Source organism: Streptomyces sp. NPDC094034, from assembly GCF_040303865.1.
Lineage (GTDB): Bacteria > Actinomycetota > Actinomycetes > Streptomycetales > Streptomycetaceae > Streptomyces.
Genome location: NZ_JBEOUD010000013.1, coordinates 1 through 111647 on the forward strand (window position 1 = coordinate 1; position 111647 = coordinate 111647).

General features: G+C 71.1%; 105 protein-coding genes, 1 tRNA gene, 1 pseudogene and 1 riboswitch (1 of these 108 running past the window's edge). Of the genes and pseudogenes, 41 read left to right on the forward strand and 66 right to left on the reverse strand.

Features of this window, described 5'->3' with window-relative positions; all coding sequences use genetic code 11:
- Positions 1–102 precede the first annotated feature (102 nt).
- A complete protein-coding gene (locus ABTZ59_RS14200; protein WP_351395924.1) occupies positions 103–372 on the forward strand; it encodes a hypothetical protein in 270 nt (89 codons plus the stop codon).
- On the opposite strand, the gene moaA is transcribed toward ABTZ59_RS14200, so the two are convergent.
- The 3 genes from moaA to ABTZ59_RS14215 form a co-directional block, all read right to left on the reverse strand.
- On the reverse strand, positions 355–1347 hold the full coding sequence (moaA, locus tag ABTZ59_RS14205; protein ID WP_351395927.1) for a GTP 3',8-cyclase MoaA: 993 nt from the start codon (positions 1345–1347) through the stop codon (positions 355–357). The genes ABTZ59_RS14200 and moaA overlap by 18 nt on opposite strands.
- A gap of 155 nt (positions 1348–1502) precedes the next feature.
- The gene (locus ABTZ59_RS14210) at positions 1503–3134 is read right to left on the reverse strand and encodes a monocarboxylic acid transporter (protein WP_351395929.1); all 1632 of its coding nucleotides are present in this window, start codon (positions 3132–3134) and stop codon (positions 1503–1505) included.
- Positions 3135–3151: 17 nt separating this feature from the next.
- Positions 3152–3547: a DUF485 domain-containing protein gene (locus ABTZ59_RS14215; protein WP_351395932.1), complete on the reverse strand. Its 396-nt coding sequence runs from the start codon at positions 3545–3547 to the stop codon at positions 3152–3154.
- A gap of 265 nt (positions 3548–3812) precedes the next feature.
- On the opposite strand from ABTZ59_RS14215, the gene ABTZ59_RS14220 reads away from it, so the two are divergent.
- Positions 3813–5357 carry a S8 family serine peptidase gene (locus tag ABTZ59_RS14220; RefSeq protein WP_351395935.1) on the forward strand — a complete coding sequence of 515 codons (1545 nt, stop codon included), beginning with the start codon at positions 3813–3815 and terminating at the stop codon, positions 5355–5357.
- Positions 5358–5510: 153 nt separating this feature from the next.
- Here ABTZ59_RS14220 and ABTZ59_RS14225 read toward each other — a convergent pair whose 3' ends face one another.
- The gene (locus tag ABTZ59_RS14225; RefSeq protein WP_351396301.1) at positions 5511–6263 is read right to left on the reverse strand and encodes a VIT1/CCC1 transporter family protein; all 753 of its coding nucleotides are present in this window, start codon (positions 6261–6263) and stop codon (positions 5511–5513) included.
- A gap of 213 nt (positions 6264–6476) precedes the next feature.
- Here ABTZ59_RS14225 and ABTZ59_RS14230 point away from each other — a divergent pair, with 213 nt between their 5' ends.
- From ABTZ59_RS14230 to ABTZ59_RS14245, 4 genes are all read left to right on the forward strand, one after another.
- Positions 6477–7583, forward strand: a complete 1107-nt coding sequence (locus ABTZ59_RS14230) for a DEDDh family exonuclease (protein ID WP_351395938.1) — start codon at positions 6477–6479, stop codon at positions 7581–7583.
- Positions 7584–7664: 81 nt separating this feature from the next.
- The gene (locus ABTZ59_RS14235; protein ID WP_351395941.1) at positions 7665–8468 is read left to right on the forward strand and encodes an SURF1 family cytochrome oxidase biogenesis protein; all 804 of its coding nucleotides are present in this window, start codon (positions 7665–7667) and stop codon (positions 8466–8468) included.
- Between the two features lie 42 nt (positions 8469–8510).
- Complete coding sequence (locus ABTZ59_RS14240) at positions 8511–10295, forward strand: glycoside hydrolase family 15 protein (RefSeq protein ID WP_351395944.1); 1785 nt, start codon at positions 8511–8513, stop codon at positions 10293–10295.
- Between the two features lie 4 nt (positions 10296–10299).
- The gene (locus tag ABTZ59_RS14245) at positions 10300–11055 is read left to right on the forward strand and encodes an SDR family oxidoreductase (RefSeq protein WP_351395947.1); all 756 of its coding nucleotides are present in this window, start codon (positions 10300–10302) and stop codon (positions 11053–11055) included.
- Between the two features lie 94 nt (positions 11056–11149).
- Here ABTZ59_RS14245 and amaP read toward each other — a convergent pair whose 3' ends face one another.
- From amaP to ABTZ59_RS14270, 5 genes are all read right to left on the reverse strand, one after another.
- The gene (amaP, locus tag ABTZ59_RS14250) at positions 11150–11728 is read right to left on the reverse strand and encodes an alkaline shock response membrane anchor protein AmaP (protein WP_351396304.1); all 579 of its coding nucleotides are present in this window, start codon (positions 11726–11728) and stop codon (positions 11150–11152) included.
- Positions 11729–11738: 10 nt separating this feature from the next.
- Positions 11739–12413, reverse strand: a complete 675-nt coding sequence (locus tag ABTZ59_RS14255) for a DUF6286 domain-containing protein (RefSeq protein WP_351395950.1) — start codon at positions 12411–12413, stop codon at positions 11739–11741.
- On the reverse strand, positions 12410–12757 hold the full coding sequence (locus tag ABTZ59_RS14260; RefSeq protein WP_351395952.1) for an Asp23/Gls24 family envelope stress response protein: 348 nt from the start codon (positions 12755–12757) through the stop codon (positions 12410–12412). The genes ABTZ59_RS14255 and ABTZ59_RS14260 overlap by 4 nt, the downstream gene beginning before the upstream one ends.
- A 5-nt stretch (positions 12758–12762) precedes the next feature.
- Entirely contained in the window at positions 12763–12954 is a 192-nt protein-coding gene (locus ABTZ59_RS14265) for a hypothetical protein (RefSeq protein WP_030353762.1), read from the reverse strand.
- Between the two features lie 81 nt (positions 12955–13035).
- Positions 13036–13527 carry an Asp23/Gls24 family envelope stress response protein gene (locus ABTZ59_RS14270; protein ID WP_351395956.1) on the reverse strand — a complete coding sequence of 164 codons (492 nt, stop codon included), beginning with the start codon at positions 13525–13527 and terminating at the stop codon, positions 13036–13038.
- Positions 13528–13621: 94 nt separating this feature from the next.
- Between ABTZ59_RS14270 and ABTZ59_RS14275 the strand changes: the two genes are divergently transcribed.
- Positions 13622–14374: a hypothetical protein gene (locus tag ABTZ59_RS14275; protein WP_351395958.1), complete on the forward strand. Its 753-nt coding sequence runs from the start codon at positions 13622–13624 to the stop codon at positions 14372–14374.
- A gap of 49 nt (positions 14375–14423) precedes the next feature.
- On the opposite strand, the gene ABTZ59_RS14280 is transcribed toward ABTZ59_RS14275, so the two are convergent.
- The 4 genes from ABTZ59_RS14280 to ABTZ59_RS14295 form a co-directional block, all read right to left on the reverse strand.
- Complete coding sequence (locus ABTZ59_RS14280; protein ID WP_351395961.1) at positions 14424–15215, reverse strand: enoyl-CoA hydratase/isomerase family protein; 792 nt, start codon at positions 15213–15215, stop codon at positions 14424–14426.
- Positions 15216–15345: 130 nt separating this feature from the next.
- Positions 15346–15567, reverse strand: a complete 222-nt coding sequence (locus ABTZ59_RS14285) for a helix-turn-helix domain-containing protein (RefSeq protein WP_006123601.1) — start codon at positions 15565–15567, stop codon at positions 15346–15348.
- Positions 15568–15987: 420 nt separating this feature from the next.
- On the reverse strand, positions 15988–17586 hold the full coding sequence (locus tag ABTZ59_RS14290) for an ABC-F family ATP-binding cassette domain-containing protein (RefSeq protein WP_351395964.1): 1599 nt from the start codon (positions 17584–17586) through the stop codon (positions 15988–15990).
- Between the two features lie 308 nt (positions 17587–17894).
- Complete coding sequence (locus ABTZ59_RS14295) at positions 17895–18779, reverse strand: hypothetical protein (protein ID WP_351395967.1); 885 nt, start codon at positions 18777–18779, stop codon at positions 17895–17897.
- Positions 18780–19024: 245 nt separating this feature from the next.
- On the opposite strand from ABTZ59_RS14295, the gene ABTZ59_RS14300 reads away from it, so the two are divergent.
- The gene (locus ABTZ59_RS14300; protein WP_351395970.1) at positions 19025–19426 is read left to right on the forward strand and encodes a VOC family protein; all 402 of its coding nucleotides are present in this window, start codon (positions 19025–19027) and stop codon (positions 19424–19426) included.
- A gap of 110 nt (positions 19427–19536) precedes the next feature.
- Here ABTZ59_RS14300 and ABTZ59_RS14305 read toward each other — a convergent pair whose 3' ends face one another.
- The 3 genes from ABTZ59_RS14305 to ABTZ59_RS14315 form a co-directional block, all read right to left on the reverse strand.
- Complete coding sequence (locus tag ABTZ59_RS14305) at positions 19537–20934, reverse strand: hypothetical protein (protein ID WP_503002799.1); 1398 nt, start codon at positions 20932–20934, stop codon at positions 19537–19539.
- A 380-nt stretch (positions 20935–21314) separates the two neighbouring features.
- Positions 21315–22442 (reverse strand): alpha/beta hydrolase, encoded by a 1128-nt coding sequence (locus tag ABTZ59_RS14310; protein WP_351395976.1) that lies wholly within the window; start codon positions 22440–22442, stop codon positions 21315–21317.
- A 93-nt stretch (positions 22443–22535) separates the two neighbouring features.
- Positions 22536–23198, reverse strand: a complete 663-nt coding sequence (locus ABTZ59_RS14315; protein ID WP_351395979.1) for a class II aldolase/adducin family protein — start codon at positions 23196–23198, stop codon at positions 22536–22538.
- A gap of 176 nt (positions 23199–23374) precedes the next feature.
- Here ABTZ59_RS14315 and ABTZ59_RS14320 point away from each other — a divergent pair, with 176 nt between their 5' ends.
- The 7 genes from ABTZ59_RS14320 (at position 23375) to ABTZ59_RS14350 (ending at position 32190) form a co-directional block, all read left to right on the forward strand.
- Positions 23375–24658 carry an inorganic phosphate transporter gene (locus ABTZ59_RS14320; RefSeq protein WP_351395982.1) on the forward strand — a complete coding sequence of 428 codons (1284 nt, stop codon included), beginning with the start codon at positions 23375–23377 and terminating at the stop codon, positions 24656–24658.
- 42 nt (positions 24659–24700) lie between these two features.
- Positions 24701–24928 (forward strand): hypothetical protein, encoded by a 228-nt coding sequence (locus tag ABTZ59_RS14325; RefSeq protein WP_351395985.1) that lies wholly within the window; start codon positions 24701–24703, stop codon positions 24926–24928.
- 185 nt (positions 24929–25113) lie between these two features.
- Positions 25114–25265: riboswitch (cobalamin riboswitch) on the forward strand.
- A gap of 34 nt (positions 25266–25299) precedes the next feature.
- Positions 25300–26361, forward strand: coding sequence for a cobalamin biosynthesis protein (locus tag ABTZ59_RS14330; RefSeq protein ID WP_351395988.1), 1062 nt, complete (start codon positions 25300–25302; stop codon positions 26359–26361).
- Positions 26358–27956 (forward strand): cobyric acid synthase, encoded by a 1599-nt coding sequence (locus ABTZ59_RS14335; RefSeq protein WP_351395991.1) that lies wholly within the window; start codon positions 26358–26360, stop codon positions 27954–27956. Before ABTZ59_RS14330 ends, ABTZ59_RS14335 begins: the two co-directional genes overlap by 4 nt.
- Before the next feature lie 28 nt (positions 27957–27984).
- Positions 27985–30135, forward strand: a complete 2151-nt coding sequence (locus ABTZ59_RS14340) for a putative cobaltochelatase (protein ID WP_351395994.1) — start codon at positions 27985–27987, stop codon at positions 30133–30135.
- Positions 30135–30734: a cob(I)yrinic acid a,c-diamide adenosyltransferase gene (gene cobO / locus ABTZ59_RS14345; protein WP_351395997.1), complete on the forward strand. Its 600-nt coding sequence runs from the start codon at positions 30135–30137 to the stop codon at positions 30732–30734. Before ABTZ59_RS14340 ends, cobO begins: the two co-directional genes overlap by 1 nt.
- Before the next feature lie 7 nt (positions 30735–30741).
- Positions 30742–32190 carry a cobyrinic acid a,c-diamide synthase CobB gene (locus tag ABTZ59_RS14350; RefSeq protein ID WP_351395999.1) on the forward strand — a complete coding sequence of 483 codons (1449 nt, stop codon included), beginning with the start codon at positions 30742–30744 and terminating at the stop codon, positions 32188–32190.
- A gap of 109 nt (positions 32191–32299) precedes the next feature.
- Here ABTZ59_RS14350 and ABTZ59_RS14355 read toward each other — a convergent pair whose 3' ends face one another.
- On the reverse strand, positions 32300–33046 hold the full coding sequence (locus tag ABTZ59_RS14355) for a ZIP family metal transporter (protein ID WP_351396002.1): 747 nt from the start codon (positions 33044–33046) through the stop codon (positions 32300–32302).
- Between the two features lie 162 nt (positions 33047–33208).
- Here ABTZ59_RS14355 and ABTZ59_RS37370 point away from each other — a divergent pair.
- The 3 genes and pseudogenes from ABTZ59_RS37370 to ABTZ59_RS14365 all read left to right on the forward strand — a co-directional run.
- A pseudogene (locus ABTZ59_RS37370) lies at positions 33209–33586 on the forward strand (cobalamin biosynthesis protein); the annotation flags it as partial.
- Between the two features lie 381 nt (positions 33587–33967).
- Complete coding sequence (gene cobC, locus ABTZ59_RS37375; RefSeq protein ID WP_503002803.1) at positions 33968–35026, forward strand: Rv2231c family histidinol phosphate aminotransferase CobC; 1059 nt, start codon at positions 33968–33970, stop codon at positions 35024–35026.
- A 145-nt stretch (positions 35027–35171) separates the two neighbouring features.
- Complete coding sequence (locus ABTZ59_RS14365) at positions 35172–36275, forward strand: DUF4037 domain-containing protein (RefSeq protein ID WP_351396005.1); 1104 nt, start codon at positions 35172–35174, stop codon at positions 36273–36275.
- A 127-nt stretch (positions 36276–36402) separates the two neighbouring features.
- Here ABTZ59_RS14365 and ABTZ59_RS14370 read toward each other — a convergent pair whose 3' ends face one another.
- On the reverse strand, positions 36403–37332 hold the full coding sequence (locus tag ABTZ59_RS14370) for an SCO1860 family LAETG-anchored protein (RefSeq protein ID WP_351396008.1): 930 nt from the start codon (positions 37330–37332) through the stop codon (positions 36403–36405).
- 410 nt (positions 37333–37742) lie between these two features.
- A complete protein-coding gene (locus tag ABTZ59_RS14375; protein ID WP_351396011.1) occupies positions 37743–38834 on the reverse strand; it encodes an amidohydrolase family protein in 1092 nt (363 codons plus the stop codon).
- A 179-nt stretch (positions 38835–39013) separates the two neighbouring features.
- Here ABTZ59_RS14375 and ABTZ59_RS14380 point away from each other — a divergent pair, with 179 nt between their 5' ends.
- The 5 genes from ABTZ59_RS14380 to thpD all read left to right on the forward strand — a co-directional run bounded on the left by ABTZ59_RS14380 (position 39014) and on the right by thpD (position 43894).
- Positions 39014–40117: a pyridoxal-phosphate-dependent aminotransferase family protein gene (locus tag ABTZ59_RS14380; protein WP_351396014.1), complete on the forward strand. Its 1104-nt coding sequence runs from the start codon at positions 39014–39016 to the stop codon at positions 40115–40117.
- Between the two features lie 389 nt (positions 40118–40506).
- Positions 40507–41046 (forward strand): diaminobutyrate acetyltransferase, encoded by a 540-nt coding sequence (ectA, locus tag ABTZ59_RS14385; protein ID WP_351396017.1) that lies wholly within the window; start codon positions 40507–40509, stop codon positions 41044–41046.
- 203 nt (positions 41047–41249) lie between these two features.
- On the forward strand, positions 41250–42518 hold the full coding sequence (ectB, locus tag ABTZ59_RS14390) for a diaminobutyrate--2-oxoglutarate transaminase (RefSeq protein ID WP_351396019.1): 1269 nt from the start codon (positions 41250–41252) through the stop codon (positions 42516–42518).
- A 78-nt stretch (positions 42519–42596) separates the two neighbouring features.
- Positions 42597–42995 (forward strand): ectoine synthase, encoded by a 399-nt coding sequence (locus ABTZ59_RS14395; protein ID WP_351396022.1) that lies wholly within the window; start codon positions 42597–42599, stop codon positions 42993–42995.
- Positions 42996–42997: 2 nt separating this feature from the next.
- Entirely contained in the window at positions 42998–43894 is an 897-nt protein-coding gene (thpD, locus tag ABTZ59_RS14400) for an ectoine hydroxylase (RefSeq protein WP_351396024.1), read from the forward strand.
- 92 nt (positions 43895–43986) lie between these two features.
- On the opposite strand, the gene ABTZ59_RS14405 is transcribed toward thpD, so the two are convergent.
- Entirely contained in the window at positions 43987–45051 is a 1065-nt protein-coding gene (locus ABTZ59_RS14405; protein WP_351396027.1) for an alkene reductase, read from the reverse strand.
- Between the two features lie 150 nt (positions 45052–45201).
- On the opposite strand from ABTZ59_RS14405, the gene ABTZ59_RS14410 reads away from it, so the two are divergent.
- Entirely contained in the window at positions 45202–45774 is a 573-nt protein-coding gene (locus ABTZ59_RS14410; protein WP_351396030.1) for a MarR family winged helix-turn-helix transcriptional regulator, read from the forward strand.
- The gene (locus ABTZ59_RS14415; protein WP_351396033.1) at positions 45743–47149 is read left to right on the forward strand and encodes a serine hydrolase domain-containing protein; all 1407 of its coding nucleotides are present in this window, start codon (positions 45743–45745) and stop codon (positions 47147–47149) included. The genes ABTZ59_RS14410 and ABTZ59_RS14415 overlap by 32 nt, the downstream gene beginning before the upstream one ends.
- Here the strand turns inward: ABTZ59_RS14415 and ABTZ59_RS14420 are convergent.
- The 7 genes from ABTZ59_RS14420 to ABTZ59_RS14450 all read right to left on the reverse strand — a co-directional run bounded on the left by ABTZ59_RS14420 (position 47098) and on the right by ABTZ59_RS14450 (position 53866).
- Positions 47098–48147: an aminotransferase class V-fold PLP-dependent enzyme gene (locus ABTZ59_RS14420; RefSeq protein ID WP_351396035.1), complete on the reverse strand. Its 1050-nt coding sequence runs from the start codon at positions 48145–48147 to the stop codon at positions 47098–47100. The two genes, ABTZ59_RS14415 and ABTZ59_RS14420, sit on opposite strands and share 52 nt — an antisense overlap.
- A gap of 69 nt (positions 48148–48216) precedes the next feature.
- Positions 48217–48945, reverse strand: coding sequence for a DsbA family oxidoreductase (locus ABTZ59_RS14425; RefSeq protein WP_351396038.1), 729 nt, complete (start codon positions 48943–48945; stop codon positions 48217–48219).
- 104 nt (positions 48946–49049) lie between these two features.
- The gene (locus ABTZ59_RS14430) at positions 49050–49286 is read right to left on the reverse strand and encodes a hypothetical protein (RefSeq protein WP_351396041.1); all 237 of its coding nucleotides are present in this window, start codon (positions 49284–49286) and stop codon (positions 49050–49052) included.
- 210 nt (positions 49287–49496) lie between these two features.
- Positions 49497–49847, reverse strand: a complete 351-nt coding sequence (locus ABTZ59_RS14435; protein ID WP_351396044.1) for a hypothetical protein — start codon at positions 49845–49847, stop codon at positions 49497–49499.
- Positions 49848–49992: 145 nt separating this feature from the next.
- Positions 49993–51324: an SDR family oxidoreductase gene (locus ABTZ59_RS14440; protein WP_351396047.1), complete on the reverse strand. Its 1332-nt coding sequence runs from the start codon at positions 51322–51324 to the stop codon at positions 49993–49995.
- Positions 51325–51616: 292 nt separating this feature from the next.
- The gene (locus tag ABTZ59_RS14445; protein WP_351396050.1) at positions 51617–52231 is read right to left on the reverse strand and encodes a DUF1349 domain-containing protein; all 615 of its coding nucleotides are present in this window, start codon (positions 52229–52231) and stop codon (positions 51617–51619) included.
- 102 nt (positions 52232–52333) lie between these two features.
- Entirely contained in the window at positions 52334–53866 is a 1533-nt protein-coding gene (locus ABTZ59_RS14450) for an aldehyde dehydrogenase (NADP(+)) (protein ID WP_351396052.1), read from the reverse strand.
- 208 nt (positions 53867–54074) lie between these two features.
- On the opposite strand from ABTZ59_RS14450, the gene ABTZ59_RS14455 reads away from it, so the two are divergent.
- From ABTZ59_RS14455 to ABTZ59_RS14465, 3 genes are all read left to right on the forward strand, one after another.
- Positions 54075–54845: an IclR family transcriptional regulator gene (locus ABTZ59_RS14455; protein ID WP_351396055.1), complete on the forward strand. Its 771-nt coding sequence runs from the start codon at positions 54075–54077 to the stop codon at positions 54843–54845.
- Between the two features lie 78 nt (positions 54846–54923).
- On the forward strand, positions 54924–56372 hold the full coding sequence (locus ABTZ59_RS14460) for a peptidoglycan D,D-transpeptidase FtsI family protein (protein ID WP_351396058.1): 1449 nt from the start codon (positions 54924–54926) through the stop codon (positions 56370–56372).
- 253 nt (positions 56373–56625) lie between these two features.
- Entirely contained in the window at positions 56626–57810 is a 1185-nt protein-coding gene (locus ABTZ59_RS14465; protein WP_351396061.1) for an MFS transporter, read from the forward strand.
- Here the strand turns inward: ABTZ59_RS14465 and ABTZ59_RS14470 are convergent.
- Positions 57779–58957 carry a hypothetical protein gene (locus tag ABTZ59_RS14470; protein ID WP_351396064.1) on the reverse strand — a complete coding sequence of 393 codons (1179 nt, stop codon included), beginning with the start codon at positions 58955–58957 and terminating at the stop codon, positions 57779–57781. The two genes, ABTZ59_RS14465 and ABTZ59_RS14470, sit on opposite strands and share 32 nt — an antisense overlap.
- Positions 58954–59979 carry a 5-dehydro-4-deoxyglucarate dehydratase gene (locus ABTZ59_RS14475; protein WP_351396066.1) on the reverse strand — a complete coding sequence of 342 codons (1026 nt, stop codon included), beginning with the start codon at positions 59977–59979 and terminating at the stop codon, positions 58954–58956. Before ABTZ59_RS14475 ends, ABTZ59_RS14470 begins: the two co-directional genes overlap by 4 nt.
- 266 nt (positions 59980–60245) lie before the next feature.
- Here ABTZ59_RS14475 and ABTZ59_RS14480 point away from each other — a divergent pair, with 266 nt between their 5' ends.
- The gene (locus ABTZ59_RS14480; RefSeq protein WP_351396068.1) at positions 60246–61055 is read left to right on the forward strand and encodes an NAD-dependent epimerase/dehydratase family protein; all 810 of its coding nucleotides are present in this window, start codon (positions 60246–60248) and stop codon (positions 61053–61055) included.
- A 75-nt stretch (positions 61056–61130) separates the two neighbouring features.
- On the forward strand, positions 61131–62375 hold the full coding sequence (locus ABTZ59_RS14485; RefSeq protein ID WP_351396307.1) for a TerD family protein: 1245 nt from the start codon (positions 61131–61133) through the stop codon (positions 62373–62375).
- A 126-nt stretch (positions 62376–62501) separates the two neighbouring features.
- Here the strand turns inward: ABTZ59_RS14485 and ABTZ59_RS14490 are convergent, their stop codons facing one another.
- From ABTZ59_RS14490 to ABTZ59_RS14505, 4 genes are all read right to left on the reverse strand, one after another.
- Positions 62502–62729 (reverse strand): hypothetical protein, encoded by a 228-nt coding sequence (locus ABTZ59_RS14490; RefSeq protein ID WP_046495701.1) that lies wholly within the window; start codon positions 62727–62729, stop codon positions 62502–62504.
- A gap of 63 nt (positions 62730–62792) precedes the next feature.
- Positions 62793–64370 (reverse strand): TROVE domain-containing protein, encoded by a 1578-nt coding sequence (locus ABTZ59_RS14495; protein WP_351396071.1) that lies wholly within the window; start codon positions 64368–64370, stop codon positions 62793–62795.
- Positions 64371–64587: 217 nt separating this feature from the next.
- Positions 64588–64653, reverse strand: a tRNA-Ser gene (locus ABTZ59_RS14500).
- Positions 64654–64702: 49 nt separating this feature from the next.
- Complete coding sequence (locus ABTZ59_RS14505; protein ID WP_351396073.1) at positions 64703–66121, reverse strand: alkaline phosphatase PhoX; 1419 nt, start codon at positions 66119–66121, stop codon at positions 64703–64705.
- Positions 66122–66226: 105 nt separating this feature from the next.
- Between ABTZ59_RS14505 and ABTZ59_RS14510 the strand changes: the two genes are divergently transcribed.
- Positions 66227–66991, forward strand: a complete 765-nt coding sequence (locus ABTZ59_RS14510) for an SDR family NAD(P)-dependent oxidoreductase (protein ID WP_351396076.1) — start codon at positions 66227–66229, stop codon at positions 66989–66991.
- A 145-nt stretch (positions 66992–67136) separates the two neighbouring features.
- Here ABTZ59_RS14510 and ABTZ59_RS14515 read toward each other — a convergent pair whose 3' ends face one another.
- Positions 67137–68594 carry a hypothetical protein gene (locus tag ABTZ59_RS14515; protein WP_351396079.1) on the reverse strand — a complete coding sequence of 486 codons (1458 nt, stop codon included), beginning with the start codon at positions 68592–68594 and terminating at the stop codon, positions 67137–67139.
- Between the two features lie 205 nt (positions 68595–68799).
- Here ABTZ59_RS14515 and ABTZ59_RS14520 point away from each other — a divergent pair, with 205 nt between their 5' ends.
- Positions 68800–68943 carry a hypothetical protein gene (locus ABTZ59_RS14520; RefSeq protein ID WP_351396082.1) on the forward strand — a complete coding sequence of 48 codons (144 nt, stop codon included), beginning with the start codon at positions 68800–68802 and terminating at the stop codon, positions 68941–68943.
- Positions 68944–69004: 61 nt separating this feature from the next.
- Here the strand turns inward: ABTZ59_RS14520 and ABTZ59_RS14525 are convergent, their stop codons facing one another.
- From ABTZ59_RS14525 to ABTZ59_RS14550, 6 genes are all read right to left on the reverse strand, one after another.
- A complete protein-coding gene (locus ABTZ59_RS14525; protein WP_351396084.1) occupies positions 69005–69709 on the reverse strand; it encodes an antibiotic biosynthesis monooxygenase in 705 nt (234 codons plus the stop codon).
- A gap of 126 nt (positions 69710–69835) precedes the next feature.
- On the reverse strand, positions 69836–70417 hold the full coding sequence (locus ABTZ59_RS14530) for an SMI1/KNR4 family protein (protein ID WP_503002841.1): 582 nt from the start codon (positions 70415–70417) through the stop codon (positions 69836–69838).
- Positions 70418–70561: 144 nt separating this feature from the next.
- On the reverse strand, positions 70562–71248 hold the full coding sequence (locus ABTZ59_RS14535) for a DUF4232 domain-containing protein (protein WP_351396089.1): 687 nt from the start codon (positions 71246–71248) through the stop codon (positions 70562–70564).
- Between the two features lie 262 nt (positions 71249–71510).
- On the reverse strand, positions 71511–72509 hold the full coding sequence (gene dapD, locus ABTZ59_RS14540) for a 2,3,4,5-tetrahydropyridine-2,6-dicarboxylate N-succinyltransferase (RefSeq protein WP_351396092.1): 999 nt from the start codon (positions 72507–72509) through the stop codon (positions 71511–71513).
- A gap of 197 nt (positions 72510–72706) precedes the next feature.
- Complete coding sequence (locus tag ABTZ59_RS14545; protein ID WP_351396095.1) at positions 72707–73261, reverse strand: TetR/AcrR family transcriptional regulator; 555 nt, start codon at positions 73259–73261, stop codon at positions 72707–72709.
- Entirely contained in the window at positions 73261–73581 is a 321-nt protein-coding gene (locus ABTZ59_RS14550) for a DMT family transporter (RefSeq protein ID WP_351396098.1), read from the reverse strand. Before ABTZ59_RS14550 ends, ABTZ59_RS14545 begins: the two co-directional genes overlap by 1 nt.
- A 108-nt stretch (positions 73582–73689) precedes the next feature.
- On the opposite strand from ABTZ59_RS14550, the gene ABTZ59_RS14555 reads away from it, so the two are divergent.
- Positions 73690–74811 carry a DUF7847 domain-containing protein gene (locus ABTZ59_RS14555; protein WP_351396101.1) on the forward strand — a complete coding sequence of 374 codons (1122 nt, stop codon included), beginning with the start codon at positions 73690–73692 and terminating at the stop codon, positions 74809–74811.
- A gap of 74 nt (positions 74812–74885) precedes the next feature.
- Here ABTZ59_RS14555 and ABTZ59_RS14560 read toward each other — a convergent pair whose 3' ends face one another.
- The 8 genes from ABTZ59_RS14560 to ABTZ59_RS14595 all read right to left on the reverse strand — a co-directional run bounded on the left by ABTZ59_RS14560 (position 74886) and on the right by ABTZ59_RS14595 (position 81552).
- The gene (locus tag ABTZ59_RS14560; protein WP_129769630.1) at positions 74886–75224 is read right to left on the reverse strand and encodes a metal-sulfur cluster assembly factor; all 339 of its coding nucleotides are present in this window, start codon (positions 75222–75224) and stop codon (positions 74886–74888) included.
- On the reverse strand, positions 75221–75685 hold the full coding sequence (sufU, locus tag ABTZ59_RS14565; RefSeq protein WP_030353686.1) for a Fe-S cluster assembly sulfur transfer protein SufU: 465 nt from the start codon (positions 75683–75685) through the stop codon (positions 75221–75223). The genes ABTZ59_RS14560 and sufU overlap by 4 nt, the downstream gene beginning before the upstream one ends.
- A gap of 23 nt (positions 75686–75708) precedes the next feature.
- Complete coding sequence (locus ABTZ59_RS14570) at positions 75709–76983, reverse strand: cysteine desulfurase (protein ID WP_351396105.1); 1275 nt, start codon at positions 76981–76983, stop codon at positions 75709–75711.
- Complete coding sequence (gene sufC, locus ABTZ59_RS14575; RefSeq protein ID WP_351396108.1) at positions 76980–77771, reverse strand: Fe-S cluster assembly ATPase SufC; 792 nt, start codon at positions 77769–77771, stop codon at positions 76980–76982. Before sufC ends, ABTZ59_RS14570 begins: the two co-directional genes overlap by 4 nt.
- A gap of 7 nt (positions 77772–77778) precedes the next feature.
- Positions 77779–78108, reverse strand: a complete 330-nt coding sequence (locus tag ABTZ59_RS14580; RefSeq protein WP_351396111.1) for a bifunctional 3-phenylpropionate/cinnamic acid dioxygenase ferredoxin subunit — start codon at positions 78106–78108, stop codon at positions 77779–77781.
- Positions 78105–79286 (reverse strand): Fe-S cluster assembly protein SufD, encoded by a 1182-nt coding sequence (sufD, locus tag ABTZ59_RS14585; RefSeq protein WP_351396114.1) that lies wholly within the window; start codon positions 79284–79286, stop codon positions 78105–78107. Before sufD ends, ABTZ59_RS14580 begins: the two co-directional genes overlap by 4 nt.
- Before the next feature lie 77 nt (positions 79287–79363).
- Positions 79364–80785: a Fe-S cluster assembly protein SufB gene (gene sufB / locus ABTZ59_RS14590; protein WP_351396116.1), complete on the reverse strand. Its 1422-nt coding sequence runs from the start codon at positions 80783–80785 to the stop codon at positions 79364–79366.
- Positions 80782–81552 (reverse strand): helix-turn-helix transcriptional regulator, encoded by a 771-nt coding sequence (locus ABTZ59_RS14595; protein ID WP_351396119.1) that lies wholly within the window; start codon positions 81550–81552, stop codon positions 80782–80784. Before ABTZ59_RS14595 ends, sufB begins: the two co-directional genes overlap by 4 nt.
- 236 nt (positions 81553–81788) lie before the next feature.
- Between ABTZ59_RS14595 and ABTZ59_RS14600 the strand changes: the two genes are divergently transcribed.
- The 3 genes from ABTZ59_RS14600 (at position 81789) to ABTZ59_RS14610 (ending at position 84612) form a co-directional block, all read left to right on the forward strand.
- Positions 81789–82772, forward strand: coding sequence for an ABC transporter ATP-binding protein (locus ABTZ59_RS14600; protein ID WP_351396122.1), 984 nt, complete (start codon positions 81789–81791; stop codon positions 82770–82772).
- Positions 82769–83566: an ABC transporter permease gene (locus tag ABTZ59_RS14605; protein WP_351396124.1), complete on the forward strand. Its 798-nt coding sequence runs from the start codon at positions 82769–82771 to the stop codon at positions 83564–83566. Before ABTZ59_RS14600 ends, ABTZ59_RS14605 begins: the two co-directional genes overlap by 4 nt.
- Positions 83567–83643: 77 nt before the next feature.
- Positions 83644–84612, forward strand: a complete 969-nt coding sequence (locus ABTZ59_RS14610; RefSeq protein WP_351396127.1) for a COX15/CtaA family protein — start codon at positions 83644–83646, stop codon at positions 84610–84612.
- Between the two features lie 32 nt (positions 84613–84644).
- Here ABTZ59_RS14610 and ABTZ59_RS14615 read toward each other — a convergent pair whose 3' ends face one another.
- The 3 genes from ABTZ59_RS14615 to ABTZ59_RS14625 all read right to left on the reverse strand — a co-directional run bounded on the left by ABTZ59_RS14615 (position 84645) and on the right by ABTZ59_RS14625 (position 87323).
- A complete protein-coding gene (locus ABTZ59_RS14615; RefSeq protein ID WP_351396130.1) occupies positions 84645–85763 on the reverse strand; it encodes an amidohydrolase family protein in 1119 nt (372 codons plus the stop codon).
- A 104-nt stretch (positions 85764–85867) separates the two neighbouring features.
- A complete protein-coding gene (locus ABTZ59_RS14620) occupies positions 85868–86242 on the reverse strand; it encodes a hypothetical protein (RefSeq protein ID WP_351396132.1) in 375 nt (124 codons plus the stop codon).
- Between the two features lie 133 nt (positions 86243–86375).
- Complete coding sequence (locus tag ABTZ59_RS14625; protein ID WP_351396135.1) at positions 86376–87323, reverse strand: heme o synthase; 948 nt, start codon at positions 87321–87323, stop codon at positions 86376–86378.
- A 327-nt stretch (positions 87324–87650) separates the two neighbouring features.
- Here ABTZ59_RS14625 and tkt point away from each other — a divergent pair, with 327 nt between their 5' ends.
- Genes tkt through pgl form a run of 5 tightly spaced genes read left to right on the forward strand, consistent with a single transcriptional unit; the run spans position 87651 to position 94226 of the window.
- Entirely contained in the window at positions 87651–89729 is a 2079-nt protein-coding gene (gene tkt / locus ABTZ59_RS14630; RefSeq protein ID WP_351396136.1) for a transketolase, read from the forward strand.
- 34 nt (positions 89730–89763) lie between these two features.
- A complete protein-coding gene (gene tal / locus ABTZ59_RS14635; RefSeq protein WP_249950643.1) occupies positions 89764–90882 on the forward strand; it encodes a transaldolase in 1119 nt (372 codons plus the stop codon).
- Between the two features lie 4 nt (positions 90883–90886).
- Positions 90887–92419 (forward strand): glucose-6-phosphate dehydrogenase, encoded by a 1533-nt coding sequence (gene zwf, locus ABTZ59_RS14640; protein WP_351396139.1) that lies wholly within the window; start codon positions 90887–90889, stop codon positions 92417–92419.
- Entirely contained in the window at positions 92416–93447 is a 1032-nt protein-coding gene (gene opcA, locus ABTZ59_RS14645) for a glucose-6-phosphate dehydrogenase assembly protein OpcA (RefSeq protein WP_351396141.1), read from the forward strand. Before zwf ends, opcA begins: the two co-directional genes overlap by 4 nt.
- Positions 93444–94226 carry a 6-phosphogluconolactonase gene (pgl, locus tag ABTZ59_RS14650; protein ID WP_351396144.1) on the forward strand — a complete coding sequence of 261 codons (783 nt, stop codon included), beginning with the start codon at positions 93444–93446 and terminating at the stop codon, positions 94224–94226. The genes opcA and pgl overlap by 4 nt, the downstream gene beginning before the upstream one ends.
- A gap of 56 nt (positions 94227–94282) precedes the next feature.
- On the opposite strand, the gene ABTZ59_RS14655 is transcribed toward pgl, so the two are convergent.
- From ABTZ59_RS14655 to uvrA, 15 genes are all read right to left on the reverse strand, one after another.
- Complete coding sequence (locus tag ABTZ59_RS14655; protein ID WP_351396146.1) at positions 94283–95914, reverse strand: PH domain-containing protein; 1632 nt, start codon at positions 95912–95914, stop codon at positions 94283–94285.
- Positions 95911–96411, reverse strand: coding sequence for a PH domain-containing protein (locus tag ABTZ59_RS14660; RefSeq protein ID WP_351396148.1), 501 nt, complete (start codon positions 96409–96411; stop codon positions 95911–95913). The genes ABTZ59_RS14655 and ABTZ59_RS14660 overlap by 4 nt, the downstream gene beginning before the upstream one ends.
- 4 nt (positions 96412–96415) lie before the next feature.
- Positions 96416–98068, reverse strand: coding sequence for a glucose-6-phosphate isomerase (gene pgi / locus ABTZ59_RS14665; protein WP_351396309.1), 1653 nt, complete (start codon positions 98066–98068; stop codon positions 96416–96418).
- Positions 98069–98288: 220 nt separating this feature from the next.
- On the reverse strand, positions 98289–98624 hold the full coding sequence (locus tag ABTZ59_RS14670; RefSeq protein ID WP_078615979.1) for an RNA polymerase-binding protein RbpA: 336 nt from the start codon (positions 98622–98624) through the stop codon (positions 98289–98291).
- Between the two features lie 171 nt (positions 98625–98795).
- Positions 98796–99026, reverse strand: a complete 231-nt coding sequence (gene secG / locus ABTZ59_RS14675) for a preprotein translocase subunit SecG (protein WP_030353663.1) — start codon at positions 99024–99026, stop codon at positions 98796–98798.
- Between the two features lie 215 nt (positions 99027–99241).
- Positions 99242–100036, reverse strand: a complete 795-nt coding sequence (gene tpiA, locus ABTZ59_RS14680; protein ID WP_351396151.1) for a triose-phosphate isomerase — start codon at positions 100034–100036, stop codon at positions 99242–99244.
- 7 nt (positions 100037–100043) lie between these two features.
- A complete protein-coding gene (locus ABTZ59_RS14685) occupies positions 100044–101255 on the reverse strand; it encodes a phosphoglycerate kinase (RefSeq protein ID WP_351396154.1) in 1212 nt (403 codons plus the stop codon).
- Between the two features lie 125 nt (positions 101256–101380).
- Positions 101381–102385, reverse strand: a complete 1005-nt coding sequence (gap, locus tag ABTZ59_RS14690) for a type I glyceraldehyde-3-phosphate dehydrogenase (protein ID WP_249950652.1) — start codon at positions 102383–102385, stop codon at positions 101381–101383.
- Positions 102386–102569: 184 nt separating this feature from the next.
- A complete protein-coding gene (locus tag ABTZ59_RS14695; RefSeq protein WP_351396157.1) occupies positions 102570–105533 on the reverse strand; it encodes a M14 family metallopeptidase in 2964 nt (987 codons plus the stop codon).
- A 219-nt stretch (positions 105534–105752) separates the two neighbouring features.
- A complete protein-coding gene (gene whiA / locus ABTZ59_RS14700; protein ID WP_030353658.1) occupies positions 105753–106742 on the reverse strand; it encodes a DNA-binding protein WhiA in 990 nt (329 codons plus the stop codon).
- Complete coding sequence (locus ABTZ59_RS14705; protein WP_351396161.1) at positions 106733–107767, reverse strand: gluconeogenesis factor YvcK family protein; 1035 nt, start codon at positions 107765–107767, stop codon at positions 106733–106735. Before ABTZ59_RS14705 ends, whiA begins: the two co-directional genes overlap by 10 nt.
- Complete coding sequence (gene rapZ / locus ABTZ59_RS14710) at positions 107764–108702, reverse strand: RNase adapter RapZ (RefSeq protein ID WP_351396164.1); 939 nt, start codon at positions 108700–108702, stop codon at positions 107764–107766. The genes ABTZ59_RS14705 and rapZ overlap by 4 nt, the downstream gene beginning before the upstream one ends.
- Complete coding sequence (gene uvrC, locus ABTZ59_RS14715) at positions 108695–110749, reverse strand: excinuclease ABC subunit UvrC (RefSeq protein ID WP_351396167.1); 2055 nt, start codon at positions 110747–110749, stop codon at positions 108695–108697. The genes rapZ and uvrC overlap by 8 nt, the downstream gene beginning before the upstream one ends.
- A gap of 61 nt (positions 110750–110810) precedes the next feature.
- Positions 110811–111248, reverse strand: a complete 438-nt coding sequence (locus tag ABTZ59_RS14720; RefSeq protein WP_351396169.1) for a Rieske (2Fe-2S) protein — start codon at positions 111246–111248, stop codon at positions 110811–110813.
- 170 nt (positions 111249–111418) lie between these two features.
- On the reverse strand, positions 111419–111647 hold the 3' portion of the coding sequence (uvrA, locus tag ABTZ59_RS14725) for an excinuclease ABC subunit UvrA (RefSeq protein WP_351396172.1). The gene runs 2732 nt beyond the window's last position; the window shows 229 of its 2961 coding nt (coding positions 2733–2961); the start codon falls outside the window, past its right edge; the stop codon is at positions 111419–111421.

Genomic DNA, 111647 nt, shown 5'->3' on the forward strand with positions numbered 1-111647 from the left:
GAGCCATGGCGGAGCCCTGGCGACTGACGACAACGCGGCGAGGCGCGGTGCCAGGGCACGCGAGCCCGGCAAGATCCGAACGAAAGGCCCTAGGGTGGTCAGGTGAACTTCCCCGGCATTCCAGGCTTTCCCGACGCTTCCGGCTCCACCGGCGAAGCGGCCCCGATCTGTTCCGCCAAGGGGTGCCGCGCGCCCGCCGTCTGGGTCCTCGCCTGGAACAACCCCAAGCTGCACACGCCCGAGCGCCGCAAGACCTGGCTGGCCTGCGACGAACACCGCGAGCACCTCTCCTCGTTCCTGGGGCTGCGCGGCTTTCTGAAGGACGTGGTGGAGCTGACCGAGTGGGAGCGGAACTCAGCCACCGATCGCTGACATCGGTCGCTCGGGCTGGAGGAACGCCGTCGGATCGTCCAGTCCGGATCCCGCCTTCTTGCCCCACATCGCCGCCTTCCAGAGCGCGGCGATCTCCTCGTCGGGCGCGTCGGAGCGCAGCGCGCCCCGCAGATCCGTCTCCTCCTGGGCGAACAGACACGTCCGCACCTGTCCGTCGGCGGTCAGCCGCGTGCGGTCGCAGGCCTGGCAGAACGGGCGGGTGACGGACGCGATCACGCCGACGCGGTGCGGACCGCCGTCGACGACCCAGCGCTCTGCGGGCGCCGAGCCCCGTGCGGAGTCGTCCTCCTCGGTCAGCGCGAAGCGGGTGCGGAGCGAGTCGAGGATGTCACCGGCCGTGATCATGTCGTCGCGCTTCCAGCCGTGCTGGGCGTCCAGCGGCATCTGCTCGATGAAGCGCAGCTCGTAGCCGCGCTCCACGGCCCAGGCCAGCAGCTCGGGCGCCTCGTCGCCGTTGAGCCCAGGCATCAGGACGGTGTTGACCTTGACCGGGGTCAGCCCGGCGTCATGGGCCGCGCGCAGTCCGTCCAGCACGTCCTGGTGCCGGTCGCGGCGGGTGAGGGTCTTGAAGACATCGGGGCGCAGCGTGTCGAGCGAGACATTGACCCGGTCGAGACCCGCCTCCCGCAACGCGGCGGCCGTCCGTTTGAGCCCGATGCCATTGGTGGTCAGCGACATCCGAGGGCGCGGCTCCAGCGCCGCGCAGCGCTCGACGATTCCGACGAGTCCGGGCCTGAGCAGCGGCTCACCGCCGGTGAAGCGGACTTCCTCGATCCCCAGCCGTGTCACGGCTATCCGGATCAGCCGGACGATCTCGTCGTCGCTGAGCAGATCCGATTTGGTGAGCCACTGAAGCCCCTCCTCGGGCATGCAGTACGTGCACCTCAGATTGCACCGGTCCGTGAGCGAAACACGCAGGTCGGTGGCGACACGGCCAAAGGTGTCGAGAAGCACTCAGGCCCCCTCCCTGATCGGATCAGACAAGATCGAGCCTACGTCAGACCACTGACATCGCCAGGGCCCGTATGTCATGAGGAGCGGCAAGGCCGCATCGTAGGACTCTACGATGCGGCCTTGAATCTGTATACCGTCTACAGAATTCAGCGTGCTCAGTGCGCTCCCGTCCCGGTGAGGGACTTGACCTCCAGCTCGGCGTACTTGCCCTGGTCGGGCTCCTCCTTGGACAGGACGGTGCCCAGCCAGCCCAGCAGGAAGCCCAGCGGGATCGAGATCAGCCCCGGGTTCTCCAGCGGGAAGAAGTGGAAGTCGACCCCGGGGAACATCGAGGTCGGCTTGCCCGAGACGACTGGCGAGAACAGCACCAGCAGCACGGACGAGGCCAGACCGCCGTAGATCGACCACAGGGCGCCCTGAGTGGTGAACCGCTTCCAGAACAGGCTGTAGAGAATCGTCGGCAGATTGGCCGAGGCGGCGACGGCGAACGCGAGCGCGACCAGTCCGGCCACATTCAGATCGCGGGCGAGCGCGCCGAGCGCGATCGAGACGATGCCGATGGCGACGGTCGCCCAGCGGGCCGCGCGGACCTCCTCCTTGTCGGTGGCCTCTCCCTTGCGGATGACATTGGCGTAGATGTCGTGCGCGAACGACGACGAGGACGCCAGGGTCAGGCCCGCGACGACCGCGAGGATGGTGGCGAACGCGACCGCGGAGATCACGGCGAGCAGGATCGCGCCCCCGGTCGAGTCGGCTCCGCCGCCGATCTCCAGGGCGGCCAGTGGAGCCGCCGTGTTGCCGGCCTTGTTGGAGGCGGTGATGTCATCGGGCTTGAGCAGGGCGGCGGCGCCGAAGCCGAGCACGATGGTCATCAGATAGAAGGCGCCGATGATGCCGATCGCCCAGATGACCGACTTCCGCGCGGCCTTGGCGGTGGGCACCGTGTAGAAACGGATCAGGATGTGCGGCAGCCCCGCCGTACCGAGGACGAGGGCGATGCCCAGCGAGATGAAGTCCAGCTTCGAGGTCGCGGTGGCACCGTACTTGAGGCCGGGCTCCAGGAAGGCCGCGCCCTTGCCGCTGTTGCTCGCCGCCGTGCCCAGCAGGTCGGAGAGGTTGAAGCCGAACTTCCACAGGATCAGGAAGGTGATCAGCAGCGTGCCCGCGATGAGCAGCACGGCCTTGACCATCTGGACCCAGGTGGTGCCCTTCATCCCGCCGATCGTGACGTACACGATCATCAGCAGACCGACCAGGGCGACGATCGCGATCTTCCCGGCGTCGCTGGTGATGCCGAGCAGCAGGGAGACCAGCACACCCGCGCCCGCCATCTGCGCCAGCAGATAGAAGATCGAGACCACGATGGTGGAGGTGCCCGCGGCGGTACGCACGGGACGCTGGCGCATGCGGTACGCGAGGACGTCACCCATCGTGTACCGGCCGGAGTTGCGCAGCGGTTCGGCGACGAGCAGCAGCGCGACCAGCCAGGCGACCAGGAAGCCGATGGAGTACAGGAAGCCGTCGTATCCGAAGAGCGCGATGGCGCCCGCGATACCGAGGAAGGAGGCGGCGGACATGTAGTCGCCGGAGACCGCGAGACCGTTCTGGAAGCCGGTGAACTGACGGCCGCCCGCGTAGAAGTCCGACGCGTTCTTGGTCTGGCGGCCGGCCCAGACGGTGATGACGAGGGTCGCCACGACGAAGAGGGCGAAGAGCGTGATGATCAGCGGCCGGTGCTCGCTCGCGTCCGTGCCGGCGGCGAGCTGCTGGTGGACCGGGTGACTCATGACTGACAGCGGCCGGCTCACGCGTCCGCCTCCATCCGGGACTTGATGACGTCCGCCTTCGGGTCGAGCTCACGCGACGCGTGCCGCGCGTAGAACCAGGCGATGAGGAACGTGGTGGCGAACTGCGCGAGGCCGAGGACCAGGGCCACGTTGATGTTGCCGAAGACCTTGGTGCCCATGAAGCCGCCCGCGTAGTTGGACAGCAGGACGTACAGCAGGTACCAGGCGATGAACGCGATGGTCAGCGGGAAGGCGAAGGAGCGGTACGTACGGCGCAGTTCGCCGAACTCCGCGCTCTCCTGCACCTCGACGTACTGGGCCGTCGTGGGCTGCGCCGTCGCGGACCGGTCCGGCGTTGACTTGGCGGGGCGGGTGTCCGTGCCGCCCTCGGGCGGCGGTGCATCGGAAGCCACGGAATCTCCTCGTGACGCGGGTGCGGTGGGGTGGGTCATCTGGGAAAACCTCACAGGGGGTGCGGATGTGCCGGTCCCCCTGACAACGGCACGGAGAGCGTGGCGACGCGGTTCAACACCGGGCTTTTTCTTCCAGTTTCTTCCAAAAATGATTCGGGAAGTGATTGATGACCGGGGATGATCAGCGCTAACTTCACTGGTCATGTACCCGTCCACGCGCACGCCTGCGCGGGGACGGTTCTTTCACGGATGATGTGGAGAACCCATGGCTCATCTGGGATCCAGACGGCGGCGCGCACTGGCTCTGCCCGCAGGTCTGGCGCTCACCGTCTCGCTCGGCTTTCTGCCGACCGGTACGGCCACGGCCGCGACGGCGGCGGGCAGCGTCCCCGCCGCCGCGGTCGCGACGGACGGCCCGAAGCTGTCGTACGTCGTCAACACCCGCGGTGGACGTTCCACCGCCACGTCGGTCAAGAAGGCGATCGGCGAGGCGGGCGGCACGATCGTGACCTCCTACGACCAGATAGGCGTCATAGTCGCCACCTCGCAGAACCCCGAGTTCGCGAGGACCGTACGCAAGGTCAGGGGCGTCGACTCGGCCGGCGCCACCCGCACCGCTCCGATGGCCGCCAAGTCCACCACGGACATCGGCGCCCCGCAGGTGCTGTCCGCCGAGGAGGTCGCCGCCGCCACGGCGAAGGCGGACAGGACCGCCGGCCAGGACCCGCTGGAGCCGTTGCAGTGGGACCTGCCCGCCATCAAGGCGGACAAGGCGCACGAGAAGACGCTCGGCAGCAGGAACGTCACTGTCGCCGTCATCGACACGGGTGTCGACGACACCCACCCGGACATCGCGCCGAACTTCGACCGCGCGGCCTCGGTCAACTGCGTCGGCGGCAAGCCCGACACGACCGAGGGCGCCTGGCGGCCGGGCACGGGCGAGAGCCCGCACGGCACCCATGTCGCCGGTGAGATAGCCGCGGCCAAGAACGGCATCGGCGTCACCGGTGTCGCGCCGGGCGTGAAGGTCTCCGGCATCAAGGTGTCCACCCCCGCCGGGTTCTTCTACACCGAGGCCGTCGTCTGCGGCTTCGTGTGGGCCGCCGAGCATGGCGTCGATGTGACGAACAACAGCTATTACACCGACCCGTGGTACTTCAACTGCAAGAACGACCCGGACCAGAAGGCTCTGGTCGAGGCCATCTCGCGGGCCACGCGCTACGCGGAGAAGAAGGGCGCGGTCAACGTCGCGGCCGCGGGCAACGAGAACTACGATCTCGCCTCCGCCTCGATCACCGACCCGACCAGCCCGAACGACACCACTCCGGGCGACCGGGTCATCGACCCGTCCGAGTGCCTCGACATCCCCACCCAGCTGCCGGGTGTGGTGACCGTCGCGTCCACCGGCGCCAAGGGTCTGAAGTCCTCGTTCTCCAACTACGGTCTCGGTGTCGTCGACATCGCGGCCCCGGGCGGCGACTCCACGCGCTACCAGACCCCGGCCCCGCCGGCGGTCAGCGGTCTGATCCTCGGCCCGCTGCCGGGCGGCAACTACGGCTACATGGCCGGGACGTCGATGGCCTCCCCGCATGTCGCGGGCGTCGCGGCGCTGCTGAAGTCGACCCACCCGCACGCCTCGCCGGCGGCGATCAAGGCGCTGCTGTCGATCCAGGCCGATGACGTCGCCTGCCCGGCGCCGTACGACATCGACGGTGACGGAGAGGTCGACGCCGTCTGTAAGGGTGGCAAGGGGTACAACAGCTTCTACGGGGCGGGTCTGGTCGACGCCCTGGCGGCTGTGCGCGGATAGGCACCTGGGTGCCTGGGCACCGAGCGCCGCACTGAGCGCGACCGCTGTACCGAGAGCGCGGGCCGTCCTCCGGGACGGCCCGCGTTCGTGCGCCGACAAGGCGGGCGGGGGGCCCGGGCCGGAGGTCGCTCTTCGGGTGAGATCCACCGGCGGTCAAACCCCCGCCGCCCGCAGCAGCGCGCCCGCCGCGTACGTCACCCCCATCGCCAGCGCTCCCCCGCCCATGTTCCGCAGCAGCGCGGGTCCCACCGCCGCCGCGCCCAGTCTCGCGCTCCACCAGCCGGTCAGCGCCAGCGCGGCCAGTACGAAGACCACCGTCAGCGACAGCCGCAGCGACGGCGGCGAGAGCACCATCGCCAGCAGCGGGAGCAGCGCGCCCGCGGTGAAGGCGAGGAAGCTGGCGCCCGCCGCGTGCCAGGGGTTGGTCAGGGCGTCGGGGTCGATGCCCAGTTCCACGCTCGCGTGGGCACGCAGGGCGTCGCGTCGGGTGAGCTGTTCCGCGGCCTCCCGGGCGACCTCCTCCGACAGGCCGCGCGCGGCCAGCAGTTCGGTCAGCTCTTCGAGCTCCTCCCGCGGCTGTTCGCGCAGTTCCCGCCGTTCCAGGGCCAGCGCCGCCCGCTCCGAGTCGCGTTGCGTGGAGACCGACACGTACTCCCCGGCGGCCATCGACATCGATCCGGCCAGCAGGCCGGCGAGTCCCGCCGTCAGCAGCGCGGCGCGGGAGTCCGTCGCTCCCGCGACACCGACCACGATGCCGGCGGTGGAGACGATGCCGTCGTTGGCCCCGAGGACCGCGGCGCGCAGCCAGTTGAGCCGGTCGCCGAGGGAATCGCCGTGCGGCTCCCGGTGGGACGGGAAATGTGTGCTGTCGGTCACCCGGGGAAGGGTCTCATGACGGCCCGTCATCCCTCGCGCACACGCGTCGGACACCAACCCGAGTGTTTCCTCTGTGCCGTCCGACTGGTCAATGGCGGCGGCTGCCGTCGGCCCCGACGCCGCCCCTTCACGGCCGTTCCGCGCTCGCCGTAAGGGTCTTGACGGAGCGGCGGCTCGGAGTCCGTCAGCGGCCGGTCCCGGCCGACCGGGCTGCCGGGCTGTCAGTCGCGGCCCGTATTCTCTGTGACCATGCTCGACGACCTCACGACCGCAGCGACATGGCCGACCGGCTACCCCGAGGGGTACGCGGTCGTCGACGTGGAGACCACCGGACTCGCCCGCGACGACCGGATAGTGTCCGCTGCCGTCTATCGCCTGGACGCCAGAGGCGATGTCGAGGACCACTGGTACACACTCGTCAATCCGGAGCGCGACCCCGGGCCCGTATGGATCCACGGACTGACGACCGATGTTCTGGAGAGCGCCCCGCTCTTTCCCGAGATCGCCGGTGAGCTGGCCGCCCGGCTCGACGGGCGGGTGCTCGTCGCGCACAACGCGATCTTCGACTGGTCCATGATCGCCAGGGAGTACGCGCGCGCGGAGCGGACCGCGCCCACCCGGCAGCGGTTGTGCACCATCGCGCTCTCCAAGGAGTTGGGCCTGCCGCTGCCCAATCACAAGCTGGAGTCGCTCGCCGCGCACTTCGGCGTCGTACAGCGGCGCGCGCACCACGCGCTCGACGACGCGCGGGTACTGGCCGAGGCGTTCCGGCCGAGCCTGCACGCGGCGGCCAGGGACGGCGTACGGCTGCCGCTGCTGGAGTGCCGGCCGCTCACGGAGTGGTCGGACGCCCCGGCGCTGCCCCGGGTCGGCTATCAGTCCTCGTACCGGCAGACGAGCTGGCGGCCCTCGCGCAAGCGGCCCGCGTGCCCGTATCCGAATCCGGGCCGTTATGTGCCGGGCGGGCAGTTGGTGCAGGGGATGCGGGTGGCGTTCTCCGGCGACACCTCCGTCGACCGCGAGCTGCTGGAGGACCGGGCGGTGGAGGCGGGACTGCATGTCGCGACGAGCCTGTCCCGGCTGACCAGCCTGCTGGTGACCAACGACCCGGGGTCCTCGACGTCCAAGACGGTCAAGGCGGCGTCGTACGGAACGCCGGTCATCGACGAGGCCGCGTTCACCCAGCTGCTGCGGGACGTGGCCCCGGCGCCCGGCGCGTCCGTCCCGGCGTCCACCTCCGTCCCGGCGCCCGCGTCCCCCGTCCCGTCCACCCCGTCGCCCGCCCAGTCCGCCGTCCCGTCCGCCCCCGCGGCCGGCTCCGTCCGCGCCGTCACCCCCGCGGACGGGTGAGGGGCGCGCGACGCGCCGGCGGGCCGCTCGCGCACCACCCCCCGTCAGATCCGCCGGGACCCGCCGGGTACGGTCGAAGGCGTGTACCGCTTCCTGTTGTCCCGGCAGTGGGTGATCCTCACCCTCCTCGCCCTCGCCCTCATCCCCGCGATGATCGAGCTGGGTTTCTGGCAGTACCACCGCCATGAGAACAAGGTCGCCCAGAACTCGCTGATCTCGGGCAACCTCGCGGCGAAGCCCGTCCCGGTCACGGATCTGACGTCCCCCGGGCACACCGTGCCGCGCGCCGACTACTGGCGCCGTGTCACCGCCACCGGCACGTTCGACACCGCGCACGAGGTCGTCGTACGCCGCAGGACCTCCGCCGACGACCGGGTCGGCTTCCATGTGCTGACCCCCCTCGTCCTGAAGGACGGCCGCGCGCTCATCGTGAACCGCGGCTGGATCCCCTTCGGCGACGACCAGCGGGCCTTCCCCGACATCCCGGCGGCGCCCAAGGGCGAGGTCACCGTCACCGGCCGGCTGAAGGCGGACGAGACGTCGGCGGCCAGCGGCATCAAGGACCTGCGGGATCTGCCGCCCCGCCAGGTCATGCTGATCAACAGCGGGCAGCAGCGGGAAGAGCTGGGCCGTACCGTACTCGGCGGGTATGTCGAGCAGCTCTCGCCCGCATCGGCCGGTGACGGTCCCGAGCAGATCCCGAGCCCCGACGACAGCTCGATCGGCCCCCATATGGCGTATGCGGTCCAGTGGTGGCTGTTCGTCGCCGCCGTGCCCGTCGGCTGGGTGATTCTCGTACGCCGTGAGCTTCGCGACCGCGCGGCGGCGAAGGCCGAGCGGGACGCCGCCGAGGCGGCATCCGCGCAGGAACCCGCCACCGTCTGATACCGCTGCTTAACGCCCGCGCCGTTCGGGAACAGCCCTGGCGTGACCCAACGCATCGAGGACTACGCGCTCATCGGCGATCTCCAGACCGCCGCTCTGGTCGGCCGGAACGGCTCCATCGACTGGCTGTGTCTTCCTCGCTTCGACTCGGCGGCCTGCTTCGCCGCACTGCTCGGGGACGAGGAGAACGGTCACTGGCGGCTCGCCCCCACCGGCGCGCGCGAGTGCACACGGCGCGCCTATGTGGGTGACTCGCTGGTGCTGGAATCCGTGTGGGAGACCCGTACCGGCACCGTCAAGGTCACCGACTTCATGCCGCAGCGCGACAGGGCCCCGGAGATCATGCGGATCGTGGAGGGCGTCAGCGGCACGGTCGACATGAGCGCCACGATGCGGCTGCGCTTCGACTTCGGCTCGGTGGTGCCCTGGATGCGGCGGGCGGAGGGCCACCGGGTGGCGGTCGCGGGCCCCGACTCCGTCTGGCTGCGCAGCGAGCCGCCGGTCAAGACATGGGGTCAGCACTACAGCACGCGGTCGGCGTTCACCATCGGCACGGGCGAGAAGGTGGCCTTCGTCCTCACTTGGCACCCCTCGCACAGGCCGCGCCCGCGGCGCGTCGATCCGCACAGGGCGCTGGCGCGCAGTCTGGAGGACTGGGAGAGCTGGGCGGAGCGCTGCCGTTACCACGGTCCGCACCGCGCGGCCGTCATCCGCTCGCTCCTCACGCTCAAGGCGCTCACATACCACCCGACGGGCGGGATCGTCGCCGCGCCCACCACCTCCCTGCCGGAGGAGCTGGGCAGCGTACGCAACTGGGACTACCGCTACTGCTGGCTGCGCGACTCCACGCTGGTGCTGGAGGCGCTGCTGTCGGCCGGCTATCTGGAGGAGGCGGCGGCCTGGCGCGACTGGCTGCTGCGCGCGGTCGCGGGCGACCCGGCCGATCTTCAGATCATGTACGGACTCGCCGGCGAGCGTCGGCTGCCGGAGGCCGAACTGCCGTGGCTGCGGGGGTACGCGGGCTCCGCGCCCGTGCGTACCGGCAACAACGCGGTCGACCAGCTCCAGCTGGATGTGTACGGCGAGGTGATGGACTCGCTCGACGTGGCACGGACGGCGGGTCTCCCCGCGCAGCCGCACGCCTGGAACCTCCAGCTCAGCCTGCTGGGCTTCCTGGAGTCGAAGTGGCGCGAGCCGGACGAGGGGCTGTGGGAGGTGCGCGGGCCGCGCCAGCACTTCGTGCACTCCAAGGTGATGGCGTGGGTCGCCGCCGACCGTGCCGTGCGGGCGCTGGAGGACGATCCGTCGCTGAGGGGGGATGTGACGCGCTGGCGCGCGATGCGGGACGAGGTGCACCGGGAGGTGTGCGAACGGGGATACGACCCCGAGCGGAACACCTTCACGCAGTCCTACGGCTCCGCCGAGCTGGACGCGGCGACGCTGTTGATCCCCCGGGTCGGTTTTCTGCCGCCGGACGATCCGCGGGTCATCGGCACGGTCGACGCGGTACGGGCCGAGCTGGGGCACGGCGGTCTCCTGCGGCGCTACAGCACGAGGGGGCCCTCGGTGGACGGGCTGCCGGGCGATGAGGGAACGTTCCTGGTCTGCTCGTTCTGGCTGGCCGACGCGCTCCATATGACGGGGCGCACGGCGGAGGCGACGGAACTGTTCGAGCGGCTGCTCGCGCTGCGCAATGACGTCGGGCTGCTGGCGGAGGAGTACGACCCGGTGACCCGGCGGCAACTCGGCAACTACCCACAGGCGTTCAGCCATCTCGGGCTCGTGGTGACCGCGTTGACCCTCACCGGGGCCGACACGGCAGGATAGGACCATGGATCTTGGACTGAAGGACCGCGCATACGTTGTCACCGGTGGATCGCGGGGGCTGGGCCGCGCGGCGGCGGACGCGCTCGCCGCGGACGGGGCGAAGGTCGTCATCTCGGGCCGCGACGAGAAGCGGGTCGCCGAGTCGGCCGCGGAGATCGGGCCCGGCGCGTACGGCGTGACCGCGGACAACGCCGATCCGGCGGCGGCGGGACGCCTGATCGCCACGGCGAAGGAGCGCTTCGGCCGCTTCGACGGCGTCCTGATCAGTGTCGGCGGCCCGGCACCGGGGTTCGCCGCGGACAACACGGACGAGCAGTGGGAGACGGCGTTCGAGTCCGTGTTCCTGGGCGCGGTACGACTCGCCCGCACGGCGGCGGCGGAGCTGGGCGAGGGCGGTGTCATCGGCCTCGTCCTCTCCTCCTCGGTGCACGAGCCGGTCACGGGCCTCACCATCTCCAACGGCCTGCGCCCGGGTCTGGCCGGCTTCGCGAAGTCCCTCGCGAACGAGGTCGGCCCGCGCGGGATCCGAGTGCTCGGTCTGCTGCCGGCCCGTATCGACACCGACCGGGTCCGTGAACTCGACACGCTGTCGGGCGACGCGGAGGCGGCGCGGGCGGCGAACGAGTCCCGGATTCCGCTGCGGCGGTACGGGCGGCCGGAGGAGTTCGGGAGGACGGCGGCGTTTTTGCTGTCGCCCGCGGCGTCGTATCTGACGGGGGTGATGGTGCCGGTGGATGGCGGGGCGCGGCACGGCTTCTAGGTCCTGGGAACGGGCGGGGTGGGCTGGGCTGGGCTGGGCTGGGCTGGGCTGGGCTGGGGGAAACGCCCGGCGCGGCGGGCGACGGCGTACGCCGTCAGCTCACCCTCTCCGCCCCATGCCTCACCGCCCGCAACCGCACCTCCGCCCCCAGCTCCCCCAGCCCCGCCGACCTCCGCGCATGCTCCAGCGCCTCCGCAGTCAGCAGGCTCAGCGTCTCGCCCGGGGCCGCGTGGGGCTCCAGGAGGAGGCGTACGCGGGCAGCGGGGGCGGTGCGGCGGCCCTTGAGGCGTACGCGGGCGCGGGCCACGCCGTCCAGCGACTCCGCGTCGTCCTCGATCGCCCTCTCCAGCGCCCGCGCGCGGAGCAGCGCGCCCTCGCCGTCGCCGCTGTCGACCAGTATCTCCGCCATCCTGGCCCGGCGGAACTGGGCGAAGAACCACCACAGGGCCAGCACGACCAGCACCGCGAGCACGGCGATCACCACCGGCCACCACCAGCCCTGATCGCGCCAGCGCTCGCGGGCGGCGCGGCTCAGCAGCACATCGCTCCGCCCGCTGTACGGCCACCAGGACGGCACCGCCCAGCCCAGTCCGCGCGCCAGTACCGCGCCGCCCCCGCAGAGCAGCGCGAGACCCAGCAGAGCCAGCAGTACGCGGTTGACGACCCGGATCATCCCCGTCACCTCACCTCTTCTTGACGGGCCTGCGGACACGCATCGTCAGCGCGGGCGCCCGGTCGAGGCCCAGCTCGCGGATGCCGGCGGTGAGCACCCGGTCCAAGTCGTCCCGTACGTCACCGAGTTCGCGGAAGTGGGACAGGGCCCGCACCTTCACCTTGGAACGGCCCATCCGTACCCGCACGGACCGCACGCCCGAGACTTCCATGGCCCGGTCGCGCAGCGTCAGCGCGGCGGCGTCACGGTCGATACCCGCCCGTACCAGCGGGGTTTGGCGCCGCATGGGCAGCAGTGCGCGCAGGCCAGGGGTGAGGGCGAGCGCGAGGAGCCACAGTCCGAGCGCCATCGCGATGCCCGCGGCGACCAGCACCCAGGGTTCGTCCAGCGGCTGCCGGGCCAGTTGGTCGGCCAGCTCGCGGCGCCAGTACATCGCGCGGCGTCCTGCCCGTACCGCCGCGATGTCGTACAGCGGCAGAGCCGCCGCGCCGACAACGACCAGCGCGGTCAGCGCCGCGGGGACGCGGCGTGTGGACCAGAAGCGCCCGGCCCGTTCGCCGTCGTCGTCGTCCGACAGCGTGGGCCTGGGCTCGTCCCGCGTGGTGGGGTCCGGCGGGTCCCACTCCCCCACGCCCCCGCCCCGCTCCGTCGCCCCGGCTCCCCCCTCGGGCGCGGGTCCGCTCATTGGAGCCTCCCCCGCGCCGCGAGGCGCGAGCGGTCGGAGTGCAGCCGCTCCACCCGCACCACCACCTCCGGCACATCCATGTCCGCCAACGCCTTTACCCGCTGGGCGACGCGGAGACGTACGGCGCCGCACTGCCGGCCGATGTCGGTCGGATACTCCAGCTCGACACCGATCCGTACCCGCGCGCTGTCATGGCGCACCGTGACGGTGGCGTGCGGCGCGGAGCCGCCTTCCGGTACGCGGTCCAGCGCCTCCCGGGCCGCCTGCGCGGCGATCTTCGCGATGACCCGGTCGGCGATCGTGGTCGCCCCGCGCTCACCGGCCGTCACCCGCTCAACGGCCACGCGCGTCACCGCCGCCGGTCGTCGCGGTCACGGCTGCGGAAGAGGTCACCGGGTTCCAGATCGCCGTCCAGGAAGCGCCCGGCCACGAACCCGATCACGCCCAGCGCGGCCACCAGCACAAAGGCTCCGAAGCCGCCGAAGTACCCGGCGAATCCGAGCGCCATACCGGCCAACAGGCCGACCACCGCCATGCTCATGTGCCGCTCCTCATCCACTCCGCCGCCGGTCGCGTACGGTGCGTCACGTCGCGTGGCGCCGGTCGACGCCACGTACGGACGTTACTGGAGCCGGGTGTCCGACTCGTCGTCATCTTCCTCGTCCGGCAACTTGACGTCGATGACCGCGATGTTGACCTCGACGACCTCAAGTCCCGTCATCCGCTCGACCGCCGAGATGACGTTCTCCCGTACGGCGGCGGCGACATCGGTGATCGAGACGCCGTAGTCGACGACGAGCTCCAGGTCGAGCGCGGTCTGTACCTCTCCGACCTCGGCCTTCACGCCACGGCTGACGGACTTGGCACTGCCGGGAACCCGGTCGCGCACGGCGCCGAAGGTACGGGACATGCCGCTGCCCAAGGCGTGCACACCGAGGACGTCGCGGGCCGCGAGGCCGGCGATCTTCTCCACCACACCGTCGGCGATGGTGGTACGGCCGCGGGAGGCCGGGGGCCCGCCGCCGCGTTTGGTGACGGGGCTGCTTCCCCCCTCGTCGACCGGCGGCTTCCTGCCTGACGGCGCGGACTGGTTACGGGGTGCGGTGTCTGACATCGCCATTCGTTCCTTCCCGGGCGGTGGTGGACTCCGCTGCCCACACTAGGTGCGCTTGCCCCGTCCCGCCCCGTGGATGCGGCAGGCTGGAGGAATGACAACTGCGCACGGCTCGGACGGGCTCGGCACCGGCGGCTGGACGGCCGCGGTACGACAGCGGCTCGGCCTGGGCAGGCTGCTTCCGCTGGGCGGGGCGCGGGACGGTGCCTGGCTCTCGGAACGCGCGGCGACGGACGAACTGCGGCGGGCGGCGGCGGAGATGGCGGGCGCCGCGCTCGGCCGGCTGCGGCTCTCCCTCGCCGACCCGGACGGGGCCGGCCGGCCCGCCGTACCGCCACCGCCCAGCGCGCTGCCGCCCGGTCCGCTGCGGATCGAAGGCGAGTTCGCGGCGGGTTCCGCCGAGCCGTTGCCCGCCGTGGCGGAGCGGTTGCGCGGGGTGCTGTTCGCCTGTGCGACACAGCGTCTCGGGCTACGGGTCGAGGAGGTCGATCTGCGGGTGACGGCCCTGCTCGGTCCCTCCGGGGAGTGCGCGGAGGCAACCGCCGCACGGCAGGGCGGGGAACGGCCGGCCGACGTACGGCCCGCCACCCCGCAGGGCGAGCCGGAGCTGCTGGCGGCGGCGGTCCCGGGCGTCGCGTATCCGACCAGAACGCTGGGCGGCGCGGTGGTCACCACGCCGGGACATGTCCGGGTGGAGCTGGCGACGGCGGCCGGGCACCGCCCGCTGGACGTGGCGCGGGCGGTACGGGCGAGACTCGGGGCGGAGCTGCCGGGCGCGCCTTCGGTGGCCGTGCTGGTCACGGCGGTGGGTCGGGACGGCCGAGGCAGGCCACGTACGGGCGAGTGACCCCGAGTGAGCCTGCGGCCAGTACGGGCGAGTGAGGCCGAGTTCGGCCCTACTCGTCCAGGCCGGCCAGATCGCGCAGCCGGCGCGCCTGTGCGGCACGCTCGGCGACACGCTGGGCCTCGAAGGTACGACCGGCCGCGCCCTGAAGGAGCGCCTTGGTCTCGATCATCGCGTCCCGCGGCGCGGCCAGCAGCGCGCCTGCCAGATCGCCTACCGCCGCGTCGAGTTCGGCCGCGGGCACGACCAGATTGGCGAGCCCCGTACGCTCCGCTTCCTCGGCCCCTACGAAGCGGCCCGTGGCGCAGATCTCCAACGCGCGGGCGTAGCCGACCAGTCCGAGGAGCGGATGGGTGCCGGTGAGGTCGGGGACCAGGCCGAGGCTCGTCTCGCGCATGGCGAACTGGACGTCGGACGCGACGACTCGGAGGTCACAGGCGAGCGCCAGCTGAAAGCCGGCCCCGATCGCATGCCCCTGAACGGCCGCGATGGACACGATGTCGGGTCGGCGCAGCCAGACGAACCCCTCCTGGTACGCGGCGATCGCCGCGTCGAGGTCCTCGTCGGACTCCCGCGCGAGATCCAGGAAGGACGGCTCGCCGTCGAACCCCTCGGGGGTGAACGCCTGCCGGTCGAGCCCCGCGGAGAAGGACTTCCCTTCGCCCCGCAGCACAACGACCCGCACGCTGCCCGGCAGTGACCGTCCGGCTTCCGTCAACGCCCGCCACAGAGCGGGAGACTGGGCGTTGCGCTTCGCCGGATTGGCCAGTGTGACCGTGGCAACCGCGTCCTCGATGGTGAGCCGTACGCCGTCCTTGTCGAGTACTGGTTCGAGCGAAGTCATGGGGCGCCTCCGGTTCGGGCAGTCAGGGAAAGCAGGCTAAGTGACTGCACAGTAACCACCTGGGCGATCATCCGATCGACCCGGGTGGCCACCATCCGAACCGGTGGCAGGGAGGAGTCGCGCTCGGTCGTCAGGCCGATGCGGCCTTCTTGCCTCGCGTCGCTCCGCCGCGTCCCCGCAGCGTGACTCCGGACTCGCTGAGCATCCGGTGGACGAATCCGTAGGAGCGGCCGGTTTCCTCGGCCAGCGCCCGGATGCTCGCACCGCTGTCGTATTTCTTCTTCAGGTCTGCCGCGAGCTTGTCGCGCGCGGCGCCGGTTACCCGGCTGCCCTTCTTCAGAGTCTCGGCCACCCGTGCCTCCTCATGGGAAGTGCGCTCTGGACTTCTCATGATCACCCCTCGCGGGCTTCCTGGCCACCCATTCGGCAAGGTCCGCACGACAAGCTTTACCCGGCTCCAGGCGTGAACCACGACCGGAATCGCGTATTCCGTACGCGGTCGCCGTCACCTTTGCCCAAAGCTCCGGACGAAGTGCCAGGTCAGCGCCGCCACGTCGGAGACGGCGCGGATCATGGTGCGATCGGCCTGTTCCGTCGCGCACCACGCCGTGGTACGAGACGCACTCACACAGATGAGGGATCACGGCTGAGCCGAAATGATCCATATGGAGTCGATCACGCGCGTGGATCATGTGGCGACAGCTCATCACCGGACCCCGGCACCCCGCTCATGAGCGTACTCAGAGGCACCCCGGGGGTACTCAGGGCGTTCTCAGGCGAGTGCGACCAGATCCGCGTAGTCCGCTCCCCAGAGGTCCTCGACCCCGTCGGGCAGCAGAATGATCCGCTCCGGTTCCAGCGCGTGCACCGCGCCCTCGTCGTGGGTGACGAGGATGACCGCTCCCTTGTACGTGCGGAGCGCGCCGAGGATCTCCTCGCGGCTGGCCGGGTCCAGGTTGTTCGTCGGCTCGTCGAGCAGGAGCACATTCGCGGAGGAGACGACCAGGGTGGCCAGCGCCAGCCGGGTCTTCTCGCCGCCGGAGAGCACCCCGGCCGGCTTGTCGACATCGTCCCCGGAGAAGAGGAAGGAGCCCAGCGTCTTGCGCACCTGGACCAGGTCGAGGTCGGGAGCCGAGGACCGCATGTTCTCCAGAACGGAGCGCTCCGGGTCGAGGGTCTCGTGCTCCTGCGCGTAGTAGCCGAGCTTGAGGCCGTGACCGGGGGTCACCTGTCCGGTGTCCGGCTTCTCGACCCCGGCCAGCAGCCGCAGGAGCGTGGTCTTGCCCGCGCCGTTGAGGCCGAGGATGACGACTCTGGAGCCCTTGTCGATGGCGAGGTCGACATCGGTGAAGATCTCCAGCGAGCCGTATGACTTCGACAGTCCCTCGGCCGTCAGCGGGGTCTTGCCACAGGGCGCGGGCTCGGGGAAGCGCAGATTGGCGACCTTGTCGGACTGGCGCACCTCCTCAAGACCGGACAGCAGCCGCTCGGCGCGGCGGGCCATGTTCTGCGCGGCGACGGTCTTGGTGGCCTTGGCGCGCATCTTGTCGGCCTGGGAGTTCAGGGCGGAGGCCTTCTTCTCCGCGTTGGCGCGCTCGCGCTTGCGGCGCTTCTCGTCGGCCTCGCGCTGCTGCTGGTAGAGCTTCCAGCCCATGTTGTAGACGTCGATCTGCGAGCGGTTGGCGTCCAGGTAGAAGACCTTGTTGACGACGGTCTCGACCAGTTCGACATCGTGGGAGATGACGATGAAACCGCCGCGGTACGTCTTGAGGTAGTCGCGCAGCCAGACGATCGAGTCCGCGTCGAGGTGGTTCGTGGGCTCGTCGAGCAGCAGGGTGTCGGCGTCCGAGAAGAGGATGCGGGCCAGCTCGACGCGGCGGCGCTGACCGCCGGAGAGCGTATGGAGGGGCTGGCCGAGCACCCGGTCGGGCAGTCCCAGCGCGGCGGCGATGGTGGCGGCCTCGGCCTCGGCGGCGTATCCGCCCTTGGTGAGGAACTCCGTCTCCAGGCGCTCGTATTTGCGCATCGCCTTCTCGCGGGTGGCGCCCTGACCGTTCGCCATCCGGTCCTCGTTCTCCCGCATCTTCTTGAGTACGGAGTCGAGGTCGCGCGCGGAGAGGATGCGGTCCCTGGCGAGGACATCGAGGTCGCCGGTGCGCGGGTCCTGCGGGAGATAACCCACCTCGCCCGAGCGGGTGATGGTGCCCGCGGCGGGAACGCCCTCGCCCGCGAGGCACTTGGTGAGCGTGGTCTTGCCGGCGCCGTTGCGGCCGACGAGGCCGATGCGGTCGCCCTTGGCGATACGGAAGGAGGCGGACTCGATGAGGACACGGGCGCCGGCGCGCAGCTCTACACCGGTTGCGGTGATCACGGAAAAACTCCAGGGCGGTATGGACGGCGGAAGAGGGCAGGCGGAGGAGATTCTTCGACGCCGGCTAATGCACAAGGAGAAATGCCATACGGGTCAGTCTAACGGGGCCGCGCAACTGCTTTCTCTGGCCGGTCCCCGGACAGGACCTAGGGCCTTTCGTTTGGATCAGGCCGGATCAGGGAGCGGGGGCTGGTGCCGTGGATCGCAAGGCGGAGGAGGGAGCCGACGCGGAGCGTCGGCGACTGACGACAACGCGGCGAGGCGCGGTGCCAGGGCACGCGAGCCCGGCAAGATCCGAACGAAAGGCCCTAGTTCGAGACACCGCTCGGGGGATCGTTCGGGGCGACGTTCGGGCGGTCGTTACGGAGCGGGGTGCGGCCCGGCACGATCCGGCCGAGGTCGTCGACCGCCATCAGCTCGGCCGCCCAGTTGGTGTGTCCTGGGCAGGGCTGGGCGACCAGCAGGATCCCGGCCGTACGGACGTAACGGCCCGGCTCGAAGGCGCAGCCGCGTGCGGCGGGCAGTACCCAGCGCAGATCGCCGTCGTCCGCCCGGAAGGTGGCGATGCGCTGCGGGGTCACGACGGCGAGCATGCGCGCCCCGGGTGTGAGGGGCTGGAGGACGCCCGCCGCGCGGCCGGATCCGGAGGCCAGCCAGTCGGCGAGACCGGGCAGGGCGCGATGCCAGCGGACGGCCGAGCCGGTGACGCGCTCGGTGTCGGTGACCAGGCCGTCGCTCCAGAGGGCGAAGGCGTGGCCGGGCCCCGCGGCGAGGGCGAGCGGGCGGCTGCCGGTGCGTTCATGGACCCAGCGGAGCGTGCCCGAGCGCGGGTCGCGTGCCTCGACACGGGGGCCGACGGTGCGCAGGACGGGCTCCTGGGCGGCGGGCGGTCCGGGCGCCGCGGTGGTGTGCACCGTGAGGCGGTCGTCGAAGGGGAGGTGCCGCGACTGCTGGGCGGCGGTCACCAGCGGGACGGCGATGACGGCGGAGAGGGCCGCGAGGACGAGACGGGTGCGGCGCCGTGGGCCGGGCCTGGGGCCGCGGCGCCGGGAACCGCCGGGCGGCAGGCCGTCGTGCGGGGAGTCCGCGTACGGGGAATCGTTCGGCGGGGAATCGGCGTCGTCCTGGGGACCGCCGCCCTCTCTGGCGCCCGGCAGCAGGTCCGGCGCCGTGGTCGTCGGCAGGGCCGTCACTGTTCTCCCTCGCTACCACTGGTGGGCCACTGGTCTCGATGCAGGCGCGAGCGTAGCCACGGGCCGCGCGGGCGGCGCGGGGGCGCCCCGCGACACGGCGGACGCGGCGGGGCACATCCCCCGTTCGGCCTCGGATGCCGGCCGCGCGGGGCGGGACGGCTCGGGACGGCTCGAAGACCGATTGTCAGTGGCCGGTGCGAGACTGAGATCCGCGTCACAGTCGAGCCCGCGAAGGGGTGATCCATATGACCGGAGTACCGACCATCTGTCCGACGATCCTGTACAAGGACGCGAAGGCGGCCCTCAGGACGCTGAAGGACGCCTTCGGCTTCACCGTCCTGAGTGCGTACGAGGACGAGGACGGCGCGGTGCTGCACGCCGAGCTGGCCTACGGCGACGGCGTGGTGATGCTGGGCTCGAAGGGCCGGGCGGGCGTCTTCGCCAAGGCGATGGGCGACGCGGGCCCGGCGGGCGTCTATGTGGTCGTCGAGGACGTCAACGCGCACCACGCGCGGGCGGTGGGGCACGGCGTCGAGATCCTGATGGCGCCCACGGACCAGGACTACGGCTCGCGGGACTATATGGCCCGCGATGCCGAGGGAAACATATGGAGCTTCGGGACATACGCGCCGGGCGGGGGGAACTGAGGCTCGGCAGGCGGCGGACCGCGGTCCCCGGCGGCCGGGGCAGGGCCGGCGGGGCCGGTCCCTGCCTCCGTTGCCCGGCGCACGGCCGCGCCGGGCCGGGCCGGGCCGGGTCAGGCTCCTCCGGTGTGCACCTGGAAGGCCGCCCGGCGGACCGCCTTGGCGAGGGCCGGGTCCGGATGCGCGGCGGCGAGGGCGACCAGGACCTGGACGGTTCGGGGGTGGCCGACGGCCCGGACCTCGTCGAGGAGCGTGGGCACATTGCCCTGCACCGCGGAGTCCAGGTGACGGACCAGCAGATCGCTCTCGCCGTGGTCGGCGACGGCCGCCGCGGTGTCCACCCAGAGCCAGGTGGACTCCTCCCGGGTCAGGACCTCGGTGGCGTCCTCCGGATCGGCGCCCTCGTACTCCGCGAGCCAGAGCAGGGCATAGGGGCGTAGCGAGGGGTCCGTGGCCGCGGCCCGCACCTCACCCTCGGCGGGGGCGCCGACGACGCGCAGCGCCTCGAAGGCGAGCCCGCGCAGCAGAGCGTCCTCTCCCCGGGCGACGGCGAGCAGTTCGGTGACCGCGCTGCCGACGGTGCGGGCGGCGAGCCAGGCGCGGTATTCGGCGCGGGCGGGGCCGGGGGTGAGCCGGGCGCAGCCGCGCAGCATGTGCTGGGCGGACTGCTCGATATTGCCGGCGGGGCTCTGGGCGGCGACACAGATCTGCTCCAGCTTGACCCAGACCGCCCAGTTGCCCAGCGCGGTGAGGGTGGCCTGGCCCTTCCCGAGGGTCAGTGCGCCCACGGCGGCCAGCCCCTCAAGGGCCCAGTCGAGGAGCGGGGGCAGGAGGGCGTCGGCGGGCGGCTCGGGCGCCGGGGGCTCGACGGGGGCGGGCAGCGGGCCGTAGGGCACCTCGCAGCGCTCCTCGTGAAGCTCGGCGACCCGCTGCTGGAGGAGGTCGAGCAGGGCCGGTACGAGCACGGGACCGGCGGAGAGCTGGAGGAGGGAGAGCACCTGGGGGACCGCCTCGACGACCTCGGCGACCGTGGAGGCGGCGACATCGTCGGGGGCCGGGTGCACGAGCGACCAGGCGTCGAAGAGGGCCACCCAGCCGCGCTGGACGGCACTGTCGTCGCGGTCCCAGGCCTGGAGCCGCCAGCCGGGCCGTACGGCGGTGCCGTGCAGCTCGATGAGTCCGGCCAGCCGGGCTCGGTCCCAGCCCGCGCGTACCTGCTCCGGCGTCAACTCCAGTGCGGTGGCGGCCCGTTCGGCGGTGGCCGCGTCGAGCGGACCCGCGCCGGGGTCCCGGTCGCCGGCCGCCCAGCGGGCGATCCGTACCGCGTCGGCGAGGACCGCTCTCGCCTGACGGGCGAGCTCCGCCGGGGGCGGAGTGCCCTCGGGCGGCCGGGGTGCCGGCCGGCTGCGCCCGTCGGTCACTGCCCGTCGGGCCGTGGTCAACGGCCGCGGGCGGACGAGTCGGAGTCTGGAGTTGCGCGCCAATTGCTCATCAGGCTTTCGGGACGTCACGGGGGGCAGTCTTCCCGGTGACCGCCCGAAAGCCCAAACGGAACCTGTTCCGGCGGTACTGGAAGGGCGGAAGGGGCCTGTTCCACGGGGGTGCCGCAGGGCACGGAGGGGAAGGAAGATGCCTGTTGGAAAGGTACGGGTCAGCTGGTGGAGCGCTCCGTGACAGGTGGACACGGTGGGTCGCAAGGTGCGCGAAGGAAGCGAAGTGGAGCGTCCGGCGCCGCGCCGGATTCCGCTACGGCCGCGCATGCCGGACAGATCCGTCAGACACCCGTAAGACACCCCACGGCCACGCGCCGCGCCAGGCCCGCCATCGGGCGCTGTCCGGTCGGCGGCTGTCAGGTCGGGCGCTGTCCGGTCGGGGGCTGTCCGGTCGGGGGCTACATCAGGGGGGTGAGGAAGCGGCGGAGCACCTCTTCGTAGCCGGTCGGATCCGCGTTCCACATGGCGGCGTGCGGAGCGTGCGCGACGGCGTGCAGGCTGATCAGACCGGAGCGGTGGGCGGCGAGTTCGCGGGAGGGGTTCCAGGAGGCGAGGGTGTCGTCGGGGCCGTGGAAGATCAGCGTCGGGATGTTCAATGTGCCGGGGTCGGCGGCCTGGCGCAGCCGGTCGCCGTCGATTCCGGCGCGGTCCTGGGCCGCCCGGACCGCGAGCGGCAGCAGCGGCGCGGGAACACGGCGGGCGGCGGCCAGCGCGCGCAGGGTGGCCTCCGAGTCCAGCACCGGCGAGTCGAGCACCAGCCCGGCGATCCGGGCACGGAGCGCGGAGCCGGCCGCCGCGCCCAGCGCCATCGAGGCGCCGATGGACCAGCCGTGCAGCACCACGCGCTCGGCGCCGTACCGGACCGCGTAGCGGATCGCCGCGTCGAGGTCGCGCCATTCGGACTCGCCGAGGTGGCCGAGGCCGTCCGGGGAGCGGGGCGCGCCGGGATCGCCCCGATAGGCGAGGTCGAGTACCGGAAGTTCCTGTTCCGCCAGGAACTCCATGAGGTTCATGGGGTGCTCACGGGTGGTGCCGAGGCCATGAGCGGTGATCACCCAGGTGTCGCGCACCCCGGGCACGAACCAGGCGGGCAGCGGCCCGAGTTCGCCCGGGATCGTCACGTCCTTGTGGTCGAGGCCCAGCGCGGAGGTGGGATCGCCGCTGTGGACCTGCGGGGTGAGGCGTACGCGGGAGCCGGGGACGAGCGAGCCGTGGCTGACACGCTCCAGTCGGCGCACCACGGTGTCCGCGGCGTGCTCCACCTCGTCGAGAACGGGCCCGACGACGGCGTGCACGCCGGGGCCCTCGATTCCGTATGTACCGGGGCGCAGGGAGGCGAGGCAGCGGGTCAGCGTGATCTGTCCGGCGGCGGTGGCGTGCACGGTGAGCCGGGGGTCGCCCGGCAGCGGGCGGCCCGGTGGCATCTTGAGCGCGGCGTCGCCCGCGTACCGGCCGGCCGCGAGCGCGGCCGCGCCGACGCCGATCAGGGTGGAGACGGCCGCTGCCGTCGCTTTGGCGGGGCGCACATTCTCAGTGTGGTCACCCCCGCCGGGCTCGGCCAGCCGGCGGCGTCCGTCGGAGTGCCGCGTCCCTACCGACCGCCCCGGCGAAAGCGCTGGTCAGCCCCGCTGTCCATATCCCTTCAGCCGCTGCCCGACCTCGTCGAGCTGGGCCTCGGTCAGCAGCGTGGGAGTACGGCCCGGCAGCGAGCTCGCGGTGAGCCAGAGCCGGCACATCCACTCCAGTTGGGCCGTGCGGTCGTAGGCCTGGGCGAGGCTGTCGCCGTAGGCGACGGTGCCGTGGTTCTGGAGCAGACAGGCGTTGCGGTCGCGCAGGGCGTGGAGCATATGGGCTGCCAGGTCGTCCGAGCCGTAGAGCGCGTAGGGGGCGACCCGGACCGCGCCGCCGAGGGCCGCCGCCATGTAGTGGATCAGGGGCAGTTCGGGGACGAGGGTGGAGACGGCGGTGGCGTGCACCGCGTGGGTGTGCACCACGGCCGTCGCGGAGGTGTTCCGGTAAACGGCGAGGTGCAGCGGCAGCTCACTCGTTGGGGTGAATGTTCCGAGGACCTGACGGCCCGCCAGATCGACGCCGACGGTGTCCTCGGCGGTCAGCTGGTCATACGGGACTCCGCTCGGCGTGACGAGGATCAGCTCGCCGATCCGTACCGACACATTGCCGGATGTGCCGACAACAAGCCCTTCATCTGCTGTTCTCCGGGCGGTCGTGATGAGTTCACGCCAGGCCCCGGCTATCGCGTCCTGGTTCTGCTGATCAGTCATAAGGGAATCCTGTCAGGCGGATACGGCGGCACGCAGGGCGCTCCACCAGAACAGGCGGGCGATTTATCCCCACATGAGGACACCACAAAGACGAGCCCAGTTCATCTTCCGTTTACCAAGACTCCCTACGTTCACCGAGGCCACTGACGTCAAAAGATTGCCTGGGTCCTGGGTCAATGGAACACATCACGCTGCTGCTCGCGATCGTGATCGTGACGGCTCTCGTGTTCGATTTCACGAACGGCTTCCACGACACCGCGAACGCGATGGCGACCACCATCTCGACCGGGGCACTCAAGCCCAAGGTCGCGGTGGGCATGTCCGCCGTCCTGAATCTCGTCGGCGCGTTCCTGTCCGTGGAGGTCGCCAAGACGATCTCCGGCGGCCTCATCAATGAACAGGGCATCAGAACAGAAGTGATCTTCGCGGCGCTCGTCGGCGCGATCCTGTGGAATCTCCTCACCTGGCTGCTCGGCCTGCCGTCGAGCTCCTCCCACGCACTCTTCGGCGGCCTGATCGGCGCCACCCTGATGTCGGTCGGCACCTCCGGGGTCAACGGCGGCGTCGTCATCACCAAGGTGCTGATCCCCGCGCTCGCCGCGCCGGTCGTCGCCGGTCTCGCGGCGCTGCTCGCGACGAGGCTGACGTACCGCATCGGCCGCCGTACGGACGACAAGGCGACCGCCAAGGGCTACCGCGCCGGGCAGATCGCCTCCGCCGGGCTCGTCTCCCTCGCCCATGGCACCAACGACGCGCAGAAGACCATGGGTGTCATCACCCTCGCCCTGGTCACCGGCGGCGTCCTCGCCCCCGGCTCCAACCCCCCGCTGTGGGTGATCGTCTCCGCCGGACTGGCGATCGCGCTCGGTACGTATCTCGGCGGCTGGCGCATCATCCGCACCATGGGCACCGGCCTCACCGATCTCCGTCCGCAGCAGGGCTTCGCCGCCCAGACCAGTGCCGCCACCGTCATCCTGGCCTCCTCGCATCTGGGCTTCTCGCTCTCCACCACCCAGTCGTGCTCCGGCGCCGTGATGGGCGCGGGCCTCGGCCGCAAGGGCGGTGTGGTCCGCTGGTCGACCGCCACCCGGATGTTCATCGCCTGGGGGCTCACGCTGCCCGCCGCCGGCCTGGTCGCCGCCGGGGCCGAGTTCCTCACCGGCCAGGGCACCTGGGGCATCGCGGTCGTCGCCGTCCTGCTCGTCGGGATCTCCGCGGCGATCTGGCTCGCCTCGCGCCGTCGTCCGGTCGACCACACCAATGTGAACGAGAGCGAAGCCACGGGCGCGGGCGCGGCGGAAGGCGCCGGGAGCGCCGAGCCGGCGGGCGTCGTCACCAACGCCGTCGCGGCCGTCACCCCGCCGCCCACGGCCGGTGCCGCGCAGGAACTGTCGACCACCATCCCGGCCCCGGGCCCCTCGGACCCCGCGGGCGAGTCCGCGCGAACCGCCAAGGTGTAAGTACCGCGTACGTACCGCCACGGCGTAAGGAAGAGAAACCGCATGAACATCGACTGGGCAGCACTCGGTTCCGTCTTCGGGGTCAGCCTCGTGGCCACCGTCGCCCTCGTGGGCCTGTTCACCCTCGGCATCGTGGGCCTCGCCAAGCGGGAGTCGGCGAGCGCGCGGGGCGCGACCGGCTCCGTGGCGCTGGCCCGTACGGGCGCCTACACCTGCTTCGTGCTCTGCGTGACGGCCGTCGCGTACGGGATCTATCTGATCGTCGCCTGACCGGCGACCGGTGACCGGGCGACCGGAACACCAGGACCACCACACCCCCGGCCGGCCCCGGCGCGTGCGTCACGCGCCCGGGCCGGTCTCCGTGTCGCCCACGGGACGGGCGTGCCGTGTGGGGCTCGGCACACTGTCCCGTCGCTGGTCAGGGATGAGTTGACGGGTGTTTGCGCTGCGTGGTGGACTTCCTGGGCCATTGGGGTCCTGTCCGGCCGGACAGGACCCGGGCGACGGCAGAAGAGGAAGCCGGTGCGAATCCGGCGCGGTCCCGCCACTGTCACTGCGAGCCATGTCTCCAGGAGCCAGGAACTCTCGCCGCCGCATCACGTCGAGCCGGGGCGCGGACCCTGAGTGAGGACATTTTTGCCATGCCTGGCCGCCGTTCGGCCGTCGTGCGCGGCCGGGGTCAGGCCGCCGAGCGTGTTTTCGCCTACGGCGCCGCCGTGGGTCTCCTGGGCGACCAGTTGTTCGGCGATCCGCGCCGGGGTCATCCCGTCGCCGCGTTCGGCCGGGCGGCGACGACCGTCGAGCGGACGCTGTGGCGTGACCACCGGGGCTGGGGCGCGCTGCACACCGCGGTCTGCGCCGGAGGAGCCGCCGGGATCGCGGCGCTGGCCGCCCGGGGCGTACGGGACCGTCACACCGCCTCCGTGGCACTGACCGCCGCCACCACCTGGGCGGTGGTCGGCGGCACTTCACTGGGGCGGGAGGCACGGGCCATCGGCGCGGCGCTCGCGGCCGGCGACGTCGAACGGGCCAGGGAGCGGCTGCCGCGTCTGTGCGGCCGTGACCCGCAGGCGCTGGAGGGACAGCAGATCGCGCGGGCCGTGGTGGAGTCGGTCGCCGAGAACACCTCCGACGCCGTGGTGGGCGCGCTGGTGTGGGGAGCGGTGGCGGGGGTGCCGGGGCTCGCCGGATTCCGCGCCGTGAACACGCTGGACGCGATGGTGGGTCATCTCTCGCCCCGTTACCGCCGGTTCGGCTGGGCCTCGGCCCGGCTCGACGATGTCGTGGGATGGCCGGGCGCCCGGCTGACCTCCGTACTCGCCGGGGCGCTGGCCGGCGCGGTCGGCGGCGATCCACGCGCGGCCCTGCGGGCGGTACGGCAGGACGCGCGCCGGCATCCGAGCCCCAACGCGGGCCCCGTGGAGGCGTCGTTCGCGGGCGCGCTGGGCGTACGGCTGGGCGGGACGCTCGCGTACGGCGGACGGGTGGAGCACCGGCCCGTACTGAACGGTGGGGGGCGGCCCGTGGAGGTCGCGGACATCGAGCGGGCCGTACGGCTGTCGCGCCGGGTGACCGGGGCGGCTCTCGCGGTCTGTGTGGCGGCCCGGTTCGGATTCGGCGCGATACGCCGTACGACAGGCGCGGGAAGTCGTACGACAGGCCCGATACGCCGTACGACAGGCGCGGGAAAGGAACGTGGATGAGCCGGGGCGGGCGCGGCGGGGGGCTGCTGATCGCCGGCACGACCTCCGACGCGGGCAAGAGCGTGGTCACGGCGGGGATCTGCCGCTGGCTAGTGCGCCGTGGGGTAAAGGTCGCGCCCTTCAAGGGGCAGAACATGTCACTGAACTCGTTCGTGACACGCGAGGGCGCGGAGATCGGACGGGCCCAGGCGATGCAGGCCCAGGCGGCCCGGGTCGAGCCGACGGCGCTGATGAACCCCGTCCTGCTGAAGCCCGGCGGTGACCGCAGCAGCCAAGTGGTGCTGATGGGGCGGCCCGTGGGAGAGATGAGCGCCCGGGGTTACTTCGGGTCCGGGCCCGCGGCGGAGCCGCGATCGGCCGACGCGTCCCCCGGGAGGACTCCGCACGGGCGGGAAGCCCTGCTCGGGCCCGTCCTGGAGTGTCTGGAGCGGCTGCGCGGCACGTACGACGCCGTGATCTGCGAAGGGGCGGGCAGCCCCGCGGAGATCAATCTGCGCCGTACCGACATCGTGAACATGGGCATCGCGCGCGCCGCGCGGCTGCCGGTGGTGGTGGTCGGGGACATCGACCGGGGCGGCGTCTTCGCCTCGTTCTTCGGGACGACCGCGCTGCTGGCGCCCGAGGACCAGGAGCTGATCGCGGGCTATCTGGTCAATAAGTTCCGGGGCGATGTCTCGCTGCTCGAACCGGGTCTCGCGATGCTTCGCGGGCTCACGGGGCGGTCCACGCTCGGTGTGCTGCCGTTCCGGCACGGTCTGGGCATCGACGAGGAGGACGGGCTGCGCGTCTCCCTGCGCGGCGCCGTACGCGAGTCCCCGGCGACACCCCCGTACGGCGAGGACGTGCTGCGGGTCGCGGTCTGCGCCGTGCCGCTGATGTCCAACTTCACCGATGTGGACGCGCTGGCGGCGGAGCCGGGGGTCGTCGTGCGGTTCGTGGACCGGCCCGAGGAACTGGCCGACGCCGATCTCGTGGTGGTGCCCGGCACGCGCGGCACGGTCAAGGCACTGGCGTGGCTGCGGGAGCGCGGGCTCGCCGACGCGCTCGCCTGGCGGGCCGCCGAGGGGCGTCCCGTACTGGGGATCTGCGGCGGCTACCAGATCCTGGGCGAGCACATCGACGACGAAGTGGAGTCCCGGGCGGGCGCGGTGCCCGGTCTCGGATTGCTGCCCGTACGGGTGCGGTTCGCCCGCGAGAAGACCCTCGCCCGACCGGTGGGCGTGGCCCTCGGTGAGGCGGTGGAGGGGTACGAGATCCATCACGGCGTCGCGGAGGTACGGGGAGGCGACGTGTTTGTCTCCGACGCGGACGGGCGCGCGCTGGACGGCTGCCGGGTGGGGGCCGTCACGGGCACGCACTGGCACGGGGCGCTGGAGAGCGACGCGTTCCGGCGGCGGTTCCTGACGGAGGTGGCGCGAACGGCGGGGCGGCGTTTCGTCCCCGCGCCGGACACGAGCTTCGGCGTGTTGCGGGAGGAACAGCTCGATCTGCTCGGTGACCTCATCGAGGAGCACGCGGACACGGACGCGCTGATGCGCCTGATCGAGGAGGGCGCGCCCGCGGGGCTGCCCTTCATTCCGCCGGGAGCGCCATGACGACCATCTTCGAAGGAGCGATCAGCATATGAGCACACCCTTTCCGTTCACCGCCGTGGTGGGGATGGACGATCTGCGGCTCGCCCTGTTGCTCAACGCGGTGAGCCCCGCCGTCGGCGGTGTGCTCGTCCGGGGCGAGAAGGGGACGGCCAAGTCCACGGCCGTACGCGCCCTTTCCGCGCTGCTGCCGGAGGTGCCGGTCGTCGCCGGGTGCCGGTTCAGCTGCGATCCCGCCGCGCCCGACGAGCGGTGCCCGGACGGGCCGCACGAGACGGCGCCCGGTGCGGCGAGGCCCGCCCGGATGGTCGAGCTGCCCGTGGGAGCCTCGGAGGACCGGCTCGTCGGCGCGCTGGACATCGAACGGGCGCTGTCCGAGGGCGTGAAGGCCTTCGAGCCGGGTCTGCTCGCGGACGCCCACCGAGGGGTGCTCTACGTCGACGAGGTCAACCTCCTCCATGACCACCTGGTCGACCTGCTGCTGGACGCCGCCGCCATGGGCGCCTCGTACGTCGAGCGTGAGGGCGTCTCCGTACGGCACGCCGCGCGGTTCCTGCTCGTCGGGACGATGAACCCCGAGGAGGGCGAGCTGCGACCGCAGTTGCTCGACCGCTTCGGACTGACCGTGGAGGTCGCCGCCTCGCGCGAGCCGGAGCTGCGGGTGGAGGTCGTACGGCGGCGGCTGGCGTACGACGACGATCCGGCCGGGTTCGCGGCGCGCTGGGCCGAGGAGGAGACCGCGCTGCGGGACCGGATCGTCGCCGCGCGGGCGCTGCTGCCGCGGGTGCGGCTCGGCGACGGGGCGCTGCTGCGGATAGCCGCGACCTGCGCCGCGTTCGAGGTGGACGGGATGCGGGCGGACATCGTGATGGCGCGGACCGCGACGGCGCTGGCCGCCTGGGCGGGACGTACCGACGTACTCGCCGAGGACGTACGACAGGCCGCGCTGCTGGCGCTGCCGCACCGGCGGCGCCGTAACCCCTTCGACACGCCGGGGCTCGACGAGGACAAGCTCGACGACACGCTGGACGAGTTCAAGGGCGAGGACGGCGACGGCGGGGACGACGACCCGGGTCCTGACGGGCCCGGCGGTGGCGGTGGCGTCCCGCCGCGGTCCGGTCCAGAGGGCCCCGAGGGGGCAACGGGTCCCGAGGGGGCTAAGGGGCCTGAGGGGGCTGAGGAGTCCGGCACACCGCCCGAGCCAGGGTCGGGGCCGGACGACACGCCCGCGGAGGCGGAGCCCGGACCCCAGGGACAGCCGCGCCGCGCCGGGGCCGGTGAGCAGACGGCCGTACGGGCCACCGAGCCGTTCCGTACGAAGACGCTGAGCGTGCCGGGTCTGGGCGAGGGCGCGGCCGGTCGGCGCTCCCGGGCCCGTACCGAGCACGGCAGGACGACCGGGTCCCGGCAGCCCAGGGGCGCGCTCACCAAGCTGCATCTGGCGGCGACCGTCCAGGCGGCGGCGCCGCACCAGCGGGCGCGCGGGCGCAGCGGTCCGGGTCTGGTGGTGCGCAAGGACGATCTGCGGCAGGCGACACGGGAGGGGCGCGAGGGGAATCTCGTCCTGTTCGTGGTCGACGCGTCGGGCTCGATGGCGGCCAGGCGGCGGATGAGCGCGGTGAAGGGCGCCGTGCTCTCGCTGCTGCTGGACGCCTACCAGCGGCGCGACAAGGTCGGACTGATCACCTTCCGGGGCACGGAGGCGGAGGTGGCGCTGCCGCCCACCTCGTCGGTGGACACGGCGGCGGCCCGGCTGGAGTCGCTGCCGACGGGCGGGCGCACGCCGCTCGCCGCCGGGCTGCTCAAGGCGCACGACGTGTTGCGGGTGGAGCGGATGAGGGATCCGGCGCGCCGTCCCCTGCTGCTCGTGGTGACGGACGGACGGGCGACCGGGGCGCGGTCGGCGGGCGGCGCACGGGCGGCGGGCGGCGCTGACCCGGTGGCGCTGGCGGCGCGCGCGGCGCGGCTGCACGCCTCGGAGGGGACGGCGTCGGTGGTCGTGGACTGCGAGTCGGGGCCGGTACGGCTCGGTCTGGCCGCGTCGCTCGCGGCGGCGCTTGAGGGTACGGCCATCACCCTCGACGAACTGCGCGCGGACAGCATCGCCGGTCTGGTCAGGGACGTACAGCGGGATGTACAGCGGGCACAGGCACACGACGGACGACCCAGGAGGGCCGCTTAATGCCACAGGGACAGCCGGAATCCGTACCGGACGACGGGCTCACCACCCGCCAGCGCCGTAACCGTCCGCTCGTCCTCGTCCATACGGGCACGGGCAAGGGCAAGTCGACGGCGGCGTTCGGACTCGCGCTGCGCGCCTGGACGCAGGGGTGGCCGGTCGGGGTGTTCCAGTTCGTGAAGTCCGCGAAGTGGAAGGTCGGCGAGGAACGGGCGCTGAAGGTGCTGGGGGCGAGCGGCGAGGGCGGTCAGGTCGCCTGGCACAAGATGGGCGAGGGCTGGTCCTGGGTGCAGCGCGACGCGCAGTACTCCAACGAGGAGGCGGCGCGCGAGGGCTGGGAGCAGGTCAAGCGCGATCTGGCGGCAGAGACGCACAAGCTCTACGTGCTGGACGAGTTCGCGTATCCGCTGCACTGGGGGTGGGTGGACACCGACGAGGTGATCGAGGTGCTGCGCGAGCGCCCCGGCACCCAGCATGTGGTGATCACCGGGCGCAACGCCCCCGAGAAACTGATGGACTTCGCGGACCTCGTGACGGAGATGACGAAGGTCAAGCATCCGATGGACGCGGGTCAGAAGGGCCAGAGGGGCATCGAGTGGTGAACGTCCCATGGTGAACGTCCCCCGGCTGGTCATCGCCGCACCCGCCTCCGGGAGCGGCAAGACCACGGTCGCGACGGGGCTGATGGCCGCCTTCTCGGAGCGCGGTCTGGCCGTCTCCCCGCACAAGGTCGGGCCCGATTACATCGACCCTGGCTATCACGCGCTCGCCGTGGCCCGGGGGGCGTCCGGCGCGGCGGGAGAGTCCGGCGCGCCGGGATCGGCCGCCCGTGCGCGGCCGGGCCGCAACCTCGACGCGTACATGTGCGGTCCCGCGCTGATCGGGCCGCTGTTCGCGCATGGCGCGGCGGGCTGTGACCTGGCGGTCGTCGAGGGTGTGATGGGGCTCTACGACGGCGCCTCGGGCCAGGGCGAACTGGCCTCCACCGCGCAGGTGTCGAAACTGCTGCGCGCGCCCGTGGTCCTGGTGGTGGACGCCTCGTCGCAGTCGCGTTCGGTGGCGGCGCTGGTGCATGGCTTCGCCTCCTGGGATCCGGAGGTGCGGATCGGCGGGGTGATCCTCAACAAGGTCGCCACCGACCGGCATGAACGGCTGCTGCGCGACGCGCTGGACGAGTCGGGCGTGCCGGTCATGGGGGTGCTGCGGCGCGCCGACGGGGTCACCGTGCCCTCGCGTCATCTGGGTCTGGTGCCGGTCGCGGAGCGGCGCGCGGAGGCGGTCGGATCGATGCGGGAGCTGGCCGCGCGGGTGCGGGCGGGATGCGATCTGGAGGCGCTGCTGGCGCTCGCGCGCAGTGCGCCGGCGCTCGATGTGACGCCGTGGGAGCCGGCGATCGAGCCCGTCGTCCGCACGGGGCGCGCGGGGCGCGACGGGCGCGACGGGCGCGCGGGGCGGCCGGTGATCGCGATGGCGGGCGGGTCCGCCTTCACCTTCTCGTACGCCGAGCACTCCGAGCTGCTGACGGCCGCGGGCGCGGACGTCGTCCCGTTCGATCCACTGCGGGACGAGCGACTTCCGGAAGGCACCAGGGGTCTGGTGATCGGCGGCGGGTTCCCCGAGGTGTACGCGGCCGAACTGTCCGCCAACGAGCCGCTGCGCAAGGCCGTGGCGGAGTTGGCACACTCCGGCGCGCCGGTGGCCGCCGAATGCGCCGGGCTGCTGTATCTGGCGCGCTCCCTGGACGGGGCGCCGATGTGCGGGGTCCTGGCGGCCGACGCACGGATGTCGGGGCGGCTGACGCTGGGCTACCGGGAGGCGGTGGCCGTCGGCGACAGCGCGCTGGCGCAGGCCGGTACGCGCGTACGGGGGCACGAGTTCCACCGGACCGTGCTGGAGCCGGGCGCCGGGGCGGCTCCGGCGTGGGGGGTGGTCCATCCGGAGCGCCGGGTGGAGGGGTTCGTAAAACAGGGCGTGCACGCGAGCTATCTGCATACGCACTGGGCGGCGTCGCCGGAGCAGGCGCGGCGGTTCGCCGAGAGCTGCGCGGCGGTTCGCTGAGAGACGCGGGGCGGTTCGCCGAGAGCTGCGCGGCGGTTCGCTGAGAGGTGTTCGTGAAGAGATGTACGGCGTGACGGACGGGCGGCCCGGGGGAAGCGCGCGCCCCGGGTCAGTCGGCCACGCCGACCACCGCCCAGATGAAGCCCACACCGAGGACCGTGCAGAGCAGCGTGGAGCGCGCCGGATGGTCGTGGTGCGCCTCGGGCAGGATCTCGGCGGCGGCGAGATAGAGCAGGACGCCGGCGAAGAAGCCGAGGTAGCTGCCGAGCGCTTGGGCCGGGAGGGTGAACAGCAGGGTGGACGCCGCGCCGAGCACCGGCGCGATCGCGTCCGCGACCAGCATCGTGATCGCCTTGCGCCGGTCGTTCCCGTACAGGCTGGTGATCGTGTACGTGTTGAAGCCGTCGGCGAAGTCATGGGCGACGACGGCCAGGGCGACGGCGATGCCCATGCCGCCGCCGACCTGGAAGGCCGCGCCGAGCGCGATGCCGTCCATCAGGCTGTGCCCCACCATGGCCGCCGCGGCCGTCAGCCCCACCTGGGGCACCCGCTCGCCGGGCCGGAGACCGGAGCCGTGCGGGTCGCCGCCGTGGGACGCGCGGCGCACGGCGAGCAGGCGTTCCACCAGATGGGCTACGAGAAAGCCGCCGACGAACAGCAGCAGTGCCTGGGGCACCCCCAGGATCTCGCCGCCCGCCGCGTGTATGGCCTCCGGCAGCAGATCCAGGCCGACCACGCCGAGCATCAGCCCCCCGGCCAGGCCCAGCACGAGATGGCGGCGGTCGGTGACGCGCTGCGCCGTCCAGCCGCCGAACAGCGTCATGAGGAACGCGCCGAGCGCGACGAACACCGCCATGGGCCCTTGCATAGCCGATCGGACGGGTACTTCGCACATCCGGGGAGCGGGCCGGGAACGGCGGGGAGCGAGCCGGAACAGGCGAGGAGCGAGCCGGAACAGGCAGGGAGCGAGCCGGAACAGGCAGGGAGCGAGCCGGAACAGACGACGAGCGAGCCGGGGCCCGCGCTTGTGGTGGGGGTGGGCGCACGCTCCGGGGTGTCCGTGGCGGACGTACTCGGGCTGATCGAGACCGCGCTGCGCGACGCCGGGCTCTCGCCCCGCTCCCTGATCGAGATGGCCACGGTCGAGAGCAGGGTTGGCGAGGCGGGGATCGCCGGGGCGGCGGCGCGGCTCGGGGTCCCCTTGCGGGGATACCCGGCCGAGCTGCTGGCCGCGGTCGCCGTACCGAACCCGTCCGGTGCGCCGCTGGCGGCGGTGGGGACGCCGTCCGTCGCCGAGGCCGCCGCGCTCGTGCGCGGGGGCGAACTCCTCGTACCGAAACGGAAGTCGGGCTCCGGCGCCGGGCCGGCGTCGGTCACCTGTGCCGTGGCGGATAGGAGCCAGTCGGAGTGGAACCGGCACGGGCGGAAATGATGTCGGTGTTGACGGTAGAGTGCAGCGGCCTCGCGGCAGCGCGCGGACCGTGTGGTGACGTCCCGGGGGAACCGGTGGCGGGAGAAGGGGAAAGGAGCCCGGTGATCCTCGTTGTCCAGCCCATCGAGAACAGTCGGGGAGTGATGTCCCGGCAGCGGGGACCGTGGTCGCGCCCCGGGTCGGCGCCTTCCCGTTCGGTGCCTTCCCGGTCGGCGCCATCCCGATCGGTGCTTTCCCAGTTGGTGCCTTCCCGGTCGGTGCTTCCCCAGTTGGCGCCTTCCCGGCCGTTGTCGGCCCCGCCCCACGCGCCGGAGGCCATATCCGGCCGCGACCTCCATGACTGCCATGTCTACGCGCGCTGACAGCCATGACCTGCGCCATCACGGTGATGCCGAGGTGCGGGACGGAGCCGCCGGGCTGATAGATCTCGCGGTGAATGTCCGTATGGGCACTCCCCCGGACTGGCTGCGCGCGCGCATCGCCGACTCGCTGACCGGACTCGCGGCGTATCCCGACGGGCGGGCGGCCCGCGCGGCGGTCGCGGCGCGGCACGGACTGCCGGTCGAACGGGTGCTGCTGACGGCGGGGGCGGCGGAGGCGTTCGTGCTGTTGGCCCGCGCGCTGCCGGCCCGTCGGCCCGTGGTGGTCCATCCGCAGTTCACCGAGCCGGAGTCGGCGCTGCGGGACGCGGGGCACCGGGTGCGGCGAGTGCTGCTGGGCGCGAGGGACGGCTTCCGACTGGATCCCGAGGCGGTGCCCGACGACGCGGATCTGGTGGCGCTCGGGAATCCGACCAATCCGACGTCCGTGCTCCATCCGGCCGAAGTGATCGTGAAGCTGGCCAGGCCCGGCCGGACGCTGGTGGTGGACGAGGCGTTCATGGACGCGGTGCCGGGCGAGCCGGAGGCGCTGGCCGGGCGCATGGACGTGCCGGGGCTCGTCGTACTGCGCAGCCTCACCAAGACCTGGGGCCTGGCGGGGCTGCGGATCGGCTATGTGCTGGCCGAGCCCGGCACGGTCGCGGCGCTGGAGCGCGCGCAGCCGCTGTGGCCGGTTTCGACACCCGCGCTGGCGGCGGCGGAGGCGTGCATGTCCCCTGCCGCGCTCGCGGAGGCCGAGCTGGCGGCCTGCCGGATCGCGGTGGAGCGCGCGCATCTGCTGGCCGGACTGGCGGAGTTCGAGGAGGTCCGGGCGGTGGAGGCGGCGGAGGGCCCGTTCGTGCTGATCCGGGTGAAGCGCGCGGACGCGGTGCGGGCCAGGCTGCGCACGCTGGGCTTCGCCGCCCGGCGCGGCGACACCTTCCCGGGGCTCGACCGCGACTGGCTGCGGCTCGCGGTCCGCGACCGGGCCACGACGAACCGTTTCCTCCAGGCCCTGGACCAGGCACTGACGGCGATCGGCTAACGGCGATGGGCTGACGGCGGCCGGTCGATGCGGACAGCGGCCGACCGCCGACCCGCGTACCGACCCGCCGACCTGCGTACCGGCCCACCAAGGCGCGCCCGGATAATCGCTGGTCCCAAGGGGGCACGCCCGCCAAGGTGTTCGCATGACCACCGCCGACCCCGCTTTCCTCCCCGGTCTTGAGCTGTCCCGGATCCTGTACGAGGAGGCCGTCCGGCCGCTTCTCGATGACGCCTTCCCCGGACTGAGCCATGCCGCCGCGCGGGTCGGCACCGGCTCGGAGGTCCTCGGGTTCGACACCGCGCGGTCCGCCGATCACGAATGGGGGCCTCGACTACAGCTGTTCCTGGCGCCGGACGAAGCGGCCCGGTACGGCCCTCAGCTCCACCGGCTCCTGGCCGAGCGACTACCGAAGGACGTACGCGGCTGGCCCACCCACTTCCGGCCGCAGGACGATCCGCTCGACCCTGTCGGCCATATGGAGCTGACGGACGGTCCGGTGGACCACCGGGTCTCCGTCCAGGATGTCGGCGGCTGGCTGACGCTGGAGACCGGTGCCGATCCGACGGCCGGCGAACCGACCGTCCTGGACTGGCTCGCGATGCCGCAGCAGAAGCTCGCCGAGGTGACGGGCGGCGCGGTGTTCCACGACGGGCCCGGCACGCTCACCGCCGCGCGGCGGCGGCTGGCCTGGTACCCGGATCAGGTGTGGCGCCACCTGCTGGCCTGTCAGTGGCAGCGGATCTCGCGGCAGGAGGCTTTCGTCGGGCGCTGCGCCGAGGTCGGGGACGATCTCGGCTCGGCGGTGGTCGCGGGCCGCCTGGTGCACGATCTCATGCGGCTGTGTCTGCTCCTGGGGCGGCGGTACGCCCCGTACGGAAAATGGCTGGGCAGCGCGTTCGGACAGCTGGACGTCGCCGAGAACCTGCTGCCGTCGCTGCGGAGCGCGCTGGCGGCGACGGAGTACCCGGAGCGGGAACGCGGGCTGTGCGAGGCGTACGAGACGGTGGCCGCGCTCCAGAACGACAGTGGGCTCGCCGAACCGGTGGATCCGGCGTGCCGGAGCTATCACAGCCGGCCGTTCCAAGTGCTGCACGCCGATCGGTTCGCGCGGGCGCTGGCGGCGACGGTGACGGATCCGGAGCTACGGGGACGGCCGCTGACGGGAAGCGTGGACCAGTGGGCGGACAGCACCGACCTCCTGAGCCTCACGGGTCCGGTGCGGGCCGCCACCCGGGCGCTCGGGTAGCGGCCAAGGGGCCGCGAGCGCCTCCCGCTCCCGGCCCCCCGTTACCGCCCCCGCCCCCGTCCCGCCCGCGCCCCGTCCCCGTCCCCCGGCCCTGACATGACGTCAGTGGTTCGCGGGCGGGAGGCGGTCAGCGTCGGCGGGCGGCCCTCGCCAGCAGGAGTGCTCCACCGCCCGCCCCGAGCAGCGCCACCGCGCCGCCCGCCAGATACGGCGTCGAGGAGTTGCCGCCCGTCTCCGCGAGGTTCTCCTCGGCCGGCTCCGCCACGGTCTGCGGCTTCGTATCGGCCTTCGCGGGCGCGGACTTCTCCGGTTCCGGAGTCCGGGTGGCCGCGGGCGCCTTCGGCGACTCGCAGGTGGCCCCGGCGAGCGTGACGGTGCCCTCGACCTCGGCGACGTTCAGCTTGAGCGGGTTGATCGACACACGCAGTTCGAGCGCGCTGGCCGCGGCTGTACGGGACGTGGTGTGCGTCTTCGACAGATCGAGCGTGACGGTGCCCACACCGGGGACCTCGACCCGGGTGGGACCGCCCGCGGAGAGCGTGACGCGCTTGCCGAGCACGGTGACCTGGCCGAGCAGTTCCGACTCCGCGACCGGCCGCTTCCCGGCCACGCAGAGCGCCTTGGAGGTGACCTCCTGGACCTCGATGAGCGAGAGCAGCGGCAGTCCGGGCACATGCACCTTCGCGTGGGCGAGGTTGGTGTATCCCTCCGCCTTGTGCGCGTCGGCCGTCGCCCTCGCGGTGGCCACGTCGGCGCGCAGCACGGTGAAAGCCCTGCCCTGGTCGACCCCGTCCAGCTGGACGCTCAGGGTCGTCTTGTCCGCGTTCGCGGGCGCCGACACCTCGTTCAGGGCGGCCCGCAGGGGCACGTTGAGGGTCTTGTTGAGCAGGGACACGTCGAGGCCGGTCCTGAGCACGACCGCGGTCGCGCGCCCGTCGCCCGCGCCCTCGGTGGCCCCCGCCGGAGCGGCGAGGGCCAGGGGGCCCGCCGTGAGTGCGCCGGCGGCCATCAGGGCGGCGGCTCGGCGTGCGGGCATGCGGAAGGTGTTGCTGTTCAAGATGTGGAACCCCCACAAGAGATTTGGTGTCGCCGGCCCGCCCAACGGGGACACGGGGCGGTGGCGACCGAGACACCGGAATCTTTACGCACGGAGAGTGAACCGGCAGACACCTGAGGTGAGTTCACTCCAAAGTGGGGTTTCCGGGTAGATATTCGATTCTTGTGGCACATGGGGCCCTCAGAGCCCCATGGATGACCGCCCGTCAGTGGGGAGAAGCGCCACGCGACTCCTCAATGGCGCCAGGGCTTAAGGGAGTTTAACGACACCGGTCGCCCCACGTCACGCCTCCGTCAACCGGGCGCCGCCCGGCCCGGCGCAGCCGTACCGACCCCAACCGGCTCCCACCTGATCGCCACCGGTCGCCACCGGTCGCCACCGGCCCCCCACCGGCCGCCAACGCGCGCCGATCAGCCGACGATCTGCCCGTTCAGCACAATCCGGCGCGGAGCCGCCAGGACCCGTACGTCCGCGCGCGGATCCTCGCCGTACACCACGAGGTCTCCGGGAGCGCCTTCCTCCAGCGACGGGCGGCCCAGCCACTCGCGCGCACACCATGTGGTCGCCGAGAGCGCCTCCACCGGTGGGATCCCGGCCTTTGTCAGCTCCTCGACCTCGCCCGCCACCAGACCATGGGCCAGCCCACCGCCCGCGTCCGTGCCGACGAAGACCGGGACGCCCGCGTCGTACGCCGCGCGCACGGTGTCGTAGCGGCGCTCGTACAGCCGGTTCATATGCGCCGACCAGCGTGGGAACTTGTGCTGCCCGCCCGCCGCGAGCCGGGGGAACGTGGCGATGTTGACCAGCGTCGGGACGATCGCGACGCCACGCTCCGCGAAGAGCGGGACGGTGTCCTCGGTGAGCCCCGTCGCGTGCTCGATACAGTCGATGCCCGCCTCGACGAGATCGCGCAGGGAGTCCTCGGCGAAGCAGTGCGCGGTGACCCTGGCCCCGAGCCGGTGCGCCTCCGCGATGGCCTCCTCGACCTCGGCGCGCGGCCAGCAGGCGGTCAGATCACCCGCGTCGCGGTCGATCCAGTCACCGACGAGCTTCACCCAGCCATCGCCGCGCCGGGCCTCCCTGGCCACATACGCGACCAGGTCCTCGGGTTCGATCTCATACGCGTAGTTGCGGATGTAGCGGCGGGTACGGGCGATATGGCGGCCCGCCCTGATGATCTTCGGCAGATCCTCGCGGTCGTCGATCCAGTGGGTGTCCACGGGTGATCCGGCGTCCCTGAGCAGCAGGGCGCCCACCTCGCGCTCATCGAGCGCCTGCTTCTCGGTGGTCGCCTCGTCGACCGCGCCGTGATGGTCGAGGCCGACATGGCAGTGGGCGTCCACCAGACCGGGCAGCGCCCAGCCCTCGACCGTACGGACATCGCGGGCGCCGGTGGGCCGCTCGTAGCTGATCCTGCCGCCCACGACCCACAGTTCGTCCCTGACCTTCTCGGGGCCGACGAGCACCCGCCCCTTCACCCGCAGCACCGTGTGATCACTCATGAGCAGCACTGTACGAGGCCGTGAGTACCCTCGACCGGGGGTTTCGCACACCGGTCCGATCCCGGCCCCGTACCCCATCTCCTCGTCCGTATCCACGCCCCGAATCGTCCGTATCCACGCCCCGAACCGACCCGCTCGGGCCCACCACGCCCGGGCGCCCCACCGAAGAGAGCACCGCCGTGACCCACCCGCTGCTGGACCTGCCCCCGCTGACCGCCGCGCGCTTCGCCGCCATCGAGCGCCGCGTGGCCTCGCTCCTCGCCACCGAGAACGATGTCGTGATCATGCAAGGTGAGGCGCTGCTGCCGCTGGAGGGCTGCATTCGCGGCGGCGCCGTTCCCGGTTCCACCGCGCTGAACGTCGTCACGGGACCGTACGGGCAGACCTTCGGGAACTGGCTGCGCGACTGCGGCGCGGTGGTCGTGGACCTGGAGGTGCCGTTCCACACGGCCGTGACCGCGGCGGCGGTCGAACGGTCGCTGGCCGCCCATCCGGAGATCGACTTCGTCTCGCTGGTGCACGCGGAGGCGGCGACCGGCAACACCAACCCGGTCGCGGAGATCGGCGAGGTGGTACGGGCCCATGGCGCGCTGTTCATGCTGGACGCCGTGGCGTCGGTGGCCGCCGAGCCGCTGCTCACCGACGCCTGGGGGGTGGATCTGTGCGTGATCGGCGCACAGAAGGCGATGGGCGGTCCCGCCGGGGTCTCCGCGGTGTCCGTGAGCGGGCGGGCCTGGGAGCGGTTCGCCGCCAATCCCCGGGCCCCGCGCCGCTCCTACCTCTCGCTCCTCGACTGGAAGGAGCGCTGGATCGACGGCGAGCGCCGCGCGCTGCCGCACGCCCCGGCCCAGTTGGAGATGCTGGCGCTGGAAGCGTGTCTGGAGCGCATCGAGGCGGCGGGCCCGGCGACGGTCATGGCCCGGCACGCCTCGGCCGCGGCGGCCACCCGCGCGGGCGCGCTGGCGCTGGGCGGCGGTCTGGCACCGTTCGTCCACGAGGCCGCCGACGCCGCCCCGGTGGCCACGACGCTCCGTACACCGGCCGGGGTGGACGCCGCCGGGGTGGTGGCGAAGGCGCTGGCCGCCGATCCGTCGCTGCCGCTCGTCGCGGGCGGCGGGGCGCTCGCCGCGGAGATGATCCGGGTCAACCACTACGGCTCCGACGCGACCCCCACCGCCGTGCGGTCCTCGCTGCTCGCGCTCGGCGCGGCGCTCGACGGCTCCGGAGGTGTGGTGGACCCGGAGGCGGCGGTGCGAGCCGCCGACGAGGCGTGGTGGCGTTAGAGCCCGGCCCATGGCCGGGCCGGCCTCGCAATCACATGTGGCCGCGGTATCCATAAATTGACATGAATTGAAGTGGGCATTAATTCGCGAATACGGGGCGATGCTTTACCGCGAGCAGCTTCCCGTATTCGTCTGCCCCCGTTTCTCTGCCCTAAACGCCAAGATTTCATCAGGGCCTCAGGCGTGATTCCGAGCGGTCTCCCGAGCGTTACGGATATGTGACCGAGTCCACAGATCCGCCCGTTTCGCCCTGACATATAGCTCCATTTTACCCCGATCCGCGGTCGGCGCATCCGGTCCCACATGCCCGCGCGATAACACAGTCCGGCGTCTCACCCAACCCCTGGCCCGGATGCATCTTTTGAATTTGCTCGGTAAATTCAATCCGTATGACCGCCGCACAAGCAGACCTTGCAGGCGCCCGAAGCGAATTCCCCCGACCCTTCACAACCGACGCCCCACGAGTGGAGGACGGAGCCGCGATCTGGCGCATCGCCCGCGACTCCCAGGTCCTGGACCTCAACTCCTCGTACAGCTATCTGCTCTGGTGTCGTGACTTCGCCGCCACCTCGCTCGTCGCCCGTGACGAGACGGGATCCCCGATCGCCTTCGTCACGGGGTACGTACGGCCGGAGCGCCCCGAGGCGCTGGTCGTCTGGCAGGTGGCCGTCGACGCGAGCCACCGCGGCCACGGTCTCGCGGGCACCCTGCTCGACGAGCTGACCGCCCGGGTGGCCGAGGAGCGGGGCATCACGGCCGTCGAGACGACCGTGACCCCCGACAACACCGCCTCGGACCGGCTGTTCACCGCGTACGCCGCACGTCACGGCGCCGCGCTTGAGCGTGAGGTCCTTTTCGACGGCGGTCTGTTCCCCGACGGGGTGCATCAGCCGGAGGTGCTTTACCGCATCGGACCGCTCTCGCCCTGAGCACGCCCGGCCGGAGCCCGTCGAGGGCTCCCGCGCCGCCGCGCCGGGGTACGCCCGTGTCGCACCGCGCACGCCACACAGAAGCGCACGCCACACGGAGGCACGCGCCACACGGAGGCGCGCGCCGCGCAGGAGCGTCCGAGCCCCGAGCACACCCCCGCTCTCTCCTCTCACCCGCACACCCCCATCGGCAGGAGACCCCCATGACCATCACCCCGCCGGCACTGAGCGTTTTCGAGACCCTTGAATCCGAGGTGCGCAGCTACTGCCGCGGCTGGCCCGCCGTGTTCGACCGCGCGCGGGGCGCCCGCCTCACCGACGAGGACGGCCATGGCTACCTCGACTTCTTCGCCGGTGCCGGCTCACTCAACTACGGCCACAACAACCCGGTGCTGAAACGCGCGCTGATCGACTACATCGAGCGCGACGGCATCACCCATGGCCTCGACATGGCGACGACCGCGAAACGCGCGTTCCTGGAGTCCTTCCAGAACGTGGTGCTCCGGCCGCGTGATCTGCCGTACAAGGTCATGTTCCCCGGGCCCACCGGCACCAACGCGGTGGAGGCCGCGCTCAAGCTCGCCCGCAAGGTGAAGGGCCGCGAGTCGATCGTCTCGTTCACCAACGCCTTCCACGGCATGTCGCTCGGCTCGCTCGCCGTCACCGGCAACGCGTTCAAGCGCGCCGGGGCCGGTATTCCGCTGGTGCACGGCACCCCGATGCCCTTCGACAACTACCTGGACGGCCAGACCCCCGACTTCCTCTGGTTCGAACGGCTGCTTGAGGACCAGGGCTCCGGGCTCAACAAGCCCGCGGCCGTCATCGTCGAGACCATCCAGGGCGAGGGCGGCATCAATGTCGCCAGGCCCGAGTGGCTGCGGGCGCTGGCCGATCTCTGCCACCGCCAGGACATGCTGCTGATCGTCGACGACATCCAGATGGGCTGCGGCCGTACCGGCGCCTTCTTCTCGTTCGAGGAGGCGGGCATCACCCCGGACATCGTCACCCTGTCGAAGTCCATCAGCGGGTACGGGCTTCCCATGTCGCTGTGCCTGTTCACGCCGGAGCTGGACGTCTGGGAGCCCGGCGAGCACAACGGCACCTTCCGGGGCAACAACCCGGCGTTCGTCACCGCCGCCGCCGCGCTCACCACGTACTGGGCCGACGGCCAGATGGAGAAGCAGACCATCGCCCGCGGTGAGCAGGTGGAGCGGGCGCTGTTCGCGATCCGCGCCGAGAGTGCCGGCGATGTCCCCGATGTGCGGGGCCGCGGGCTGGTCTGGGGCCTGGAGTTCGAGGACAAGGGCCGCGCGTCCGCCGTCTGCGCCCGCGCCTTCGAGCTGGGTCTGCTGCTGGAGACCTCGGGACCGCAGAGCGAGGTGGTCAAGCTGCTGCCGCCGCTCACCATCACCGCGGAGGAGCTGGACGAGGGGCTGCGCACGGTGGAGCGCGCCGTACGCGAAACCGCCTGATCCGGCACACCGCACACGGAAGCCCGCACACGGAAGCGCGCACCGCGCGACCGCAGAAGAGAAAGGCGTCAAGGCACCGTGATCGTCCGATCGTTCAAGGACATCGAGAACACCGACCGCCATGTGAAGTCGGCCTCGGGCACCTGGGAGAGCAAGCGCATCGTGCTCGCCAAGGAGAAGGCCGGCTTCTCCCTCCACGAGACCGTCCTGTACGCGGGTACGGAGACATCGATGTGGTACGCCAACCACATCGAGGCCGTGCTGTGTGTCGAAGGGGAGGCCGAACTCACCAACGACGAGACCGGTGAGACCCACTGGATCGCCCCCGGCACGATGTATCTGCTGAACGGGCACGAGCACCACACGCTCCGCCCGAAGACCGACTTCCGCTGCGTCTGTGTGTTCAATCCACCCGTGACGGGACGGGAGGACCATGACGAGAACGGTGTCTACCCGCTGCTGACAGAGGAGGGCTGACCATGACCACCACCCCCGTACGGACCGATCTGTACCCCACGCGCGGTCTCGGCGAGGTGACCACCCCCCGGCAGGACCCCGTCGTCTGGTCCCCGCCCGACGCGCCGGGCCCGATCGCGCCGGCCGATCTCGGCCGCTTCGAGCGGGACGGTTTCCTCTCGGTCGAGCAGCTGATCGGCCCGGACGAGGTGGCGCTCTACCGCGCCGAGCTGGAACGGCTGATCACCGACCCGGCGGTACGGGCGGACGAGCGCTCGATCATCGAGCCCACGTCCCAGGACGTACGGTCCGTCTTCGAGATCCACCGCATCAGCGAGATCTTCGCCGGGCTCGTACGCGACGAGCGGGTGGTGGGCCGCGCACGGCAGATCCTCGGCTCCGAGGTCTATGTGCACCAGTCCCGGATCAACGTCAAGCCGGGCTTCGGCGCCTCGGGCTTCTACTGGCACTCGGACTTCGAGACCTGGCACGCGGAGGACGGTCTGCCGAACATGCGGACCGTTTCGGTCTCCATCGCGCTGACCGAGAACTTCGACACCAACGGCGGCCTGATGATCATGCCCGGGTCGCACACGTCCTTCCTGGGGTGCGCCGGCGAGACCCCGCGCGACAACTACAAGCAGTCGCTGAAGATGCAGGACGCGGGTACGCCCTCGCACGAGGCGCTGACGGCCCTGGCCGACCGGCACGGAATCAAGCTCTTCACGGGCAAGGCCGGTTCGGCCACCTGGTTCGACTGCAACAGCATGCACGGCTCGGGCGACAACATCACGCCGTACCCGCGCAGCAATGTCTTCATCGTGTTCAACAGTGTGGAGAACACGGCGCAGGAGCCGTTCGCGGCGCCGGTGCCGCGGCCGGACTTCATCGGGGCCAGGGACTTCACGCCGGTGCGCTGATCGTGCGCCAACGCGGCTGGTGACGTTCGCGGGGCGCGGGGCCGGTCATGACGACCGGCCCCGCGCCCCTTCTCCTCGGCCGCCGGTCCCGGTCAGTCCTCCAGGGCCGGGTAGTCGATGTAGCCCTTGTCGTCACCGCCGAAGAAGGACGCCGGGTCGGGGGTGTTGTACGGGCCACCCGCCTTGAGCCGGGCAGGGAGATCGGGGTTGGCGAGGAAGAGCGCGCCGAAGGAGAGCAGATCGGCGGTGCCGTCCTCGATCAGCGCCAGCTCGTCGGCGCCGGTGAAGCCCTCGGTCGCCGCGTTGAGGACGAGCGTTCCGGAGTACAGCTTGCGCAGGGCGACCGTCAGTTCGCGGTTGTTCTCGATCAGATGCAGATAGGCGAGGCCGATCGGCTCCAGTTGCTTGACCAGCTCGGTGTACACGGGCTCCGGGTCGGGCTCCGACACCCCGTTGTAGGGGTTGCCGGGCGAGATCCGGATCGCGGTCCGCTCGGCCCCGATCTCCGCGGCGACGGCGCGGGCCACCTCGACCGCGAAGCGGATCCGGGCCTCGTCGGAGCCGCCCCACTCGTCGGTGCGCAGATTGGAGTTGGGGGCCAGGAACTGATGGATCAGATAGCCGTTGGCGCCGTGCAGCTCGACGCCGTCGAAGCCGGCCTCGATCGCGTTGCGGGCCGCCTCGGCGAAGTCCGCGATGGTCTCCCGTACTTCGTCGGAGGTCAGCTCGCGCGGGACGATGAAGTCCTTGGGGCCGTCATGGGTGAAGAGCTGCCCCGGCGCGGCGACGGCGGAGGCGCTGACCGGAACGAGGCCGTCCGGCAGCAGGACAGGGTGGCCGATCCGGCCGGCGTGCATGATCTGCGCGAAGATCCTGCCGCCCTTGGCGTGTACCGCGTCGGTGACCTTGCGCCAGGCCGCGATCTGCTCCGTGCTGTGCAGTCCGGGGGTGTCGGGGTAGCCCTGACCGACCACGGAGGGCTGGGTGCCCTCGGTGATGATCAGACCCGCCGAGGCCCGCTGCGCGTAGTACTCCACCGTCGAGTCGGTGGGCGAGTTACCGGCGCCGAAGGCACGGCTGCGGGTCATCGGGGCCATGGCGATGCGGTTGGCGAGTTGCGTACCCGACAGGTCGATCGGGTCGAACGCGGTGGTCATGGGGGGCTCCCAAAGCGGTCGTGAGGAGTTCGGGACGAGGGCATGACGACATATGGCCGACACATTATGTGGTCGGCCAAGCAATGAACCGCGAGCCACCTTAATCCATTCCCGGGTCGATTATTGGCCGACCAAGCTAAACTTCGTGGCATGACCTCGGACACCTCCGCGACCGCCCAGGACCCCGCCTGTCCCGCCGAACCGCCCGGCGCCGCGCGCGGCGGCCCGGTCAGCCACGCCCTCTCCCGGGTCGCCCGGCTGCACCGCGTCGCCGCGGGGAAACTGCTGCGGCGCTCCGGCCTCTATCCGGGCCAGGAGTTTCTGATGATGCACCTGTGGGACGCGGACGCGGTACGCCAGTCCGAACTGATCAAGTCGATGGATCTCGATCCCTCGACGGTCACCAAGATGCTCCAGCGGCTGGACCACGCGGGGTACGTACGGCGCTGCGCCGACCCCCAGGACCGGCGCGCCGTACTGGTGCGGGCGACCGCCGACAGCTGCGCGCTGCGCTCCGAGGTGGAGGGCGCCTGGACGGAGCTGGAGGAGCACACGCTCGCCGGGCTCGACCACACCGAACGCGCCGAGCTGGCCCGGCTGCTCGGGAAGGTCGAGGCCAACCTCTGCGCCGAGACGGCGGACTGTCCGGAACGCTCGTCCGCGGGACAACGTTCCCCCGAGGGGGGCGAGCATGCCGTACGGGCCGCTGAACCGACTGGGTGAGTACTGCGCCGAGGCGCTGGCGGAACACGGCTGTCCGTCGGTCTCGGTCGCCGTGGCCGAGCGCGGCGAGGTGGTGCTCGCCGAGGCGTACGGAGTGGCGGACCTGGCGCGCGCCCGCCCGGCCACGCCCGCCACGGCGTACGGGCTGGCTTCCGTGACCAAGCCGGTCACGGCCACCGCGGTCTGTCTGGCGGCCGACGAAGGACTGCTCGACCTGGACGCGCCCGTTCCCCTGCCGGGCGAGCACCGGTGGCCCGCGCCGACGGCACGCCAGCTGCTGCGACACCGGGGCGGTTTCCCGGCGTTCTACGCCTGGGACTACGGCGACGGCGAGCGGCGGATCGACGCGTCCCGCTACGCGTCGCCGTACCGGGCGCCGGGCACGGGATTCGAGTACGCCAACCTCGGCTACCGGGCCCTTGGCCTGCTGCTGGAGGCCGTCACCGGGCAGGAGTTGAGCGCGTTCGTCCGGGAGCGGGTGTTCGAGCCGCTCGGGCTCACCGGCTGCCATGTCGGACGGAGCTACCCGGGCCCCGCGCCATCGGCGGTGCGGTACACGCCCGACGGCCGCGCCTACCCCGACTACGACTGCGACCACCCCGGGGCCACCCTCGGCTGGGCCCCGGCCGGCGAAGTGGCGCTCTTCGCGCAGTCCTGCGAACGCCTGCTGAAGCCGGAGACGGCCGCGGCCATGAATGAGGCGGTGCCGGTCAACGCGCTGGTCGGCTACGGGCTCGGCTGGTGCGTGTCGTACGGCGACGGGCCCGTGGTGCGCAGCCATGGCGGCGGCGGGGGCGGGGTCGCGGCGATGACCGCGGCGGTGCCCGCGCGGGACCTCTCGGTCGCGGTGCTCACCAACTCCACGAGCAAGGCCGCCCGCGACGCGATCGTCCACTACGTACTGGACGCCCTGGTCCCCGGATACCGGTCCGAGCTGATCGACCCGGGGATCCAGGAGCCGGAGCGCCCCACGGATCTGCCGGAAGGTCTCTGGGCCGGCCGGATCGGGACGCCGGAGGGCGATGTCCCGGTCGAGCTGCGGACCCGGGCGGACGGCGGGGTCGAGCTGCTGCTCGACGGCGTGCGCACGGACTCCACGGCCGTCGCTTCCGCGTCCTGGGATCTGCGGGCGGTGTTTTCCGCGCAGCTGCCGACCGCCGACGCCCGCGTCAACAGCCCCAGTCTGCTGCTGAGCCTTGGCCGGGAGCGCGCCGTTGGTCAGGGCGCGGAGCGGCTGACCGGCGTCGCCCACGCGTTCAAGGACAACGGCGATCGCGAGGGGCGGCTCGGGAACTTCCTCTGCCACCCCTGTGAGCTGACCGCTCAGCCGGCGAGCACGTCCAGCGCCCGGTCCACGTCGGCGGTCGTGTTGTAGAGGTGGAACGCCGCCCGCACATATCCGGCGCGGACCGACACCGCCACCCGCGCCCGCCGCAGATCGGGGTGGCGGTGCGCCAGTCCGGGGACGGACACGATCGCCGACTCGCCGGGGACCGGTTCATGGCCGAGCCCGGCCAGTCCTGTCCGGAAGCGGGCCGCCAGCGCGGTGTCATGGGCGTGGATCGCGTCGATGCCGATCTCCTCCAGCAGCGCGAGGGACGGCTCGGCGCCGTGGTACGAGAGGAAGGCCGGGGGCTCGTCGAAGCGGCGCGCGGTGGCGGCCAGCCGCTCGACGGGACCGTACGTACTGCCCCAGGTGTCCTCGGCGGCCACCCAGCCCGCGTGCCGCGGCGTCAGTGACTCCTGCGCGTCCTCGGTCACGGTGAGGAAGGACGTACCGCGCGGACAGAGAAGGAACTTGAACCCGCCGGTCACGGTGTAGTCGTACGCCCCGGCGTCCAGCGGCAGCCAGCCCGCCGACTGGGTCGCGTCCAGCAGCGTGCGGGCGCCGTGCGCCGCCGCGGCGGCCCGGATCGCGGGCAGATCGGCGACCCTGCCGTCCGCGGACTGGGCCGCCGAGAAGGCGACCAGCGCGGTGCCCGGCCGTACCTCGCCGGCCAGTTCCGCCAGCGGCACGTACCGGAGCACGAGGTCGCCGCGCACGGCGAAGGGGGTGATGACCGAGCTGAAGTCACCCTCGGGGAACAGGACTTCGTCGCCCGGCCGCAGGGAGGACGCGATCAGTCCGACATGCACGGCGACCGACCCACCCACCGCGACCCGCTCGGCGGGGACCCCGGCCAGCCGGGCGAAGGACGCGCGCGCGGTGTCCACGGTCTCGAAACTGCCCGCGCCCTCGCCGCCCCGGCCGGTCGCGTTCTCCCCGGCCAGCGCCTGTACGGCCGCGACGGACCTACGGGGCAGCAGCCCGCAGCTGGACGTGTTCAGATACGTCATGTCCGGCGCGAACTCGGCGCCTCCCAGGGTGTCCATGAACCCACCCTGGAACCCGGTCACCTCATAGTCAATCGCGCATGGCTGAAGGGAACACCCAAGCAGTGCTTATGAATGGGCCCCGGCCCGCGGAATCTCGCAGGACCCGTCGGTGTCGCAGACCGCGGCCTCCGGCGAGGACCCGCCGACGGGCGTGATCGTACGGCCCTGCCACGCCTGCTCCAGTGCCTGGGTGAACACCTCGGCGGGCTGCCCGCCGGAAACGCCGTAGCGCCGGTCGAGTACGAAGAACGGCACCCCGTTCGCGCCCAGTTCGGCGGCCTCGCGCTCATCGGCCCGTACGGCGTCGGCGTACGCGTCCGCGTCCGCGAGCACCCCGCGGACCTCGGTCTCGTCCAGACCGGCCTCGACGGCGAGCGTCACCAGGGTCTCCTCGTCGTAGACGGAGCGTTCCTCGGCGAAGTTCGCCCGATAGGCGAGGTTCAGCAGCTCGTCCTGGCGGCCACGGGCCTTGGCGAGGTGCAGCAGCCGGTGGATGTCGAACGTACTGCCGTGATCGCGCCCCTCGATCCGGTAGCCGAGCCCCTCGGAGCGCGCGTTCGCGGCGACGCCCTCCTCCATGGCGAGCGCCTCCGGACGGCTGCGCCCGAACTTGGCCGCCAGCATGTCGATGACGAGCCCGGTCTCCCCCTTGGCGTGGCCCGGATCCAGCTCGAACGACCGGTGCACCACTTCGACCTCGTCCCGGTGGGCGAAGGCGGCGAGCCCCTTCTCGAACCGGGCCTTGCCGATGTAGCACCAGGGGCAGGCGATGTCGCTCCAGATCTCGACGCGCATGTTTCCGCTTCTCTCCAGGATCGTGGGTGTGGTGTGCCGGGAGTGACCGGAGGCAGCCTCCGTCCCCTCCACAACGCGTCCGCGTCCCGTGAGATTCCCGGCCGTCACATGAGGTGGTGCGGCACCTGGTGGATGTAGAAGGCACCACAGGCGTGGCAGAGGGGCAGCCCGGCGGGCGTGCCCCACGCGTCCGCCGTCTGTGTGACGGCGTCCGGATCCAGCTCGCGCCCGCACAGCGCGGTCGTCTCGTCCAGCCGTGTCATGTGCCATACCTCGAATCGGGGTTCCGGGTCATGGGGTGAGGCGCCCTCCGCGTACTCCGCGCGCATTTCGTATTCCATGCTGTGTCTCCTGATCGGCGTAATGGCCCACGGAACGTATTGGCCCCCGGAACGACGACGCATGATTGCCCTCTTTCCCGGACGGTTGAAACAGGGCCCTCTTCACCCCTTCTGAACGGAGAAATGCCCCGCCCGGCTGGGGAGCCGGACGGGGCGGGCGGTGTCCTTCGGGAATCTTCGGAAGGAGCGTTCAGGAGCGTTCAGGGGCGTTCAGGAACGTTCGAGGAAAATGACGGAGCGCAGCTTGAGACGCTCGCTCGCCGAGCCGCCAGGACGGAGGGTGTACTCCTCGCCGTCGCAGTCCGGCCCGGTGAAGACGAGCGCGGCGGCCGTCGTGTGGTTGCGCGGCGTGTGCGCGGGCGGTACGTACTCGCCGGCCGCTTCCGGGATCATGACGCAGACCCGGCTCTCGGGGTCCACCAGTCCACCGACCCGCGGCTTTCCCGCGATGTCCGTATAGACATAGGTGAATTCGCCTTCTGCCGCCGAAGCCGAGCCGGGTACGGAGACGAGCAGGGCGAGGGCGCCGACGGTGGCGGCCAGAGTGCTGCGAAGACGCATGCGGATGACTCCTTTGTCGTGACGCCACGAGGCTCCACGATCGCGCCCGCACACGGAGCCGCAAAGGCGGGTGCGTCACCCGAAAGCGGTCGGGAAATCGCTTCTCTGTCAGTCACGGGGAGCACACGTGCGGTCGATGGCCGTGTCAGCGAGCCATCAGGGGTGGGGTGAGCGCCGCGTCCAGGTACGGGTTGTCGACCGGGGCAGGCGGGCGGACCAGTCTGCGGCGTTCCAGCTCGCACAGGCTGGTGCGTTCATAGCGCCGCCGCAGCCCGAGATAGGCCGTGGCCTCGGCGCCGTACAGATCCAGGGCACGCTCCAGCCCACTGGGGCTGGGCCGTTCGGGGACCAGTGCGAGTCGCAGCCAGGGGATGGACCGCTGAAGCGCCTCGTTGACCCGGGTCACCGAGGTCTCGGTGGGGTGCACGATGTGGTGGACGCGTGCCCCGGGCGGTGCGTCCGGCCTGTTCACGGAGGACGCCTGGGTGGCCGCCTGCTCGGCGACGCGCAGCATCGCGCGGGCCGCGTCATCGACCTGGAGGAGATTGATGCTGGCGTCAGGAGCACCCAGCAGCCGGATGGTCAGTCTCCCGGAGGCGTCGAGCGGAAGGGAGGAGGCGTCGACGAGGGCCCGGGGGCCGTCCCTCAGGAAGAGGGTGAGCTTGGCCGCCAGTACGGCGTAGGCGTGCTGCGGGGCGCGTGGCAGGGCGGTTCTGTCGCTGAGCAGCACACTGGGCCGGAAGACCGTGGCGCCCCGGCCCCGGGTACGCGCCCAGTCGTGGACCAGCCGTTCGGCGCGGTGCTTGGACTCCTCGTACGGTGTGAGAAAGCCGTCGGCCTCCAACTGCCGCTCAGGTACGAGGCCGTCGAGCCGTGCTCCCGCGACGAACGCGGTACTGACATGGAACAGATGCGGGGCACGCCGGCCGGCCGCGGCCAGCGCGAGGATCTGCCGGGTGCCCTCCACATTGGTGCGGTGCAGTTCCCCGGCGTCTCCGTGCAGTTTGGTCAGCGCGGCACAGTGCAGAACGGCGTCCACGCTGTCCGCGACGGCCTGGAACTCACCCTCGGACAGGCCGAGTCGGGGGCGGTCGAGGGTGATCTGCACGGCGTGCACCTGGCGCGCCACCCGCTCCACGGTCTCGGCCGGCGCTCCCGCCGAGCGCAGGGCCAGCGCGAGAGAGGCCATGGCCCGGAACGGGGGCTTGCGTACCAGCGCCACCACTCGGGTCCCCTGCGGCAGCAAATGCAGGAGCAGATACGAGGCGAGGAAGCCGGTGGCTCCACTGACGGCGATCGTGGAGTCGGCCAGGGCGGGGGTGACCACGTCGGGCCCGGGGCCGGGCACTTGAGGTGCGAGTCCGAGGCCGGCCAGCTGACGTTGGGGGCTTGGGCCGGGTCGTCGACGTGCGGGGCCCGGGGCGGGCGCGTCGGACTCGGGTTCTGGATCGGGGTCGGGCAATTCGGCGTCGGGCATGCCGTTTCTTCACATTCTTCGCGGGGAGCGTCCATTCGCTCGGAGACCCACTCATCGCCCCGGAGTTCACCGGAACCGGCTCACGAGGAGACCGAACCTATCCCGGCCGACCGGCTTTAACTGCTCCTTATGTGCGGCAGAAGGGCCTTCCACTCCATCGAGTGACCCACCCGCTTTTCGCATTGCCCTATGGATTTATTTGTGTGCATGCGGACCGAAGGCCAAGGCGACCCGGGCGAACGCGTTGCCGCCCGGGTCCCGCGGCGCCCTGCCCGCCCCGGGCGGCGGGATCTCAGCCGCCGTCCCGCGTGTCCGTGAGTCCCCTCGGCCGGAAGACGATCCTGTCGTACGTCACCGCGCACCCCTCGCCCGTGGGCGACTGCGCCAGGAAGCCGACGCGCGCCGACGCGGCGCGCGCGGGCGTACCCAGCGTGAAGACGCGGACGAACGTCCACCGCTCACCGTCCGGGGAGGCGTGGAAGGCGAACGCCCGGCCGGTGCGGCTGATCCGCAGCCAGTAGCTGTCGCCTTCCACCACAAAGGAGTTGGCGTCGTCGGAGTGGCCTCGGGTGACGACCGTACAGATCGTCGGGCGCTGCGGCGACAGCTCCAGACAGAGCTTGGCCCAGTGCTGTTCGTCGGCCTCCAGGGTGAGCGCCCCCGCGTCGAAGGCGGCGGCGAAGCCGACCGTGACGCGGGCGATCAGCTGGAAGTCGCCGTCCGGGGTGCCGAGCACGCGCGGCGCGTCGGAGGCCGGTTCCAGGGACGCCCCCGCAGGCGGTACGAAGCGGTCCTGCCGGGCGCCCGCCCGGCCGGTGAGCGCTCCGTCCGCGTAGCGCCACGCGCCCTCGGGGCCGTACGGCCTTAGCGCGAAGGGCAGTTCGGGGAGATCGATCCGGTCACTCATGCGCTCGGCTCACCGTTCTCGCGTCTCGGGTCCCGGGTCTCGGGTTCCGCGTCTCGGGTCCTGGGTCTAGGGTCTCGGGTCCCAGGTCCCGGGACTGGGATCTCAGTTCTCCGGACGCCCGTCGACCCGGCGCGGCAGGTCCAGGGGGTTGTCGTCACGCAGCTCCGGCGGGAGCAGCGCGGCCGGGGTCGACTGGTACGAGACCGGGCGCAGCCAGCGTTCGATCGCCGTGGCGCCGACCGAGGTGGAGGTGGAGGTGGTCGCGGGGTAGGGGCCGCCGTGGTGCTGCGCGGGGGCGACGGCGACACCGGTCGGCCAGCCGTTGACCAGGACGCGCCCGGCCAGCGGGGTCAGTTCCGCGAGCAGAGCGGCGGCCCCTGGGGCGGTCCCGTCCGCCTCCTCCTCGGCGAGCTGGAGGGTGGCGGTGAGATTGCCGGGGAGCCGGGAGAGTACGGACGTGATCTCGGCCGGGGAGCTGTACCGCGCGACGACGGTCACCGGGCCGAAGCACTCCTCCAGCAGCAGATCGTGGGCGCCGTCGGCGGTCAGGGACTCCGCGTCGAGGGTCAGGAAGCCCGCGCTGACGGTGTGTTCACCGCCCGCGCCGGGGGTGATCGGGGCGTCCACACCGGGCAGCGCGGCCCGTTCGCGTACGCCCGCGACGAAGGCGTCCCGCATCCGGTGGTCCAGCATCACGCCTGGCTCGGTCTCGCTGAGGGCCGCCGTCAGGGACTTCACCAGCCGGTCGCCCGGCTCACCGGCCGGGGCCAGGACGAAACCGGGCTTGGTGCAGAACTGCCCCTCCCCCAGCGTCATCGAGCCGGCCAGCCCCGCACCGATCTGCTCGGCGCGCTCGGCCGCGGCGGCCTCGGTGATCACGACGGGGTTGAGAGAGCCGAGCTCGCCATGGAAGGGGATGGGCGTGGGCCGGGCGGCCGCGGCGTCGAAGAGCGCCCGTCCGCCCCGTACGGAACCGGTGAAACCGGCCGCCGACACCAGCGGGTGCCGTACCAGCTCGACGCCCGCCTCGAAGCCGTGTACGAGACTCACCACGTCCTCGGGCAGCCCCGCTTCCGCGGCGGCCCTGCGCAGCACGGAGACACACAGTTCGGAGGTGGCGGGGTGGTCCGGATGCGCCTTGACGACGACGGGGCAGCCGGCGGCGAGCGCGCTCGCGGTGTCGCCACCGGGCACGGAGAAGGCGAGCGGGAAATTGCTCGCGGAGTAGACGGCGACGACGCCGAGGGGCACCTTCCAGCGGCGCAGATCCGGCCAGGGCGGGGTGCGGTCGGCGTCGGCGTGGTCGATCCGTATGTCGAGGAAGGCTCCCTCCTCGACCACCTCGGCGAAGGCCCGCAGCTGGGCGGTGGTACGGGCCAGCTCGCCCGTGAGCCGTACGGGGCCGAGCGCGGTCTCCGCGTCCGCGGCCTCGATGACATGCTCCCCGGCCTCGTCGAGCAGATCGGCCGCCGTGCGGAGCAGGGCGGCGCGAGCGGTACGGTCGGCGAGAGCGGCCCGTGCGGCGTGCGCACCGCGTACCGCGCGGTCGACCTCCTCCGCCGTCGCCTCGTGCGCGACCTGCTCGCGCTGCTTCCCTGTTCGGGGGTCGACACTCCAGACTGGTGCTGCTGCCACCGCGACTTCCCTTCCCGACGTACCGACCGAGCAAGCGACGTACCGACCGAGCGAGCGGCGTACCGACCGCTGACGCCTCTCGGAACTTGTTCGGTATTCTGAACAGAGTTCCTGACAGTGAATCGCTAAGGACTCTATTTCCGCGTGTTCCGTGTGGTCAAGAGTGGTCAGGAGAGCAAGTCAAGTGGGCGAGAAGGGGCGAGGGACGATGTCGACCGCGGAGACCGGTGGCGCACAAGTGAAGTCCGCCGTGCGGACGGTGGAACTACTGGAGTACTTCGCGGGACGCCCCGGCATGCACTCGCTCGCCGCCGTTCAGGAGGCGGTCGGGTACCCCAAGTCCAGCCTCTACATGCTGCTGCGCACGCTGGTGGAGCTGGGCTGGGTGGAGACGGACGCGACGGGCACGCGGTACGGCATCGGTGTGCGGGCCCTGCTGGTCGGCACCTCGTACATCGACGGCGACGAGGTCGTCGCCGCGGCCCGCCCCACGCTGGACCGGCTCTCCGACGACACCAGCGAGACCATCCACCTCGCACGGCTCGACGGCACGAATGTCGTCTATCTCGCCACCCGGCAGTCCCAGCACTATCTGCGGCCCTTCACCCGGGTCGGCCGGCGGCTGCCCGCCCACTCCACCTCGCTCGGCAAGGCGCTGCTGGCGACCCACAGCGACGAGCAGGTGCGCAAGATGCTGCCGGAAACCCTGCCCGCGCTGACCGAGCACACCATCACCGACCGCGAGAAGCTCATCGAGGAGCTGCACACCGTACGCGAGCAGGGTTACGCGGTGGACCGCGAGGAGAACACGCTCGGGCTGCGCTGTTTCGGTATCGCCATCCCGTACCGGACACCGGCGCGTGACGCGGTCAGCTGCTCCGTGCCGGTGGCCCGGCTCACCCCGGGTCACGAACAGATGATCAAGGACACGCTGTTCGACGCGCGCGACCGGCTCACGCTCGCCACCCGGCGGCTCTGACCGGCCGGGGATGAGGAATTCCTGAGAAGCGAGCGGGGCGGGAACGCCGTCCGCGCCGCCGCTCGTCCCTCATACGGGATGAACAAGACGATCAGACACACGGCGGTCATCTGTCTGCTGCTGGTGCTCGCCCTGCTGGTGCGGGCCACCTGGGTGCAGGCGTACGAGGCCAGGGCCCTCGCGGACGACAAGCACAACCGGCGGAACATCATGGCGCAGTACGCGCAGCCGCTCGGTGACATCATCGTGGCCGGCTCGCCGGTCACGGGCTCCAGAAAGACGGCGAGCGGCGATCTGGCGTACGAGCGCACGTACACGGACGGCGCGCTCTACGCACCCGTGACCGGCTACAGCTCACAGGCGTACGGCTCGACCCAGCTGGAGGGCATCTACTCCGACGTCCTGGACGGGACGGACAGCCGGCTGAAGAACCCACTGGACGCGATCATGGGCAAGCAGACCGCGCCGGGCGATGTTCTGACGACGATCGATCCCGCCGTGCAGGAAGCCGGATACCGCGCGCTGGGCGGCAAGAAGGGCGCCGCCGTGGCGATCGACCCGACGACCGGCCGGGTGCTCGGCGTGGTCAGCACCCCCTCCTACGACCCGACGAAGATCAGCGGCACCACGGACGGTGCCGCCTGGCAGCAGCTGACCGGGGACACGGAGAAGCCGATGGTCAACCGCGCGCTGCGGCAGCCGCTGCCGCCGGGCTCGACGTTCAAGCTGGTGGTCGCGGCGGCGGCGCTGGAGGACGGTCTCTACGGCTCGGTCGACGAACGGACCGACAGCCCGGATCCGTACACCCTGCCGACCACGACCACCGTGCTGCGCAACGAGAACAGCTCCGCGCCGTGTGAGAACGCCACCATCCGCACCGCGCTCGCGTACTCCTGCAACACCGTCTTCGCGAAGATGGCCGACGACCTCGGCCAGGACAAGGTCCGCGCGATGGCGGAGAAGTTCGGTTTCAACGACGCCACGCAGGAAATGCCGGTGCGCGCCTCACCGAGCGTGTACCCGTCCGGCATGGACCGGGCGCAGACGGCGCTGACGGGGATCGGCCAGTTCGATGTGACCGCGACCCCGCTCCAGATGGCCATGGTCTCGGCGGCCCTGGCCAATGACGGGCTGCTCGCCGCGCCGCACATGGTGTCGAAGGTGGTGGACGCGAGCGGTGACACCCTCCAGTCGTACCAGGACGGCGACACGCGGCGGATCGTCTCCTCGTCGACGGCCGAGCAGTTGCGCGACGCGATGGTGACGGTCGTCCAGGACGGTACGGGGACGAACGCGCGGATCGACGGCGCCGAGGTGGGCGGCAAGACGGGCACCGCGCAGCACGGCGTGGACAACGTCAACACCCCGTACGCGTGGTTCACCTCCTACGCGAAGAACTCGTCCACCGGTAAGGAGGTGGCGGTGGCGGTCATCGTGGAGGACTCGGGCGCGGCGCGCTCGGAGGTCAGTGGGAACGGTCTGGCCGCGCCGATCGCGCGGACGATGATGGCGGCGGCGCTGACATGACCCGGCCGGTCCGGAGCCGCCCGAGGCCCGGACAGGACCTAAGGCCTTTTCCGCGCCGGGGAGTAGGCCGTTCGCCCGATGCGCCGACCGGGGCCTCAGAGGCCATTCTGACGCCAGTACGGGGGCGTTCGGGACGGATTCCGGGACGGTTCCGCGCGGGTTCCGCGAGGGGTCTCGCGCGGGTTCCGCGCGGTTCCGCGAGGCGGAAGGGGCCGGTGGGGCGGTGCGGTGGGGCGGCGGAGGTCTCGGGAGCGTGCTCCGGGACCGTAACGCGGGTCTGTATCTGGCGGGTGTCGTCGTCTCCGGTTTCGGTTCGTCCGCGATGTGGCTGGCGGCCGGGGTCTGGACCAAGTCGCTGACGGGCTCGGACAGTCTGGCCGCGCTCACGGTCTTCGCACTGTGGGCGCCGGCGCCGGCGGGCCCCCTGCTGGGGGCGGTCGCCGACCGGGTGCCCCGGCGTCCCTTGCTGATCGGCTGCAATCTCGCCATGGCGGGGCTGCTGCCGCTGCTGCTCGCCGTCGACTCGGCGGACCGGATCTGGGTCCTCTTCTGTGTGCTGTTCGTCCACGGCGCGAGCGGTGTCGTCCAGGACGCGGCCGAATCGGCCCTGGTCGCCACGGCGATCGAGCCCCGGCTGCTGGGTGACTTCAACGGGCTGCGGATGACGGCCAACGAGGGCATGAAACTGCTGGCCCCGCTCGCGGGCGCCGCGCTCTACGCCCGGTTCGGCGGCGGCTCGGTGGCGCTGCTCGACGCGGTGACCTTCGCCGTGGCCGCCGGGTTCTTCGCGGCGATGCGCGTACGGGAGGAGCGGCCGGGCCCGGACCCCGCCCGCCGCCGGGCGCCGGGCATGTCCGAGGGCGTCCGGGCGCTGCGCGGCTCGGCGGTGGCGCGGCCCCTCGTACTGGCCGCGTCGGCGACGATGCTGCTCGCCGGGCTCAACGGCGCGGCGATCTACGCGGTGGTCGACCGCGGCCTCGGCCACTCCCCCGCGTACGTGGGGGTCCTGTACGCGGTGCAGGGCGCCGGTTCCGTGCTCATCGGGCTGGTGGCGGGCCCGCTGCTGCGACGCCTGCCGGAGCGGGTGTTCGCCGCCGCCGGTGTCGCGCTGTTCGCCCTGGCGGTCGCGGCGCGGGCGCTGCCGTACGACGCGGTGGTGCTGGCGAGCGCCGCCGGGGTCGGCATCGGGCTGCCGTGTGTGCTGATCGCGGCTCTGACGGCGGTGCAGCGCGAGATCCCGGCCCCGCTCCTCGGCCGGACGGCGGCCACCGCCACCACATTGATGTATGTGCCCAACGCGCTGGCGCTGGCGCTCGGCGCCGGTCTGATCGCGCTGGCCGGCCCGGCCGTCCTGCTGCCGGTGACCGGAGCGGCCGGGCTGCTGGTCGCACTGGCCCTGGCCGCTCCTAGGAGGTCCTGTCCGACAGCGCCTTGGTGACGGCCTTCAGATCCGCGTCCGAGGCCAGTCCCGCGTGATACAGCCGCAGTTCGGTCGCTCCGAGCTCCTTCGCCCGCGCGGCGTCGTCGGCGAGGGCGGCCGGGTCGCCTCCCATGCCGGTGACGACCGTGAAGTTCGCGGCCAGGACGGAGGCTTCGGTGCCGTGGCCCGCGAACGGGCTCAGCATCGCCTGTGCCGCGCCCCCGGTGCAGGGCAGGACGACCCCGTCCGCGACCCCGAGGATGTGCGCCGGGTCCACCCCGGCGTTGGCGCCCACGTGGTACGAGACCGGGTCGGCGTGCAACAGCACCTGGAAGTCGGGCCCGGCCGCCGCCCGTACGGCCGCGACCGCCCGCTCCTGGAGCGTACGGGCGACCGAGCCGCGCCATTCGGCGGTGACGGCGGCGAGATCAGCGCCGAGAAGCTTCTCCACCGAGGACCAGCCCGCCTCGGCCGTGCCGGTGACCCAGAGGGGCCCCAGCGCGCGCCGCACCGCGGCGGCCAGTTCGTCCGGCGGGGCGCCGAGGCCGGCGTACCCCTCCCGGCACACGCCGCAGAAGCAGAGCGACATCAGATACCCCGCCGCGTCACCGAGGCCGACGCCCGCGATCTTGTCGTGGGCGTGCAGATGCGCGAGCCCGTACCAGCCGCAGGACTCCAGCTCGGTGCCGCCCGCCCCGGGCCGTACGGCGGCCTCGGCCGCCAGCTCCACCAGATACGCGCCGACCGCGGGCCGGGCGATACAGGGCGCCCAGGGATAGCGGTCGCCGTAGGCGTTCACCACGGAGGTGTCGGGACGCTCGGCGCCGAGACGGGAGTTGTGCGCGAGGACCACCCAGCTGTGCACGGCGAGACCGGCGTCGGCCAGGGCCGTCGCGGCCTCGCCGTAGGTGTCGCCGGGGGCCCAGGCCCCTGCGGCGTACGGGCGCAGTTCATGGCGTGCCCAGCGGGCGTCGTCCACCGGGTAGAGGACCGCGGCGTGTTCGGCGGTGACCACGCGGTGGCGCGGGTGGCGCGGGGTCAGCGCGCGGGTGGAGTGGTAGGCGGAGGCGAGGGTGACCTGACGGACGCCGAGGTCCGCGATCCTGGCGGGGGCGTCCGGGTCGCCCACCACGTCCCACGGGTAGAGGAAGACGGAGGTCTTCACGCGGCGCCACCTTCCGTACCGGTCCCGGCGCCGCCTTCCGTACCGGTCCCGGCGCCCGCGCCGTCCGGACCGTCGTCCCCGTCGTCGCTCCGCAGCACGGCCCGGCCCCGCTCGATGATCTCGGCCAGCTCCTTGATGTGCGCGGGCGCGGGCTCGCTCAGCGGCGGCCGTACCTCCCCGACGTCCAGTCCGCCCAGCCGGACGCCCGCCTTGACGAGCGAGACGGCGTATCCGCGTCCCTTGCCGCGCAGTTCGACCAGGGGGCGGTAGAAGCCGTCCAGCAGACGGTTCGCGGTCGTGTCGTCGCCGGTGGTCAGGGCCCGGTGGAAGGCGAGGGCGATCTCGGGGACGAAGCAGAAGACGGCGGAGGAGTAGAGGGTGACGCCGATGCCCCGGTAGGCGAGACCGGTGAGCTCGGCGGTGGGCAGGCCGTTGAAGTAGAGGAAGTCGCGGTCCGGCTCCTCGGTGCGTACGGCGCTGATGATCCGCTGCATCAGTTCGAGGTCGCCGTATCCGTCCTTGAGGCCGACGATGCCGTCCACGCGGGCCAGTTCCACGACGGTCCCGGGGGTGAAGACGGCATTGTCGCGCTGGTAGACGATCGTCTCCAGCGAGGTGGCGCCCGCCAACGCGGTGTAGTGGCGCAGCAGGCCCTCCTGGTCGGCGACGACCAGATAGGGCGGCATCGCGAGCAGTCCGTCCGCGCCCGCCTCCTCGGCCAGCCGCGCGTACTGGACGGCGAGCGCCGTGCCGTAGCCGGCGCCGGCCACGACCGGGACACGGCCCGCGGTCTCCTCGACGGCCGCGGCCACGCAGGCGAGGAACTCCTCGGGGGTGAGGGCGTGGAACTCGCCGGTGCCGCAGCAGGCGAAGACGGCGGCGGCACCGGCGGCGACGCCTTCGCGGACGTGCGCGCGGTACGCGTCGAGGTCGAGCGCGCCGTCGGGGCCGTACGCGGTGACGGGGAAGAACAGCGGCCCGGCCACGTGAGTCAGGCGGGCGGCGAGCGGGGCTGAGGTCACGGGCGCTCCCTGGGCCATGCGTCGAGCGACGACCGCTCGTGCACAATTATGATCGATGTCCATATCCCTGAACAACGCCACGCTAGGGCAGCCGCGCACCACGGGTCAAGACGGAAAACCGCATCCCAGGGACGGATTCCCGCACTCCGGGCGACACTTGACGCCGCTTCGCCGCACTCTCTAGTTTGTCCACGCATGTGAATTCTATTTACGGATCTGAGTCTGTATCCGTGCCGCCGGTTCCGAGCCGCGAGGAGATCTCCCCCATGCCCGCACCCCGTACCGTCCTGCTCACCGGTGCCGCCGGCGGCCTCGGCACCCTGATGCGGGGTCTCCTGCCCGCGTACGGCTACGAGTTGCGGCTCTTCGACGTCACCCCCATCGAGGGCGAGCCCGACGCCATCACCGCCGATCTCGCGGACAGGGAGGCGCTGCGCGAGGCGGTCCGTGGGGTCGACGCGATCATCCATCTCGCGGGCATCTCGCTGGAATCCACCTTCGACAAGATCCTGCGCGCGAACATCGAGGGGACGTACAACCTGTACGAGGCGGCACGCGCCGAGGGCGTCGGCCGGACGCTCTTCGCCTCCAGCAACCACGCCGTCGGCTTCACACCGCGCCCCCAGGGGGACGACCCGCTGATCCCGGTCGACACCCCCCGTCGCCCCGACACGTTCTACGGACTCTCCAAGTGCTTCGGCGAGGACCTGGCACAGCTCTACTGGGATCAGCACGGCATGGAGACCGTCTCCGTACGGATCGGTTCCTGCTTCCTGGAGCCGAGCACCGTCCGCATGCTCTCCGTCTGGCTGAGCCCCGGCGACTGCGCGCGGCTCTTCCACGCCGCCCTCACCGCCGAGGGAGTCGGCCACAGCGTCGTCTACGGCTCCTCCGCCAACACCCGGCTGTGGTGGGACCTCACGAGCGCGCGTGCGCTCGGATACGAGCCGCGCGACGACTCCGAGCAGTACGCCGCGAAGCTCGTCGCGGAGCAGGGCGAACTCGACCCGGACAACCGGGACCACGCCTTTCTGGGCGGCGCGTTCGTCACCAACCCGCCGCGCTGGCCCCACTGAGACGCGCCGGACCCGATCGGCGGAAGGTAAGGGAACGGCAAAGCGGGGTCGTTCGTTACGTCTGGCATGACAGCTATGACCCCCGGCTCGAACATCCCCCTCCCCACCGCCCATGTGGCGGTGGACGTCGCCGCTCCCGTGCGGCTCGACGTATCGGGCCTGCTGCTCACCGCCGACGGCAAGGTGCGCTCAGACGACGACTTCATCTTCTACAACCAGCCGGCGGGCCCCGGCGTGACCTACCGCTCCGGCGGCGGCACGGCGCCCGACGCGATCGTCGTCGACACCAGCGCCGTGCCCGCCGGCATCGAGAAGATCGTCGTCACGGCGAGCCCGGACGCGGCGGGACAGAGCTTCCAGGGCATCGAGCCCACGGCCACGATCCGCGACGCGGGCAGCGGGGGCGCGCTGGCGACCTTCACCCCGCCGCGGCTCGGCGCCGAGACCGCCCTGGTGATCGTGGAGATCTATCTGCGCAACGGGGCGTGGAAGGTCCGCGCGGTCGGCCAGGGGTACGCCAACGGACTGGCCGGGATCGCCACCGACTTCGGTGTCTCCGTGGAGGAGCCCGCACCGGCCGCGGCGCCCGTCGCGCCCCCGGCGCCCGTCGCGGCACCGGCCCCCGTCGCGGCACCCGCCCCCGCCCGTACCCGCGCGGGCGCCGACCCGCGGATCCCCGCTCCGCCGGTGCCCGCCACGCCTCCGGCCGCTCCCCCCGCCCCCACCGCCGCGCCCGGCAGCGGCAAGATCAATCTGGACAAGGGCAGGGTCAGCCTCCAGAAGAACCAGACGGTGTCCCTGGTCAAGGGCGGCCGTCCGCTGCTCACCCAGGTCAAGATGGGCCTCGGCTGGGAGCCGGCGTACCGCGGCAAGGACATCGACCTCGACGCGTCCGTGATCGCCTACGGCCCGAACCGCAACCATCTGGACAGCTGCTACTTCGGCAAGCTCTCCATCCTCAACGGGGCGATCAAGCACTCCGGCGACAACCTCACGGGCGAGGGCGCCGGTGACGACGAGGTGATCATGGTCGATCTCGGCCTGATCCCCGCCGAGGCGACCGGTCTGGTCTTCACGGTCAATTCCTTCACCGGCCAGAAGTTCACCGAGGTCGCCAAGGCGTACTGCCGGCTGATCGACGCGGCCACCAACGAAGAGCTGGTGCGCTTCGATCTGACCAGCGCAGAGCCGCAGACCGGCGTGATGATGGCCAAGCTGATCCGGCAGTTCTCCGGCGAGTGGGAAATGACCGCTCTGGGCGAGTTCGTCAAGTCCCGTACGGTCCGGGGCATGGTCAAGCCCGCCGCGAAGATCCTCTGAGCGGCTCCCGGGGCCGCCCCCGGAGGGCGGCGCGCGGGCGGATCGCACAACGCCCCCGGGCCGTCGCGGGTCCTGAACGTCCGCGACGCCCCGGGGGCGGTGTCCGCAAGCCGCCGGTTCGGGACCTCAGAGCTTGGTCAGCTTGGCGAAGGGGCTCAGGATCCTCCCCTGTCGCCCCGAGAAATCGATGAGCACGGCATGGTCGCCCTCGACTCCGATGACTCTTCCCAACCCGAACTGATCGTGCGAGACACGGTCTCCCACATCGAACTGCTCGGGCGGGGGTGAGGCCGGGGCCTGGCGGTTGAAGGGACTGGACGGCAGGTGGCGCCGGGATCCGGCTGACTTTGTCATTGCTTGGAGTATGGGCCCAAGAAGCCCCGACGCGCCATGCCCGACCACCGACCGACGCCCGGATCACCCCTGCCAGGGCCAGCGGGCGTCCCGCCCCGCCTCCAGCAGCGGGACCATCCGGAAGGCCGCGTCGGTCAGCCCGCCGAACGTGTGCCGGTCGGCCTCGCCGGACGGACCGTGCCCGGTCCGGTACCCCGCGAGGTTCCAGGTATAGACCGGGACACCCGCCGGCACCCGCTCCGTCGGGCCGCCGCCGGAGCTGTACGCGGCCTGCTCGTCGGTGACGATCAGCACCCGGTCATGGCGCCGGTAGTGGGTACGGACGGCCTCGGCCGTGTTCGTACCACCGAGGTCGCCGAAGCGCTCCAGCACCTTCAGCACGGACTCGCCCCGCCGGTACTTCACCGGAGCGCTCCGCGTACCGAACTGCACCAGATCGGCATCCGCCGCCCGCATCGCTACCGCCGTTCCGAAGATCGCCGCGGCGTCGGCGCGGTTCAGCTCGGAGCGGTCGGAGAGCGGGGACCACATCGAACCCGAACGGTCGACCAGGATCAGCGACCGGCCGCGCAGCGAGGGCACGTTGGCCAGCGAGTGGCCGAGCGCCCGCTCCAGCGGATACGACCAGCGCAGCGACGGCGCGTGCTGGTACGCGGCGAGATAGCGGAACGGGAACTGCCGTGCCTTCGCCACCACTTCGGGATCCGCGATCCTCTCGGCCACCCGGGCGGCGGCCTCGTCGCTGACACCCGCCTGATCGAAATTCCGCAGATTGCGCAGCAGGGCCATCGCGCCCATCGACGGAATGACGGCCTCCCAGGCCGCCGCGTCCATCGGCCCCTGGAGCCAGCCGGCCAGCGCCTCCCAGGTCATCCCCGCCTCGGCGAGCCGCGCCGCCCCGTCGGGAGCGGTGATCACCGCGCGCCGCCGCTCGACCGGCACCTCCATCAGAGCCCGGTGGGCGGTGAGCACACGGTCCGACAGCGGCGGAACAGCCGCCTGCGGGTGATGCCTGCGATCGAGCGCGTAACGGAACAGCTCGCCCTGCCACGCCTTCGCCGGATCGGGCGAGGCATGCACCAGATTGAGGATGTCGCCGAATCGATAACCCTTCGCGGCGGTGTCGTACTTCAGCAGCGACTTTCCGTTGTAAAGCCGCCGGACCGCGTCCGCGATTCCACGCTTGACGGGCTTGGGCACAGCGCGGCCGTATCGCGAGATCCAGTAACCGAGCAGTTCACCGGGCTCGTCCGCGCGCAGCAGAACGGAGTCGACGACCCCACGGTTCGCCGGACCGTCCGAGGCGCCCGCGTCGAGCCGCGCCTTGACGTATTCGGCGGCGCCCACGATCGACGCCGTACGCAGCTGCCCCTCACCGCGCAGCCAGCCGAGCAGCCCGGCGGTCCACTCCGGCTCGGTGACGGCGAGCTTCCGCACGAGCGCGCGGAACCGCTCGTCACGCGCCTCACCGGACTCGTAAGCCGTCTGCTGGGAAACGAAGTTGGCGACGGCGAGCAGGAACAGCTCCGACTTCGCGTCACGCAGGACGCCCACGCCGCCCTCATGGGTACGGGAAACCGCGGTCGACCGCACGGGCGAAGCCGGACGGGCCTTGGCCGCACGGGTATTGAAACGGGACATCAGAATTCCCCCGAATTCCGGAAATGGATTCCAGGGAGGGCACGACGGAACAGCACCGCCGCGCCTCCCGAGATCAGAGTCGGCGGCGGCGTGATTCACCCAAAGAAGTAGCCGCTGCCCGCGCACCGGGAGGTGCGAGTGGTGTGTCCAGAGATCAAAGTCGGCGGAACCAACAGTCGGTGCTCTGCCCCTGAGCTACACCGGCCTGATGACCGGTGGCGGGATTCGAACCCGCGGCCTCCCCATTAGCAGTGGAAGTAAGTCCTGCCTTCGCACCTGGACAGGCATGACTTTAGAGAGGCAACGGGTCCGTCTGCCACGGGTTTTCGCCGTCAGTCGCGGGGGGTGCGCCGCCACGGGCCGGTGATGGCCAGCATGATGCCCGGCTCCTGGATATTGGCGAACAGCGTGCGGCCGTCCGGCGAGAACACGACACCCGTGAACTCGCTGTCGTTGAGGTCGTTGCGCGCGATGGGGTACGTACGTCCACGCTCCGTCGCCCCGAAGAGATGCTGAAGGCCCTCGCCGTCCTCCGCGATGACCAGGCCGCCGTACGGCGAGACCGTGATGTTGTCCGGTCCGTCGAAGGCACCGTCCTTGTCCGGGTCGGCGTTGACGCCCAGCAGCACCTTCAGCGTCAGCGTGCGGCGGCGCGGGTGGTAGAACCACACCTGACCGTCGTGCGGCACGCCGGGGCTCTCGTCACGGGCGTACGAGGAGACGATGTACGCGCCGCCGTCCGCCCACCACATGCCCTCCAGCTTCCTGGCGCGGGTGACGTCCTCGCCGTCGAACTGCTTCCGTACGGGCACGGTCTTCCCGTCCCGGTCCGGTACGTCCACCCAGTCCACGCCGTAGACCGTGCCGATCTTCGTGGCGCGCGAGAGGTCGTCCGCGAACCGGCCGCCCGCGTCGAAGCAGCGGGGCGCCTGGAGCACGCCCGCGTCGTCGGCGAGCCCGCGCAGCTGCCCGCGCCCGTGCTTGAAGCCGTGCGGCGGGACCCAGCGGTAGAAGAGCCCGTTGGGCGCGGAGTCGTCCTCCGTCAGATAGGCGTAGCCGGTACGGGGGTCGATGACCACGGCCTCGTGGTCATAACGACCGAACGCCTTGATGGGCTTGGGATCCCGGTTGGCGCGGCGGTCGTACGGGTCGACCTCGAAGACATACCCGTGGTCCTTGGTCATCCCGTTCTGCCCGGCCCGGTCGGAGTTCTCCTCGCAGGTGAGCCAGGTGCCCCACGGGGTCCGTCCGCCCGCGCAGTTGGTGGAGGTACCGGCGATACCGACCCACTCCGCGGTACGGCCGTCGCGGTGCGTCTCGACGACCGTGCAGCCCCCGGCCGCGGCGGGGTCGTAGACCAGCCCCTCGGTGAGCGGCACCGGGAACTCGTAGTCGCCCCTGGGACCGTCCAGCTCATGGTTGTTGACGAGCAGCGTCACCCCGCGCGGCCCCTCGAACGTGGCGGTGCCGTCGTGGTTGGACGGGGTGTCCTCGCCGGTCTCCAGCTTGGTCACACCACTGTGCGTGATGACCCGGTACGAGAATCCGGCAGGCAGCGCGAGCATGCCCCGCGGATCGGGCACGAGCGGCCCGTAACCGGGCGCCGGCACGGGCCCGGAGGCGACCTCGGGAGCGTCCTGCGCCGCCAGCGCGCCGGGTGCGGTGGCGAGCGCTCCCGCGGCGCCGGTCAGGACGAATCCCGCCCCTGTCAGTGCGGATCTTCCGGTGAATTCCCTGCGGCTCAGCGGCATCGCGGTCTCCTGAAGGGGCACGTGTGTCGGGGATACGCTCCCGACGCTCCCGCCCGCGGATAAACAGCGCTTGAACACCGCCCGACATCGAGAGGCCCGCTTTCCATGAATCTGCCGTCCACCGGCCGCCGCGTCCTCGTCACCGGCGCCTCCCGCGGCCTCGGCCGAGCCGTCTCCCGCGCCTTCGCCGCGCAGGGTGACCGCGTCGCCGTCCACTACGGCACCCGCTCCGCGGAAGCCCGCCGCACCCTGGAATCACTGACGGGCACCGGCCACACCCTGGTCGGCGGCGACATCTCCGACCCGGCGGGCGCGGCGCGCGTCGCGGACGAGGCGGCCGACGCCCTCGGCGGGATCGACGTCCTCGTCAACAACGCGGCGGTCAACGAGCCCCACCCGCTGCCCACCACGTCGTACGACGACTGGGCGGCGGCCTGGCAGCGCCACCTGTCCGTCAACCTCCTGGGCACGGCCCTGCTCAGCCACCGAGCCGCCCGCTCCATGATCGACCGCTCGACACCCGGCCGGATCATCAACATCGGCTCCCGCGGCGCGTACCGCGGCGAACCGGATCACCCGGCCTACGGCGCGACGAAGGCGGCGGTCCACGCCCTGGGCCAGTCCCTGGCGGTCTCCCTGGCCCCGCACGGCATCGCCGTCGCGTCCGTGGCCCCGGGCTTCTTCACCACGGAACGCGTGGCGTCCCGCCTCACGGGCGAGGAGGGCGAGTCGATCCGCGCGCAGAGCCCGTTCGGGCGGGTGGGCACGGCGGAGGAGATCGCGGGGGCGGTGGTGTGGCTGGCCTCGCCGGGGGCGGAGTGGTCGTCGGGAACGATCCTGGACCTCAACGGCGCGTCGCACCTGCGGTGAGCCGACGGGTGACGGTCCGTTGTGGCTGAGTCCGGTGGTGCGGTGCGGGTCGTCACCGGGCGGCACGCCGGGGCTCGCGCCCGGGACGGCATGCCCCGGCACCAGCCACAACGACCGCGACCCGCAACCGCACGGCGCACCGCACCTACCCCCGCGACCTCGCCTTGAACGCCGCCTTGCGCGCGTCCTTCGACGCCGCCTTGTCCCGGTGCAGCCGCCCCATCGCCTCCAGCACCTCCGCCGTCGCCGGATGCTCCACCCGCCACGCCGCCTCGAAGAACCCGCTGTGCTGCCCCACCAGGCCCTCGACCAGCTCCCGGAGCTCGTCCGGCTCCCCCTCCGCGTCCAGCTGCGCGGCGATCGTGTCGATGGCCAGCCAGAAGATCATCGACTCGGGCGGCGGCGGCACATCACCCGAGCCCAGCTCGGCGAGCCAGACACGCGCCAGGCCGCCCAGTTCGGCGTCGTCCAGGACCTCGCGCACCGCCGACTCGGCCTCCGCGCCGACCAGGGACAGCGCCTGCTGGCAGTGCAGGCGGCGCAGGGGCGCGCCCGGGTCCGTGCCGCGCGCGGCGGCCAGGAGTTCGTGTGCGGCGTCGGCAGGCGCGCGCCGGGTCAGCCACTGTTCGGTCTCCGCGCGCGCGGACAGCTCGGGGAAGTGCGCCACGCCGTCCAGCAGCGCGTGCGCGTCCTTGTCGGCGAGATCGCCCACCGCCGGCGCGTCGACCCCCGCCTCCAGCATCCGGGACCTGATCCCGTAGAGCCCGAGCGGCGTCAGCCGGACCATCCCGTACCGGGTGACGTCCTCCTCGTCGACCGGCAGCGACGCCTCCGGCGCGTCCCCCGCCTCCTCGACCATCAGCGCCTCGTCGACCGGTACGTACGAGACGAGCCCGATGGGCTCCAGCAGCCGGAACTGGTCGTCCAGCCGCATCATCGCCTCGGACACCTGCTCCAGGACGTCGTCGGTGGGCTCGCCCATGTCGTCGGGCACGATCATCGACGCGGCGAGGACGGGCAGGGGTACCGGCCCCTCGCCGCCCTCCGCGAGGGTGAGCAGATAGAGGTTGCCGAGGACGCCCTCCAGGAACTCCGCCTCCAGCTCCGGGTCCCAGTCCAGCGATTCGAGATCGATCTCTCCGTCGTCGCCGATGGCCGCGGCCAGATCGTCCAGAACGGGCGCGGTCGCGTCGGCGAAGACTACGTCCAGGGCGTCCAGCCAGAGGGACAGGATGTCCTGCGGGCTACCGGAGGTGACCACTCCGAGCTGCTCGCCGGTGGTGACGTGGCCCTCCTCGTCGGGGGCGGCGCCGTCCGGGTCGTCGACCTCCACGAGGCCCGTGTCGACCGCGACCCGCCATGCCTCGCCGGCGTACGCCTCGCCGTCGCCCTCGGAGAGCTCGTCACCGAGGTCGAGGAGTTCCGCCGCGGCGGGCAACTGCTCGTCGACCAGCTCGCCGCCGGGTCCCACCCGCGTCGCCGGCCCGGCCCAGCGTGCGAGGCGTACCGCGCGGGCGAGCAGTGGCGCGGTGAGGGCGTCCCGCGCCAGCTCCGCTTCCGAGGGCAGTCGCACCGGCGGCAGGGTGGGGCGGTCTCCGGGCATCTGGTGGTTCTCCTTGTGGCGTACGCGGTCGATGCGGCCTCCAGCGTAGACGTTTTTGGACCCATGCCACCCGGTTCATGTACTCGACAACCGACGGGCGTCCAGGGGCCCTTGACAACTGGCCTTCGCAGCCAAGAGATTGACGCGCGTAGAAGACCCCTCCCTCATCAGGGGAAGACCCCTCCCTCATCACCGGAGTGCCTTCATGCCGTCATCCGCGCCGAGAGCGGCCGCCGCCTTGGCCCTCGTCGCCCTCGCCATGGCCTCCGGGCCGCTCGCGGGCGCGGGTGCCCGCGCCTCCGCCGCCTCCGGGGTCCGGATCCACGGCATCTCGCGTTTCCGCCCCTGAGAAGCCGCGGTGGTCCGGCCCGACCCCACACGAGGCCGGGCCACCGCACTCGCCGCCTCGCTCACCCTCCGCTGAGGCTGATCGCGGGCGTGTACCGCGTCACCGAGCCGCCCTTCACTCCGGGGTAGGACCGCACCCGCTGCCACTGCTCGGTGGCCGAACCGACCCCGTTCCCTGGGGCGTCGAGGGCGGCGATATGCGCCTGCTCGCTCTCCCACTCCGCGTAGTTGAGTACGTGCGTGCCGTCGGTGCTGAGATGGAAGTGCGCGGAGATCCCACCGGGGGGCGTGCCGGGGTCGGTGCCGAGGGCGTCGAAGACGGCGTCGACCCAGCCCTTCTGGCGCTCGGTGTCGGGCCCCTCGAACTCCACCTCCACGAGCACGACACAGCCGGGCACCCGGGGTTCCGCCTCCGCCCGGGTCCCGCTGCGGTACAGCTCGTACGAGCGCAGCCCGAGGCGCTCGATCCCGGGCACGGCGGCGTCGATCTCGGCGTTGCGCTCGTCCCGGAAGGCGCGGGTGAACGCGTCGTACGCCTCGCGGTCGCGCCACTGCGAGTAGTGCCGCAGGGTGTCCCCGTCGTTTCCGGTGCAGACGCTGTACGAGAGCAGCCCGACGTCCGGCCATTCCCTGCTCCGCCAGGCCCGGGTGATGGCGTCGACCGTGGCCCGCTGCCGCTCGGGCGTGCCGACGCGCCAGGTGGAGACGAGGACGAGACCCACACCGGGGCGGGTGATGTCCGGAACAGTGCTGAGGTGCACAGACATGGTGGAACCTCCCTGTGGCGCACCCCCGCGGTGCGCCCGTGACCACCATGCTCGAATGTGAAGTGGGGTTGAGGTCAACGGGCCGGGAACCCCCGCGGGGCGCCGCCCCTTCGCCCCGTCAGCGCGTCAGACCACGACGTCGAACCACGGCCGGCGTGTGGTGGCCCAGTGCGCCACCCAGCCCGCGAAGCCCTCTTCGGCGGTGGTGTGCCCGAAGGCCGCCCCGAACGGCGCCGCGCCCACGTCGCTGATGTTCCAGATCCGCCCGCGGTGCGCACCACTGACGACCAGATGCCAGTACATGCCGCAGCCGTCCGTGCCCAGCACCACGCTCCCGTAGTTGTAGACCTCGTCGATGAGCGGCTCTATCTCCTCGTACGGACGGGGGTCGTCCTCCCACACCCAGGCCTCGGTGAGCGGGAACGGCTTCGCGAGATCCCGCTGCGTCTGGTCGCACCCCCAGTCGGCGGGCAGCGCCGCCAGGGGTATCAGCCCGTCGATATCGGCGGGCCCGTCGCTACAGCCGTCACAGATCTCCGCGACCAGCGTGCGGTACGGCTCGGGCAGGACGATTCCGTGCGCGCTCTCGAAGGCGCGTACCCCCTCCCACCCCAGCGGCGGCAGGCAGCGCTCCGACGGGAAGGCGGCGCGCAACGTGGTGAGTTCGCCCGCGTCGGCGTCGCCCTGGTCGGCGTTCTCGGTGTCCATGCTCTCCATGCCCTCCATGTCCTCCATTGCACCAGTACCCACTGACAGTCCGGCCTCTGCTACCCCGAAGTGCCCTATTGCGAACAGACCGTCGGTCACTCTTCGATGCCGATGTACGGGTGTACGGGCTGCCCGCCCGTCCGTTCACCACGGGTCCGCGGTCCGCCCGGGCGCCCACGCGGTGACCCGCAGTTCGGCGTCCGTACCGATGTCGACGAACAGCGGGAACGTGTCACGTTCCTCGCCCGGCGCCGCCGCGACGACCATATGGGCGCCGGTCGAGTGGGCCCCGGACTCGGTGATCCGGTTGTTCCACTGCACAACCGATCGCACGGACTCCCCCGGTTCCAGGGTCAGTTCCCGCGGGCCCGGGTCGTCGGCCGCGCCGGTGCTCTCGTTCCCCTGGATCACCTTCAGGTCGAGCGGCTCGCGGTCCTCGTCCAGGACGCCGATCTCCGGGTAGCCGCCCACGCGGTAGGGCTTGGTCCCGCAGTTCCGCAGCCCGATCGATACGGCCCGGATCCCCATGGCGGCGTTCACCTCGCCATGGCTGACGGCCACCCCCGAGGCGAGACAGCGGCCGGGAACGGCGGCGTCCACGGGCTCGGGTTCCCCGGGCCGGGCGGCGGGCGGCTCGGTCGGCGGCGCCGCCGAGGGCTCCGAAGCGGTCGCGGTCGGCGCCCCCGCCCCCGCGCCCCGCGCGGCGTCGCTCCCCGCGCCCTCGCCCCGCGCGGCGTCGATCTCGTTCTGGATGTCGGAGCAGCCGCTCGCCCCCGCCATCAGGACCAACGAGCCCGCCACCAAAGCCGCCGTTCGGCGTATCCGTGCCATGTGATTCCCTCCCCCGTCGGCCCCTACGGGGCACTCGCCGATCATGCCAGACGGCGCGAAATCACTGCCCTTTAGTGCTACTTCATCCTCACCGGGAGCAGATCTAAGCAGATCTTCACAGTCGCTCGGCGGGGACCGCCGGTATGAGCACGGCCGACGGGACCGGTGCGTGAACCACCGCGGCCCGCCGGCCGGGAGACGGCCGACGGGCTGCTGACGGCGTACGGAGCGCCGACCGGAGCCGCCGCCCGCGCCGCTGTGATCAGTTGTGGCTGTGGAGCACGTCGTTGAGACCGTCCCAGACCGCGTTGTTCGGGCGGGCCTCGACGGCGCCGGTGACCGAGTTGCGGCGGAAGAGGATATTGCTCGCACCTGACAGCTCACGGGCCTTGACGATCTGTCCGTCGGGCAGCGTGACGCGCGTACCGGCCGTGACATAGAGCCCCGCCTCGACGACGCACTCGTCGCCCAGCGCGATCCCGATGCCCGCCTCCGCACCGATCAGGCAGCGCTCGCCGATCACGATGCGCTCCTTGCCGCCGCCGGAGAGGGTGCCCATGGTGGAGGCGCCGCCGCCGATGTCCGAGCCGTCCCCGATGACGACGCCTGCCGAGATCCGGCCCTCGATCATGGAGGTGCCGAGGGTTCCCGCGTTGAAGTTGACGAAGCCCTCGTGCATCACGGTGGTGCCCTCGGCGAGATGCGCGCCGAGCCGTACGCGGTCCGCGTCGGCGATCCTGACCCCCTTGGGGGCGACGTAGTCGGTCATCCGCGGGAACTTGTCGACCGAGGTCACCTGAAGGTGCAGCCCCTCGGCGCGGGCGTTGAGCCGCACCGTCTCCAGTGTGTCGACGGCGACCGGGCCGAGCGAGGTCCAGGCCACGTTGGCGAGCAGACCGAAGATGCCGTCCAGGCTCTGGCCGTGCGGCTGGACCAGCCGGTGGCTGAGCAGATGCAGCCGCAGATACACGTCGTGCGTGTCCAGCGGCTTGTCGTCGAGCGAGGTGATGACCGTACGGACGGCGACGATCTCGACCCCGCGACGGGCGTCGGGGCCGATCGCCTTGGCCGCGCCTTCTCCGAGCAGTTCCACGGCCCGCTCGGCGGTCAGCCGTTCGGTGCCCGCCGGTCCGGGCTCGGCAAAGAGCGCGGGCGCGGGGAACCAGGTGTCGAGGACGGTGCCGTCCTCGGTGAGGGTGGCGAGGCCGGCGGCGACGGCGCCGGTGGTGCGAGGGGTGCTGGGGGAAGACGTGTCGGTCATGCTCCGAACTTAACGGTCCGGGCGGGGCGCGGGCGAACCGGTCCCGGGTGACGGGCGCGCGGAAGAAACACTCACGCGGTCGGCCCCGTCAGGATCGGACCCGCCGCCCGATCACGGGCGCCATCAGCCGCCGGATCGGACGCCGGATCCGACGCCGGATCGGACGCCGGATCAGACGCGGGGATCAGCCGCGAGAATCAGACGTCGGGATCAGACGTCGGGATCAGCCGCGTCAGCATCTCGCGGGTGTGCTCGACGTCGTACACCGCGTCCGTGAGCAGCACCTGAAGACAGATCCCGTCCAGCAGCGCGACCACCGCCCGCGCGGTGTCGGGATCGGTGCGCCTGGCCACCTCGTCCCCGAGCGCGCCACACCATTCCCCGGCGACCGGGCGCAGCGCGGGCCGCCGCAGCGCCGCGAGATACAGCTCGTACTCCAGCTCCACGCCGGTACGGTCCCCGGCCAGCCACTCCCCGGTGATCCGGGCCAGTTCACCGGCGATGTCGCACCCGGGATCCGCGAGAGCGCCGCTCTCCCGCACGGCCGCCGCGAAGCTCTCGTTGGTCTGCCGCAGCGCGGCGATCAGCAGTTCGTCGAGCGAGGCGAAGTGATAGGTGGTGGAACCGAGCGGCACATCGGCCTCGGCGGCGACGGTGCGGTGGCTCAGTCCTGCGATACCGCCGTGCCCGACCACCCGGATCGCGGCGTCGATGATCCGCTGGCGCCGTTCGGGGTCGTAACGACGGGTCATCAGTGGGCTCCTCCGAGGTTGAGCACGACGACGCCCGCGATCACGAGGGCGATGCCGAGCAGCTTCGTCGGCGTCATCGACTCGTTCATGAAGACCATGCCTATGGCGGCGATGGCCGCCGTGCCGACCCCGGCCCAGATCGCGTAGGCGGTGCCGATGGAGATGGTCTTGAGGGTCTGTGCGAGCAGCGCGAAGGCGATGACATAGCCCAGCGCGGTCGCCAGCGAGGGCCACAGCCGGGTGAAGCCCTCGCTGTACTTCATGGCCGACGTGGCGGCCACCTCCGCCGCGATCGCCGCGGCCAGCAGTCCGTATCCCATGCGTACAAGTGTACACATCGATGCGTACAGCCGTACACACCTCTTGGTCACCCCCACCGGTTACGGTGTGCCGTCCGGATCGGAGCGGCGGGGAGCGGGGGCAGAGCGGTGGCGCAGGGCACGACGGGGTGGGGCGGCGGCGGGTACGGGGGCGGTCCCGGCGGACCGTACGGAGGCGGGCCCTACGGCTGGGGCGGCTGGACGCCTCCCCCGCCACCCCCCAAGCCCGGGGTGATACCCCTCGGCCCGCTCGGCCTCGGCGAGATACTCAACGGCACGTTCGCCACGATGGGCCGCTACTGGAAGCAGTTGTTCGGGGTGGCCGCGGCGGTGTACGGCGCCGCGACGACGGCCGTCGCGATCGCGCTGGCCGTCGCCTACGCCGCCGTCGGCGACCGGCTGCGCGAGGTCATCGACACTCCGCCCGGCGTGGATCCGTCCTGGACCGATGTCCGGCCGCTGCTGATCGCGTTCGGCTGTGTCTGGCTCTTCGGCATGGTGATGCTGGTGGCGTCCAACGCGTTCGTCCAGGCCACCTGCCCCTCGGTCGTGCGGAGCGCCGTCCTGGGCCACCCGACCACCTTCGGCGCGGTCTGGCGCCGGGCCCTCGCCCGGTTCCCCGCGGTCCTCGGCGCCGCCCTTCTCAGCGGGCTGATCGCCGTTCTGCCGGCAGCGCTGCTCCTCCTGGGCTTCGTCATCACGCTGATCACCTCCATCGCCATGGACGGCTCCCCCGCCCATCTGTTCTGGCTGATCCCGCTCGGCTTCCTCGGCGCCCTGGCACTCACCCCGCCGGCGATCTGGCTCTGGGTGCGTTTCAGCCTGGCCCCGGCGGTCGCCGTCATCGAGTCCCGCGGCCCGCTCGCCGCCCTGCGCAGGTCCGCCGACCTGGTACGGGGCGACTGGTGGCGGATCTGCGGCATCTCGCTGCTGGCCTTCGCCATGGCGTCCTTCGCCGGTCTCGTCCTCCAGCAGCTGGTCAACGCGCTGACGGCCGTCGGCGGTCTGCTGACCCCGTCCACTCTCGGCGACGACCCGACCGCCGGACAGATCCTCGTGGCCGTGAGCGGCTATCTGGTGCTGTTCATGGTCGCCCAGCTGATCACGCAGCTCATCACGACGACCTTCCCCCAGCTGGTGCTGAACCTGCTCTACGTCGACCGGCGCATGCGCACCGAGAACCTGGCCCCGACCCTCGCCGAGGCCGCCACGACACCGCCCCAGGGCTGAGTGCTCCCCGTGGAAACGCGAGAGGGCCCCATGATCCGGCCGGGATCATGGGGCCCTCTCGCGCGGTCCGACGCTCAGACGTTGAAGCCCAGCGCGCGCAGCTGCTCGCGGCCGTCGTCGGTGATCTTGTCCGGACCCCACGGCGGCATCCAGACCCAGTTGATCTTGAGCTCGTTGACGATGCCGTCCGTCGCCGCCTTCGCCTGGTCCTCGATCACATCGGTCAGCGGACACGCCGCCGACGTCAGGGTCATGTCCAAGGTGGCGATATTGGAATCGTCGATATGGATGCCGTAGATCAGACCGAGGTTGACGACATCGATGCCCAGCTCGGGGTCGACCACGTCATACAGCGCCTCGCGGACTTCGTCCTCCGAGGCCGGCTTGATCGTCAGGGTCTCGTTCTCGCTCATGCCGTCTCCTTCGTCGCGCTGTCGCCCAGGGCCTGGGCCGTCGCGTCCTTCCACGCCATCCAGCTCAGCAGCGCGCACTTCACACGGGCGGGGTACTTCGAGACGCCGGCGAACGCGACCGCGTCCTCCAGCACCTCTTCCATCGCGTCGTCGGGTTCGAGCTGTCCCTTCGACTGCATCAGCTCCAGGAAAGTGCCCTGGATCTTCTGCGCCTCGGCCAGCTCCTTGCCGACCAGGAGGTCGTTCAGCACGGACGCGCTGGCCTGGCTGATCGAGCAGCCCTGGCCCTCGTACGACACATCCGCGATCCGCGAACCCTCGTACCGCACACGCAGCGTGATCTCGTCACCACACGTCGGATTGACGTGGTGCACCTCCGCGTCGCCGTCCCGGAGACCGCGCCCGTGCGGGTGCTTGTAGTGGTCCAGGATGACGTCCTGGTACATCGAATCCAGCTTCACGAACTGCCCTGCCCCTCAGGTCCTCATCCGAAGAAGTTACGGACGTGCTCAAGCCCTTCGGCCAGAGCGTCGACCTCGGCCGGAGTGGAGTACAGATAGAAAGACGCTCGCGTGGTCGCGGGAATTCCGTACCGCAGGCAGACCGGGCGCGCGCAGTGGTGGCCGACCCGGACCGCGATGCCCTGTTCGTCGAGGACCTGGCCCACATCGTGGGGGTGGATGTCGCCGAGCGTGAAGGAGATCGTGGCGCCGCGGTCCTCGGCCGTCTCCGGGCCGATGATCCGCAGGTCGGGGACCTCCAGCAGCCGCTTCACCGCGTACTCGGTGATGGCGTGCTCATGCGCGGCGATCCTGTCCATGCCGATCGCGGTGAGATAGTCCACGGCCGCGCCGAGGCCGACGGCCTGGGCGATCGGGGGCGTACCCGCCTCGAACTTGTGCGGCGCCGGTGCGTAGGTCGACGAGTGCATCGAGACGGTCTCGATCATCTCGCCGCCGCCCAGGAACGGCGGCAGGTCCTCCAGCAGCTCCTGGCGGCCCCAGAGAACGCCGATCCCGGTCGGGCCGACCATCTTGTGGCCGGTGAAGGCGACGAAGTCGGCCTGGAGCGCCTGTACGTCGAGCACCTGGTGCGGAGCCGCCTGCGAGGCGTCGACGCAGACCAGCGCGCCGACCTCCTGCGCGCGCCGGATGATCTTCTCGACCGGGTTCTGGGTGCCCAGGATGTTGGAGACCAGCACGAAGGAGACGATCTTCGTCTTCTCCGTGATGATCTCGTCGATGTTGGACAGATCGAGCCGGCCCTCGTCGGTGATGCCGAACCACTTCAGCTTCGCGCCCGTGCGCTGCGAGAGCAGCTGCCACGGCACGATGTTGGAGTGGTGCTCCATCTCCGTGATGACGATCTCGGTCTCGTGGTCCACCCGGTAGGGCTCGTCCGCCCAGCCGAGCATGTTCGCCACGAGGTTGAGCGACTCGGAGGCGTTCTTGGTGAAGATCACCTCGTCGCGGCTCGGCGCGTTGATGAACGCGGCGACCTTGTCACGGGCGCCCTCGTACAGCGCCGTGGCCTCCTCGGCGATGGTGTACACGCCGCGGTGGACATTCGCGTTGTGCCGCTCGTAGTACGCGTTGAGCGCGTCGAGCACCTGGCGCGGCTTCTGCGAGGTCGCCGCGGAGTCCAGGTACACAAGCTTCTTGCCGTCGTGGATCACCCGGTCGAGGATCGGGAAATCCTTCCGGATCGCCTCGTCGAGCAGCCGATCCGATGCTGTGAGAAGGCCCGGCAGCTGTGTCACGCGACTTCCTCCTCCGAGTTCACTCCGCCCGAGGCGCCGCCCTTCACGTAGGCCTCGTAGCCCTCGTTCTCCAGCTTGTCGGCCAGCTCCGCACCGCCGGACTCGGCGATCCGGCCCTGTGCGAAGACATGCACGAAGTCGGGCTTGATGTAGCGGAGAATCCGCGTGTAGTGCGTGATCAGCAGGGTGCCGACCTCGCCGCTCTCACGGACGCGGTTGACGCCTTCCGAGACCACGCGCAGCGCGTCGACGTCGAGACCCGAGTCGGTCTCGTCGAGGATCGCGATCTTGGGCTTGAGCAGTTCGAGCTGAAGGATCTCGTGCCGCTTCTTCTCACCGCCGGAGAAGCCCTCGTTCAGATTGCGCTCCGCGAAGGAGGGGTCCATCTGAAGACGCTCCATGGTCTCCCGGACCTCCTTCACCCACGTGCGCAGCTTGGGGGCCTCGCCGCGCACGGCGGTGGCGGAGGTGCGCAGGAAGTTGGAGACCGAGACACCGGGGACCTCGACGGGGTACTGCATGGCGAGGAAGAGCCCGGCGCGGGCGCGCTCGTCGACGGTCATCTCCAGGACGTCCTCGCCGTCCAGGGTCACGGCGCCACCGGTGATCGTGTACTTGGGGTGGCCCGCGAGGGAGTAGGCGAGGGTCGACTTGCCGGAGCCGTTGGGGCCCATGATGGCGTGCGTCTCGCCCTGCTTGACGGTCAGGTCGACGCCCTTGAGGATCTCGCGGGGGCCGTTCTCCGCCTCGACGGAAACGTGCAGGTCGTGGATTTCAAGCGTTGCCATGGGTGACTCAGGACTCCTGGGTGACGGAGACGAGCACATCGTCCCCTTCGATCTTTACGGGGTATACGGGGACGGGGCGCGTCGCGGGCAGGCCGGACGGCTTTCCGGTACGGAGGTCGAAGCTGGAGCCGTGCAGCCAGCATTCGATCATGCAGTCCTCGACCTCGCCCTCCGAGAGCGACACGTTCGCGTGCGAGCAGATGTCATTGATCGCGAACACCTCGCCCCCGGTACGGACGAGGGAGACGGGCGTGCCGTCGAGTTCCACCCTCTTCGGGGTGTCCTCCTCCAGCTCACCCAGCGCACAGACGCGGACGAAGGACGTCGGCCCGCTCATGACACGGTCTCCAGCTCCGCCTCGATCGAGGCCATCAGACGTTCCTCGACATCCGGCAGGCCGATCTTCTGGACCAGCTCGGCGAAGAAGCCGCGGACCACCAGTCGGCGGGCCTCGTTCTCCGGGATACCGCGGGCCATCAGGTAGAAGAGCTGCTCGTCGTCGAACCGGCCGGTGGCGGAGGCGTGCCCGGCGCCGGCGATCTCGCCGGTCTCGATCTCCAGGTTCGGCACCGAGTCGACCCGGGCGCCGTCCGTGAGGACCAGGTTCCGGTTCATCTCATAGGTGTCGGTGCCCTCGGCCGCGGCGCGGATGAGCACGTCACCGATCCATACGGCGTGCGCGTCCGTGCCCTGGAGCGCGCCCTTGTAGGCCGCGTTGGACTTGCAGTGCGGGACGTTGTGGTCGACGAAGAGCCGGTGCTCCTGGTGCTGGCCGCGGTCGGTGAAGTAGAGGCCGAACAGCTCGGCCTCGCCGCCGGTGCCCGCGTACCTCACATGCGGCTGGAGCCGTACGAGATCGCCGCCGAAGGTGACCACGACCGACTTGAACGAGGCGTCGCGGCCGACCAGCGCGTTGTGCTGGGCGACATGGACGGACTTGTCGTCCCAGTCCTGTACGGAGACGACGGTCAGCTTGGCGCCGTCGCCGATGAGGAAGTCGACATTGGCGGCGAGCACTCCGTCACCGGTGTGGTCGATGACCACGACAGCCTCGGCGAAGGCTCCCAGCTCGATGATCTGCTGGCCGTACGAGACCCCGCCCTCGCCGTGGACGGCGATCCGGATCGGCTCGCTCACCACGGTCTCCTTGGGCACCGAGACGACCGAGGCCTTCTCGAACGAGGAGTACGCCTGGGCGGCGACCCGGTCCACCGGGATCCCGGCCTTGCCGATCCGCGCGTCGTCACGGCCGACGGTCTCGACGATGACGCCCTCGGGGGCGGTCACCTCGACCGTGACGCCGCCGTCCTGCGCGACGGCGGTGCCGTCGTGCAGACCGCGCAGCCGTTCCAGCGGCGTGAACCGCCACTCCTCCTCGCGGCCGTGCGGGACGGGGAAGTCCGCCACGTCGTAGGAGGGGGGCGCGCTCATGCGCGTGGCGACGGTCGACTCGGCGGCCACCGCGATCGAACCGGCGGTCGTGGAACCCGCCGGAATGTTCTGAGCCTCAGCCATGGCTGTCGTCGTGCTCTCTCTCTGCCTCTGCGTAAGGGATTACGGGCGCTGCTGGTCGGGCGAGGGCCTGGCGGCGGTCAGCCGACGGCCCCCTCCATCTGCAGCTCGATCAGCCGGTTGAGCTCCAGCGCGTACTCCATGGGCAGCTCCTTGGCGATCGGCTCCACGAAGCCGCGGACGATCATGGCCATGGCCTCGAACTCGGAGAGACCGCGGCTCATCAGATAGAAGAGCTGGTCCTCGGAGACCTTGGAAACGGTCGCCTCGTGGCCCATGGACACGTCGTCCTCGCGGACGTCCACGTACGGGTAGGTGTCGGAGCGCGAGATGGTGTCCACCAGCAGCGCGTCACAGAGCACATTGGACTTGGAGCCCTCGGCGCCCTCGCCGATCTCGATCAGACCGCGGTACGAGGTACGGCCGCCACCGCGCGCCACCGACTTGGAGACGATGTTCGACGAGGTGTGCGGGGCCATGTGGACCATCTTGGCGCCGGCGTCCTGGTGCTGTCCCTCGCCCGCGAAGGCGATGGACAGGGTCTCGCCCTTGGCGTGCTCGCCCATCAGGTAGACGGCCGGGTACTTCATGGTGACCTTGGAGCCGATGTTGCCGTCGACCCACTCCATGGTCGCGCCCTCGTAGGCCACGGCGCGCTTGGTGACCAGGTTGTAGACGTTGTTCGACCAGTTCTGGATCGTCGTGTAGCGGCAGCGGCCGCCCTTCTTGACGATGATCTCGACCACGGCGCTGTGCAGCGAGTCCGAGGAGTAGATCGGGGCGGTGCAGCCCTCGACGTAGTGGACGTAGGCGTCCTCGTCGACGATGATCAGCGTCCGCTCGAACTGGCCCATGTTCTCCGTGTTGATACGGAAGTAGGCCTGGAGCGGGATGTCGACGTGCACACCCTTCGGCACGTAGATGAACGATCCGCCGGACCACACGGCCGAGTTCAGCGAGGCGAACTTGTTGTCGCCGACCGGGATGACCGTGCCGAAGTACTCCTGGAAGAGCTCCGGGTGCTCCTTGAGCGCGGTGTCCGTGTCCAGGAAGATGACGCCCTGCTCCTCCAGGTCCTCACGGATCTGGTGGTAGACGACCTCGGACTCGTACTGGGCCGCGACACCGGCGACGAGGCGCTGCTTCTCCGCCTCCGGGATGCCGAGCTTGTCGTACGTGTTCTTGATGTCCTCCGGCAGCTCTTCCCAGGAAGCCGCCTGCTTCTCGGTGGAGCGCACGAAGTACTTGATGTTGTCGAAGTCGATGCCCGACAGATCCGAGCCCCAGTTGGGCATGGGCTTCTTGTCGAACAGGCGAAGACCCTTGAGCCGCAGCTTCAGCATCCACTCCGGCTCGTTCTTCTTCTCCGAGATGTCGCGGACGACGGCCTCGGACAGCCCGCGCTTGGCGGCGGCGCCTGCGGCGTCGGAGTCGGCCCAGCCGAATTCGTACGTGCCCAGGCCCTCAAGCTCAGGGTGGGCAGTCTCCGTGGGGAGCGTCATGCGGGGTTCCTCCCGGCTGTGCTTTCAGAAGCGTGATGAGTGGTCTGTGGGGGTTGCTGTGGGTGCTGTGGGTGTTGGCTGGCGCGGGGGATGAAGGTCGTGCAGACCCCGTCGCCATGGGCGATGGTGGCCAGCCGCTGCACATGGGTCCCGAGCAGCTGGGAGAAGAATTCCGTCTCCGCCTCGCACAGCTGGGGGAACTGCTCGGCGACGTGCGCGACCGGGCAGTGGTGCTGGCAGAGCTGCTCGCCCTGTCGGTTCGGCGCGCTACGCGCCGTAGCAGCGTACCCGTCGGTGCTCAGCGCCTCGGCGAGTGCCTCCGTACGCTTCTCCGGCTCGGCGGCCTCGACCGCCTGCCGGTAGCTCTCGGACTGGCCGGCGATACGGGCGCGGGCGAAGGCGGCGACGGCCGCTTCGCCCCGCTCACCACCACCGGCGGCGGCCGCGATCCAGCGCAGGGCGTCGGCGGCGAGCTGGTCGTAGGACTGGTCGAAGGCGTCCCGGCCGCAGTCCGTCAGGGCGAACACCTTGGCCGGCCTGCCGCGCCCGCGTGAGCCGTAGACCCGCTGGTCACGTGGCTCCACCACGGAGTCGGCCGCCAGTGCGTCAAGATGGCGGCGGACGGCCGCCTGGGTGAGCCCGAGGCGTCCCGCCAGCTCGGAAACGGTGGACGGGCCATGGTCCAGGATGGAGCGCGCGACGCGGTTGCGAGTGGGGTGCTCACCGGTCGCGAGTTCCTCCTGGGGAGCCTCGCCGACGTATTTCACAACGCCATTGTTGCGTAATTCATCCGGCCCTGACAACCAGGGTGGAAATCGGCTTCCGGTGCCCTTCATCACTAAGGGTTACCTTATCTTCAGGGCTCGGTTCACCTCCCGGCGCCTTACGCCGGCTCACTCGCCACCTGAGGCGGTGCCCGGTGGCCGGGGCCTTCCGATGGCGTGGAACCGCCGTTTCGCCCCCGCGGGATTGAGGCCCCTCCCGGCTGCCTAGACTTCCCGGCATGTACAGCGACTTCCCGGGTGACCGGCTGCCCGAAAGCGGCTCCGCCGCGGGCCGGACCTCCGGAGAGCCGGTCGTCGAGGTACGGGGCCTGGTCAAGCGGTACGGGGCCAAGACCGCGGTGGACGGCCTGGATCTCGCGGTCGGCGCCGGTACGGTCACCGCCGTCCTCGGCCCCAACGGAGCCGGCAAGACCACCACGGTCGAGATCTGCGAGGGGTACCACGCGCCGGACGCCGGGACCGTACGCGTTCTGGGCCTGGACCCCGTCGCGGACGCCGCGCGGCTGCGCCCACGCATCGGCGTGATGCTCCAGTCCGGTGGCGTGTACTCCGGTGCGCGTGCCGACGAGATGCTCCGCCACATGGCCCGGCTGCACGCCCGCCCGCTCGATGTGGACGCGCTGATCGAACGGCTCGGCCTCGGCGGCTGCGGCCGTACCACCTACCGGCGGCTCTCCGGCGGCCAGCAGCGGCGGCTCGCGCTGGCCCTGGCCGTCGTCGGCCGCCCCGAGCTGGTCTTCCTCGACGAGCCGACCGCCGGTCTCGACCCGCAGGCCCGCCGCGCCACCTGGGATCTCGTACGCGAGCTGCGCTCCGACGGGGTGGGAGTGGTGCTGACCACGCACTTCATGGACGAGGCCGAGGAACTGGCCGACGATGTGGTGATCATCGACGCGGGCCGGGTCATCGCCCAGGGCAGCCCCGAGCAGCTGTGCCGCGGCGGCGCGGAGAACACCCTGCGTTTCACCGGGCGCCCCGGGCTCGACCTCGGATCCCTGCTGAAGGCCCTGCCGGACGGCACCACCGCCGACGAACTGTCCTCGGGGGTGTACCGGATCAGCGGCGGAGTCGATCCGCAGCTGCTCGCGACGGTGGCCTCCTGGTGCGCGCAGCACGGCGTGATGGCGGACGGCATCTCCGTGGAGCGGCACACGCTGGAGGACGTCTTCCTCGAACTGACCGGCAAGGAGCTGCGTTCATGAGCACCAGCACGAGCGGTACGAGTGCGCGCGGCGCCGGCACGTACGCCCCCGCGCCCGGCGCGGCCCCGCCGGCACGCATGATCGCGGCACAGACGGCGTTCGAGACGAAGCTGCTGTTGCGCAACGGCGAGCAGCTGCTGCTGACCGTGATCATCCCGTCGCTGCTGCTGGTGCTCTTCTCGACGGTGGACATCATCGACACCGGCGCGGACAAGGCGGTGGACTTCCTGGCCCCGGGCGTGCTCGCGCTGGCCGTGATGTCCACGGCGTTCACCGGCCAGGCCATCGCCACCGGTTTCGAGCGGCGGTACGGGGTGCTCAAGCGGCTCGCGGTGTCCCCGCTGCCGCGCTGGGCCCTGATGACCGCCAAGACGCTCTCCGTGCTGGTCACCGAAGTGCTCCAGATCGTGCTGCTGACGGTGATCGCGTTCGCGCTCGGCTGGTCTCCGGAGGGCAGCCCGTTCGCCGTTCTGCCGCTGCTCGTGCTGGGCACGGCCGCGTTCTCCGGGCTCGGGCTGCTGATGGCCGGCACGCTCAGGGCCGAGGCGACGCTGGCCGCCGCGAACCTGGTCTTTCTGCTGCTCCTGGTGGGCGGCGGGGTGATCGTGCCGCTGGACGAGTTCCCGGAAGCGGCGCGCTCGGTGCTCGGGCTGCTGCCGATATCGGCACTCTCCGACGGACTGCGCGAGGTGCTCCAGCACGGCGCCGCGCTGCCGTGGGGCGACCTCGGGACACTCGCCGTCTGGGCCGCGCTCGGCCTCGGCGCGGCGGGCACGTTCTTCCGCTGGGAGTAGGGCGGAGCGGATGACCGGGACCGCCGGGAAGCGGCATACGCACCCCTCGTGAAAAGCTGCACAAGCTCCGTCCTACGATGGTGGCCGTGTTGACCCCCCTCGCGTATATCGCCCAGCGCTGGACGCCCTCACCCCGTACGCTCCAGCGCGCCGCGCTCACCGCCGTCGTGATGAGCGTCGTCATCGTCGTCACCGGCGGCGCTGTCCGGCTGACCGGTTCTGGCCTCGGCTGCGACACCTGGCCGAAGTGCACGGACGACAGTCTCTTCGCCACACCCGAGCAAGGGCTGCACGGCGCGATCGAGTTCGGCAACCGCATGCTGACCTATGTGCTGTGCGCGGCGGTCGGCTGGGCGATCATCGCGGCGCGCTCCGCCAAGCCGCGCAGGCACGGGCTGACCCGGCTCGCCTGGTCGCAGTTCTGGATCGTGATGGGCAACGCCGTGATCGGCGGGATCACGGTGTGGATGGACCTCAACCCGTGGACCGTCGCCGGGCATTTCTTCCTCGCCAACATCCTGCTCACCGTCACCACCCTGACCTGGCTGCGTACCCGCGAGGGCGACGGCACCCCCCGGCCGCGCGTCCCGCGCCCGGTGCGCAAGCTGTCCTGGGCGCTGGTGGGCGCCGCCGCGGTACTGATCGCCGCGGGTACGGCGGTGACGGGCTCGGGTCCGCACGCCGGCGACAGCAGCGATGTGCCCAGGATGCCGTTCGACTGGGCCACCGCCGCCCATGTGCACGCGGTGTTCGCCTGGATCGTCTGCGCGCTGGCGGTGGCGATGTGGCTGGTGCTGCGGGTGGTGGACGCCCCGGCCGACACCCGGGCGCGCGCCCGTGACCTGCTGCTCGTGCTCCTCGCGCAAGGCGGCATCGGCTACGTGCAGTTCTTCACCGACCTCCCCGAAGTCCTGGTCGGCGCCCATATGCTGGGCTCCTGCCTGGTGTTGATCGCCGTACTGCGGCTGGCGATGAGCCTGCGTGAGCGGCCGCGGACGGCGACGGAGATCCCCGCGCAGTCGGACCCCGCGCTGTCGACGGTCTGAACGGCGTCGACGGTCTGAGCGGCGTCGGCGACCTAAGCGGAGTCTTCCAGCCCGTAGAGCCGGTGGGCGTTGCCGGCCGCGATCATCCGAGCGACGCGCTGGGCGTCCCGTAACGCCCACGCGCCGTCCCCGACCCAGCCGCCGAGAACCCGCCCCAACGCCTCCCGGAACACCTGGGCGCCCACCACATGCAGTTCGGGCAGCCCGCGCGCGCCACTGGAGAAAAGCAGCTTCCCGAACGGCGCGAGCTCCAGGATCTCCGCGAGTACGGACGCGGCCGAGGCCCCGGTCCGTGCGAGTACGGGCCCCAGGTCCGCGTACACATGCGGGAAAACGCTCGTCAGATGGGCCGCGTGCCGGTGGTACGGATAGCCGTTCAGCAGGACGAGATCGGTGCCGAGCCCGGCCGTGGCCGCCGCGAAGTCGGTGAGCGCACCGGGGTCGGCAGGGCTTTCCGACGGATATGTGTCGGTGGCGCCGCAGGTGTGCAGTTGCAGCGGCAGCCCCGAGCCGACCGCCGTCCAGAGCAGATGGCGCAGCAGTACGGGATCGGTGAGCGGGCCGCCGGCCCGGCGCCCGGCCAGCCAGCGCCCCGCGGCGCCCCGTACCTCCCCCGGTCCCGGTGGCTCGGGGGACGCGGCGAGGCCGGTCCTGGCCCCGGCGACGGAGCTGAAGGCGACGGCCGAGTCCGCGGCGGCGTGCACGGATTCGGCGAGACCGGCCAGGAAGGTGCCGGCTCCCCCCGAGACATCCGCGACCCGTTCGGCCAGCGGTTCCAGCCGGACGATCTCCCGCGCCTCGGCCGCGCCCGTCGCGGCGATCTCGGCGGGCCCGGTCAGCTCGCCTGGGGGTCCGGTGTCCACCAGATAGGTGGAGATCCCGGTGGAGCGCAGCAGCCGTCGTCCGGTTTCGAGTACGCCCAGCTCCCGGCGGCGGGCCAGATAGCGGGCCGGTGGGCAGTGCGGTTCCAGATCCAGCAGCGGCGGGCACCAGCGCCGGACGGCGAACCCGGTCTGGGTGTCGAAGAACGTGGTGCCCGGCGCGGGCGCGCGCGCCGTCCCGCCGAGCTGGGCCTCGAAGGTGGCGAGGCCCAGCTCCGTACGGAACACGCCGTGGCAGTACTGGTCCACCAGGGACGCTGTTTCGATCATCGGGTTTCCCGTCGTGGACCGTACTCCTACTGTCCTAACGGGTAACTCGCGCCCGGGTGGCGCCTGCCGGGAGGCGCACTGGAGGAGTGGGCCGGTCCGGGCTCTCAGATCTCGCGGCCGCCGAGCTGGAGTCCGGCCATTCGCTTCCATTCGTACGGTCCCGTGCGCACCCTGGCGGCGAACTCGCCGTCGAAGGACTCGTGCAGCGTCAGCCCCGCCTTCTCGGCGGCGCTGCTCGCGATGGCGTGCGAGGGAGCGACGAGATCGCCCCAGCCGCCGTCCGCGCCGACCAGCACGATGCGCGTACCGGCCCGTCCGAGATAGGCGAGCTGCCCCTCGGCGCCGCCGTGCCGTCCGGCGAAGGCGCCGATCCGCTTCGCCAGCCGGGCGGCCCGGCGCTCGTCGCGCGCCGCCCGCCGGGCCAGGGCCCTGACCTCGTCGGCGTCGTCGCTCTGCTCTGTCTGCTGGGTCTCTGCCATGAACGGGATGCTACCCACGGGTAGCTCAACCGACGACGGGTGGGGCGCGTGGCCTTGACCACGCGCCCCACCCGTCGGTGGAGCGAAAACCCTCGGTGGAGCGAAAACCCCTCAGCGGGGCCGAGGAAGCGCCTCAGCGCAGGAAGGGGTCCACGGCCACGGCCACGAAGAGCAGCGACACATAGGTGATGGACCAGTGGAACAGCCGCATCTCCTTGAGCTTGGCGCCCGTCTCGCCGGCCTTGGCGCGCGACTGGAGTCCATGCGCCTCCCAGAGCCAGTAGCCGCCGGACACCAGCGCGACCGTCGTATAGAACCAGCCGGTGTATCCCAGAGGGGTCAGCAGCAGCGAGACCGCGACCATCACCCAGCTGTAGAGGACGATCTGACGGGCCACGACCTGGTTGCTCGCGACGACCGGGAGCATCGGGACGCCCACGCGCGCGTAGTCGTCCTTCACCTTCATGGAGAGCGGCCAGTAGTGCGGCGGCGTCCAGAAGAAGATGACGAGGAAGAGGATGACGGCGGCCCAGGACACCGAATTGGTGACCGCCGACCAGCCGATCAGCACCGGCATACAGCCCGCGATACCGCCCCAGACGATGTTCTGCGAGGTGCGGCGCTTGAGGATCATCGTGTAGACGATGACGTAGAAGAGCAGCGCGCCCAGGGCGAGGCCCGCGGACAGCCAGTTGACGAGAAGTCCGAACCAGAGGGTCGAGACCACGGTCAGCGTCAGGCCGAACACCAGCCCCTCGCGCGGCGAGACCATGCCGGTGACCAGGGGACGCTGCGACGTACGGTCCATCAGGGCGTCGATGTCGCGGTCGATGTACATGTTCAGCGCGTTGGCGCCACCGGCGGAGAGATAGCCGCCGACACAGGTGGCGACCACCAGCCACAGATCCGGCACGCCTCGCGCGGCCAGGAACATCACCGGAATGGTGGTGATGAGCAGCAGTTCGATGATCCGCGGCTTGGTCAGCACCACGAATGCCTTGACGCGGGCGCCGAACGGCCGATGGCCGCCCGAGCTCGGAGTCAAGGCGACCCCTGCGGGTCGGGACTCGACGGCCGTCACGCACACCCCTGACAGAGAAATCCCAGCAAGCTCCGGGCGTGAAAGCCCGGTAAAGACTTGCGCGTACCACGCCACTCTAGACGTTGCCCATACGCCGATCTTCGCGGGGGTCCGTCGCGCGAAACCGGGCGGAAACGCCCTCCCTGAACGGCCCCCGCGACCGGCCGGAAGGTGAACTCGCGAGCGCCGGGAGGCGAACTCTCCGGGCGCACCGCACCCTGGAAACACGCTCGGAAAGTTGGCTGTCGCTGCGGGTAGGCTCGACAGCGAGCCGGTGCGCCCTCAGACACCGGAATTCGATCATGTGGAGAGGAGCCCTGACTCAGGGTGAGCACCAAGCCGACCACCACAGACCTCGTCGAGTGGACCGAATCGGACCGCCGGGCAGTCGACACCGCCCGCGTCCTGGCCATGGATTCCGTACAGAAGGTCGGCAACGGCCATCCGGGTACGGCCATGAGCCTGGCCCCCGCCGCGTATGTGCTCTTCCAGAAGCTCATGCGGCACGATCCCGCCGACGCGCAGTGGACCGGCCGAGACAGGTTCATCCTCTCGGCGGGCCACTCCTCCCTGACCCTGTACATCCAGCTGTACCTGGCCGGTTACGGAGTGGAACTCGAAGACCTGAAGTCCTTCCGTACCTGGGGTTCGAAGACCCCGGGCCACCCGGAGTACGGGCACACCGTCGGTGTGGAGACCACCACCGGTCCGCTCGGACAGGGTGTCGCGAACGCGGTGGGCATGGCGATGGCCGCCCGGTACGAGCGCGGTCTGTACGACCCGGAGGCCGCGCCCGGCACCTCCCCGTTCGACCACACCATCTGGGCGATCGCCGGTGACGGCTGCCTCCAGGAAGGCATCTCGGCCGAGGCGTCCTCGCTGGCCGGCCACCAGAAGCTGGGCAATCTGGTCCTGCTCTGGGACGACAACCACATCTCCATCGAGGGTGACACCGAGACCGCGGTCTCCGAGGACACTCTCAAGCGGTACGAGGCGTACGGCTGGCATGTGCAGCGCGTCGCGCAACTGCCCAACGGCGACCTCGACCCGCAGGGTCTGTACGAGGCTCTGCGGGCGGCGCGGGCGGAGACCGATCGTCCCTCGTTCATCGCGGCCCGCTCGATCATCGCGTGGCCCGCCCCGCACGCGCAGAACACCGAGGCGGCGCACGGCTCCGCGCTCGGCGACGAAGAGGTCGCCGCCACCAAGAAGGTGCTCGGTTTCGACCCGGAGAAGTCCTTCGACGTCTCCGCGGACGTGCTCGCGCACACCCGCGAGGCACTCGACCGCGGCCGTGAGGCGCGTACCGAGTGGGAGAAGACCTTCGCCGCCTGGCGTACCGCCAACCCGGAGCGCGCGGCGACGTTCGACCGGGTCAGGGCCGGTGAACTGCCCACGGGCTGGGAGGAGAAGCTTCCCGCCTTCGAGGCCGGCAAGTCCGTCGCGACGCGCGCCGCGTCCGGCAAGGTGCTCCAGGCGCTCGGTGAGGTCATCCCCGAACTGTGGGGCGGCTCCGCCGACCTCGCGGGTTCGAACAACACCACCATCGACAAGACGTCGTCGTTCCTCCCGGTGGGCAACCCCCTGCCGGAGGCCGACCCGTACGGCCGCACGGTGCACTACGGCATCCGCGAGCACGCCATGGGTTCGACCATGAACGGCATCGCGCTGCACGGCAACACCCGTATCTACGGCGGCACTTTCCTGGTGTTCTCCGACTACATGCGCCCGGCGGTGCGGCTCGCCGCGCTGATGCGGGTGCCGGTCACCTATGTCTGGACGCATGACTCGATCGGTCTCGGCGAGGACGGTCCGACCCATCAGCCGGTCGAGCACCTCTCCGCGCTGCGGGCCATCCCGGGTCTGAACATCGTCCGCCCCGCCGACGCCAATGAGACGGCGATCGCCTGGCGCGAGATCCTCAGGCGACACGACAAGGGCGCTCCGCACGGTCTGGCGCTGACCCGCCAGGGTGTGCCGACGTACGACGCCAACGACGAGGCGGCCAAGGGCGGTTACGTCCTGTTCGAGGCCGAGGGCGGCGCTCCTCAGGTCGTGCTGATCGGCACCGGCTCCGAGGTGCAGCTGGCCGTCGAGGCGCGTGAGCTGCTCCAGTCCGCCGGTATCCCGACCCGGGTGGTCTCGATGCCGTCGGTCGAGTGGTTCGACGAGCAGGACCAGGAGTACAAGGACAGCGTTCTGCCGCCCGCCGTCAAGGCGCGGGTGGCGGTCGAGGCCGGTATCGGGCTCACATGGCACCGCTTCGTGGGCGAGGCCGGACGCATCGTCTCGCTGGAGCACTTCGGCGCTTCGGCCGACGGCAAGGTCCTCTTCCGCGAGTTCGGCTTCACCGCGGACGCGGTGGCCGCGGCAGCACGGGAATCTCTGGCGGCTTCGGCGCGCTGACGCCTTCATACGAACAGTAGGAGATGCAACTCTCATGACAGACGCACTCAAGCGCCTCTCCGACGAAGGCGTCGCGATCTGGCTCGACGACCTCTCGCGCAAGCGGATCACGTCCGGCAACCTCGCCGAACTGCTCGATCAGCAGCACGTGGTGGGCGTCACCACCAACCCGTCGATCTTCCAGAAGGCGATCTCGGGCGGCGACGGATACGAGAGCCAGCTGACCGACCTCGCCGCCCGCAAGGTCACCGTCGAAGAGGCCATCCGCATGATCACCACGGCGGACGTCAGGGACGCGGCCGACATCCTGCGTCCGGTCTTCGACGCGACCCAGGGCCAGGACGGCCGGGTCTCCATCGAGGTGGACCCGCGGCTGGCGCACCACACGAAGGCGACCATCGCCGAGGCCAAGCAGCTCGCCTGGCTGGTGGACCGGCCGAACACCCTGATCAAGATCCCGGCGACCAAGGCGGGTCTGCCGGCGATCACCGAAACGATCGGCCGGGGCATCAGCGTCAATGTCACGCTGATCTTCTCGCTGGAGCGCTACCGCGAGGTCATGGACGCCTACATCGCGGGTCTGGAGAAGGCACAGGCCGCCGGCCTGGACCTGTCCAAGATCTACTCGGTGGCGTCCTTCTTCGTGTCCCGCGTGGACACCGAGATCGACAAGCGGCTCGACGCGCTGGGCACGCCCGAGGCCAAGGAGGCCCGCGGCAAGGCGGCCCTGGCCAACGCGCGGCTCGCGTACGAGGCGTACGAAGAGGTCTTCGCCACCGAGCGGTGGGCGGCCCTGGACCGGGCTCAGGCCAACAAGCAGCGTCCGCTGTGGGCCTCGACCGGCGTCAAGGACCCGGCCTACAAGGACACGCTGTACGTCGATGAGCTGGTGGCTCCGCACACGGTGAACACCATGCCGGAGGCCACGCTCGAAGCCACCGCGGATCACGGCCGGATCACCGGTGACACGGTGCGCGGTACGTACGACCAGGCGCGCGCGGACCTCGAAGCCGTCGCGAAGCTGGGCATCTCGTACGACGAGGTCGTCCAGCTGCTGGAGGACGAGGGCGTCGAGAAGTTCGCGACCTCCTGGAACGACCTGCTCAAGTCGACCGAGGCGGAGCTCAAGCGCCTCGCCCCTTCGGAGGGCTGATCCCTTGACCGCAACCCACGGAGCGAATCCGCTCCGTGACGCCGCGGACCGACGGCTCCCGCGTATCGCGGGGCCGTCGGGCCTGGTCATCTTTGGCGTCACGGGCGATTTGTCCCGAAAAAAGCTGATGCCCGCCATCTACGACCTAGCCAACCGCGGTCTGCTGCCACCGGGCTTCTCGCTCGTCGGCTTCGCACGCCGTGAGTGGCGGGACGAGGATTTCGCGAAGGAGGTGCACGACGCCGTAAAGGAGCACGCGCGCACGCCGTTCCGGGAGGAGGTCTGGCAGCAGCTCATCCAGGGGATGCGCTTCGTCCAGGGCGACTTCGGCGACGACGACGCGTTCGAGAACCTGAAGGCGACGATCGCCGATCTCGACAAGTCGCAGGGCACGGGCGGCAACTTCGCGTTCTATCTCTCCGTACCGCCGAAGTTCTTCCCGCAGGTCGTCCAGCAGCTCAAGAAGCACGGGCTGGCCGACCAGACGGAGGGCTCCTGGCGGCGCGCCGTCATCGAGAAGCCCTTCGGGCACGACCTGGCCTCCGCCCAGGATCTGAACAAGGTCGTCCACGAGGTCTTCCCGTCCAACGAGGTCTTCAGGATCGACCACTATCTGGGCAAGGAGACCGTCCAGAACATCCTGGCGCTGCGGTTCGCCAACACCCTCTTCGAGCCGATCTGGAACCGGTCGTATGTCGACCATGTCCAGATCACCATGGCCGAGGACATCGGCATCGGCGGCCGGGCCGGCTACTACGACGGTATCGGCGCCGCCCGTGACGTGATCCAGAACCATCTGCTCCAACTGCTCGCGCTGACCGCGATGGAGGAGCCCGCCTCCTTCGACGCGGACGCGCTGGCCGCGGAGAAGACCAAGGTGCTGGGCGCCGTGCGGCTGCCGAAGGATCTCGGCGAGGGCACGGTGCGCGGGCAGTACGCCGCGGGCTGGCAGGGCGGCGAGAAGGCCGTCGGCTATCTCCAGGAAGACGGCATCGACGCCAAGTCGAAGACCGACACCTATGCCGCGGTGAAGCTCCAGATCGACAACCGCCGCTGGGCGGGCGTCCCGTTCTATCTCCGTACCGGCAAGCGGCTCGGCCGCCGGGTCACCGAGATCGCGGTGGTCTTCCAGCGCGCGCCGCACTCCCCCTTCGACCACACGGCCACGGAGGAGCTGGGGCAGAACGCCCTGGTCATCCGCGTCCAGCCGGACGAGGGCGTGACCATGCGATTCGGCTCGAAGGTCCCCGGCACCTCGATGGAGGTCAGGGACGTCTCGATGGACTTCGCGTATGGCGAGTCCTTCACGGAGTCCAGCCCCGAGGCATACGAACGGCTCATCCTCGATGTGCTGCTGGGCGACTCGAACCTCTTCCCGCGCGTGGAGGAGGTCGAGCTGTCCTGGAAGATCCTCGACCCGATCGAGGAGTTCTGGGACACGCACGGCAAGCCCGCGCAGTACGAGTCCGGGACCTGGGGTCCGGTCGAGGCGGACGACATGCTCGCACGAGACGGACGGAGCTGGCGCCGGCCATGAAGATCGACCTTACGGACACCACGTCGAGCAAGATCAACAAGGCGCTGGTGCAGGGGCGGAGGGCGATCGGCACCCCCGCCGTCGGCATGGTCCTCACGCTGGTTCTCGTCACCGACGAGGAGAACCAGTACGACGCGCTCAAGGCCGCCAACGAGGCGTCCCGCGAGCACCCGTCGCGGAAGCTGGTCGTCGTCAAGCGCGTCTCGCGCTCGCCGCGCGACCGGGCCAAGGCCCGGCTCGACGCCGAGGTACGGGTGGGCGCGGACGCGGGCACCGGCGAGACGGTCGTCCTGCGGCTGTACGGCGAGGTGATGGACCACGCGCAGTCGGTGGTCCTGCCGCTGCTGCTGCCCGACGCCCCGGTCGTCGTGTGGTGGCCGGTCAGCGCTCCGGTCAACCCGGCCAAGGACGCGCTGGGCAAGCTGGCGCAGCGCCGGGTGACCGACACGTACGCCGCCGAGAATCCCGTGGCGGAGCTGTCGGCGCGCGCCGACGCCTACACCCCGGGCGACACGGATCTGGCCTGGACCCGGATCACGCCGTGGCGCTCGATGGTCGCGGCCGCCCTGGACCAGGTGGCCTGCGATGTCACCTCGGTGGAGGTGGAGGGCGAGGAGCACAACCCGAGCTGCGAACTGCTCGCCATGTGGCTCGCGGACCGGCTGCACGTACCGGTCAAGCGCGGTATCTCCAAGGGTCCCGGTCTCACGGCCGTACGGATGGAGACGACCTGCGGGCCGATCAAGCTGGACCGCGCGGACGGCTCGCTGGCGACGCTCTCCATCCAGGGGCAGCCGGACCGGGCGGTGGCGCTGAAGCGCCGGGAGACCTCGGAGCTGATCGCCGAGGAGCTGCGCCGGCTGGATCCGGACGACACCTACGCGTCGGCGCTGCGGTTCGGCGTGGACCGGCTCAGTGAGGTGACGGGCTCGTCGTCGAAGACGGCCGGTGCCGGCGGCACCGCCGGTTCGAAGCCCGCCACCACGGCCACGCCTGCCGCCATGCCCAAGAAGGCGGAGTCGAAGTGAGCGCTCCGCAACTGGTCGTCCACCGCGACAAGGAGCTGATGGCGCAGGCCGCGGCGGCCCGGCTGATCACGAAGATCGTGGACGCCCAGGCCGCCCGCGGCTCCGCCTCCGTCGTTCTGACGGGCGGGCGCAACGGCAACGGTCTGCTGGCCGCGCTGGCCATGGCGCCCGCGCGCGACGCGGTCGACTGGTCGCGGCTCGATCTGTGGTGGGGCGACGAGCGGTTCCTGCCGGAGGGCGACCCGGAGCGGAACATCACCCAGGCGCGGGAGGCGCTGCTCGACTCGGTGCCGCTCGACCCCTCGCGGGTCCATGTGATGCCGGCCTCGGACGGCCCGTACGGCAGTGACGTGGAGGCGGCGGCCGCCGCGTACGCCACCGAACTCGCCGCCGCGGCCCGCCCGGAGGACCACGGTCCCGTGCCGACCTTCGACGTCCTGATGCTGGGGGTCGGTCCCGACACGCATGTGGCCTCGCTCTTCCCCGAGCTGCCGGGCGTACGGGAGACCGAGCGCACGGTGGTCGCCGTGCACGGCGCTCCCAAGCCGCCGCCGACCCGTATCTCCCTCACCCTGCCCGCGATCCGGGCGGCGCACGAGGTGTGGCTGCTGGCGGCGGGCGAGGACAAGGCGAGGGCGGCGGAGATCGCCCTGTCCGGCGCGGGCGAGATCCAGGCGCCCGCGGCGGGAGCGTACGGCCGCAGCCGCACGCTGTGGCTGCTGGACGCGGCGGCGGCCTCGGCGCTGCCCCGCGCGCTCTACCCGCCGGCTTCCGCGTAGATCATGACCTGGGGCCTGTCCGGCGGATCTTCGCGGGACAGGCCCCAGGGCGTGTCCTACGTTCCGCGAAGCGTCCCGTCCCGGTCCGGTTTTGGCTCCGGCTCCGGCTCGGGTTCCGGTTCCGGATCGGGCTCGGGTTCCGGCTCCGTCTCCGGCTCCAGAAATGGCGTCAGCAGGCCCGGGACCGCCTCGTCCGCGAAGGACAGGCCCTCGTCGCGCGCGGCGTCGTACACGTGGTACGCGCCCTCCCCCGCGGCCGTGGTCGCCGTCAGCGTCAACAGGCCCGCACGGCGCTGGAAGTACGACTGTCTGACCGTCCAGCCGATCACACCGCCGCGCTGGAGGGCGACCGTCGTCCTGCGCAGCGTGCCGGAGCGGGCCACGAGATAGCCGCCGCTCAGGCCATGCCCCAGGTTGCGGTAGGCGTCGAGAGCGAACAGCACGGCCACCGGCAGCGATATCACCGCGCAGACCGCCCCGACGGCGAGCAGCACATCGGCCAGCAGCAGGCCGAGGACGGCCAGAACGACGACCGGGAGCAGGGCGTACGCCAGGGACCAGCGCAGCCGGCGCCCGCGCGCGGCACGCGGGTGCGGGCGCAGGGTCACACCGCTGGTCGGGGACACGGGCTCGCGCAGGACCCGCGCCGCCACCGCGTCGGCCAGCGCCCGGGGCGCGGCGGGCAGCAGGGTCTTCTTGTCGCTGCGCATGTCCTCTTCCTCCTGGGCGAAGCCGGTGGCGACCGCGTCGACCCTGGCCGCACCGGCCATCCGGACGCCGAGCGGCTCGACCAGCTCCACACCGCGCAGCCGGCGCTCCTCGATGGAGACGGAGCGGGAGGTGAGCAGCCCGCGGCGGACCCGGAGCGTATGGCCCGGCTCGCGCTCAAGGCGGTAGTTCCACCACATCTCGACCCACAGGCCCAGCGCCCCTATGGCACCCACGAGCGCCAGCACGACGAGCAGGACCAGACTCCCCCAGAGGATCGAGACGGCCCGGAAGTAGTCCCCCAGCCAGGCGAACAGCCGCAGCTGCACACCGAACCATTCGCTGAGCTGCACCAGCCCTCCGGCCGCCGAGGCGCCGAGCAGCGGCGCGGCGAAGGAGAGCGGTGCGTAACGGATCCACCGCCGGTCCAAGGAGGCCAGCGTGGAGTCGTCGTACGCCCCGGGCTTCCCGGGTGCCCGGTCGAGCAGTTCCCTTCTGAGCCGCTCGCCCTCGGCGCGGGTGACGGGGTCGAGTTCCAGCGTGGATTCCCCGGCGCCGGTCTGCTCGCCGGTGCCGATCCGGACCTTGACCAGTCCGAGGATCCGGAGCAGGGGATGGGCCGTCAGGTCGACGCTGCGGATCCGCTCGCGGGCCAGCGACCGGCGTCTGAGCAGGAAGAGCCCGGTGTGGAGTTCGGCGCGCTCGGGCCCTATCCGGTAGCGGGTGCGACGCCACCGTATGTAGTCACCGCCGGTGCCGCAGACGATCAGCAGCGCGGCGCCGGCCGACACCCAGCCGGCCGACTTCAGCGGCCCCATCCCGCCGGCCATACCGACGGCGGCGGGCACACCGGCGCCGATGACGACCCCGGCCATGATCACCGCGGTGACCAGGAGCGTACGCCGGTCCAGCCGCCGCCACTCCGCCACCGCTCCCCCGTCCGCCCCCGCGGGCCCCCCGAACCCCGGCGGCTCACTCATGTCGCGTCCCCAGGAGTGGCCTGTGTGATGTGTGTCAGCCGCTCGGCCAGCCCGGCCGCCAGCTCATGGTCGAGTCCTTCGATCCGCACGGCGCCCTTGGACGACGCGGTCGTGACGATCACCGTGGAGAGCTTGAACAGCTGCTCCAGCGGACCGCGCACGGTGTCCACGGTCTGGATCCGGGACATCGGCGCGATCCGCCACTCCTGCCAGAAGAAGCCGGTGCGGACATAGACCGCCTCGTCCGTCACCTCCCAGCGGTGGACCCTGAACCACCATCCGGGTATCAGGGCCGCACAGGCCAGCCCGAGCACCGCCAGCACGACGGCGGGGACCAGCAGCCATATCCGTGCCGGGGAGATGAGCGCCCCCAGCAGGGCCAGCACCGCCACCGGGCCCGCGGTCAGCAGCAGCCACCGCGTACGCCACCAGCCGACGGCACGCCTGTCCAGCGTGTTGTTCGGCGGCCGCAGCCGTCGGGCCCCCTCCCCCGTCATCGGCTCAGCGCCCCCGCAGCGAGCGGTATGCCTCGACCAGCGTGAACGTCGAGGAGTCCAGTCCCTTGGCGGGCTCGTCGCCGGTGAGGACGGGCTCGATCTTCTTGGCGAGGACCTTGCCCAGCTCGACGCCCCACTGGTCGAAGGAGTCGATGTTCCAGATGGCGCCCTGGACGAACACCTTGTGCTCGTAGAGGGCGATCAGCTGGCCCAGGACGGACGGAGTGAGCTCCTCGGCGAGGATCGTGGTCGTCGGGTGGTTGCCGCGGAACGTCTTGTGCGGCACCAGCTGCTCGGCCACCCCCTCGGCCCGCACCTCCTCAGGGGTCTTGCCGAAGGCGAGCGCCTGGGTCTGGGCGAAGAAGTTGGCCATCAGCAGATCGTGCTGCGCGACCAGCCCGGGCGCCAGATCCGCGACCGGCCGGGCGAAGCCGATGAAGTCGGCCGGGATGACCTTCGTGCCCTGGTGGATCAACTGGTAGTACGCGTGCTGCCCGTTGGTGCCCGGCGTGCCCCAGACCACGGGCCCGGTCTGCCAGTCGACCGGATTGCCGTCGCGGTCCACCGACTTGCCGTTGGACTCCATGTCCAGCTGCTGGAGATAGGCGGTGAACTTCGACAGATAGTGGCTGTACGGGAGGACCGCGTGCGACTGGGCGTCGAAGAACGCCCCGTACCAGACGCCCAGCAAGCCGAGCAGCAGCGGCGCGTTGCCCTCCGGGGGTGCCGTGCGGAAGTGCTCGTCGACGAGATGGAAGCCGTCGAGCATCTCGCGGAACCGGTCGGGGCCGATCGCGATCATCAGCGAGAGCCCGATGGCCGAGTCGTACGAGTAGCGCCCGCCGACCCAGTCCCAGAACTCGAACATGTTGGCCGTGTCGATACCGAACTCGGAGACCTTCGCGCTGTTCGTGGAGAGTGCCACGAAGTGCTTGGCGACGGCTTCCTGTCCGGCCCCGAGGCCACTGAGCAGCCAGTCACGCGCGGAGGTGGCGTTCGTGATGGTCTCGATGGTGGTGAAGGTCTTGGACGCGATGATGAACAGCGTCTCGGCCGGGTCCAAGTCCCGTACGGCCTCGTGCAGATCGGCGCCGTCGACATTGGAGACGAACCGCACCGTCAGCGCGCGGTCGGTGAAGGACCGCAGCACCTCGTACGCCATGGCGGGCCCGAGGTCGGAGCCGCCGATGCCGACATTGATCACGTTCTTGATCGGCCGGCCGGTGTGACCGGTCCACTCGCCGGACCTGATCCGGTCGGCGAAGGCGCTCATCTTGTCGAGCACGGCGTGCACCGCCGGTACGACATTCTCGCCGTCGACCTCGATGACGGCGTCACGCGGGGCGCGCAGCGCGGTGTGCAGCACGGCGCGGTCCTCGGTGGTGTTGATCTTCTCGCCCCGGAACATCGCGTCCCGCAGCTCGGCGACCCCGGTGGCGGCGGCCAGCTCGCGCAGCAGCGCCAGTGTCTCGTCGGTCACCAGATGCTTGGAGTAGTCCAGGTAGAGGTCCCCCACCTGGAGGGTGTAGGTGGCGCCGCGCGCCGGGTCGGCGGCGAACAGCTCGCGCAGATGCGTCTGCCCCAGCTGCTCCCGGTGCTTGCCCAGTGCGTCCCACTCGGGCGTCCGGGTCAGCCTCGTACGGCGTTCCGCGTTCATCTCGGACATCAGCCCACTTCTTCTCGTGCCTGCGTGCGTGCCCTGTTGCCTGACCAACCTAATTGATCAGGGGACCCGAAGACGCGGCGCCGAGCACGAACAGCCCGGCCGCCGGCGGAGCGGCGCGGCGGCGAGGGCGAGGACGAGGCCCGGGAAGGGGCAAAGCGGGACAGAAACGGTTCGGCCGGACACCTGTGGGGTGTCCGGCCGGAAGAGCTGTCTAGATCTCGCCGCGCAGTTTGGCGAGCGCTTCGGCGAGGATCGCTTCGCCGTCCGCGTCGCTGCGCCGTTCCCGTACATAGGCGAGGTGCGTCTTGTACGGCTCGGTGCGCGGCGGGTCCGGCGGATTGTCCCGGTCCTGACCGGCCGGGAATCCACAGCGCGGGCAGTCCCACGTCTCCGGAACCTGCGCGTCACTGGCGAAGCTCGGCACCGTCTCATGCCCGTTCGAGCACCAGAAGGAGATGCGCAGGCGGGGCGCGGACTCGCCACGCTCGGCCTCACCCATCGGCCCCGCTCCGACCCGGCTTCCCCGGATCGCGTTGCCACTTGCCACGGTCGTAACTCCCTGCGTGATGGTGCCGCAAAGCATCGAGAGGCAGCTCCGCTGCCGGGCGCCCCAGTCTACGTAAGGCCCAACGCGCGTCCAGTGAAGGGAGTTACCCCCCTGCCGACGGGCGCGGAACCCATGATAGGCCGCGCCCGCGCCGCCGTACCGTGCGTACGGTCAGCTGTCCAGCTTGAGCACCAGACCGAGAACGACAATGCACGCGAACCACAGCAGACCGACAACCACGGTGATGCGGTCAAGGTTACGCTCCGCGACGGAGGAACCACCGACGGACGACTGCATTCCGCCACCGAACATGTCGGAGAGGCCGCCGCCCTTCCCCTTGTGCATCAGCACCAGCAGCATCAGCAGCAGGCTGAAGACGATGAGGGCGATCGAGAACCCCATAACCACGGCTGGACCAACTTCCTCGGACTGACAGGACCGACAGGACAGAAAACGAACCACTGAGAACGAACGACACAGGACGAACAGAACGAAGAGCACGAAACGCCCGACGGGGACCGATCGGCCGCCGCCGATACGCATGGTCGCGCCACACATATACGGACGGCTTCCATTCGGCCCCCGCCAGGGTACGACGGATCCGTGCTACCGCATACTCACTGGTCGCGGAAGCGTACGATCTTGACGAACTCGTCGGCGTCCAGCGCCGCCCCGCCCACCAGGGCACCGTCCACATCGGGCTGCGCCATGATCGCGGCCACGTTCCCGGACTTCACCGAGCCGCCGTACTGGATACGGACCGCGTCGGCCAGCTCCCGCGAGTACAGCTCGGCCAGCCGGCCGCGGATCGCCCCGCAGACCTCCTGGGCGTCCTCCGGGGTGGCGACCTCGCCGGTGCCGATGGCCCACACCGGCTCGTACGCGATCACGACGGACTCCGCCTGGTCGGCCGGTACGTCCTTGAGACCGCCGTCGAGCTGGTTCAGGGTGTGCTCGACCTGCTGACCCGCCTTGCGGATGTCCAGGCCCTCGCCGACACACAGGATCGGGGTCAGACCGTGCTTGAACGCGGCCTTCACCTTGGCGTTGCAGATCTCGTCCGTCTCGGCGTGGTACTGCCGTCGCTCGGAGTGGCCCACGGCGACGTAGGCGCACTTCAGCTTTGACAGCATCGGGCCCGAGATCTCACCGGTGTACGCGCCGGAGTCATGCGCCGAGATGTCCTGGGCGCCGTACTTGATCTTGAGCTTGTCGCCGTCGACCAGGGTCTGTACGGACCGCAGGTCGGTGAAGGGCGCCAGGACGGCGACCTCGACGGCGTCGTAGTCCTTGTCGGTCAGCGCGAAGGCGAGCTTCTGGACGTGCGCGATGGCCTCAAGGTGGTTGAGGTTCATCTTCCAGTTGCCCGCCATCAGCGGGGTCCGGCCGGCCTTTTCGGATGAAGCAGTCATACGGGGGTCAGTCCTCCAGTGCCGCGAGGCCGGGGAGCGTCTTGCCCTCAAGATATTCGAGGCTCGCGCCGCCACCGGTCGAGATATGGCCGAATGCCTTCTCGTCGAATCCCAGGATCCGCACGGCGGCGGCGGAGTCGCCACCGCCGACGACGGAGAAGCCCGGGGAGTCGACGAGCGCCTGGGCGACGGCCTTGGTGCCCTCGGCGTAGTCGGGGTGCTCGAAGACGCCCATGGGACCGTTCCAGAAGACGGTCTCCGCGTCGGCGAGCTTCGAGGCGTACAGACGGCCGGTCTCGGGGCCGATGTCCAGGCCCATCTGTCCGGCCGGAATGGCGTCCGCGGCCACCGTCGTGGGGTGGGCCGGAGCCTTGGTGCCGAGGTCCGGGAACTCCGCCCCGACCCGGACGTCCACGGGGAGCACGAACTCCACCCCGCGCTCGTCGGCCCGCCGCAGATACTCCTGGACCGCCGGGATCTGGTCCTCCTGGAGCAGCGAGGAGCCGGTCTCGTAACCCTGCGCCTTGAGGAAGGTGAAGACCATGCCGCCGCCGACCAGGATGCGGTCGGCCTTCTCCAGGAGATGGTCGATGACCGCGAGCTTGTCGGAGACCTTGGCGCCGCCGAGGACCACGGCGTAGGGCCGCTTGACGTCGTCGGTGAGCTTCTTGAGCACACCGACCTCGGTGGCGATCAGATAGCCCGCGGCGTGCGGCAGGCGGGCCGGCAGGTCGTAGACGGAGGCGTGCTTGCGGTGCACGGCTCCGAAGCCGTCGCCCACATAGAGATCGGCCAGCTCGGCGAGTTGGTCGGCGAAGGCGCCGCGCTCGGCGTCGTCCTTCGCGGTCTCGCCCGGGTTGAAGCGGAGGTTCTCCAGGACGGCGACCTGGCCGTCGGAGAGGGCCGCGACCACGGCCTTGGCGGACTCGCCGACCGTGTCGGTCGCGAACGCCACGTCGGCGCCCAGGAGTTCACCGAGGCGCGTGGCGGCGGGAGCGAGCGAGAAGGCGGGGTCGGGGGCGCCCTTGGGGCGGCCCAGATGGGAGGCGACGATCACCCGGGCGCCGGCTTCGGCGAGCCTGGCGACCGTCGGCTGTACGGCCCGGATACGGCCGTCGTCGGTAATGGTGGTGCCGGCGAGCGGCACATTGAGGTCGGCGCGGACGAATACGCGCTTTCCGGCGACCCCTCCGGCGAGAAGTTCGTCGATCGTCTTCATCTGCTGCGGGACTCCTTGGGATGTCTGGACAGGCCAACAGGGCTCGAACAGCGCCGCTTGTGCGCCGACCGAGCCCTGTCGCTCATACCGAGATGCCTACCGGCCCTGAACTCAGCGGCTCCGGGTCAGAGCTGGTCGCCGACGAAGACGGTCAGGTCGACCAGACGGTTGGAGTAGCCCCACTCGTTGTCGTACCAGCCGATGACCTTGACGTTCTTCCCCTGGACCATGGTCAGGGAGGAGTCGAACGTGCAGGAGGCGGGCCAGTTGACGATGTCCGAGGAGACGATCTGGTCCTCGGTGTAGTCCAGGATGCCCTTGAGCTGGCCCTCGGCGGCCTTCTGGAACGCGGTGTTGACCTCGTCCTTGGTCACCTCGCGCTCCAGCTCGATGACCAGGTCGGTGACGGAGCCCGTCGGGACCGGGACACGCATCGCGATGCCGTCGAGCTTGCCCGCCAGCTCCGGGATCACCAGCGCGGTCGCCTTGGCGGCACCGGTGGTGGTCGGGATGATGTTCTCCGCGGCGGCGCGCGCACGACGCAGATCCTTGTGCGGGAAGTCAAGGATGCGCTGGTCGTTGGTGTACGCGTGGACCGTCGTCATCATGCCCTTGACGATGCCGAAGTTCTCCAGGAGAACCTTGGCCATCGGCGCCACACAGTTGGTGGTGCAGGAGGCGTTCGAGATGACGTGGTGGTTGGCCGCGTCGTACTTGTCCTGGTTGACGCCCATCACGATGGTGATGTCCTCGTCCTTGGCCGGAGCCGAGATGAGGACCTTCTTGGCGCCACCCTCGATGTGCTTGGCGGCGTCGGCCTTCTTGGTGAAGATGCCGGTCGACTCGATGACGATGTCGACACCCAGCTCACCCCAGGGGATGTCGGCCGGGTTGCGCTCCGAGAGCACCTTGATGGTGTGGCCGTCGACCGTGATCGTGTCGGCGGTGTGGGTCACCTCGGCCTTGAGGCGGCCCAGGATGGTGTCGTACTTCAGCAGATGCGCCGTGGTCGCGGTGTCACCCAGGTCGTTGACAGCCACGATCTCGATGTCTGCACCCTGCTCCAGCAGCGCGCGGAAGTAGTTACGACCGATGCGGCCAAAGCCGTTGATGCCTACGCGGATCGTCACGAACCGATCTCCTCGTTGGTACGCCGGGTTTCGACGCCGGCGAGTTGTATGGGATGTCCCCGACCGCTTAAGACCCTACCCCTCCACGCGCCGCGCGGTGACATCGAGTGGCCCCCGCGGGCCCGCGGCGGCCCGAACCCGTTGATACGGGTTGACGAGCCGCCGCGGACCGGTGCCCAGGGGCTCAGCGCCGCAGGGCGCGCAGCGCCTTGCCGAGCAGCGCCGCGCGCTCCCCGGCGTCCGGGACATGCTCCAGACCGAAACCGAACAGCACGGTGTTACGCGTAGTGACCGAGGCGTACGAGGTGAACAGCTCCTGGGAGCGTGCCCAGTCGCCCTCCACGACCGGGCTCCCGGACGGCGCCCCGGGCGTGGTCCAGACACCGAGGGAGGTTTCGAAGCCCTCGGAGTCGCGGTCCGCGCCGCCCACCACGAGCCTCGCGTCGTCCGCGAAGAGCCCGCGGCCGCCGCTGCCGGGGTCGGTGATGTAGCTGAGCGAGATCTCGGCCTTCTTGCCCGCGTAGGCGCTCAGATCGAAGGAGACCTGACGCCAGCCGTTCGAGCTGCCGGTGAAGCTGTTCCAGGAACCGCTGGTCCCGGTCGCCGCGCAGCCGTCCGCGCCGAGGGTCAGATAGTGGTCGAGGAAGGGATGGCCTTGAAGGAAGAACCCGGCCGCGCACTCGGCGGGGACGGCCGAGCTGGTCGCGCCGCCGGCCTCGGGAAGGGTGGTCCAGTCCTCGGCCCCGGCGGTGCGCGCTTCCAGGACGGCGTGGTCGTACCCCTGCTCCGTGTTCCAGTTGAGCGCGAAGCGGAGCACGGGCTTGTCGGCCGCGCCGACACCCGTGAGATCGACGGTGCGGGTGAGCCGGCTCCACTCGTTGTCCTGGTGGAGGGCCGCCGCCATCCATTGCCCCGCGTAGGGGGCGTACGGGTTGGTGACCCCCGTGTACGAGCCCGACTGGGCGCTCTTGAACTGCGGGAACTCCTTCGGGTCGAGGGCGTCGGAGGTGACGTTGTAGGAGCCCGCGGGGTCCAGCGGGTTGCCGGGCAGCCCGGCGAGCGATCCGGCCGCTCCCGCGAGCGATCCCGTACCGGTGAAACCGGTGGCGCCCGGCACGGACGTCCGTGCGTAGGCGCCCAGGTAGTACTGGCTGAAGTCGTCGGTCAGGGTCCGTCCGACCTGGGCGTTGCCGCCCGCGCGCCGGCCCGCCTCGATCAGCTCGCCGCCCTCGTTGAGGAAGGCGCGCAGGGCCAGTTGCGTGGGGCCGCCGGGGGCCGCCGCTCCGGTGTAGTGGACCGCGGTGGAGAAGTGACTGAGCACGCCCAGCGGGTGGGGTGCGCCCTGGGTGGCGACGTCCCAGACGGCCGCGGTACGCCCGTTGGCGCGCAGGGCGTCGGTGTAGGCACGGATTTGCCGCGCGGGCGCGCCCTCCTCGGCGATCACGAGCGTGTCGGCGCGGGGGCGTTCGGCCACGGTGTAGCGGAAGTGCTCGCTGGCGGTGGGCTTTCCGCTCTTCGTCCGTCCGGTGAACCAGACCTCGACCGTGTCACCCGGACGAGCGTCCTCGATCTCGGCGCGGTACTCGTCGAAGTGGAGGTTGTCCTCGCCTCCGTACGTTTCGCCGCCCTTCCATGCCTTCAGGTCCTCGTCGTGCGTACGGCCGCCGTTGACGCGGTAGTTGAGCTCCTTGTCCCGGACCGACTTGCGGGCGGTGACCGAGACCTCCTGGTCGGCGCCGCGCGCGTACGAGGTGGTGAACGGGTCGGGGGTGAAGTCGGGGGCGGCCATCCCGACCGCGGAGGAGGGCTGGTCGGGGTGGGCGGCGGTCTCGGCGACGGAGAGCGCGAAGGGGACGTTCTTGGCGAACTCGTCCTGGATCAGCTTCTCGTCGTCGGGGAAGTTGAAGCCGGACCGGCAGTCCTTGGCCTCCCAGGCGTCGTCCGGGTCCAGGGCGGACGCGGTCTGGCAGGTGGTCATCTCCGGGGTGAACATCATCGTTCCATTGACGTTCGCCGCGTGCCCGTCGGCCTCGCCGTTGGTGGTGTACAGCTCGGAGGAGACCTGCGGGTAGTAGCCGGGGACCGCGGGGTTCTCGGGGGTGCCGGCGAGCGCCTTGTAGAGCACGTCGTCGGGTGTCGGGGTGGCGACCTGCCAGCCCACGCCGTAGAGCAGCAGTTCCGCGGCGGAGTGGTAGTTGATGCCGTAGTCGAAGCCGATGCGCTTCTGGAAGCGGTCGATCGCCTGGGTCTCGGGCTCGGAGCCGGGACCGGCGCCGCGGTAGGTCTCACTGGCGGGCCGGGGCGAGGAACCCTCGTCGTCGTAGCCCCACTTGTAGGCGAAGTTCCGGTTGAGGTCGACGCCGTCGCCGGCGGCGATCTTTCCGTCGCCGTCCACGTCCCGGAGGTTCTTGCGCCACAGCCGGGCGCTGTCCGAGCTGTGGGTGTAGTCGTAGCCGTCGGGGTTGGCCGAGAGGACGAACCACAGCTCGGTGGAGTCGACGATCTTGGTGATCCGCCGGTCCTTGCCGTAGTTGTCGACGTAGTGGTGCATCAGCCGACGGGTCATCTCGGGAGTGATCCACTCCCTGGCGTGCTGGTTGGACATGTACAGCACGGACGGCTTGGCGCCGTCCTTGGTCGTCCGCGCCCCCTTGCTGAGCTTGAGGGCGAGGATGTCCTGGCCTTTGAGGCTCTTGCCGATGGAGACGACCTTGGCGATCCCGGGGTTGGCCTGCCCGGTCTCGACGATCTCCTCCTGGAGGTTGCCCGCGCCGCTGTACGGGCGGAACACCCCGTCCCCCGCCGCCCGCAGCCGGGCCTCGGCCTTCGCGGGGACCTTCCGTTCGGTGGCCTCGACACCCTGCTTCGCGAGGGCGCGCGCCTGCGCGTCGGTGAGGAACAGCTCGACGTTCGCCGTCCCCTTCTCGGGAGCCCGTTCCGTCAGTTCATGGGCGTCCTGGCCGGCCGCGAGAAGCAGCGGTATCTGCTCCTTGGTGACCTCGGCTTCGAAGACCTTCACCGCGTCCGCGTCCGGTGCCGCCTCGGCTCCCGGCGCGGCTCCGGGCCGTGCCTGGGCGATGGGCGCCGCCGTGATGCCCGCCAGCAGCAGCGCGCCCGCCGCGAGGATCGATCCCGCTCTTCGTCTCATGTGCCCCCCTTGCTGTTGTCTGCCACATCCGTGGACAGACGCCAGGCTCACCACCCTCCATGATCATGTCAAGGGTGTGTCAATGGGCGGCAAAATGCCTGCTGCCGACACCTATTCGGCGCCGGCAGCGGGCAGTTGGGGACAGCGGGCTGGACGAGTCGGACCGCGGCGGCGTCGTCCACCCCCGGGCGGAGGGGACTTCGGACGCGCTCGTCCGGCTCAGCCGACGAGACCGTCGGCCAGATCCTCGCTCAGGTTGGACTCCGTACCCGGGATCCCGAGGTCCTGTGCGCGCTTGTCGGCCATGGCCAGCAGCCGCCGGATGCGGCCCGCGACCGCGTCCTTGGTGAGCGGCGGGTCCGCCAGCGCGCCCAACTCCTCCAGAGAGGCCTGCTTGTGCTCCATCCGCAGCCGGCCCGCGGCGGCGAGATGCTCGGGCACCTCCTCGCCGAGGATCTCCAGCGCGCGCTGCACCCGGGCGCCGGCCGCGACCGCGGCCCGCGCGGAGCGGCGCAGATTCGCGTCGTCGAAGTTGGCGAGGCGGTTGGCCGTGGCGCGGACCTCGCGGCGCATCCGCCGCTCCTCCCAGGCCAGCACCGACTCATGGGCACCGAGCCGGGTCAGCAGCGCGCCGATCGCGTCGCCGTCCCGTACGACCACCCGGTCCACCCCGCGCACCTCACGGGCCTTGGCCGCGATCTGGAGCCTGCGGGCGGCACCGACCAGCGCGAGGGCCGCCTCGGGACCCGGGCACGTCACCTCCAGCGAGGAGGAGCGGCCGGGCTCGGTGAGCGAGCCGTGCGCCAGGAACGCGCCGCGCCAGGCGGCCTCCGCGTCACAGGTGGCACCGGAGACGACCTGCGGGGGCAGTCCGCGGATCGGGCGGCCCCGGCCGTCGACCAGTCCGGTCTGCCTGGCCAGCTGATCACCGCCCGTAATCACCCGTACGACGTAACGGCTGCCGCGGCGCAGTCCGCCCGGGGCCATCACGACGAGCTCGGAGTTGTGCCCGAAGATCTCCAGGATGTCCTTGCGGAGCCGGCGCGCGGCGATGCTGGTGTCCAGCTCCGCCTCGATCACAATGCGGCCGCTCACCAGGTGCAGCCCGCCCGCGAACCGGAGGATCGCCGAGACCTCAGCCTTCCTGCAGCACGTCCGGGTGACGGGGAGGCGGGCGATCTCGTCCTTCACCGCTGGCGTCATCGCCATGGGCCGATCCTTCCATGCATCCGAAAAATACGGTCGTACGCGGCTGCCAACAGCTCCGGATCATGGACCGGGGAACCGTCGGGCGCTGCCACCGGCGCCAGCTCGACCGCGGCACCGAACCGCTTGGCGGCATCGGAGAGTGATTCGCGGTCGGGCACGGCGGCCTGGTCGGCCAGCACCGCGTCCAGGGCGAGTTTAGGGGCGTGTCGCCCCAAAACCTCCAAATGACGCTGCGGTGAGAAGCCTTCGGTTTCACCGGGTTGCGGTGCGAGGTTCAGCGAGAGGACCCGGCGCGCCTTCGTCTCGACGAGCGCGTCGCGCAGTTCGGGCACCAGCAGATGCGGGATCACCGAGGAGAACCAGGAACCGGGGCCGAGCACGACCCAGTCGGCGTCCAGCACCGCGGCGACCGCCTCGGGGACCGCCGGCGGGTCGTGCGGCACCAGATGGACGGACTGCACCTCACCGCGGGTGAGCGCGACGGTGGCCTGGCCGCGCACCGTGTCGATCTGGTCGGGGCGCGCCGGGTCATGGCCCCGTACGAGCGCCTGGAGCTCCAGCGGTACGGCGGACATGGGCAGCACCCGGCCGTGCGCCCCGAGGAGCTTGCCGACCAGATCGAGGGCCTGCACATGGTCGCCCAGCTGCTCCCAGAGGGCGACGATCAGCAGATTGCCCACCGCGTGCTCGTGGAGGTCGCCCTGCGACTGGAAGCGGTGCTGGATCACCCGCGCCCAGGTCTGGCCCCAGTCGTCGTCGCCGCAGAGCGCCGCCAGGGCCTTGCGCAGATCGCCGGGTGGCAGGACACCCAGCTCCTCCCTGAGCCGGCCGCTGGAGCCGCCGTCGTCGGCGACGGTGACGACGGCGGTGAGATCGCCGGTGATCCTGCGGAGCGCCGCGAGGGAGGCGGACAGGCCCATTCCGCCGCCGAGCGCGACGACCTTGGGCTGAGCGCCGCGCCCCCGCGCCGAGGGCGCGGGGACACCCCTGCGCAGCCGGCGCATGCGGAAGGTGCGTCCGGTCACTCGCGCCCCATGTCCCGGTGGACGACGACGGTCTCGACGCCTTCGGAGGCGAGGCGCGCGCCGAGCCGCTCGGACATGGCGACGGAACGGTGTTTGCCGCCTGTGCAGCCGACGGCGACGGTCACATAGCGCTTGCCCTCACGGCGGTAGCCCGCGGCGATCAGCTGGAGCAGTTCGGTGTAGCGGTCGAGGAACTCCTTGGCGCCCGGCTGGTTGAAGACATACGCGGACACCTCCTCGTTGAGCCCGGTGAAGGGCCGCAGCTCGGGGACCCAGTGCGGGTTGGGCAGGAAGCGGCAGTCCACCACCAGGTCGGCGTCGACCGGCAGACCGTACTTGTAGCCGAACGACATGACGGTGGCCCGCAGCTCCGGCTTCTCGTCCCCAGCGAACTGGGCGTCCATCTTGGCGCGCAGCTCATGGACGTTGAGGCTGGAGGTGTCGATCACCAGATCGGCGTCACCGCGCAGCTCGCGCAGCAGCTCCCGTTCGGCCTCGATGCCGTCGACGATCCGGCCGTCGCCCTGGAGGGGGTGCGGACGGCGTACGGATTCGAAGCGGCGCACCAGCGCCTCGTCGGAGGACTCCAGGAAGACGACCCGCCGGGTCACCTGCTTGGCGTCGAGGTCGGCGAGGGATTCGCGGAGGTTGTCGAAGAACCGCCGCCCCCGTACGTCGACCACGACCGCGATCCGCGCCACATTGCCCTGTGAGCGGGCACCGAGCTCCACCATGGTGGGGATCAGCGCGGGCGGCAGATTGTCCACCACGAACCAGCCGAGGTCCTCCAGACACTTGGCCGCGGTGCTGCGGCCGGCGCCCGACATACCGGAGATGATCACCAGTTCGGGGATGGCCGCCTCGACGGCGTCACCCGTCTCGTTTGTGATGCCCGTACTCACGTGCCCTGCTCCGTCCCGGTCGTGCTCAGTCATGCGTGCTGCCCCCGTCGTCTTCCATGATCTCTCCTGTCGCCGTGTTCACGGCGGGTGCCGCCGGGGCCGCCTTGGCGAAGGCCACGACGACGGACTCGGCCGTTTTGCGACCCACGCCCGGAACCTCACAGATCTGGTCGATTGTCGCCTGCCGCAGCTTCTTCACCGAGCCGAAATGCTTGATCAGCGACTGTTTCCGGGACTCACCGAGGCCGGGCACCTCGTCCAGTGGGCTGGACCTGACGCGCTTGGCCCGCTTGGCCCGCTGGTAGGTGATGGCGAAGCGGTGCGCCTCGTCCCGTACGCGCTGGAGCAGATAGAGCCCCTCGCTGGAGCGGGGCAGGACCACCGGGTCGCTCTCACCTGGCACCCAGACCTCTTCGAGGCGCTTGGCGAGACCGCAGACGGCGACATCGTCGATGCCCAGCTCGTCCAGGGCCCGCTGGGCCGCCGCGACCTGCGGCTGTCCGCCGTCGACGACCACCAGCTGGGGCGGGTAGGCGAAGCGCTTGGGGCGGCCGTCGTCCTCACGGCCGGGCTGTTCCGGCCGGTCCAGCGGGCCCGACCCGTCCGCGGGCTCCCCGGACTCCTCGGACCGGTCCTGCCGCTCCGGTTGCTCCGGTTGCTCCGGCCACTCCCCGGTCCGCTCCTTCTCCTGGAGATAGCGCCGGAAGCGCCGCCCGATGACCTCGTGCATCGACCGGACGTCGTCCTGGCCCTCGAACCCCTTGATCTGGAACCGGCGGTATTCACCCTTACGGGCGAGGCCGTCCTCGAAGACCACCATGGACGCCACGACATCGTCACCCTGGAGATGGGAGATGTCGAAGCACTCGATGCGCAGCGGCGCGCTGTCCAGACCAAGGGCCTCCGCGATCTCCTCCAGGGCCCGGGAGCGGGTGGTGAGATCGCTGGCGCGCTTGGTCTTGTGCAGGACCAGCGACTGCTGGGCATTGCGCCCGACCGTCGCCATCAGGTCCTTCTTGTCACCGCGCTGCGGAATCCGCAGCGAGACCTGGGAGCCGCGGCGCTCGCTGAGCCACTGGGCGACGGCCTCCGCGTCCTCCGGCAGTGCGGGGACGAGTACTTCCTTGGGGACGGCGTCGCCGCTCTCCTCCCCGTACAGCTGCTGGAGGGCGTGCTCGACGAGCCCCGCCGTCTCCACGGCCTCGACCTTGTCGGTGACCCAGCCGCGCTGACCCCGCACCCGGCCGCCGCGGACATGGAAGATCTGTACGGCTGCCTCCAACTCGTCCTCGGCCACCGCGATGAGGTCCGCGTCCGTGGCGTCGGCGAGCACGACCGCGTTCTTCTCCATCGCGCGGCGCAGCGCGCCTATGTCGTCCCGCAGCCGGCCCGCCTTCTCGTACTCCATCTCCTCGGCGGCCTCCGTCATCCGCTGCTCAAGACGGCGGATGTACGTGCCGGTGCGGCCGGCCATGAAGTCGCAGAATTCCTCGGCCAGTTCACGGTGTTCCTCGGGGGTGACCCGGCCGACGCAGGGCGCCGAGCACTTGCCGATGTAACCGAGGAGACAGGGGCGGCCGGTCCGCGCGGCGTTCTTGAACACCCCGGCGGAGCAGGTCCGTACGGGAAAGACACGGAGCATCAGATCGACGGTCTCGCGGATGGCCCAGGCGTGTCCGTAGGGGCCGAAGTAGCGCACGCCCTTCTTCTTGGCGCCGCGCATCACCTGGACCCGGGGGAACTCCTCGTTCAGCGTGACGGCGAGGAACGGATAGCTCTTGTCGTCGCGGTACTTGACGTTGAACCGGGGGTCGTACTCCTTGATCCAGGAGTACTCCAGCTGAAGCGCCTCGACCTCGGTGGAGACGACGGTCCACTCGACGGACGCGGCGGTGGTGACCATCGTTCGGGTACGCGGGTGCAGACCCGCCAGATCCTGGAAGTAGTTGGCGAGCCGCTGACGCAGGCTCTTCGCCTTCCCGACATAGATCACCCGCCGGTGGTCGTCACGGAACCTGTAGACCCCCGGCGAGTCGGGGATCTGTCCCGGCTTGGGGCGGTAGCTGGAGGGGTCGGCCATGCCGTCCACCCTACTGTCGGGGACCGACAGCAGGGTCCCGCCGGGGTACCCCCCGGGATCGTCAGGCCCGGGGGCCCGCGATGAGCTTGCCGCCCTCCGCGGTGACCGGGACCTCGGGCAGTGACGCGGTCGCCGGTCCCTGTATGGCCTTGCCGGTCGTGACATCGAACTTGCTGCCGTGGCACGGGCAGTCACCCACCGTGCCCTCCAGCTTCTCCAGGAGGCAGCCCGCGTGGGTGCACTGCGCGCTGAACGCCTTGTACTCCCCCTTCGCGGGGCAGCTCACCACCAGTCGCTGGTCCCGGTAGAGCTTCGCGCCGCCGACCGGCACCTCCGCCGCCGCGCCGAGGTCGACGGGGGCGGTGGGGGTGGTGGGGGTGGGGTTCTCGGCGTGGCCCAGCTTCGATCCGGTGGAGCAGGCCGCCGCCCCCAGCCCGGCCGCACCGGCGAGCGCGGCGCCCTTCAGCACGGTGCGGCGGGCGGCGGAGGGGCCGGACATGGTGGCTCCACTGGGTCGGAGGTCGGTGACATACGCGACGATACCGGGGCTGTTCCGGCGGTCCTTCAGCGGCTGTCCCCAGGGACGGGACAGCCGCTGAACGAGGCGGAGCCGGTGCGGGGGCGCGCCGGGTGGGAGGCGCCGGGTGGGTGGCGCGCCGGGTCAGGGGGTCAGGCGCGGCGCGAGCGCGCGGCGGTCTTCTTCGCCGCCACCGCCCTGGCCGGCGCCTTCTTGGCCGCCGCCTTCCGCGTCGTGGCCTTCTTCATCGGCGCCGCGTCGCTGATGCTCTCGGCGTCCAGGATGTCCCGCAGGAACTTTCCGGTGTGGCTGGCCGGGACGCCGGCCACCTGCTCCGGGGTGCCCTCCGCGATCACCAGACCGCCGCCGTTGCCGCCCTCA

What these genes read in the sequence shown, in the direction of transcription:
- ABTZ59_RS14485 (WP_351396307.1), top strand. Translation starts at nt 61,131, where the DNA reads ATGACCCCCGGCTCGAACATCCCCCTCCCCACCGCCCATGTGGCGGTG.
- ABTZ59_RS14275 (WP_351395958.1), top strand. Translation starts at nt 13,622, where the DNA reads ATGACAACTGCGCACGGCTCGGACGGGCTCGGCACCGGCGGCTGGACG.
- ABTZ59_RS14410 (WP_351396030.1), top strand. Translation starts at nt 45,202, where the DNA reads ATGACCTCGGACACCTCCGCGACCGCCCAGGACCCCGCCTGTCCCGCC.
- ABTZ59_RS14300 (WP_351395970.1), top strand. Translation starts at nt 19,025, where the DNA reads ATGACCGGAGTACCGACCATCTGTCCGACGATCCTGTACAAGGACGCG.
- ABTZ59_RS14355 (WP_351396002.1), bottom strand. Translation starts at nt 33,046, where the DNA reads ATGGCGGTGTTCGTCGCGCTCGGCGCGTTCCTCATGACGCTGTTCGGC.
- ABTZ59_RS14695 (WP_351396157.1), bottom strand. Translation starts at nt 105,533, where the DNA reads ATGAGACGAAGAGCGGGATCGATCCTCGCGGCGGGCGCGCTGCTGCTG.
- ABTZ59_RS14460 (WP_351396058.1), top strand. Translation starts at nt 54,924, where the DNA reads ATGAACAAGACGATCAGACACACGGCGGTCATCTGTCTGCTGCTGGTG.
- tpiA (WP_351396151.1), bottom strand. Translation starts at nt 100,036, where the DNA reads ATGACTGCTTCATCCGAAAAGGCCGGCCGGACCCCGCTGATGGCGGGC.
- ABTZ59_RS14255 (WP_351395950.1), bottom strand. Translation starts at nt 12,413, where the DNA reads ATGAGCGGACCCGCGCCCGAGGGGGGAGCCGGGGCGACGGAGCGGGGC.
- ABTZ59_RS14560 (WP_129769630.1), bottom strand. Translation starts at nt 75,224, where the DNA reads ATGAGCGAGAACGAGACCCTGACGATCAAGCCGGCCTCGGAGGACGAA.
- ABTZ59_RS14525 (WP_351396084.1), bottom strand. Translation starts at nt 69,709, where the DNA reads ATGTCTGTGCACCTCAGCACTGTTCCGGACATCACCCGCCCCGGTGTG.
- ABTZ59_RS14315 (WP_351395979.1), bottom strand. Translation starts at nt 23,198, where the DNA reads ATGACTGATCAGCAGAACCAGGACGCGATAGCCGGGGCCTGGCGTGAA.
- ABTZ59_RS14210 (WP_351395929.1), bottom strand. Translation starts at nt 3,134, where the DNA reads ATGAGTCACCCGGTCCACCAGCAGCTCGCCGCCGGCACGGACGCGAGC.
- ABTZ59_RS14550 (WP_351396098.1), bottom strand. Translation starts at nt 73,581, where the DNA reads ATGGGATACGGACTGCTGGCCGCGGCGATCGCGGCGGAGGTGGCCGCC.
- ABTZ59_RS14620 (WP_351396132.1), bottom strand. Translation starts at nt 86,242, where the DNA reads ATGGCAGAGACCCAGCAGACAGAGCAGAGCGACGACGCCGACGAGGTC.
- ABTZ59_RS14405 (WP_351396027.1), bottom strand. Translation starts at nt 45,051, where the DNA reads ATGACCACCGCGTTCGACCCGATCGACCTGTCGGGTACGCAACTCGCC.
- ABTZ59_RS14430 (WP_351396041.1), bottom strand. Translation starts at nt 49,286, where the DNA reads ATGGAATACGAAATGCGCGCGGAGTACGCGGAGGGCGCCTCACCCCAT.
- ABTZ59_RS14655 (WP_351396146.1), bottom strand. Translation starts at nt 95,914, where the DNA reads ATGAGTGAGCCGCCGGGGTTCGGGGGGCCCGCGGGGGCGGACGGGGGA.
- ABTZ59_RS14320 (WP_351395982.1), top strand. Translation starts at nt 23,375, where the DNA reads ATGGAACACATCACGCTGCTGCTCGCGATCGTGATCGTGACGGCTCTC.
- ABTZ59_RS14220 (WP_351395935.1), top strand. Translation starts at nt 3,813, where the DNA reads ATGGCTCATCTGGGATCCAGACGGCGGCGCGCACTGGCTCTGCCCGCA.
- ABTZ59_RS14600 (WP_351396122.1), top strand. Translation starts at nt 81,789, where the DNA reads ATGTACAGCGACTTCCCGGGTGACCGGCTGCCCGAAAGCGGCTCCGCC.
- ABTZ59_RS14720 (WP_351396169.1), bottom strand. Translation starts at nt 111,248, where the DNA reads ATGTCCGGCCCCTCCGCCGCCCGCCGCACCGTGCTGAAGGGCGCCGCG.
- sufB (WP_351396116.1), bottom strand. Translation starts at nt 80,785, where the DNA reads ATGACGCTCCCCACGGAGACTGCCCACCCTGAGCTTGAGGGCCTGGGC.
- ABTZ59_RS14350 (WP_351395999.1), top strand. Translation starts at nt 30,742, where the DNA reads ATGGTGAACGTCCCCCGGCTGGTCATCGCCGCACCCGCCTCCGGGAGC.
- ABTZ59_RS14245 (WP_351395947.1), top strand. Translation starts at nt 10,300, where the DNA reads ATGGATCTTGGACTGAAGGACCGCGCATACGTTGTCACCGGTGGATCG.
- ABTZ59_RS14280 (WP_351395961.1), bottom strand. Translation starts at nt 15,215, where the DNA reads ATGACTTCGCTCGAACCAGTACTCGACAAGGACGGCGTACGGCTCACC.
- secG (WP_030353663.1), bottom strand. Translation starts at nt 99,026, where the DNA reads ATGGGGTTCTCGATCGCCCTCATCGTCTTCAGCCTGCTGCTGATGCTG.
- cobC (WP_503002803.1), top strand. Translation starts at nt 33,968, where the DNA reads ATGTCTACGCGCGCTGACAGCCATGACCTGCGCCATCACGGTGATGCC.
- ABTZ59_RS14420 (WP_351396035.1), bottom strand. Translation starts at nt 48,147, where the DNA reads ATGGACACCCTGGGAGGCGCCGAGTTCGCGCCGGACATGACGTATCTG.
- ABTZ59_RS14535 (WP_351396089.1), bottom strand. Translation starts at nt 71,248, where the DNA reads ATGGCACGGATACGCCGAACGGCGGCTTTGGTGGCGGGCTCGTTGGTC.
- tal (WP_249950643.1), top strand. Translation starts at nt 89,764, where the DNA reads ATGACAGACGCACTCAAGCGCCTCTCCGACGAAGGCGTCGCGATCTGG.
- ectB (WP_351396019.1), top strand. Translation starts at nt 41,250, where the DNA reads ATGACCATCACCCCGCCGGCACTGAGCGTTTTCGAGACCCTTGAATCC.
- ABTZ59_RS14335 (WP_351395991.1), top strand. Translation starts at nt 26,358, where the DNA reads ATGAGCCGGGGCGGGCGCGGCGGGGGGCTGCTGATCGCCGGCACGACC.
- ABTZ59_RS14530 (WP_503002841.1), bottom strand. Translation starts at nt 70,417, where the DNA reads ATGGACACCGAGAACGCCGACCAGGGCGACGCCGACGCGGGCGAACTC.
- ABTZ59_RS14225 (WP_351396301.1), bottom strand. Translation starts at nt 6,263, where the DNA reads ATGACGGGCCGTCATGAGACCCTTCCCCGGGTGACCGACAGCACACAT.
- ABTZ59_RS14615 (WP_351396130.1), bottom strand. Translation starts at nt 85,763, where the DNA reads ATGATCGAAACAGCGTCCCTGGTGGACCAGTACTGCCACGGCGTGTTC.
- ABTZ59_RS14330 (WP_351395988.1), top strand. Translation starts at nt 25,300, where the DNA reads ATGCCTGGCCGCCGTTCGGCCGTCGTGCGCGGCCGGGGTCAGGCCGCC.
- ectA (WP_351396017.1), top strand. Translation starts at nt 40,507, where the DNA reads ATGACCGCCGCACAAGCAGACCTTGCAGGCGCCCGAAGCGAATTCCCC.
- ABTZ59_RS14495 (WP_351396071.1), bottom strand. Translation starts at nt 64,370, where the DNA reads ATGTCCCGTTTCAATACCCGTGCGGCCAAGGCCCGTCCGGCTTCGCCC.
- ABTZ59_RS14440 (WP_351396047.1), bottom strand. Translation starts at nt 51,324, where the DNA reads ATGCCCGACGCCGAATTGCCCGACCCCGATCCAGAACCCGAGTCCGAC.
- whiA (WP_030353658.1), bottom strand. Translation starts at nt 106,742, where the DNA reads ATGGCGATGACGCCAGCGGTGAAGGACGAGATCGCCCGCCTCCCCGTC.
- ABTZ59_RS14455 (WP_351396055.1), top strand. Translation starts at nt 54,075, where the DNA reads ATGTCGACCGCGGAGACCGGTGGCGCACAAGTGAAGTCCGCCGTGCGG.
- ABTZ59_RS14365 (WP_351396005.1), top strand. Translation starts at nt 35,172, where the DNA reads ATGACCACCGCCGACCCCGCTTTCCTCCCCGGTCTTGAGCTGTCCCGG.
- ABTZ59_RS14340 (WP_351395994.1), top strand. Translation starts at nt 27,985, where the DNA reads ATGAGCACACCCTTTCCGTTCACCGCCGTGGTGGGGATGGACGATCTG.
- ABTZ59_RS14605 (WP_351396124.1), top strand. Translation starts at nt 82,769, where the DNA reads ATGAGCACCAGCACGAGCGGTACGAGTGCGCGCGGCGCCGGCACGTAC.
- sufC (WP_351396108.1), bottom strand. Translation starts at nt 77,771, where the DNA reads ATGGCAACGCTTGAAATCCACGACCTGCACGTTTCCGTCGAGGCGGAG.
- ABTZ59_RS14415 (WP_351396033.1), top strand. Translation starts at nt 45,743, where the DNA reads ATGCCGTACGGGCCGCTGAACCGACTGGGTGAGTACTGCGCCGAGGCG.
- ABTZ59_RS14685 (WP_351396154.1), bottom strand. Translation starts at nt 101,255, where the DNA reads ATGAAGACGATCGACGAACTTCTCGCCGGAGGGGTCGCCGGAAAGCGC.
- rapZ (WP_351396164.1), bottom strand. Translation starts at nt 108,702, where the DNA reads ATGACTGAGCACGACCGGGACGGAGCAGGGCACGTGAGTACGGGCATC.
- ABTZ59_RS14580 (WP_351396111.1), bottom strand. Translation starts at nt 78,108, where the DNA reads ATGAGCGGGCCGACGTCCTTCGTCCGCGTCTGTGCGCTGGGTGAGCTG.
- ABTZ59_RS14435 (WP_351396044.1), bottom strand. Translation starts at nt 49,847, where the DNA reads ATGCGTCTTCGCAGCACTCTGGCCGCCACCGTCGGCGCCCTCGCCCTG.
- ABTZ59_RS14325 (WP_351395985.1), top strand. Translation starts at nt 24,701, where the DNA reads ATGAACATCGACTGGGCAGCACTCGGTTCCGTCTTCGGGGTCAGCCTC.
- sufD (WP_351396114.1), bottom strand. Translation starts at nt 79,286, where the DNA reads ATGGCTGAGGCTCAGAACATTCCGGCGGGTTCCACGACCGCCGGTTCG.
- pgi (WP_351396309.1), bottom strand. Translation starts at nt 98,068, where the DNA reads ATGAACGCGGAACGCCGTACGAGGCTGACCCGGACGCCCGAGTGGGAC.
- ABTZ59_RS14510 (WP_351396076.1), top strand. Translation starts at nt 66,227, where the DNA reads ATGAATCTGCCGTCCACCGGCCGCCGCGTCCTCGTCACCGGCGCCTCC.
- ABTZ59_RS14375 (WP_351396011.1), bottom strand. Translation starts at nt 38,834, where the DNA reads ATGAGTGATCACACGGTGCTGCGGGTGAAGGGGCGGGTGCTCGTCGGC.
- ABTZ59_RS14265 (WP_030353762.1), bottom strand. Translation starts at nt 12,954, where the DNA reads ATGAGCATGGCGGTGGTCGGCCTGTTGGCCGGTATGGCGCTCGGATTC.
- uvrC (WP_351396167.1), bottom strand. Translation starts at nt 110,749, where the DNA reads ATGGCCGACCCCTCCAGCTACCGCCCCAAGCCGGGACAGATCCCCGAC.
- ABTZ59_RS14515 (WP_351396079.1), bottom strand. Translation starts at nt 68,594, where the DNA reads ATGCCCGGAGACCGCCCCACCCTGCCGCCGGTGCGACTGCCCTCGGAA.
- dapD (WP_351396092.1), bottom strand. Translation starts at nt 72,509, where the DNA reads ATGACCGACACGTCTTCCCCCAGCACCCCTCGCACCACCGGCGCCGTC.
- opcA (WP_351396141.1), top strand. Translation starts at nt 92,416, where the DNA reads ATGAAGATCGACCTTACGGACACCACGTCGAGCAAGATCAACAAGGCG.
- ABTZ59_RS14480 (WP_351396068.1), top strand. Translation starts at nt 60,246, where the DNA reads ATGCCCGCACCCCGTACCGTCCTGCTCACCGGTGCCGCCGGCGGCCTC.
- ABTZ59_RS14520 (WP_351396082.1), top strand. Translation starts at nt 68,800, where the DNA reads ATGCCGTCATCCGCGCCGAGAGCGGCCGCCGCCTTGGCCCTCGTCGCC.
- amaP (WP_351396304.1), bottom strand. Translation starts at nt 11,728, where the DNA reads ATGATCCGGGTCGTCAACCGCGTACTGCTGGCTCTGCTGGGTCTCGCG.
- ABTZ59_RS14445 (WP_351396050.1), bottom strand. Translation starts at nt 52,231, where the DNA reads ATGAGTGACCGGATCGATCTCCCCGAACTGCCCTTCGCGCTAAGGCCG.
- ABTZ59_RS14425 (WP_351396038.1), bottom strand. Translation starts at nt 48,945, where the DNA reads ATGCGCGTCGAGATCTGGAGCGACATCGCCTGCCCCTGGTGCTACATC.
- ABTZ59_RS14490 (WP_046495701.1), bottom strand. Translation starts at nt 62,729, where the DNA reads ATGACAAAGTCAGCCGGATCCCGGCGCCACCTGCCGTCCAGTCCCTTC.
- ABTZ59_RS14660 (WP_351396148.1), bottom strand. Translation starts at nt 96,411, where the DNA reads ATGACGGGGGAGGGGGCCCGACGGCTGCGGCCGCCGAACAACACGCTG.
- ABTZ59_RS14610 (WP_351396127.1), top strand. Translation starts at nt 83,644, where the DNA reads ATGGTGGCCGTGTTGACCCCCCTCGCGTATATCGCCCAGCGCTGGACG.
- cobO (WP_351395997.1), top strand. Translation starts at nt 30,135, where the DNA reads ATGCCACAGGGACAGCCGGAATCCGTACCGGACGACGGGCTCACCACC.
- ABTZ59_RS14505 (WP_351396073.1), bottom strand. Translation starts at nt 66,121, where the DNA reads ATGCCGCTGAGCCGCAGGGAATTCACCGGAAGATCCGCACTGACAGGG.
- ABTZ59_RS14270 (WP_351395956.1), bottom strand. Translation starts at nt 13,527, where the DNA reads ATGTCAGACACCGCACCCCGTAACCAGTCCGCGCCGTCAGGCAGGAAG.
- ABTZ59_RS14545 (WP_351396095.1), bottom strand. Translation starts at nt 73,261, where the DNA reads ATGACCCGTCGTTACGACCCCGAACGGCGCCAGCGGATCATCGACGCC.
- thpD (WP_351396024.1), top strand. Translation starts at nt 42,998, where the DNA reads ATGACCACCACCCCCGTACGGACCGATCTGTACCCCACGCGCGGTCTC.